This is a genomic window from Variovorax sp. dw_954 (assembly GCF_018449755.1).
Lineage (GTDB): Bacteria > Pseudomonadota > Gammaproteobacteria > Burkholderiales > Burkholderiaceae_C > Variovorax.
Genome location: NZ_JAAVVD010000018.1, coordinates 1 through 113637 on the forward strand (window position 1 = coordinate 1; position 113637 = coordinate 113637).

The following is a 113637-nucleotide window of genomic DNA, read 5'->3' on the forward strand; positions in this document are numbered from 1 at the left end:
AAAGGGCTCGTAGGAGAGCTCCGCGATGATGGCCAGCTCGTGCTCGATCTGGGCGCGCACCTTGTCCGGCAGTCCACCCGGAAAGCGCGTCAGGGTGCCGGCGTAGGTGAGCTTGCGCAGGTGCGAGGCGGGTGTCTCGCCCTCGGGCACGATCTCCTGCGGATACTCGTAGCGCAGCTCCTCCAGGTTGAAGGTGCACAGGCCCGCGATCCGCACGCTCTGCTTCAGCCACGCGGGCGGGAACAGGTCGGGCAGCACCGAGCGCGCGCGCAGGTACTGCTGCGCGTTGGCGAGCAAGTCGAAACCACAGTCCGCCACCGTCTTGCCGAGCCGCACCGCGGTCAGCACGTCCTGCACGGGCTTGCGGCTTTGCGTGTGCATCAGCACGCCACCGGTGGCGACGATCGGCACCCCGGCCTGGGCGGACGCCTGTTCTGCGATCCAGAGGCGGAGGTCATCGTCCATCCCCATCGGACGGCTGCAGGCGATCCAGGCGCGTTCGCCGAACCATGTGCGCAGCCACATGGCCTGGGCGAAGAGGCTTTCCACCGTGGCCTCGGGAGCGGGCAGGAGGAGGGCGATGCAGCCGCCCATGCCGGCCAGGTGCGGGGCCTTGGGTGCCTTGCCCTCCACATCGGCCACCAGCGCCTTGTAAAGGCCCTTGGCGGCCCGGCGGCGTGCCAGGGTGATCAACTCGCACAGGTTGCCGTAGCCACGGCGATCCTGCGCCAGGAACACGATGCGTGCAAATTCGGTGTCGCTCCCGGTGGTAAGCAGCATCTCGCTGCCAACGATGAAGTGCAAGCCGCACTCGCGCGCCTCGAGATGCGCGCGCACCACGCCGGATACGGAGCACTCATCGGTCAGGGCAAGCGCGGTGTAGTGCTTCTCTGCGGCGCGCCGGACCAGCTCCTCTGGCATCGAGGCACCGACCAGAAAGGTGAAATTCGAGCGGCAATGCAGCTCGGCATAAGCGGGTGGTACAGGCGAGTCAGACGGGATCACTGAGCACGGACAAAGGGCTAAGACTTAACTGTACATACATCCAGTAACTTTGTATGATGCGGCCATGGACGAATTTCTCGATCCCGATCGGCGGCAGCAGCAGGAGCAGTTGTGGATCGGCGCCTGTGCGCATCAGCTGCAGTGGCGCTGGCGCACCGTGGATCCCGACGAGCTCGAAGCCGTGGCCGCCGCACTGGCACGCGACCCGGTGTTGCGCGCGCTGTCGCCGATGGAAGCGACGGTGCAATGGCTGCGCCCCATCGGCAGCGACCCGACACGGCACTGACGCGCCGGGCGGGCCATTTCGGGAGTCTTTGCGGCGCTGCCGGTCCCGCCCCAAGCTTTGCATGCTCGCCATGTGCTTTGGCCATGCGCGAAACTTTTAGCCTCCAGCAATCGTCTCACCCCGGCGCGAACGAACACCCCGGCCTATGGCCGCCGCCGCAGGGGTCAGTTGGCATTCTTCCCATCGCGCGGGACATGAGAGCATGCTGTTGCCCCCAAATCAAGTTTCCCCGATGTCACACGGACGAACCCACGTCGCTGAACAGATTGAAGTCTTGGACCAGGTTGGCAAGCGCCACGTCGTATTGCGGTATGGCCCACGCGGCGCGAGCAGCATCGCCGCGGGCGAGCCGTCCAAAGACGAGACTTCCTTCGCGGAGTACAGGCTGTCGACAGGAAAAGTTGTCGACAGAACGGGGCCAGAGACGTTTCGCAGCGCCGACGGGCGATTGGAATTCAGGGTCAGGTAGCGCGCCGCCGACAGTCCTGCTGCGCAGCGCGATAGCGGTGGCTACGTCGCTGGTTGTCAGGCAGTGTCTCCACGTCGGGGCTGTCTGCGTCACCGTGGACTGCAAACACAGGTAAGGCTTTTATCTGACGTCGATCCGGCGCAACCAGGATCAACATGAACGAATGCTTAAAGCACTTGTGCTCCTTCTTGGTCCGCTGACCACGACTGCGTTGGTATCTGCTTTTGGCTGGCCGACGATTCCCTGGTTGGTTGTACTATCGGCGGCGACATTGATGTCGAGCGAAGAGGGCGCCCCCGATCGGCGCCAGTGGCATTCGTCTGCGGCTTTGGCGGCCGTGCCAGACGCAAAGAGCTCTATCGCTTACCGATGATTCGCAAAATTCGACCGCTGCGCCGATTGGCCATCCATGTCGAGGAGCCGAGACGTGGTGCCTTTCAATGGATCTTGAGCGAAGTCGCTGCAACATCCACGCTCGTTGAAGTCGAGCGCGCGAAGGTTCGTGCGAAGACGTACCGTCGGGCGATGGCCGATGGTTTGCGCGCACTGCAGGCGCTGGTGGAGGACCTGGACATCGGTCCGCGCTCGCAGCCGGATGCCGAGCGAGTGCACTCCGCCCCTGCTTCGCAAGAACCCGAGTCGCCGGACGATTCAGTTGCCGTCGCGCCGCAAGCGCATTCCACGTCCGAAGCCAGACACAAGGCCACGGCCTTCGGGTTCGGACTGCCCTCCTGATCCCCTTACGCATCAAGGACCATCCCCATGGCCGCAGGCAGCAGAACTCTCTGGAAAGGCGCCATCACCTTCGGCCTCGTGCACATCCCGGTCGGGCTGCACACGGCCGCCATCGAGGAAGGAGTGGACTTCGACTGGCTGGACAAGCGCAGCATGGATCCCGTGGGCTACAAGCGGATCAACAAGAAGACCGGCAAGGAAATCACCAAGGAGAACATCGTCAAGGGGGTCGAGTACGAAGACGGGAAGTACGTGATCATCTCGCCGGAGGAGATCGAGGCCGTTTATCCGCGGACCACGCAGACGATCGAGATCCAGCGTTTCATCGAGTCGAGCGAGATTCCCTTTGTCTATCTCGAGCGTCCCTACTATGTCGCTCCCGTCAACAAGGGCCAGAAGGTCTACGCGCTGCTGCGCGAGGCGCTCATCAAGACGGGCAAGGTGGGCCTGGCCAAGGTGGTGATCGCCACCAAGCAGCACCTCGCGGTCCTGGTCCCTTCGGGCCCGGCCCTGGTGCTGAACCTTCTGCGCTGGGGCGACGAAGTGAAATCGCTCGCGGACCTGGACCTGGACCTGCCGGCGGCAGGCGTCAAGGGCGCCAAGGGCGCCAAGGTCACGCCAGCGGAGATGAAGATGGCCGAGCGCTTGATCGATGAGATGTCCGGACGGTGGGAGCCGGCGGATTTCAAGGACGAATTCAAGCATGCGGTGATGAAAATCGTCGAGAAAAAGGTGAAAGCGGGGGACACTGAAACGGTCATCGAGCCCGAAGAGGAAGCACCCCAGGAGAATGCCAACGTGATCGATCTGACCGAACTGCTGCAACGCAGCCTGAAGGGCAGCAAGGCGGGCGCGGCACGGAAGGGCGAAGAGGTAGAGTCCAAGCCTGCATCCGCCGCGGGGAAGTCGGCGAAGGCTACCGCGAAAAAAACCTCCGCCAGGAAGTCGGCGTCACCCGCGAAGCGCCGGGCGTGAGGGGAGGTGGATCGCGACAATCTCACGTGACACGCCGTCTAAGTGGGACCTCCTTCGTGAAAACCAAACCTCGTCAATCCGATCTGGCTTCGATTCCGGCGCAGCCCGCGCCGGCCCGCCGAAGGCGCAAGACGCGAACCCCCGCGTCGCGGCGGCGCTTGATGTTGATCGACTACCAGACCTGGATCGACCTGACGGCGAATATCGGACGCACTTCTGGGGCGGCCGAACAGCAGCGAGCGGCACCATCGAGGCCGTGATCGCCAATCGACATTCATGAGAGCAGCGCGACGGGCGCCTGGCTGTCAGCGCCACTTGCCGGCCGCACAGATTTGGGCGCTGCCTACAGCGTCGCCGGGACCACCGCAGTAGTCTGAGCACTCCCATCGCAGACGGAGACTTCGATGAGCGACGACACCACAAAGACCGGCCAAGACCGCAAGCTGATCAGCCTGAAGGAAGACTACGAGCTTCGCGACTGGTGCAAAAGCCTGGGCTGCACGCCGGAGCAACTCAGGGCCGCCGTGAAGGCCGTTGGCAACTCGGCCGATGCGGTGCGCCAACACCTGGCCCAGAAATAGGCAGCGCGGCGTTGCCGCAGCGCCGTGGCTCAAAAGCGCATCGACCCGCTGGCGCGCTACTGGGCCAAGCGCGACTTCGGCATCACGGCCGAGCCGCGCGGCGAACATCGCCAGGGTGCCCTGACCTTCGTGGTCCAGAAGCACGCGGCGAGCCGGCTGCACTATGACTTCCGTCTCGAGCTCGACGGGGTCCTGGTCTCCTGGGCGGTGCCCAAGGGACCGAGCTTCGACCCGAGCGACAAGCGCATGGCCATACACGTGGCAGACCATCCACTGTCCTATGGTTCCTTCGAAGGCACGATCCCGCCGAAGCAGTACGGCGCGGGAGAGGTCATCGTGTGGGATCGTGGAACGTGGGAGCCGGTCGGCGATCCGCGCGACGGCTTGGCCGTGGGCAAGGTGCTCTTCAAACTGCACGGTGAGAAGCTGCACGGCCTCTGGGAGCTCGTGAAGATCGCCAAGGGCGGCGAGAAGCAGGAACCCTGGATTCTGTTCAAGAAGCGGGACGCGTTTGCGCGCCCAAAGGCCGAGTACGACGTGGTGATGGCGCTGCCCGACAGCGTCATCACCAAGCCCTCGACGGTACGCGGCAAGAAGAAGCCCGTGAGATTCGCTTCGGCTGTGCCTTCGCTGGCAGAGAGAGTGGGGGAAGGGGCAAGGGCAAGGGCAAGGGCAAGGGCAAGGGCAGGGGCAGGGGCAGGGGCAGGGGAGGGGGAGGGCATCAGCGCGCAGGCAGCGGGTGCCGTCAAGGCAGCGCTGCCCGAGAAGCTCACGCCGCAGCTTGCAACACTCGCCGCCGGCGTGCCACGTGCCGGTGAATGGATCTACGAGATCAAGTTCGATGGCTACCGCCTCATGGCACGCATCGACAACGGCCACGCGCGTTTGATCACGCGCGGAGGCCACGACTGGTCGTCGAAGATGCCGACCTTGATCGGCGAACTTGAGCAGTTGGGCATGACCTCCGGCTTCCTTGACGGCGAAATCGTGGTGTTGGGGCCAACTGGCTCGCCCGACTTCAACGCGCTGCAGAATGCCTTCGACCGCGGGCGCGGCGCCGACCAGATCGTGTTCTTCCTGTTCGACGTCCCGTTCTTCGAGGGGTATGACCTGCGCGCTGTCACGCAGCGCGAGCGCCGCGCATTGCTCAAGGCCTTCCTCGACGAAAACGCAACCGAGCACGTGCGCTACAGCGCGGACTTCGAAGGCGATCCGGCGTCGATCCTTGCCTCGCCTTGTCGCCTGAAACTCGAAGGGCTCATCGCCAAGCGTGCGGATGCACCATACGTCTCGCGCCGATCCGACGCCTGGCTCAAGCTCAAATGCAAGCTGCGACAGGAATTCGTCGTGGCCGGCTACACCGAGCGCAGCGACAACGCGGCGCAGGTGGGGAGCCTGCTCCTCGGCGTCCACGCGCCCGACGGCAAGCTGGTTGCCGCGAGAAGCGTCGGCACTGGCTGGGACGTGCAGACGGCGCGCGAATTGAAGGACAAGCTCGCGCCGCTGCAGATCAAGACCTCGCCGTTCGCTGCCGGGCCCGCCAAGCCAGGGCGATGGTCTCGGCGTGTCGCCCACGCCGAGCGGTGGGTCGAGCCCAAGCTCGTGGCCGAGGTGGCCTTTGCCGAATGAACACCGGACGGCCAGGTCCGCCATGCGTCGTACCTGGGCCTGCGCAGCGACAAACCGGCGCGCCTCATCGTGCGCGAGACGGCGAAGTTCGTCGACAACACGGCCGCTGCGACATCGCCTGGCCAGAAAGCGAAGGGCAAGCCATCTTCCGTCGGGATCAGGGTCAGCAACGCGGATCGCGTTATCGATGCCTCCACCGGACTCACCAAGCTGGACCTCGTGCGCTACTACGAGTCGGTGTCCGACTTCATCCTGCCGCACCTCAAGGGGCGACCGGTGTCGCTGGTGCGTGGCCCCCAGGGCGTTGCCGGCCAGCTTTTCTTCCAGAAGCACGGCGAGAAGATCGGCATCCCCGGCATCCCCGGCATCACGGAGCTGGACGCGTCGTTGTGGCCCGGCCATGCTTCGCTGCTCGAGGTCGCGAACGCCCAGGCGCTCGCCAGTGCGGCGCAACTCAACGTCATCGAGTTCCACACCTGGAACTCCACCAAGAAGGCCATTGACCAGCCCGACCGCATGATCTTCGATCTCGACCCTGGCGAGGGCACGTCGTGGGCACATGTGCAGGAGGCGGCGGTCCTCACGCATGACCTGCTGCACGAACTGGGGCTGAAGTCTTGGTTGAAAACCAGCGGCGGCAAGGAGCTGCATGTGGTGGTGCCGCTGGCACCGCGCGTGGACTACGACGCTGTCAATGCATTTTCCAAGGCGATCGTCCAGCATCTGGCGAAGACCATCCCGTCGCGCTTCGTCGCCAAGAGCGGGCCCGCTAATCGCGTGGGGAAGCTCTTCGTGGACTATCTCCGCAATGGCCATGGGGCCACGACTGCGGTGGCGTTCTCGGCTCGCGCGCGGCCGGGTCTCGGCGTCTCCATGCCCATTGCATGGGAGGAGCTGCAGCATCTGACGAGTGGCGCGCAATGGACCATTGCCACCGCGCGAGAACATTTGTCGTTCCAGAAGGTCGACCCTTGGGCCGACTACTGGAAGGCGAAACAGTCCCTGGTCAAGCCCATGCGTGTCCTCGGGTTCAAGGTCTGACATATCGGCTGCGGTGGTGCGGGCCTCGACTCGGCAATACCAAATGGGAGCACGAGGACCCGAAACGAGAGTGACAGCACGGCGGCGCAGTCAAAGGGCGCCATGCACGCACAACAAAGTACCGATCCAATGACCTGGCACGCGATCATGTGCAGGCACGCTTGTTGCGAATGAGATCGTGTCGCCCGCCGATGGATAAAGTTTGTCCGCTTGTGGTGCATCGCATGTCTCCTCCACCTTTGCTTGGTGGAATTAGCCCTCAAGGCTCTCGGCTTTGGGGGTTCTTTTTTGCATGACCTCTTCGATGAGGTGAACGCTGTTTCGCGCATGCCGAATCAGTTCTTGCCCTCCAACGGATGAGGTCGCCGCCGGACTCAGCGCATGGCCATGAGTAGCCACCGCCATGTGGCAGGGGCCAGGGCATGCGCGCTTTAGCGTCGGCGCTGTGAAGTCCACGGTAGGCGATCGATCAAACACGTCCTTGCCGAGCGGACTCAACCGGGACCTTCAACCTTCGGCCCGGCGCAGTCACAATGATGAAGATGTCATCCACCCCAAGCTCCGAACACTTGCAGAGATCCAGCGGCGCGCAGTCGCGCATGGCAACTGATGCCTCCAGTTTGATGGAATCGCTGTCGGCAAGCGGATATACGAACCTGCGCATGCTCAGAGGGAAGTTGTGCGCTGTGAAGCGTTTCAACTTCACCACTGCGATCGTCGTTGGAATGGATGTTGTCGGCCACGAGCGGCGTTATTGCTATGAACACCGCTTGGAGGCTCAGGCCGCTCTACTGGAGTGGGATGGCGATGGCCATCCCTCAGGGCCATGGATCAAGTGCAAGGGTGCAGGCGTTGACCTGTTGAACCCAGCATTCTGCTGAGTGCTCACCAGGCGGCGCGGCGCCGACTCGCCCCGTCGTCTACTGCGATGAGCCGTCCGCGCCTGGGGCTGCGCGCGCCGCGTCGATGCCATCGTGGGTCAGCCGGATGACCCATGCGGGGCCGGAATGAGTGCTCGTCGCTTCATCGTACGGCGGCAGGATCGCCTGCAGCAACCCCGCGTCGCACAGTAGGCGGACCATCTCGATGGATCCGTCGTCCTCGCCGGTCGCAGGCCGCGGCGCCGCATCCAGACGCATCAGGAAACGGATGAGCTTGGTTGGGATGGCCCTGGTCCGCGCAGTCGTTGTCAGTTGCTTCCACTTCGTTGATCGCCGGATCACCTCTACGCGATGCGGATCGGCGCGGCAGACATGTCGGCGTCAACCCCGCTCGTGCTGCCGGTTGAGGTTGAGGGCAGTGGCAACTGCTTCGGGCGCATCACGGGAAACGGCGGCAGCCCCGCCAGAATATCGCGCCCATAGCGCATCGTCACCAGGCGCGTGTCGCAGATGGTGACCACGGCCCGGTCGGTCACGGTGCGCACCCCATGACCTGCCCACTGGGCCAGCTTCATTGCGGCGCGCGGCACGGCGATCTCGGCGAACGCATCACGCCCCTGACCATGGAGCCATTCGGCCAGTGCTTCTTCCACGGGCGAGGTGGGCGGGGTAAAGGGAAGCTTGTCGATCACCACGTGCTCACACAGCCGACCGGGCAGGTCGATGCCTTCGCCGAAAGACTGCAGGCCGAAGAGGATGCTGCGCTGGCCGCGCTCGACGCGACGACCGTGCTCGGCGAGGAGCTCGGTGCGCGAGCGTTCGCCCTGCATCAGAACTTGTGCCGCCAGATCTTCCGGCAAGGCCGCGTGGCAGGCCAGCATCTGGCGCCTGGAGGTGAACAGCACGAGCTGGCCATGCCGGTGCTCGCGCAGCAGCGTGGGCAACATGCGGCACAGCTCTTCTGAAAAATCTGCACTCTTCGGAGAGTGGGTCATCGGTGCGATGCGCAGTTCTCCCTGACGCCGGTAGTCGAACGGCGACGCGACCACCATGACGCGCCGTTCCGGAAAGCGGTTCATCCCGCTCAGGCGGTCGAAGAAATCGAAGCGTCCGCACGCGGTCAGCGTGGCGGAAGTGCAGACGGCTGCGCACACGTTCTTCCACAAGCCACGCGACAGCGACTGGGCGGGCGTCATCGGGCTCGCGCACAGCCAGGCGTCGACGTGGCCCGGGTCTGGGAGGGCCGGCAGTGCGTGCGTGCCGCCCATGGCCCGGGTGGTTGCGGGCAGGCTTGCCGGGGAGGGTGGCGCATGTTCCAGCCATTTGGCCCACGCCACGACATCGTGCGTGGCCCAGGCGCTGCACAGCCGTTGCAGGGCCAGGAGCCGGGACAGGTGCGCTCCCAGCTCCACGCCGACGCGCAGTTGCTCGTCGCGCTCCGCAGGGGAGCGCGATTCGTCGGGCTCCTTCAACGCGCTGGCGATGAGTTCCACCACCGCCGCGACCGCGCCGAGCAGCGTTGCCAGTTGCTCGCATTCCGGAATGAGTGCCTCGGGAATCCGCCCCTGGAGAAACCGGTGAACCGGCTTGGCGGCGCTCACCAGCTGGTTGTCGGTCCAGTACGCCTCCAGCAGGCCGAGCTTGTCCGTGCATTCGGTGATGGCTTGCCCGAAGGCCGTCAGATCGGGACGGGTAGAGGCCGGCAGGTCCCGGCTGTGGCGGTTGGCCAGCGCGCGCAGGCTGGCCAGCAAGCTGATGCTGGCGCCGAGCCGGACACGGCAGGCGAACTGTTCCCCGGCAATGCCGGGGAGGTGATGCGCTTCATCGAACACGAACAGCGTGTTGGCCGGATCGACCAGCGCGCTGTCCGTTTGCAGCGCCGCCAGGATCAGTGCGTGGTTGGCGACCTGGATCGTCGCCGCAGCCGCGCGGCGGCGCGCCTTGAAGAAGGCGCAGGTCCTGAAGTGCTCGCATTGGCCGCCGTTGCAGGCGCTGCCACTGGCCTGGATCCTTTGCCAGTCCTGCGGGTCGGGCTGTTGCGCCAGGCTGTCCATGTCGCCGTCCCATTTGCCGCTGCGAAACGACTTGGCGACCTTTGCGTACCAGCGCTTCGCCTGGTCCGCATCGCGCGGGGCGCTGCGGCGCGGCGAGCCCGGACCATTGGATGCCGCCTGCGATCCCTCGTCGAGCAGGCCGTCCTGGGCGACATCGTTCAGCACGCCGTCCAGGCGGCTTTCGCAGACGTAGCGGCCCCGGCCCTTGAGCAGTTCGAAGCGCAGGTCCGGGATCACCTCCGCCAATCGCGGCAGGTCCTTGAAGAACAGCTGCTCCTGCAGCGCCACGGTGGCGGTGGAGACAATGACGGGCTTGTCCAGCAGTTCCGACGCCACGATCGCTGCGAGGCAATACGCCACGGTCTTCCCGGTTCCCGTGCCGGCCTCGAGCAAAGCCAGGTGATGCCCAGGGCGGACCTCGCCCTCGGGCAGGCTGGCACTCAGAAAGGTCAGCAGCGCCGCGTGCATCATCTGGCGCTGGCCGGGCGTGCGATGAAGCCAGGCCATGCCCTGGCCACCTCGCCGTAGAGGAACTCCACGCGCTCACGTGCCTTGTCGAGCAACTCGCCAGCGATGGGGAGTGCTTCCTCCGACGCGCCAGACGCCTTGACTGATCGACGTGTGTGCGTTGGCGCGGAGGAGCCCATGTGACCAATTATCGATCGCGGCATCAGCACCAGATCTGGGCTTGGAGGTGTTCGAGTGCTGCTTCACAACTCCGGCCGCAACAACGGTTGCCAGCGCAAAAGGAATGCGTCAGATTCGTCGCATCCGAGAACGCGCCGGGCGTCGGCCAAGGATCTCGCGCTTTCAGGCCGACGGGTTCGCGCGCACGATGTGTGGACAGCGGGCTGACGCGATAGCATCAAAAAGCCAGCGGCAGCCCGACACGAGTTGCGATCATTTGACTGCAGAGGTCAATGCGGCTCGCGAGTCGGAGTTTGATATTCGTCATGGACGAGAGGCGGCGGGCGCAGTCGCAGCGCTCGCGCCGCGAACTGGCGACCCTGCGCTTCCCGCCATTGCGCCTCTTGATTCATATCCGCAATCGCGCTTGCCTTGTGGGCGCGGCCGATCATGGGAAGGTGGACCGCAGGACCTCCTGAAGCTGGCGTACGGAGGGCAGCTTGCCCTTCATTTCGGCCGGCAGTTTGCCTTGGAGCTGGTACTCTGCCACGCCAATCGGATTGGTCTTGCTCTTCAACGCAAACTCGACCTCCAGGTTATCCTTCTCGGCACACAGGATGATTCCGATCGACGGGGCATCGTCGGGGGCACGTTCCTTTTCGTTGAGCAGGTTCAAGTAGAAATCCATTTTTCCGGCGAACTCAGGTTCGAAGGGCCCCATCTTCAATTCGACTGCCACCAGCGCCTTGAGAAAGCGGTGATAGAAAAGCAGGTCAATAAAGTATTCCTTGCGACCCAAGGTGAGCCGGTACTGGCGCCCGACGAAGCAGAACCCGTAGCCCAGTTCGAGAATGAAGTCGCGCAGCCGAGCGATCAGCTGGTTCTCCAGCTCACGCTCCTTGATCTCCCGCCGGATGCCCAGGAACTCCAGGTTGTAGCTGCTCTTGAGTGCCTCCTCGGCCTGTTCGGCAAAGTGCTCGGGCAGGGCGAGGGCGAAGTTGTGCACCTTGCCTTCGGCTAGCGACCTCTCGAAGGCCTGAGCTTTGATCTGGTTGATGAGCACGTTTCGGCTCCATCCAAAGCGCGCGGTGGCTTGCAGGTAATACAGCCGACGCGCGGGATCGTCTATCTTGGACAGCAGATTGACGTGGTGGCCCCAAGGTACCCCCTCCACCATTTCTCGCACAGCCTGTGCGAGTTGATGCTCATCGACCGCAGCGAGGGCTTTCGCGCTGCGCGTACGCTTGGACAGGCGCTCCCTTTCTCGCACAAGCTGTGCGAGAAACTCAGGCGCACTGTAGGCCTGGTGAAACTGGCGCATCCGCCAGAGGCTGGCGGCAGAGAAGCCAGTCGTCCCGGGAAACGACATCTTGAGATCACGCGCGAGTCGATCCACGACACCGTCACCCCATCCGCGGGTCGCCTGTTGCTCGCGAATGGCACGCCCGATGTCCCAATACAACGCTACCAACTCAGCGTTGACAGCGCGCGCGGCAGACAACCGCGCACCATTGATGCGACGTTTCAGATCATCGATGAAGCGGGAGTAGTTGAACAGGGTGGGAGCGGAGGTAGGCACCCGGAAAATGTAATGCCATACGGATAGTGAAGTACGCAACGATCGTCTCGGTGTCGACGCGTGTGTTGCGGCGCGCTGGAACGGCATCCGCCCGCCGGCGAATTGCCACTTTGGGCGCCCATCTGAAACTCGGGATGCTCTGCCCGGTTGGACAACGGCCGCTCTCCTGGTGGACGTCGCGACTCATGCATGGAGCGCAACGGGCCCTCCCGGCTGCGCCGGTCCGAAAGCTTGGCAGGGCCGGACTGCCGTGCGGCCGGAGGGCAGGGGGAGGGGCATCCTGTCGTTCCTCAATGACGGGTATCGAGGTAGGGCACGACGAAGCCTTTCGACGACGTGGTCGATGACCCGCACGCCAATCCTCTTCAGCGCCTCAGCCAGCGTCGGCGCTGCCGCCGTGCGCAGACTAGCGACGCAGATGGTGGGGATGCTCGATCGTGCCTCCGACAAGCTCGATGAAGCGCTGGCACGCCTGGCAAACGTAGGCGCGAGAACCGCGCCTCGTATCGTAGTGCTGGCCGACAACAGCCTGGCTCCAGCGAACGCCGCGCGCGCCGATGGCGTGCAGGTAAGCGCCAATGTTCTCTTCCGCGTGCGGGCCCTTCTTCATCCCCCGCAATGCAGGGCGCCACGCGCACGTCCCAAAGCCTGAGCAGTTCAAGTTGAGCTGACGTGAATCCCTGGCGCGCGGATGAGTTGATGCCGGCCACGAAGAACACTTCGTGCTGGTCTCCAACCGTGAGTTCCGCCTGGACGATCTGCACTGTCGCACCGCGCTGCTGCCCGCGACCCTTGATGACATTCGCATAGTGAGACAGCGCACCGGGCTTTCCGAGTGACGAATTGAGCTTCGACAGCTGAACCATTGCAAGATTGTTGCTCGGACCTGATCCAGTGGAATCCACAAGAGGAGGGGCCTGAAAACGCCCCTCGGAAAGCGCGCCATGAATGCCTTTCACGTTTGAAAGTCGTCTCATTGACTCCGGCTGAATGTCCGGTGAGCGTCGCGCTCGCGGGTTCGCGCGACCGGCTGGATCCGCGCACTTCGTGACCCACAGGCATTGGTAGAGAGGTGCAGGGCGTCTCCGGCTGCGCCGGCCGGGCTGCTCCAGGTTCGCGCCGTCGCGCTCATCCCTTCGGGACGGCCTGCGGCCGCCTTGCGTATCCCTGACGCAGAAGAGCGATAGCAAAGACATCCGGGGTGTCTGTTGAGGGCGGGGGAGGGCTTGCCTGTGAGCCCTCACGCTACCCCATCGTTCTCGCGTTCAAGGCCCTGCGCGCGCTACGCGTGCTCGGCGCGTGCCGCGCGCCTGCGGCGACCTTGAGCGCTGCGCTGCGACGGGGTGATCCGGGGCCACGCAGGCAATCCCGCCTGTGTCGTCCACAGGAGTTCACCATGACTGCTTCCGCCGCTTCTTCCGATCTCAGCATTCGCCAGCAACGCATTGTCGACGCACTGCGTCCCTTCTTCGGCGCCGAAGCCGATGCGCTCTACGAGGCCAACGGCCGTTCGTTGCAGAAGCTCGCCTACAGCGCGCGTCAATCGGCGCTGCCCAGCTTTCATCGCCTTGCGACGGGCCTCGCTCTGGCGCAGGAACTGCTCTGCGAAGAGCTGACCACGCGCTCGGTGTTCGACACGCCGACAGCCGTGGCGGACTTCCTCAAGCTGCACTTCGCAGGCCAGCCGCACGAAAGCTTCGTGGTCCTCTTCCTGGACTCGCGCCATTCGCTGATCGCGTTCGAGGAGTTGTTCCGCGGCACGCTGAGCCAGACCAGCGTCTACCCGCGCGAGGTGCTCAAGCGCGCGCTGCATCACGACGCCGCCGCATTGATCATCGCGCACAACCACCCGTCGGGTTCGACCGATCCGTCGCGTGCGGACGAGTTGCTGACGCAGACACTCAAGGCCGCGCTGACATTGATCGACGTGCGGGTGCTCGACCACATCGTCGTGGCCGGCGGACGCTCGAAGTCTTTCGCGGAGAGCGGGCTGCTGTAGCAGCGCGGGGCTTCGGCCCCTTTTTTTCCATTTCGCGTGTCCAGCGCACTGCGTGCGGTGCATCGGTCAGCGCGGCCGGTACTGGGGTACCGGCGACGAATCGTTGGCTGTTCCACCTTGAAGCGATCGCCGCATCGCGGCGTCAAGGACTGGAGACTCGCCGCGGGGCCTGCCGCGGCAAGTCATCAATTGACCCTGCATGGCGCGCTGGGCGCGCTGGGCTTTGATCAGGCCGCGCGCCGCGCGGCCGTCCCTCGCATCGATGGGTGTTTGAGCCTCCGCACGGCGGAGGACGACCGGGTCGCGGCCCTGCGGCCGCGGCGCTGACAGAGGGTGGCACGCGTGGGGGCACGCATGGCTGTCGTGGGGCACGCCGGTGGATCTGCTTTCAAAGCCACCTCTTCATCGACGCATAGCTCGCACGGGCCGCTGTCCAGGGCAAGGGCTGCGCCACCGTCCTCACCCGGTCCTCGCTTCACTCGGCTGCGGCCTCCGGGCGGTCCCCGGACATCGGCCCTTGCTGCTCGCTTTCCATGCGCCGAGGCGGCTCCGAAAGCAGATCTTCCACCGACGCGGCACACCCCGCAGAAAGGACCCACCATGCGTGCACTTGAATCCTCCCGTCAGCGCGATGCGTACAGCCGCAACAGCCGCGACATCCCGAACAGCCAGGCTGCCACGGGCTTTCCCCCCGTACCCCCCGAGGACTCACCCAAAGCAGGCCTTGTTGAAGACAGGAAGCCGGCCGGTCAGGGCAAGGGGCGCATGGATGTGCGGCAGGCGATCACGGACCGCATCATCGCGATGCTGGAGAAGGGCGGCAACGTGTTCCGGGAGCGCTGGACGCATGGCGCCTCGCGCGGCATGCCGCGCAATGGCAAGACCGGTGCGCCGTACCACGGCGCCAACGTGCTGCTGCTGTGGGACGCCGCCATCGAGCACGGCTACGCGTCCAACGTGTGGCTGACCTACAAGCAGGCGGCCAGCATGGGCGCGCAAGTGCGCAGGGGCGAACGTGCGGTGCTGTGCGCGCACTTCGAACGCAAAGCGTCGGGCCATCAGAACGATTCCGACAGGGACGCCGGCGGAATCGGCGAGTCCCATGGAGAAGGGGAGGGCGGTGCAGGCGATAGCGCCAATGGTGGCAATAGCGGCAATAGCGGCAATGCCGGCCGCTCCAGCATGCTGCTTTGCATGCCGTTCTGGCTCTTCAACGTGGCCCAGATCGATGGTCTGCCAGCGCCCGCGCCGCACGAGTTGCAAGAACGCAAGGCGTGGGCGGACCGCTCGCCGATCGAAGGTGCCATGCGCTTCATCGGCGGCTGCCAAGCCAGGATCGAGCACCGCTACCTGCGCGCGGCCTACTCCCCGGGTGCCGATCGCATCCTGATGCCCGATATCGAGTGCTTCACCAGTCCCGAGGCCTACTGCGCGACCGCTCTTCATGAACTGGTCCATTGGACGGGACATGAAACGCGCCTGAACCGCAGCTTCGGACAACGCTTCGGCGATGCGGCCTATGCGTTCGAGGAATTGGTGGCAGAACTCGGCTGCGCCTTCGTGCTCGGCCATATCGGACTCGTGGATGCCACCATCGAAGGACATGCCGCCTATCTGGACAGTTGGCTGCAGGTGCTGCGCAACGACCGCACGGCCATCTTCACGGCCGCGCGCCACGCGGGCGAAGCGTACGAATTCATATTGGCGCGAGAGTTGCCATAGCCGGACAGCGAGGGCTAATTGCTGGCTATTGTTCTGCCTTCGGGCCGATTGTGAATTAACGTGCCAGGTATTGAGACTCGGCCAATTACTGTCCTACGCAGAAAGTCATTAGACTTGCGCACCTTCAACCTTCTGTTTCCTCATGACCAAGACACACGCTCAACTGCTGCGCGAAATTGCCGTCCTTCAGGCTGCTGCCGACAAACAGCGGGGCATTGAGTCCCAGGGCGCTGTTGCCAGGATCAACGACTTGATCGCCAAATTCGGACTCTCCGCAGCGGATCTCAAGTTCGCCTCCGGCGCGGCTGACAGCGTGCCGACCCAGCACGCTGCCGTTTCGAAGCGCGCGGCGAAGAAGGCGAGCGCGACCCTGCCCGCTGCTGCAGAGAGTGCCGCGAAATACAGCGACGGCCAAGGCAACCAGTGGGGAGGCCGCGGCCCGCGGCCCGCCTGGTTGCGCGCGGCGCTGGAAGCCGGAAAGACTCTCGAAAGCTTCCTGACCAGTGCGACTCCGACGCCGGACGCACCCGCATCGGCAGTCGCCGCTCGCGTGCCGAAGGCTGCTGCAAAGAAGTCGACTGGCAATGCATCGAGCGTCGCCGCATCCGCAACGCCGTCGATTGAGGCCGCTGCGTCCAAGAAGGTTGCGACCAAAAAGCCAGCGGCGAAGAAAGCCGCCGCAAAGAAGGCCGCCGCAAAGAAGGCCGCCGCCGAATCGAGCGCCGCCGCGGCGCCGACCGCGGCCGCGGCCAAGACTGAAACGAAGGCTCCGGTCCAGAAGGCCGTCGCGAAGAAGGTCGCCGTGAAGAAGTCCGCGGCCAAGAAGACGCTTGCCGAGAAGGTCGGGGCAAGTACCCAGGACGCCGGCGCCAAGACCGCGGCAAAGAAGGTGGTCAAGACCGTTGCGAAGAAGGCAGCCAGGAAAGCTGCATCGAAGAATGCAGCAGCGCGCAAGGTTGCGGCTTCGAAGAAGTCATTGCCGGCACGCAAGATTGCGTCGGCCGCAACGACTGCTGCCGCAGTCTTGCCCGAAACCGCGGAAGCCACGCTTCCTGTTTCGCCCGCGGCGGAAGCTTCCATTGCAGTTTGATCCCGTGTCTTGACCTTCGGTGAGACTGCTCGGTGTTCGTAAAGATAAGCGCGCAGTCGCTCAGCCGACAGGTGCGCCGCGGCTCCTGCCGTGCTCACCAACTCGCGCCGCAGCAGGGCTGCGGCGCTCGACACTCCGGCGCCTGGCTGCGCTACGACGATCGTTGCCACCGGGTTGTCGGCTGGCTTTGCGTTCGCGAGGACATCAAGCCCGACGCATGTGTCGCAGATCCGTTCGCCCTCTTCCGGCGCAAAGCGCCGGGTTGCCGATGCGCACGGCCTTGGCGACCATCATCCGCATGATGTCGGGCAACTCGATACCGCGTGCATTGTCCGCATTGGGCGATACGAACGATCTGGCGGGCGAGCCGGAAGCGGATGATCGCGCTGTTGTCCATCACGGCAGGCTTATAGCGCGCAGCGACTTCTTGCATCAAACAGACAAGTCCCGGTCTGGGTGTTGGGGGTGGCCTTGCTGTTCCCTGCAGCGTGCCACGTCGTGCTCGCCTTCAAGGTCTGCGCGCACAGCGTGCGCTTGCGGCCTGCGGCCGTCTTCGAACCTTGACCGCTTGCGCTGCGACGTGACCTCCGACGGTCTCGGGCAATCCCGCCCGCAACCGTTCCAGGAGTTCATCATGATTGCATCCTTCATCTCCGACGCGCAGCGCGCACTGCTGATCGCCAATGGCCGCAAGGCTCAAGTGCAGGAAGACTTCGATCCGCTGCCGGTCGTCAAGCTTTTCACGCCCGATGCCGGCGCCACCTGGCTGCTCACCGAACTGGATGAAGCCGGCGAAATTGCATTCGGGCTCATGGATCTTGGCCTGGGGTGCCCGGAGCTCGGCTGCGTTGAGCTCTCTGCGCTCGATGCGTTGCGGGGTCTGATGAACCGTCCCATCCAGCAGGACCTGCATTTCCGTGCGGACAAGCCCTTGAGTGCCTACGCTCACGAAGCCAGGCTGCAGGGGCGCATCCAGGCGTAGCCGCAAAGCCGCCGGTGCTGCGCCGCCGGCCTGCGCCGGCGGCCTTCAGCGACCCTCGCCTGACCCCGTGTCGGGGTCCGGGACGGGCCGCGAAGCGCCTGCGGCGCGACCGCTTCTACGAACCCCCGCGGAGTCGCGCATGTTCGGCTTCACGCAGGCTGTGCGCCGCGCGCGCGAGCGCGTAGTCGGCGTAGAGCTTGTCGACAGCCTGGATCCATGCATCGAAGGCGGCTTCCTGCGTATCCTCTGCCGCGTCCCGGCTGTCGCCGTTGCCGGCGACAAGCTGCCGATGCGAGGCTGGCGCCTCGCCGGCCTGGTCGCCATTCTGGGGCTGTGGGTGCCGGCGCGGAAAGGGCGGCACGGTCATGCCTGCCTTTCGAAGAATCACTGCTTTCTGTTCCGTGCTCAGCATGTCCTGGCCCTTGCAAGTGCTGTTCCAGCTCTCAGCCTGGATGCGGGGATCAGGATGGATCTTGATTGTGATCTTGCGAAGGAGGTAGCGCTGGTCTTTCACGGCACTTGATAGCGATTGCTGCTGTTCACTCGCACCTTGATCCCCGATACCCTGGGCGCCCCACCGGCTTCGCCGCTGTCGGGCTGCTCCAGGTTCGCGCCTTCGCGCTCATCCCCTTCGGGGACTGGCTGCGCCAGCCTTGCGCATCCCTGGCGCAGCGGACTGCGTCCGCTCGGACTTCCCTGATCAGACCTGTCCTGCGGCAGGTCGAGGCGCTCGCCGCGCGGCGGTCGGGCTTCGCGTCGGCCTCGGGCGGTTCTGCCGTTCTCCTGTGCCTTTCGCCTTGTCCGGTGACTCTGCGCCCGCGCGGCCGGGGGACCGGCTGCGCCTGCAAGGGGGTTTTCATAAAGCTTCGCTTTACAAACCTTCCCCCTTGCTCCCCCGTCCCCGCCGTCGCTGTCGTTCACCGGGCGAAAGACTCAGGAGAACGGCGGCCAGTTCCGGGCAGGAGGCCGATGCGAACCCCAACCCTTCATTGAAGGGCTCGAGATCTAGGAGCCCGGCATCTCTCTTTTTGTTCTTCAACTTCAACTGCAAAGGAAACTGAAATGACCGCCATTGCCAAGCCCGCGAAGAAGGTTGTGCCGCGTGTGAGCGCGTCCGCCAGGAAGGTCGGCGTTGCGGCTGCCGTCGATGCGTCGAGCGCGCAGCGCAAGGAGCCGATGGGTCGCGACGTGCTGGTGCCATTGGACAAGCTCACCCTCAGCGATGCCAATGTGCGCAAGGTCCATCACGAGGACGGCCTGCTCGAACTGGCCGCGCTGATCGAATCCCAGGGGTTGCTCCAGCGCCTGAGCATCGTGGCGCTGGGAGACGACCGCTTCGGCGTGGTCGCAGGTGGACGGCGACTGCGTGCGATGCAACTGCTCGTGGCCGCTGCTCGCTGGCCTGCCGATCAACCGATCGAATGCAAGCTGTACGCGCAGGGGCAAGCCGTCCAGGTGTCGCTCGCCGAGAACTCGGGCCGCGAAGCCATGCATCCGGCGGACCAGATGGAATCCTTCCGACGCCTGATCGAGGATGGCCTTACCGTCGCGCAGGTGGCCGCGCGCTTCGGCGTCTCGCCCCTGACCGTGGAGCGCCGCCTCAAGCTCGCACGGCTCGCCCCGCGCTTCCTCGACCTTTACCGCGCCGATGAGATCGAAGCCGATCAACTGCAGGCGCTGGCCCTGATCGACGACCCCGCCTCACAAGAGGCCGTCTGGGACGGACTCAGCCCCTACGATCGCAGCGCATGGCGCATCCGGAACGCGGTGACCGAAGAAGCCTGCAGTGCGGACAGCCGGCTTGCGCGCTTCGTCGGCCTCGACGCCTACGAAGCCGAAGGGGGCAGCGTGCGGCGCGACCTGTTCTCCTCGCCCGAGGAACTCTCAGGCATCTACCTCGACAACCCGACCATGCTGCAGGCACTGGCCATGGACAAGTTGCGCGGCATCGAACTCATCGTCAAGGAGGAGGGCTGGTCGTGGGTGGCATGTTCTCTCGAGTCCGACATGAGTGCATGGCGGCGCTACCGTCGCGAAGACCAGAGCGAGCGCGAGCCGACCTCCGAGGAAGCCGAGACGATCGAGCGACTGGCTGCCGAGCAGCGCCAGCACGCCGACGCCTATGAGCGGCATCAGGACGAAGGCGATCCCGAGGCTGACGACTACGAACGCATCGAGCAGCAGCTATGCGACGCGCTCGACCAGGCTGAAGAAGATCTGATGGCCGCGCGGGCTGCACTGCGGCACTGGGCCCCCGGGCAACTGGCACGGGCCGGCGCCCTGGTGCGGCTTGACCACCGCGGCGAGATCGTGATCGAGCGGGGTCTGGTGCGGCCGGAAGATCGCAAGGCGACGACCAGCGCATCGAGTGACATCACCCGTGCCGATCCGGAAGCGGCAGAACCGCCGGAACCTGCAGAACAGGCTTCAACCCGGCCGGAATTCAGCGAGAAGCTCATGCGCGACCTGACAGCGCACCGCACGGCGGCCCTTCAAGCAGCATTGATGCAGAACCCGCAGCTGGCACTCGTCACGCTGGTGCACCGGATGGCAGAGACCGTCTTCAGCCTGTACGGCAGCGGCGACGACATCGTCAAGGTTGCAGTTCGCGTGACCGGCGACGGCACCCTCGCAGGAGAAGCCAGCGAATACGCCGAGAGTCCCGCCGCCACCCTGCTCGGCGAAGCGGAAACGATGTGGGGCGACCGGCTTCCCGGCAACCCTGCCGGGCTATTCCGTTGGCTGCTCGCGCAGCCACAGGACACACTGCTCGAACTCCTGGCCTACTGCACCGCGCGCAGTGTGAACGCCATCGCTGCACGCACCCGCAGCACCGCCAATCACAGTGATGCGCTCGCGGAGGCGCTGGGCGTCGACCTGGCCGACTGGTGGATTCCCAGCGCAGGCCGTTACCTCAACCACGTCAGCAAGGCCAAGGCACTCGAAGCGGTGAAGGAGGCGACCGGAGTTGATCCGACACAGGCGGCAGTCGGCATGAAAAAGCCGGATCTGGTCAGCTACTGCGCGAGCAAGCTGGAAGGGACGCGATGGGTGCCGGCGCCACTGCGCCGATTAGAAGCGCAGCGCAGTTCCGATGACATCGGGGACCAAGCCCTCTGAGGGAGTCATGGAAACAGGCTGGCGAGGATCTCGGCGGCCTGCTTCGCATTCTTGAGCCTGTTCTTCAGGATTTACTCAGGAGGTCGTTCACCTTGTTGCGGGTCGCCGCGTCCATGGAAGTCCATGCCGACTGAAGCGCGCGGCCAATTCGCGCCTGTTCCATCATCTCGCGCGATCCGATCCAGGCGATGCCCGACACGAAAGCCGCCGACAGCAGGGCGCTGGTGGCGCAGGCCACCCACATCGCGCCGGGCCTGCGCTGCGCCTGGCCCGGCCCTGAATCTGCCTGGAGCTGCAACGCCGCTTCGATACGCGCGGCCGACGCAGTGAGCTTGCGACCGGCTTCCAGCAGCACCGGTTGCGCATCAACCGATTGTTGAACCAGTTGGCCGAGCGTCGTCAGGTCGGCACCCAGTTCCTCGCGCACCTTCGTCAGCGTCTGCGCCGCTTCGTCGGCGCGCTGGAGCAATGGATCAACGTCCTCCAGCAGGATGCGCAGCGCCGCATGCTGCGCGCTCGCGGGGTTCATGCACGTTTCCTGCCACCTGCGGCAGGTTCGGTGTCGTTCGCACTCCGAACGTTGAATAGCATTGCGTGCACACGCGCCAGGTTTTCGTGGGCCGTCACGGCCAGGTCGTGCGTCATCTGGCCGGACATGGCGCGCTCGAGCGCGACCATGTCTCCCGCGCGCTTGGCGTCGCCGCGTGCCGCCCTCCAGTCGGTCGTGCTGCCCGCGAGCTCTCGCATCACCTGTCCCGAGTCCTTGGCCAGCTCATAGACTTCGTTGTGATCGACAACGGCATGCGGTTCGTAGACTGCTTTGCCTTTGCCATCCGCCGCCGCATAGCCCAGCACCTGCGAATAGACGACCTGAATCGGGTCCTGCGTGTCGCTCGCATACTGGTTGAAGATCACCCGGACCTTGCCGCCGTCCAGTCCAAGTTCGTGCAACCAGTCGATGGTCGCAATGGTGTCGAGCTGCTGCTTGAGCGCCGGGACAGTTGGGACGAGCACCCAATCGAACTCCCCGACCGCGCTCGTGAAGCGCTTCATCTCGGTCATGAAACCGGCCACGTTGGAGGCCCCTACATCCACGATGACATCCTCGCCTTGCATGAGCTCCCGCAGGATCTCCTTGAACCGGCTTGCGCCGAGTTCCTCGACATCCAGGCCGGGCATGCGATCGGCCGCGCTCGCATTGATCGACTCCACGCTCAAGATGCGCGCGCGGGGTGAGTACGCGGCCAACAGGTGAATCGCAAGGGTGCTCTTGCCGACATTGCCGGAGAGATTGAGAACACAGATTTTCATGGTCGGTCCTTTCGTCTTTGGTCGCGTTGTTGCTGGCGGTAGAGATCCCGGCCGATCCTGCCGTAGTCTTTTGAATTGGCCACCTCGCGGGCCTGGCGCAACGCGTCCATCACGCGCGTGGCCGAGGACGTACCACTCAAGGTGCGCATCTCGCCGGATTTCTGCGGCACCGAATTCGTCTCCCCCATCCCTGCCTCGAATGCCGGCTCGGCAGCATGTCCGACGCCCAAGGCAGAAACCTTGGGCGTGGTCGTGGTGGCCAACGCCTTGCTCGCTCGCCCGAGCGCGATCCGGTAATTCGTCCAGGTGGTGACGAACCCAGCTGCACCGAGGGTGCCGTGTATGGCCTGATGGGAAAAGCCGGCTCGCAGCGCCGCTGCGATTGCGGGGCAGAGGCGCTGGATGACGGCGGCATCGCTCTTGAGCCCGAGTTTCGTCAACTCCGCGGCTTGCCTCTTGATCGATTCGAGCTCAGACATAGAGTGTGGAATTAAAAGCCAATCAAGCGTACATTGTGTCGCCACGAGGTGATTGTGTCTCTCAAAAGCACACAATGCAAATGTACCGTCTACACTTTGGCTACGAAAAGACTACAGAGTGCCTACATATTCGCTGCAGTAGGAGTACACGATGACTACACTTTGGCTACAGATTTCCTTCGGCCTGCTGTCACGCTCTCGGTCGACCCTTCGGCTCGCCCGAGGGGTCATGCCCACCGACGAGGGCGGTTTGGGGTGCGGCCGTGGGGTCGCCGACCCGCCTAGGGGCGATACACCATACGCACCTACGAGGTGCCCGCAAAACCGCATGGATCCTCGATTTCGCTGTGTTACTTGGGGTCGGAGCTGTGTTACTCCGCCCGGTTGCTTATCAAGACGGGGCGGCTTTAGGGAGTAACACATGGGCAAGTACGTCCCCATCCGCTTCAACGACGAAGAGGCTGGCTTTCTGGAGCGCTCGTTTGCGGCATCTGACGATGTCGCCTTGAGCACTCACATCAAGCGCGTGTACTTTGACGCGCTTCGCCCTAACACCGACGCACTCGCCGGCGTCCGGTCCGAACTCGAAAAGATGGGCTCGCTTATAGGCCGCCTCGAGCAGCCGGGCGACGGTGCCGGTGATCAGCGACTGATGCTAAGCATCCTGTGCGGGCTTTACGTGATGGTGCGCAAGTCCGTGGGGGACAGCATCCGGGCCCAGGCCGACCAAGTCCTGGATGTTTCGGCGATTGAAACATATCTGCGGGGGCGGTGATGTTTGTCAACCACCGCACCCCCGACAACACGCTGCGCTCGTGGCTGGCCCTTCTGGTGGGGCTGGCGATGGTTGTAGGCTGGATTGCCAACGTCGCCCTCTACTACCGGCTGCCCGCGCCCCTCTTTGCCAAGGGCCTGTGGTACGCAGCCAAGGAAACGCCGTTCCTGCCGATCCTGTGGATCGGCCCTTTCGTCGGACTGGCGTTGGGCGTATTGGTTTTCGTGATTTGCACGAACCGCTACGCCAACCACTTTGGCGGCTCCGTCTTCGTGACTCGCCTGCGCGGTCCGAAGATGGTCGGGCAAAAGGTCTTGGCGGCCCAGACCCGCCGCGGCAAGGCCCAACTGATCTTTGCCGGGATTCCGATTCCCGGCGACGTAGAGAACACCCAATTCTTTGTCGGCGGCTCGACAGGCACCGGCAAGAGCGTCTGCATCAGCGACTACATCGAGAGCGCTGTGGCGCGTGGCGACCGCATCATCTGCGTGGACCCGGATGGTGCATCGATGCGGTACTTCTTCAAACCCGGCGACGTCATCCTCAACCCCTTCGACAAGCGCAGCCAGGGCTGGAGCATCTTCAACGAGATCCGCACCAGCTTCGACTGCGAGCAATATGCGATCAGCCTGATCCCTCGCAGTCCTTCGACGGAGCAGGAAACGTGGAACAGCATGGGGCGCACCATCGTCAGTGAAACGCTGACAGTGTTGCTGCGGCAAGGCGCCGGAACGACCGAGCGGCTGGTGCACTGGCTGACGACTGCCAGCAACGATGATCTCAAGGCCTTGCTTGCCGGCACGCCGGCGGCAGGTTGCTTTCATGGAGCGCCGGACACACTCGCCAGCATCCGGACCGTCCTTACCCAGTACATCACGCCGCACAAGTACCTGCCGTCCGGAGACTTCTCGTTTCGCGACTGGCTGGATCGCGGGAAGGGCAGTCTCTGGATCACGTGGCGCGAGGACATGCTGCAGGCGCTCAAGCCGCTGATCTCGTGCTGGGTCGACGTGACTTGCGCGAGCGTGCTGTCGATGCCGGAAGAGCCTGGTCGACGGATGCATCTCGTCTGCGACGAACTGGACTCGCTCGAGAAGTTGAACTACATCATTGACGCTGCCACCAAGGGCCGCAAGAAGGGCCTGCGCATCATGCCCGGTGTCCAGTCGCTCGCACAGCTGAACGACACCTATGGCAAGGACGACGCGCTGACACTGCGCAACTGCTTCAGATCGGCTTTTCTCTGCGGGATCGGCGAACTGGACACGTACACCGCCGAGGAGTTCTCGCGTGGCCTGGGCGAACACACCGTCCTGCGGCGTGCGCCCAGCGTGTCGGTCGGAACGGCCGGCGGCAAGGGCACGCTCTCGCACCGGCAGGACACCGAGCGACTCGTCTCGCCGGCAGAGTTCCACCTGCTGCCGAACCTCACCGGCTACGTGAAGCTCGCCGGAAACTATCCGATTGCGCGCGTGACCATGAAGTACAAGTCCCGCTGCGTAGTCGTGACACCGATGATCATGGCCGACGGGTTCCACGACCGGCCGCAGGCGCGCAACCTGCTGTTCACCGCACCGCATGTGGTGACGGCAACGTCGCCAACGTCGTCGAAGGCCTCTTTGGCCTCTTCGCCCGTCCTGACCTCTTGAGGAGGAACTCGAAATGCTGTCGTTCAAGTTCGTCACGAGCGCCGCTGGAGCCGCGCACTACTTCGAGACCTCCGACGATTACTACGGAAAAGAGGGCCACCGCGGCGAATGGGTCGGGCAAGGCGTCATCCATCTGGGCCTCGACGGCGCGCAAGCGATCGACCGTGACACTTTCCAGAACCTGCTCGATGGCCAACTGCCTGACGGCAAGCGAATCCGATGGAGCCAGACCAAGGGCAGCAAAGACCGCAAGGGCATCGACTTCACTTTCAGCGCGCCGAAGTCGGTCAGCATCCAGGCGCTCGTCAAGGGCGACCAGCGCATCGTCGCGGCGCACGACGCGGCGGTGAGGAAGAGCCTCGAACTCATGCAGGAGTTTGCAGCGACCCGCAAGAAGCAGGCAGGCCTGTCGTTCCGGGAGCGAACCGGCAATCTCGTCGTCGCGACTTTCCGGCATGAGCTGTCTCGCGCACAGGATCCGCAGCTCCACACGCACGCGATCGTGATGAACCTGACAAGACGCTCGGACGGAGAGTGGCGGGCCTTGTCGAACGAGGACCTGCTCAAGAACGTGAAAGTGATCGGCGCGTTCTATCGCGCGACACTCGCTGCCGAGCTCAAGGCCTTAGGGTTCGACCTCCGGGAGACCCGCAAAGGCGGCTGGGAGCTTGCTCACATTCCCGATGAAGCTATCCAGCACTTCAGCCAACGCAGTCAGGAAATCGAGCGCTTGCTCGCTACGCGCGGCCAGGATCGGGACACTGCCACGACCGCCCAAAAGCAGGTCATCACGCTCGCTACCCGCCGTAAAAAAACAGAAAGTGATCGCGCCTGGCTGCGCACCCACTGGGAGGAAACGGCCCGGGAGGTCGGTGTCGATCTAGATGCCCAGAGCGCCGTCACACACGTGGTCCCCCCTCCGCGTGGCAAGGACGGCGAGTCATTCGACGACGCGCTCACAGGCAATGGTCGAAGCACGGAGGCCGCCGACGAAGCGATCAACTTTGCCATCGCACACCTGGCCGAACGCCAAGGAATCTTCTCGCGCGGCGAGTTGCTTGAAATTGCGTATGGACGGGCGGCAACGCGAACGACAACGGCGGAAGTAGCAGAAGCGCTCGACAAGGCTCAACACGATGGCCGACTGTTGCCCGAACTTTCGCTGTATCAGACGGCCCGCTCCTTGAACATCAGCGCCGGCGAATTGGCCAGGGATCCCAACGCGGCGCGCTTCAAGGGTCACGACGAGTTCGAAAAGCTGACGCGGACTTCGTGGGTAGCGCTGACCATGGCTTCCCGGGGCCAGACCCAGGCACAGGCCGAGGCCTCGGTCGATTCGGCGATCCAGCGCGGCGCGCTCGTGGCGGCGGAGGCGCGTTTCGCGACGCCGGATGCCAGGCGCAGCGAGGTCCGAATCCTTGGCATCGAGAAGGCCGGGCGGGGCGGCGTTCCGGCGGTCGCATCGGTGGAGCGCGTCGCGCGCATGCTTGCAGCGAGTGATCTCAACGTTGGGCAGCGCGAGGCAGTGGAAATGGTGCTCACCACACGTGACCGGTTCGTGGGCATCCAGGGTCTGGCCGGTACCGGCAAGAGCCACATGCTCAGCAAGGCAGTCGCCGGCATCAAGGCGGAGACTGCTCGCCTTTCCCGGACGCAGGGCTACCGGGTGATTGGTTTGGCGCCGTATGCCTCCCAGAATGAGGCCCTCGCGTCTCTTGGCATGGAATCGCAAACACTGGCATCCTTTCTGGCACGAACCTCGCAGCATCGCTCGCTGGATCAGCACAGCATCGTGTTTCTGGACGAAGCAGGCGTGGTGCCGGCGCACCAGCTCGAGAAGCTGATGGGGATTGTGGAAAAGCAGGATGCACGTCTGGTTCTCAGTGGAGACCGCAAGCAGACCCATGCAGTGGAGGCGGGCAAACCTTTCGAGCAGTTGCAGGACGCGGGCATGACCAAGGCATTTCTCACCGAGATCAAGCGGCAGAAGAACGAAGCCATCCGGGCAGCGGTTGTGCACGCAGCGAACAACAAAGTGCCGCTCGCCGTTTCGACGTTGCGCAACAACATCGTCGAGGTCCGGCAGGATGCCCGGCGTCATGAGCGCGTGGCGCAGGCTTACGTGAAGTTGCCGGAAGCCGAGCGCAAAGAGACGCTGATCGTGGCAGGCACGAACGATGCACGGCGTGCGATCAACGCGCTGGTGCGAGAGGGCCTGTCTCTGCCGAACGGGCAGGCGGTCGAAGTCCTGAACAACGTCGACATGACCCGGGCAGAACTTGGTTCAGCGCAAAGCTACGACGCAGGGCAGATCGTCGTGCCGCAGCGCAGCTACAGCAACGATTTACGACAGGGCGAACAACTTACAGTGTTGAGCCACGACATCACGCGCAACACGCTGACGGTGAGAAGGGAGAACGGCCAGCAGACCACCTTCGATCCGCGGCTGAACCCGATGCTGCGTCTCTACGAGAAGGACACCGTTGAACTGGCACCCGGCGACTGGGTTCGAGTCACGGCAAATGACAAGGCGCTCGGCGTCTTCAACGGCGAGCGGTATGAAATCCGGGCCGTCGAATCGGGGCATGTGGTGTTGAAGCGAGAGCCCGATAGGGGGCTTGCCCGACCGGATATTCTCATCGATCGCCGCCGGCCCATTCATCTGCAACACGGGTACGCAAGCACGATTCATTCGGCCCAGGGTCTGACCAAGAACCGGGTGCTGGTGGACGCGAACACAAAAAGTCTGACCAGCAATCGCGCCGTGTTCTACGTGGCGATCTCGCGCCCCCGCAACGACATTACTCTGTTCACCGACGATGCGGCGAGGTTAGCGGCTGCAATGAGCCGAGAGCCCAAGAAGTTCGCAGCCTTGGAGTTGAGAGACGCAGTGAACGAATCGGCGGTCTTGCGGGCGAAAATCGAACGCGCCGGACGTGCCCGCCTGGCGAAAGAGTTGCACGTGCAGCCGAAAGTCCACGCGGCGGGTCAGCGACAACTGGGCTCAAGCTTCTCGGTGGCAAGTTTTCAGCCGGCCTCCGCGGTGCGCTAGTAGATCCAGTAAAAGTCATGTCCATGACCTCACCAACATCAATAAGAATTCCCGATCGAGAATGGGCTGAGGCCGTGGACGGTCTCCAACCTGATCGGCATCATCCAGCAGCGCTGAAACTGCTCGTGCACGAGCTTTGCGCGCCGGTCCAACTTCTCGTGGCGGCCAGCGAAGATCTCATCTTTCAGGAACTAGATGAGGAAGGCCGCACAGCATTGGCCCGGATCCATCGGGCCACTCAGAGAATCCTCACGCAACTCAACGACCTTGAAGCGCTCGCCCAGATTCAATTGGATTGCCAGCGGCCTCATCGCGTGTCCTTCGAAGTTGGCGCACTTTTGAAGGAGGTTGCGGCGGCAGACAGGCTGCGCCACATTGACAACAATTCTCGCGCGGCAGTGAAGGTTCCGGATCTGCCGATCTTCGTAAAGGGAGAGGCACATCTGATCCAACTTGCCCTCGACCGGCTCGTGCGCACGGTGCTCAACGGACCCGCGGGGCAAGTGATGCTGTCAATTGGTTCGGCATCGTCCTCGGACAGGCCGTTGTCCATACGCATGCAGTGTCTCGCATCCTCTCCGTGGTCATCATGGTCAACTATCGTCACGGATCGCTTGAGCTTGGTCGGTCTGATCGCCGACTATCTCCATGGCGGACTGTGCGTCTCGGATGGCAACCCTACCGGGCCGAGCTTTGAGTTGCGCGTGGATGTCGAAGTGGAAGATCCAGAGTCAAGCCACGGCGAAAGAAATAGCGAGTCCTCTTCGTGACCGGGCCTGCAATTCCTGATCTCAGAACAGTCGCCGTCCTTGATGACGATGCCGAGCTGACCGCCTCGATTGCCAGGATGCTCCGGCGCTTTGATCTGCGCGCTGTCACATTCACAGATCCCGCAGCACTCGCTGCGCACGACAGTGAAGAGGCTTTCGATGCATTTGTACTTGACTGGCTGCTGGTCAACACAACCGCGCTGGAGTTGATCGAGCGTATCCGGGGACGCGCGCGGAACGCGGACGCGCCGATTTTTTTGCTGTCGGGCAACTTGGCGGTCGGCGGGATTCCGTCGGATCCGGAACTCTTGGCCGCGATTGATCTTCACCACCTTAGGTATTGCGCGAAGCCCTACTCGCCGATCAAGCTTGCTCAGGATCTGCAACACAGTCTGACTGGAGGTTCAACATGAAATGCGCTTTGCTATGGCACTGCATTGCAGGCGTGACTCGCTTCGTGTCGTTTGGCTTGCTCGTCGCCTATGGGGTGGTGCACGCTGCGCCAAATGCATGTCCGACCGACGCTGCGTTGGAGATTTCAGGCTTGGTGAAATCAAACTCGACTCGCGGCTCATACCTCTTTTCAGAATCGGACTTGCTCGCGCTCAAAGCGGTCCGCCTTGTGACCGCCACAGCGTGGACACCGCGCAGCGAATTTGCCGGCCCAGAATTGTCAACGGTCCTCGCAGCTGCGGGTGTCAGTGACAAAGCTACGGAGATGCGCTTCTATGCCATCGATGCCTACGAGATCACCATACCGATCTCTGACCTCACCAAGTACAAACCAGTGATGGCGCACACGCAGAATGGTCAGCGACTTGAGATCGCAACCCGCGGCCCGTTTTTTCTGGTGTACCCGAGGGACCAATACCCCGAACTGACGAAAATCAATGGGCAGGCGCAGTTTGTCTGGATGGTGTGCAAGATCGTCGTCCGATGAGTCACTGGTCACGGTGGCGTGGGTTCGACGTGGTGTCGAAGTGGCTCCAGCGGGTGGGCATGCCCATCGGAATCTTCTTTGTGGCAATCGCCATCATCTGCGAGATCTACCTGCGCGTGACCTTGCTCCCTGCGGGCGCACCGCGCGACAAGTGGCCGACGGAAGGCTATTACTTCGCAGGGGCGCAATACCAAATCTTTTTGCAGTCTTTGCGTCTGGAGCTCTGGCGGCATCAACAGTTGCCACCAGGAGAACAACGTCTACGCTCCGAGCGCGACGCAAAGGTACTCCGGGAAGTTCTCCATGCCAAGTATGCGATCCTGACGGATTCCCCGGAGATTCGACCCTTTCTCGACAAAGTCGAGGGCTTCCGAGAGGCACTCCCGTTACTCAGCGAACTTGAGCCGCGGCTGAACGCGATGGTGGAAGACGCGTTGCGCGATCCGAAAGGGCCTTCGCATTTTGATGACCAGACCGCTGAGCTAGACCGGGCCGTGGTCCGAATGGTGAACAACTTGCGCACAGAGGAGCTTTCGGCCTTCGAGGCTGCCTTCGAAGGGCAGCGACAGGATGCTATTCACAACCAGGAGCTAGGATTGGCTCTGCTGGGGATTCTTGGATTTGGTCTCATCTTCCACGTCGCGATGCGGCGCAAGGGCTTGGCAGCGCTTCGCCTCGAAGCCGAGTCGCGCGCTGAAGCCCAACGCAGCGCCTTGGCAAGAGTGGCGTTGCTTGGAATGGTCTCGCACGAGTTGCGAACGCCGTTGCAGACCATGATGGGGGACGTCGAGATGCTCACGCTGACCGCGACCGAGGAAGACGCGCGAGCCGCGGTGGCATCGCTGGAGCGCAGTTTCGCATTGCTGTCCGGACGGTTGGACAACATCGCTCAATACACGCGCCTCGCCAGCAACGCAGTCCATGTATGCGGTGAGACTTTCGCGCTCATACCAACTCTTCAGCGGATCGTTGAGGAGCACCGCTCGTCCGCAGGTCCGGGGCGGGACATCCGACTCGTGACGCCGCTCACGATCCAGGACAAGGTGACAGCAGATCAGGTTCGGCTCCATCAGATCTTGAGCAATTTTCTCTCCAATGCGATCAAGTACGGCGGTCCAGGTCCCATCACGATTAGTGCTAAGTTCATGGAGACATCGGGAGATGCGGCTCGACCGATGTGCGACATCGAAGTCGCAGATGATGGGGCAGACATTCCGTCCTCCGAACTTGGCGCGATTTGGGAACCCTTTGTGCGCGGTCGTCGCGCGGCTACACCGCGCTCTGGGAGTGGACTGGGTCTCGCCGTCGTAAGGTTGCTCGCGGAGTCGGCAAACTGGGATGTCGGCGTCTCGAGCCGGGCGCCACTTGGGAAGGCTTTCTTTGTGCGCTTTCCCATTGCGCCACCGCATGTCACCGCCACCTCACGCGCGGAGTAGAAGAAAATACTGTCACATGTACATCCGCCGATCTCACTACCTCACCTGCGCTGCATTGCGCTGGGCTTCAACTTCAAAATAATCATGGCCACTATCGAAATGGAACTGCAGGTCCGCACCGAAATTGGGATCGCCCCGAGCGAACAAGGCAGGGTGCAGGATTTGAAAGTACTCCTTACCGTCGAAGTGGCGGATACTTATTCGGATGCTGCGGCACAGGAAGGGGACCTCACGCTGACGCTGGACTATGGGCGCTTGCGGGAGATCGTGCACGAGGTGTTCGCTGAAAGACGCTACTCGCTCCTTGAAGAGGTAACGACCACTATCCGGGAGCGCATGCGCCAACTGAGCCATGTCACTTCTGCTCGCGTGGCGATCACCAAGCACCATCCGTGGGTTGACGTCCCTCGTCTGACGTTGACGCGATGACTTGGGCGGTGGTGACCGGCGCAACGGCCCGCGGAGGGGAAGCCATCGCACGCGCGCTGCATGGCGCCGGGATCAATGTGGTCATCCACCATTCCGAGCGGTCCCGAGATCGCGCCATGCTGCTGCGCGACGAGTTGCGCGCCACCGGAGCCGATGTCGTGACCTGGGAGGCCGATCTGGCGCAACCTGTCATCGTTCCCCCGTGGGTCTTGCAGTTGGAGCCGGCCTACTGCGTGTGCAATGCGAGCGTCTATCAGCCGAGCGAAGTTGGCGATTCGGCCCGCGCGCAATTAGATCTCGCGGTGCACCTGCACGCCAATGTGGCAATTCTCACTGCTTTGCAGGGCACCTTGCGCTCGGTTGTTGCGGTGACGGATGTCCACGTGGAACGGCCGGCGGGCGGCTTCGTCTGGTACACCGTCTCGAAGGCTGCACTTCAGTCGCTACTGCTCAATCTTGCGATCGAATGGGCACCGCGCATTCGATGCAACATCGTGGCGCCTGGTACTCTGCCGTTTCCTGCAAGCTGGGACGATCGGGCCAAGATGGATACTATTGGGCAGTCAATCCCGCTCGGACGTGTCGGCGACTTCGGCGACCTAGCCGGCGCAGTTCGGTATCTGCTTCTCGATGCAAATTACGTCACCGGTCAAGTTCTCGTAGTCGATGGCGGTCGCAGTCGGTGGCTCTGCGGCTAGCCTATGCGAGGAGCGCGTTGCGCAAGGCCCAAACTCGTGGCTGTTTCGCGTGGCTATACGCCGGGCTTGTCCAGGCGCAGCCCTGCCAACTCCAGCGCGGAAACTACCAGGGGGACCTGAGCTGGTTTTTCGATAAGTTGAACGCGAAAGGCCGTGCAGGCAGATGCGACCTCCGCTGGATCGGCCGATCCGCCGCGCAACTTGCCGGACAGCAGCACGACCGCGCTAGGAATCTGCAATGCTCGAATCGAGGCGAGTAGTTGGCTTGCGTCTCCTTTGCGCAGCATCCAATCGACCACGTATCCATCGAAAGGCGACTTGGCCATCTCGTTAGATAGTGCGTCGACGTCATCGAAGCCATCGGCAGCAATGCCGAAACCGCGCAGCTGATCGCATAGCGCGCTGGCCACGTCTCGTTCGTCGTCTATGACAGCCACTCTTGCGGGCTTCAAGACCGGCTGCACGATTTCAAGCCGTGCGACCCTCACACCGCCTTTGATGGTCACTGAAGTGGCCGCGACAACCACCAGGCCGGCCTCATCCTCCAGCGCTACCAGTCCGTCTGTTGCTGACGGGCCTTTCGATCGGTCGAGCCAGACTTTGCATTTGCTCTGGAGTCCGCCGATGCGCACGACAGCAGGCTTGGCGTCGTCCGCGCCGTGAGCGGAAACCAAGCCTGCAAGGGTTTCGCCGAAGTTCTCTGCAAGCTGCTTGAGCTCCTCCAGTGTCCAGGCTGCGCTTCGATTCACGCGCTGGTGGGCGGCCGCTCGTGAGAGGCTGAAAAATTCACCGACGAATGCGGCGTGCCGGTGCTTGGGCAACCCATGTCGCTCCAGCAGCCCCCTGACCGCGAGCGCTCCCAATGAAAGCTGGTCGTCATCATTTGTGTCGTTCAACCCCATTCCCTTCTACCTATATCAATTTGTAAGTCTGGTTGTGCAATATTGGCGCAGTTGGCAAAGTGTCGAAATACAAGACATCCCCATCTGATGCTCTTGCATTTCAAAGCTATTGTATTTGATAGGTACGAACAGTCCCATTTTGTTGGCGCACACCGATCGTTGAAGTTCTCGGTGAGATTGTGAGGCGGGAAGGTCGTTATGCAGGTTGATGCTTTGCTTCAAGAATGCGCACCGCAGGTCTCGCCGGTGCTGATGCAGGCTCTGGTTCGCACCGAGTCGGCATGGCAGCAATTCGCCATCGGCATGGATAAAGCGCAAGGAGCGGTGAAGCAGCCTGCGTCGCTCCCCGAAGCAGTCGCGAAGGCAAAAGAGCTGGCTGCGGGCGGCCGCAAGTTCTCCGTCGGCCTGGCCCAGATCCACGTGAGCAACGTGGCCCTCTACGGAATGACGTGGGAACAAGCTTTCGACGCCTGCCAGAACCTGGCTGTGGGTCAAAAGATTCTCTGGAATTTCTATCACCGGGCGTCGGCCTCGGGCTACACGGGTGTCGCCGCTATCTGGGCGGCCTTGCGTGGCTACAACTCCGGCGGCGTCGGGCGTGCCATCAGCGACGAGTACGCGAACCGAATCTTTGCCTACATGAGCAGCGCGCCCCCGCGGGTGCAGATCGCTGGAGGCGTGTCCATCACGAAAGCGTCCGCCGAGTCCACTGCGACACCGGTGAATTCAGGCAAAGCCCGGCGCCCAAGCGAGGCGCTCGAAATCTTCGAGAAGACGAAGCCAGCCGGCTTCTAGCTGTCGCACCCTAGTTCGAACACCACCCCCGGAGGTTCCATGAACGAGCATATCATTACCGCGCTCTCTCGCATTGAGGTCGGGCGGGTTCGACGTTTCGTGACCTTCGTGCGACTGGCAGGCGGAGCCACCGTGCTGGCATTCGCTGCTCACCCGGCAATGGCGCAAAGCTTGAAGCAGGCGGGGGTCAACATCTTCAACGTCATCTACGGCGTGGTGGGGGTGATCGGCGCCATTGCCTGCCTGCTCACGCTCTTGAACTGGGTCACCGGCAACTGGCTCGGTCGGGACGACCCGAAGAAGATCTTTTTCCAGGCGCTGCTTGGGACGGCATTGGCCTTCGGTGTCGTGGCCATCATCCAGTTCGTCAAGGACATGGTGGGCGGTTCAGCGTCCGGGATCTCGAACCTGTGAGCGTGTCATGAACGACTCCGAACACCGCCATGAGGAACCGGCGCTGGAGCGTGCGCTGATCTACCGGGGGCCGCAGGCGCCAGTATTGCAAGCCTACGTCCCGCTGCCAGTGTTTGGCGCGGAGTGCATGCTGCTGCTGCTCTGCATGCGCGTCTTCGGCTTCTGGACACTGCTTCTTGTGCCCTTGCACATGGTGTTGGTGCTCAAGACGAACGACAACCCGTTCTGGGTTCGCGACCTCGTGGCGAACTACCGATACCGCTGGTTTGCGCAGAACAATGACACGCATGGCAACGGCGTCGTGAGTTTCAGTCCCCACACCAGTCGGCGGGAGGTGCGGTGATGACCGCCGCTTCAAAAGTCCCCTCCACCAAAGCCGAGCGCAGCGTCGCCAGCTGCCTGCCGTATTCCCAGCAGATCGACGACCACACCGTGGTGACCTACGAAGGCGACCTGACGCAGACCATCGAAGTGCATGGCCTTTCGTTTGAAACGATCGGCCACAAGGAGCTCGACAACCTGAACCAGCAATGGTTCTCGGCGATCAACAACATCGCGCGCAGCCCGAACGTGGCTCTCTGGACCCATGTGGAACGTTGTCGCGTGCGCTACGACCTGTATCGCATCGCCTACGACAACGATCTCAGCACCGAGTTCGCTCGGCAGTACGCCCGCAAGTTCGACGGAGAGGAACATTTCGTCAATCACCTCTTCGTGTCACCGGTCTATCGACTGGCCGGCAACAAGGCAGATCGCGCCAGCATCCGAATGTCCAAGCGGGGCAGCGAGGCCATGACGGAGTTGCGGCTGCGGGCGCGCGATGAGCTCCACAAGGTGTCCGCGCAACTGATGGCGAGCCTCAAGCGCTATCACCCTCGTTTTCTTGGCGCGTATTTGAATCAGGGCGTTCTGTGCTCCCGCACGGCCGAGTTCTACTGCCGGGTCCTGAACAACGCCGACAGGCACATTCGCCTAGACGCGCACGAACTGAGCCAGAGCGTCCAGGCTGCGGCATTGAACTTCGGCGCGGAGACGGTAGAGATCGAAGGCGCTTCGGGATCGCGTTTTGCCGCGGTGCTCACGCTCGTCGCGCCGTACCGCGCGGAGCAACTGGACTCGAAGGTGTTCGACGGGTTGCTGTCGTCGTCCTTTGAATTCGTGCTGAGCCAGTCAGTCACGGTGATGGCATTCGACAAGGCAGATGCGCTGTTGAAGTCCCAGTACAACAAGATCAAGTCGACCAGCGACAACGATGAGCAGATGCAGGAGGTTGCGGCAGCGCGTACGCAGTTGCAGGCCGGCAAGTTCTCGATGTTCGAGCACGAGCTGATCCTCGTCATCTACGGCGATTCGATCAAGGAGTTGAATCACAACGTCAACGCGGCCGTCACGTTGCTCGACCAGAAGAGCATGAACACGTCGCGCGAGCGGGGCGGGGCATTGATCTGCACCTACTTCAGCACACTTCCGGGCAATTTCAAGTACGGCCGCATCCGCGCCATGCCGATCAGCAGCAGGAACTTCTCCAAGTTCTTTCCGATGCACAACCACGCCAGCGGCAACGCAGGCGGAAGCCAGTGGGGCGACCCGGTCGCCCTCATGAAGACTGCAGCAGGCGGCCCCTACTTCTTCAACTTCCATGTGAGTCGCAACCGCTTGCTGGAGCAGGGGATCCGCATGGACTGCGACGAGGAGCCTCCGAAAGCCAACCTCGACAACGACGATGCGGTCAACGACGACGGGGACACGTCGTTGCCAAGGGCCCACCGCAAGGAACTCGGCAACTACAAGATCATCGGCCGCTCGGGTGGCGGCAAGACAGTCCTCAAACTGGCTCTGCGGCTACTCGCCCGCAAGCAGGCGATGGCGAGCGGCAAACCGTTGAAGATCTTCAGCTTCGACAAGGACTATGGCGAGGAGATCTGCATCCGCGCCATGGGTGGACGCTACTTCCGCATCGCCGGCGGTGAGCCGACTGGCATGAACCTGTTCTCCTTGGACCCGACGCCCGAGAACGTATCGGTGATTCTGAGCATCATGTGCTGGAACGTCCAGTTCGATGGCAAGTACGTCATGACGCACAAGGACGAAGAGGCTCTGTTGCGAAGCATCTGGCAAGTCTATAAGCTCGATCCGAAGCATCGCCGCTATGCTCGCGTGCGGGATGCGCTGCCCACTCACCGGGAGAACAGCTTGTACCAGGCGCTGGGGCGTTGGTGCGACGGAGGCGCGTTCGCCTGGGTGCTCGACAACCCGGATGACCGGTTCGACCTGGAGGGCGCCAACACCTTCGGCTTCGACATGACGAACTTCCTCGACATTCCGGAAGCACGCACCCCGATCCTTCGCTACCTCACCCACAAGATCGCGCAGCACGCTTCAGGCGCGCCACACATCATCGACATCGCAGAGGCCTGGCGGGCGCTGAAGGATCCGCTCATGCAGACGTTCATCGAGAACAAGGGCAAGACCATCCGCAAGGAGGATGGCGTGATCGGCCTGGATACCCAGGAGCCAAGCGACATCAGTCGCTCGCCGCTGGGAAGCACGCTGCTGTCCCAGTTCCCGACCCAACTGCTGCTGCCGAACGGCGAGGCGGAGCAGGCGGACTACATCGACGGACTGAAGCTCTCGCCGCGCGAGTTCCACCTGATCAAGCACACGCTAGAGAACTCCGGCCAGTTCCTGCTCAAGAAAGGGGCTGAATCCGTCGTCGTCAAGATGGACCTGAGTGGCATGGACGACATGCTCGCCGTGCTGTCCGCAAGCATCGACAACGTCGAGGTCATGCACACCGCCATCGACGAGTTCGGGCCCGATCCCCGTCAGTGGTTACCCATCTTTCTCAGAAGGAGAGTGTGATGAAGCTACCGATTCTGACGAAGCGCGTCTTTCTGTCGGCTATCGCGAGCGCCTGCATCGCCGGCGCGGCCTTTGGCCAAATTCCGGTGACTGTCACCAGTGATCTTCCCGCCACCATCAACCAGATCCAGAACATCGCCAAGTGGGGCGAGCAGTTGAGTTCGATGAGCAAGCAACTCGACCAGATGAAACAGGTCTACGGAACGCTCCAGGGCATGCGAAACCTCGGAAGCCTCATGAACAACGACTTGCTTACGCAGTACCTGCCGGAAGACTACCTTGGTGCTGTGCGATCCATGAAGAACGGCAGTGGCTCGTTCTCCGGTATCTCAGGATCCGTGAGCGATATCGTGCGCGCGAATCAACTGCGTTCCTGCGCCGAACTGAACAACGATGCTGGCATGCGGGCGGCCTGCAACCAGCAGTGGCAACAGCTGGCGCTGCAGAAGCAGATCGGCGACATGGGCTACAAGAAGGCTTCGGAGAACATCCGCAATCTGCAGACCTTCGTGAGCTCCATCAACTCGTCGACGGACCAGAAGGCGATCTCCGAGGTCCAAGCCCGAATCCAGGTGGAGACGGTTCGGATGCAGAACGAGCAGATCAAGCTCTCGACGATTCAGGCGATGGAGGAGGCGGATCGGCGACTGCAGCAGCAATCGGCAATCGATAACTTCAATGCTGGCATGACCCGCGGGTCTGCCGGTGGTATCAGGTTCTGATCATCATGAAAAAATTGCGGATAGCTCGTGGGTGTCTGCTTGTCGCTCTCGGCCTCGTTGCTGGTTGCGGCGAGCCTCAAGATGAAGTCAATTCAACTCCACACTTTGACGCCAAGGCCATTGCTGCGGAGGCTGATAAAGGCAATCTCGGTCCCCTCACCGAACTCAACAACGCCTGCAGCGCTGAGGTTGAGAAGCATGGTAAGCGACTGGCGGTGTGCAAGGTGCAGGACGACGTCCGGGACCTGCGCAAGCCGATGAACATTCGGTTCTAGCCAATGGCGGGGAAGAAGAGGGCGAGTCATGGCCGACAACATCATCGGGGACATCTACTCGAACTTCGAAAGAGCGCTCAGCGGCTTCTACGAGGTCGCTGCCGCGGGGATCTCCGGCTACGTCATTCCAGTTGCTTGGGTGCTTCTCGGAATCTGCATGCTGATCTGGTGCTACCTGATCATCGAGGGCAAGGTTGCCATGCCAATCACAGACTGGCTGTTGAAATTTGTCGGGTTCATGGTCGTGCTTTACATCATGGGCAACGGATACCTCAGTTGGATTGCGAAGCCAATTTTCAATCTGCCGACCGAATTGACCACCGTGCTCAGCGGATCGGCCACCGACTCACCCGATCTATTGGGACAAGTGAACGAGAAGATCGTAGACCTTGTATCCGCGATGTTCACGGCAGGAACCAAGTTAGTCAAGGACTTGGCTATCGGCCCGGCAATCGCATTGTTTTTGATGGGAATGCTCGTCATCGTCGCTGCATACCTACTTCTGGCAATTGCGCTTTTCTCCATTATTTTCTCGAAACTTGGGCTCAGCCTCGTTCTCTCTGTTGGACCACTGTTCGTGCTCGCGCTTGTACTCCCTCAGACCCGCAACTACTTCTACTCCTGGCTTAACACCGCCCTCTATTTTGTTTTCTATCACGTCTTTACCGCGCTGTTCATTTTCATGTTCATTGGGATCATCAATACCTACGTCGGTAAGCTCAACGCGCAGCTTGGAAGCACGAGCAGCGGTGGCGGCGTGCTGGCGATGGTTTCAAACTTGATCGGAGTGGGTGGCGCAGGCCTTAACGTGGCCGCAGTCTGCATCCCGATCATCCTGATTGCGATGGCCATGTTTTTCATGTTCATGCAGATTCCCGTCATATGCGCTTCCATGACAGGCGGTAGTGGGGGATCGTTCGGCGCAGGTCTGACCAACCTCACCCACGCCAAGTCCCTCATCAGTCGATCCAAAGGCAACTAGGAGCGTTTTCGATGACATCCCGCTTCAAGGTCATCACTGCGCTGCTTGCACTGGTCTTCGGCGGCTGTACCGGACCCAGGCCTCCGCCCGGCTGGCCCTCCGGAGAGGAGCGCCCGATCAATCCCTCTCAAGTGAGCAAGGCAGTCAAGTGACTGAAAAGGAGTCCTACTTCGCCAAGGCGATCGATTGGGACACCCAGTCGCGTCTCGACCTTGAACGCCGGGCCTCTCGCAACGCCAGGATTGCATGGGCATGCGGGATCCTTTGCGGGATTAGCGTGCTGAGCGTGAGTGTTTTGTTGCCGTTGAAGCAGTTCGTGCCGGCCATTATTCGCGTGGACAACGCGACGGGTGCGTACGACGTGCAGGCGCCGGGCGAAATAGTCAACGTCGGCCGTGATCGCGACCAAAAGATCATCCTCTCGGATGTGGCGCGCTATGTCTTGGCGCGCGAAGGCTTCACTCGCGGAGAGGCCGAGGCGAACTACAAGACGGCCTACCTGATGTCCTGCGGGCCCGTCCGCGGCGAATGGGAGAACTATTTCAATCCAGAGATCAACGCGCAGTCGCCCGTGAAGACGATGAGCCCGACGGACTCGGAGCGCGTCGAGATCCAGAACATCACGTTCCTGCCCACCGACCAGGACGATCTGCGCGTCGCGCAGGTCCGGTTCGACAAGACCGTCACTCGCGGCGTAGCGCCGCCGGTGCGCACGCGGTTCATTGCCACCCTCACGGTGCGGTACGAACGAGCGAACATTCCGTCGCAGATTCGGGACATGCACGTGAATGCGTTCGGATTCTGCGCAGTGAACTACCGCCGGGATCAGGAGGGTGTGCCCCAAGTGCTCAGCTCTTCATCTCCGAGTGCAGGGCAGGGCGGCGCTCTTCCGGCGCCGGTGGCACCGGTTACGCCAGCCAACGTCGGGATGCCCCAGGCATCGGTGCGATGACGCCCCGTGCGAGGCTGATCTGTGTTGCGTGGTTTGCTTGTGCCGGCACCATAACTCGCGCAGAAGTCGGCACTGTTCCGTCGGCCGCCGATGCCCGGATCCAGACGGTTCGTTTTACTGGCGACAACGTCATCCGCATCGCAGCGGCGGAGGGTGTGGTGACCACGATCGAACTGAGCAGGAAGGAAGAGATCAAGGACTTCGCGATGGGCGACCGCGATGCGTGGCACGCGGCCATCAACGGCAATCTGTTCGTGATCAAGCCAAAGGACGTCAAGGCCGACACCAACCTGACGCTCTTCACGAATCGACGCAGCTATCTGTTCCAGCTGAAGACGACCAGCCGCACGGCGCGCAATGTTGCGTACTGGGTCCGGCTCCAGTATCCGGACGGCGACGTGACGACGCCAGAGGCGCTGGCCCTCGCAAAAGAACAGGCCGACCGCAAGCAGATGAAGGCAGATCTCAAGGCATCCGCGATCGAAGGCAACCTGAACTTCGATTACTGGATCGTTGGCCCCAAAGAGTTGCAGCCGCTGGCAATGCACGACAACGGACGCCAGACGTTCATGCTGTTCTCGGCAGCCAATCCCATGCCGGCCGCGTTCATCGTCGAGCCCGACGGGACCGAGAGCCTGGTCGACTATCACGTCGAGGACGACACGATGGTGCTGCACCGCGTGGTCGTCCGCGTGCTCCTGCGGCGCGGGTCGCTTGTCGCGGGCATCACCAATCGTTCACCCGCACTGCCGAGCCAATCCGCGCCGACAGGGACGGCCAGCGGCAAGGTGCAGCGCGGAATTCGGGAACAGGGAGGCTACTGATGTTCGAACAAATCCACGAGACGCCGGTGGCCGAGGAAGAGCGCGAAGGGATGGTCGAGCGCAAACGCGCGGTGGCCCCGGGGCAGAAGCTGATCCTTGTCGCGACGTCGAGCGTTGCGGCGTTCCTGATCCTCTTCGGCATCGCCAGCAAAAACAACTACTTTGGGTTGTTCGGGGCACCCGCGCCAGCCAAGGCCGACGCGCAGACCGACAGCCGCCCGGTGTCGGCGCCGGAGGTCAAGGTGCCACTGTCGTTGGGCCCGCCGACGGCAGCGCCCACGTATGTCGAGTGCCCGGGCGGTCTGCGCCTGCCGATTGGATTGAACTGCCCTGAGCCGGAAAGGAAGGTCGATGCCGGGCAGCCTGCGCCGCAGTCCGGCATGTCGGAAGAGGATCGTGTTCGCGAGCGCCGACGCAAGAGCGCGATCAACCTGGCGACTGCACAGCCCGGTGTGGCAGCCGCGGCGCAGTTGGGCGCCGCAGTGGCCAACGTTGGCCTGCCGGGAGCTTCGACGCCACAGGGCGGTACCAACGCACTGGCGAGCGCCCTTTCCGCCACGATCACGCCCGGGACTAGTGCGACGATCAATCGCAATCCGTCGATGACGCTCGCCAAGGGCACACTGCCGGACTGCACCTTGCTCACCGCCATCCTCACGGATCAGCCCGGTTTCCTGAAATGCATCCTCAGCGCGCCGGTGATGTCGATGGACGGCAAGGTGGTGCTGATGGAGGCCGGAACCACCATGGAGGGGGAGTACGCGCAGGGCCTGCAGGCCGGCCAGAAGGCGATCTTCACGCTGTGGTCGCGGGCCGTGACGCCCAACTTTGTCTCGGTGCAGTTGAATTCCCCCGGTACCGACGCGCTTGGCCGCGCAGGCACTTCGGGTGAGGTAGACAACAAGTGGTTCGAGCGATTTGCAGGCGCCGTGTTCTTCTCGCTGCTTGAAGACGCCAAGCAGATCTATATCGCAAGAGATGCCGCTCGCGCGGCGCAGCGCGGCAACGGCAGCGGCGATACGTTCAACATCGGCATGCAGGGCACGCTCTCGCAGTTGAGCAACACCGGCAGCACGGCGCAGGCGGTCGTCGAGGAGATGCTCAAGCAAGGCAGCCAGTTGAAGCCCAGCCTTTACAAGAACCAGGGCGAGATCATCAAGATCTTCGTTGCGCGGGACGTCGACTTTTCGACGGTCTATGAGCTGCGCCCTGCAGCGTCAGCGAATTGAGGGTCGACCATGGGCGCTCCCGACAAGTACGTTTCGATCCTCGCGCACCTACGCGCCTTCGAGGCCTGGCTAGAAGATCCAAGCGTGAACGAGGTCGCGGTTAACGCACCCGGAATTGTCCAGTTGTGGAAGCGTGGCGTGTGGGAGCAGGTTGCAGCACCCGCGATCAGCTTCGAATACCTCCAGGCACTTGGCAACTTCCTGGCGAACATCTCGCAGAAGCCCTTCGATGAAGGGGATCCCATTCTGTCGACCCACCTGCCCGGAGGCGAGCGCATCGAGATGACGATGCCGCCGACCGCGGCACGGGGCATGATCTATCTCAACCTGCGAAAGCACACCAGCCAGACCTTCGAACTCGGTGAGTTCGTGGCGCAGGGGTACTTCTCGCGCACGCGGCATGTGCACTCCGCTGCGCTTACGGACGACGAGCGGGTCCGGCTTCTTGGGCTGCTTGAACCTGCCCAGGTCGAACTCTGGAACTTGGCGAAAGCAGGCGACTGGCCCGCGTTTCTCGGGGGATCGGTGCGTAGTCATCAGAACATGATCGTCTCCGGTGCTACGGGGAGCGGCAAGACGTCCTTCATCCGCGCCCTCATCGAGATGATCCCGCGATGGGAGCGGCTGATCACGGTGGAAGACACGCCGGAGATGCCGCTTAGAAACCACCCCAACTCCCAAGCGCTCTTTTACCGCCGTGATGGCCACGATGGCGAGCGCGTGGTCGGGGCCACCGCCAAGCAGGTGCTGCAGGCCGTGATGCGCAAGACTCCCAACCGCGTGCTGCTCGCCGAGTTGCGCGGCGACGAGACGTTCTATTACGTGCAAAACGTCCTCAACTCTGGACACCCCGGCGGTGCAACGACCGTGCACGCGAACTCACCGCAGGAGGCATTCGTGCGCATCGCGCTGCTCATCAAGGCGTCTGATGAAGGTCGGAGCCTGGCGATCGACGAAATCATGCGGCTGCTGCACACGCTGGTGCACGTCGTCGTCCAGCTCGTGTTCGACAGGGAACTTGGTCGGCACGTGCCGGCGATCTACTACGACCCGATGTATGCGCTGTCGGTCGTGAGGTGAGGAGTGGCTCAGCGCAGGTGTGAGGGCCATCAGCGGTGCCCTCGTTCAGCGAAGGAGAAAGCAATGAATCGAACGCAACTGATCGGCCGACTCGGCCGCGATCCCGAAGGTGGCCAGAGTGGGAAGGGCGTCTACGCAACCTTTAGCCTGGCGACCAACGAGTACTGGACAGATCGGACTTCGGGAGAGTCGGTCGAGCACACGGAGTGGCACCAGGTGGTCTGCTATGACCGGCTCGCGGCAATCGCTCTCGAGTTCCTGACAAAGGGAAGCGAGGTCTACGTCGAAGGCCGTCAACGCACCACGCGATGGACCGACAAGGACGGGGTGGAGCAGCGTGGGTTGGAACTCCGGATCGACGAACTGAAGATGCTGCGCAGGGCACCCAAGGCGGACCCTGTTGTTGCCGCAGCCAAGGGCATGGCATCGATCGAGACGCTGCTCAAGGACTTCGGGTCTGGTGCACGAACCGATTTCACCCTGGCCGAACTGGCGAGCATGCTGAACAAGGTCCGGACGAACCTGGTCGGCGAGGACGACGACAAGAGGACTGCCCGTGAAAATGCCGCGCAGCGCGTCGCGGCCTGAGGCGGCGCCCGGTCCGAAGCCGCAAGCGGACGAATACGAGGCCGCGAAAAGCCGTGAGGCAAGTGAACGCCGGTTGAAGTCATTTCCCGCGCAGCACGCGGCGGGAACCGAAGCGATCCGCGGACGTAGGGTTGCCCCTCGGCCGCTAGAAGAAACCGCTGCGTCGTTGGGCGTGCACTCGTTGCAGACGGACTTGGTGGTTCGCATCGCCGTCATAGACGATGCGGACCGCATGGTCTACAACGATGTACGCGATCGCCGGGGCTGGCAACAACCTCTGTCAGCGAGCCAGGCTGCAAGCGAAGTGCGGATCCGTCACATGACAGCTGACGGCAAGCCCGCCACGGAGCCGCGCATGGTGAAGACGATCGAGATGGCAGACGCGTCCGTGATCGCCGACGCGCGCAGTGTCAAGAGGGCACCCGACTCAACGCCCTATTCCGTTGGCAAATCCCATGCGTCGCGCATCACTTCACCCTCCGCGGTTCCCAACGTGAAAGGAGCAGAAGCGGTCAAAGCCAAGCCTCTTGCTCAGCCGGCGATCCGAACGGAAGGCGACCGTGTTCGGTGAAGGCGCCACGCGCTGCAACGGCGTCAACATTCGAATTGGGCAGTACGTTTCTCAAATGACGTCAGTCGGCGCGGCCACGACCCGGTCGTACTTGCGCATCGCTTGTGGTTCGATACCAAGCCAGCGCGCGACCTGCAGGGCGTCGGTCCCTCGGCGCAGCTGGCGAATCGCGAAGGTGTGGCGCAAGCGGAAGGAACCGCCCTCGCTACTGTCCAAACCCGCGTCTTCGAGCACCTGGCGTGCGCATTCATAGTGCGACAGCTTGCTCCATGGCTTACCCGTGCGTGTCGAAGGAAAGAGGAACTCACCCGCGATACCGGTATCGGCACGAACCTGCATCCAGTGCTGGAGCAGCTCGCCTGCCCAAGGCGCGATGGGTGTCTCGCGCGGAAGCGAATTGCCATTGCCTGGCACCGAGATTTTCCAGGGTCGCTCGCGCACGCGCCCGCCTTGCGACGTTGGGGACTTCATCGTCAGCACACGCACGTCGCCCGGCGTCAGACCACCGCCAAGTTGAAGTGCCACCGCCGTTCGATTGCGAAGCTCCTGCCAAGTAAAAGACGAGTGGCTGTTGCGACGTGCCTCCGACAGCCCCGGCCGCGGCCGGGCGGCCGAGAGGTAGGCGATGAGGTGCTTGGCCTCGGCAACGGAGAGGAACTCGGGAAGCGGGTCTGCGTTGGCTGCATCGGCATACCGAACTGCAGGGTGGCTGGCAATCCAGTCCGCCGCCGCTGTGTTCGGTGCTTGATCCATCTCTGCCGCATGGTGACGAAGCACCCGGTCAATGAGTCGCATCAAGCGCAGCGCATGTCGAGGCGAGAGCGACAGGTCCGAGCTCTTTGTACCGAATCGCGCCGCATGGAACACCTCGAGGTCGCGCGTGTCCAGCGAGGCGAGGGTCACGGCGGGCTGCTCGCCGAGACACCAAGCCGTGAACGCGGACCACATCTCCCGATAGACGTCGATAGAGGAATTTTGACGCAACGTTCCGGCGGCACGCTGATCGGCCAGCCAGCTGTCGAAGGCCGCCCGGTGTGTTGCGACAGGGTCTTCGGAAAAGAGAGAAAGCGATGGCATGTAAACATACTAACGGAATCGGTGAGAAGTGCCATGAGTGCAGTTAGGCCAATCTCTTTGACGGCAAACCCGTTAGTATATTTAGGTTGGTCCCAGAGTTCCGCTCCGACCCCTGCTGGAAGATGCTTGATTACCGTGAACGGATAGGCCCATACTCGATATCGCCGCAAGGAACTCCGATGCCTGAGGGATACGACGACGATTCACGTGCAAAGCCTTGGAGCGGGTTGGCAATGAACTCCCCGGTCCACCAAGTCAGCTATTCGAAGATCGAGCAACTGGTGGGCCATCTGGTCGACCGCCTGGCCGAGGTTTCTGGTGGCGAGCGCTTTGACGCCGTGGTCGGGATAGTGCGGGGGGGCGTCGTTCCCGCAACGATGTTCAGTCAACGCTTGGGCGCCGAACTAGTGCTGTTGCGCGCCGAGCGCCATCAAGCCCGGGTTGAGTGGCTTGGCGAGGCCCCGCCCCCTGGCAGCCGGACACTTCTGGTGGATGACATAGCAAGCCGCGGCACCACGCTATCGCTCGCACGCGCGTTCGTCGAGGCCGCGGGGTGCCGCGTCACCACTTGCACACTTTTCGTCGACCGTGATCGCTGCGTCACACCGCCTGACCTGGCCTTGGACGCACCCGGCTTCGTCCGCTACCCTTGGGACCGACGCGAAACGACGCCGGCAGCACGCCAGTTCATTTCTCAGTATGAGATGCTTTCGCCAGCAGCTGAGGCTGAGTTCGTTGGTGTGGACTTGGATGGGATCTTGTTGCGGGATATTCATCGTAGCGATTACGAGCGCGACCTTCTCCAGACGCTGGGGCGTCGCGCCGACCTACCGCCTCGACCTCACCTCGAGCTGCCACCGGTGGATTGGCAAGCATGTCACGTGATCACTGCACGGCCTCAGCAGGACTATCAGGTGACCCGAGCCTGGCTCGATCGTCACGGGTTCGAAGCTTGCGGCCTGAGCTGCCGAGATTCCCAGACTCACTCGCACACGATCGACGGCGCGGTGGCGCACAAGGCACAAGCGCTGCTGCGTCTCGGCATTAGCCTGTTCATCGAAAGCGACCTGCAACAAACAGTCATGCTGGCTGGAGCCTGTCCTACCGTGGACGTCGTGTGGTGGGGTCGGTTCCGTCGGCTAAGAATCGGGGGCGTGTCGCAGGTGGTGCTCGGCAGCAACACAGGCAACAGAACACTCACTTCGCCCCGCTGAAATCGCGCAAGGTCAGCGGAGCATGATCGCACGGCTTCATGTCGAAGAGCATCCAGATTACGGCGGGGCACTCAGAGAGCAGGGCCAAATTGCGAAAAGGAGATCTCGACTCTGCAATTCTTGCCTCGTGCTGGGCCAGCGTATCCAGCGCTGTTACGCGAATCCTCCGTATGTAACTGCGCGCTGCAACACGGCTCTTTGCATGCCACTAGCATCGCCTCACAATGAGCAATGCCTGTCCCCGGTACAGAACATTTTCACCAGGCCGTCCTTGACGCGATAGGGGCGCTCTTCAGCGCAACTGGCGCCGCTTCTTTCTGCATCCCGATCCCTGGAACGTCGCCGCCCGTCTATGTGGCTGTCGGCGAGCCTGATGCCATCCGCATGATGCTGCCGGACTGCGCAAACGACTCCATCGCCTGATCTCGCCGGCCAGTTCCCTTGAGCACGACGGAGCCGCCCGCCTGTTTGCGAGCGTCAATGCGGCGGGCAACAGCAGGGCTTTCTCGTTGGCCGATGTGCGTGGCTGGCGCTCAGGTCCAAAACTTCCACCATGGTCGCCGGGTCATTCGCAGATGAAGCGGCCGCGTGTCCAGGCGGTCCAGCACGATGGCCGCTGCACCGAAGCGCGCTCGCGCCGCGTCATCTTCGCTAGTGGGAGAGACTCCTTGGCCGCCGGAAACCTCGCCATCGAGCGGCCGGGGAGGCGTCTTCAGGCCAGCACGTTCGGAAAGCGGGCCAGGGTCAGTCATGCTGCCATTTTCGTACCTTTGGCGTTGCTCCGCTCGAACGGACCGTTCGGCGCGCAGACCGACTTCATCAACGCCACCGAAGAGCTCGGATAAGTTACGCGGGTTCGGCTGCTGCCACGATAGGTGTGGTCGTAGCGCCTGTCCCGGGTAAGGCCAGCTTTTGCAACATCTCCGCCGCGAATGCGATGAATGCCTGACTGCCCTTGGCAGCAGGATCGAAAACAACGCCGGGCAAGCCATAGCTTGGCGCCTCGGCCAGACGGACATTGCGCGGGATCACCGTGTCGAAGACCTTGCTGCCGAAGTGCGACTTGAGTTGGTCGCTCACCTGCTGCTGCAGTGTGATGCGCGGGTCGAACATCACGCGCAAGAGGAAGATGGTCTGAAGATTCTTGTTCAGGTTGGCGTGCACCTGCTTGATCGTGTTGACCAAGTCGGTCAGCCCCTCCAGCGCGAAGTATTCGCACTGCATCGGCACGATCACGCCGTGCGCGGCGCACAGGCCGTTGAGCGTGAGCAGGCTCAGGCTGGGCGGGCAATCGATCAGGACAAAGTCGTATTCGGCGCCGACCGCGGCGAGTGCGGTGCGCAGGCGCTTCTAGCGGCGCTCGAGGGTGACCATCTCCACTTCGGCACCAGCCAGTTCGCGGTTGGCGCCGAGCACGTCGTAGCCGCACTGGTCGGCGGTGAGGCGCGCCTCGGCGACAGTGGCCGATTCGAGCAGCACGTCGTAGATGGTGAGCTTGAGCTGGCGCTTGTCGATACCGGAACCTGTGGTCGCGTTGCCCTGCGGGTCGAGGTCGATCACGAGCGCGCGCTGACCGACCTTGGCCAGGCCGGCCGCGAGGTTGACCGTGGTGGTCGTCTTGCCGACACCACCCTTCTGATTGGCGATGCAGAAGATGCGAGCCATGTATTCCTCGTGAAGAAGTTGTAGGTGTTTGACGCCAAGGCGATCAGCACGTCGCGGAGAGCCGGGGCGCTTTCAGAGTGCACGCTGCTCATGGGTAAGCAGACCTCGTAGAAAGCGTGGCCCGACAGTCTGCATTGCCCAGCACCCCCCGGGCGCCAGCGTCGCACGGTGACTCTCGCGGTCCTTGCCTCCCGAACCTTGATGTTCGACATGACGTGCACCGCGAAATGCCGACCCGTAGATCGACGCCCAACTTCCGATGAAGCCCCACAAGCAAAGCCCACGGGCGACTGTGCGCCACCCGTTGGTCCTCGCTGCACGTCGACCGGGATGTAGAGGTTGCTTGGAAAGTCGCGGCCGGGGATCTTGTCTGCGCCGATCCGCAGCACGCCAGCGGCTACGCCGAAGCGTTGACGGCGTCCTTCAATGCCTTGCCTGCTGCGAACTTGGGCGACTTGCTCGCCTTGATCGTCATCTGCTCGCCCGTCGACGGGTTGCGGCCGGTCCGCTCGGGGCGGCTCGCCACCGTGAAATTGCCGAATCCGATCAGCTGCACGGTCTCCCCCCGCGCCAGGGCCTTCGATAGGTTTTCGAGCACGGATTCCAGAACGCGGGCCGCCTCGGCCTTGCTGAGATCCACGTCGGCCGCGATCGCGGCGATAAGTTCGCTCTTGTTCAAACTGGAAGTCCTTGTGAAAGTTGGAGCAGAAGGATAGCGCCTGTGCAGGCACATGGTTTCGTGTGCATCTTCTCACTCGTTCCTTGGTCAGCACTGCAGGCCCGCTGGCAGCGCGCGCTCAATGCGCTCGCGGTGCTGCAGCCATGCCGCTGCGCGAGGAGCAATCTCCGCTGAGCCTGGCCGAATATGCCGGCCGGAACGCGGGCGCGATCAACATCGTCGGCGTGCAATGAAGGCGATGACAGCCCACGGGTCTCACGCAATCTTCGTCGGCTTTGATCCGAACGCCGCATCGCCTGGAGGGGGCCGCATGGCGCGACACTCGTCAAACCAAGGACCTCGAACCGTGACCGACCTTCAGATCCTCATGACCGGGGCGGCGCCTCGAGCCCGTGATCAAACTTTCGCTCGCAGCGCAGACCGCGCAGTCATCCGCTCCGACCGATCCGCGCTCCTGCCTGGCCGAAGCAACGAGTCCGCGATTGCGCTGCCCCCATGCAGCGGGACTGGAAACTATCATTGCGCCATGAATTTTTCGACTGACGAGCAACGCCGAGAGTCGCTGCTACTCCTGAAAGAAACGGCCGACTATCTGAAACGGTTGCCAGTCGTAACGGTGACGCAGAGCTTCATTGTTCGTATCGAGGAGCATCTGGCGGCGCCGACTTCACGTCTCACGCTTGAGCGTACTTTCGGCCGCGCTGGCACGGCCTACTCGCCGGCCGGAGTGCCGCTCTTCTCTGCGCGGCTCGTCGGCAGCGAACTCTCGATCCTTGTCCACAGGTCGAGCTTGCCGTTGCCCGTCGAGCAGCCTCTGCGGGTGAAGTTAGAGACCGATGAAAGTCCTCCCTTCGACAAGCCGGACCCCGAATAGAAGGATTGCCTGGTTGACGCGCAGATCGAGACGCCGCGTTCGACATGCCGAGGCGCGTGCTTCGTTTCTCGCGGCTCCCGCGGCCCACCCCAGCATTGGGGCCGCTGCTTGGCCTCGTTCACAATGCCGGCAACCTGGCAGCCCAAGACGATTGGACCACGACTGAAGGAAAACCGCGTGAAGAATCCCGACAAGCTTCCGAGAGGCCTATCCGATGAAGTGCTACGCCTTGGCGCCGGAAGGTACTCGAACCTGTGCATGAAAAACGGCCAAGTCTGCGGTATCGGGCAAATGCTGCTCACTCACGGCATCTTGGTAGGCATGTCGCTGCACTCATCTGCGCAACGGCGCTACTGCTACGAGTACAAGGCAGATGCAGTGCGTGCTCTGAACGAATGGGACGGTCACGGGCATCCGCCCGGCCCCTGGGTCAAAGTCAAAGGCCGCATGGGTGATGTGTTGCTCGATGAGCTTGGACCTGGCGCAACGAATCCAGTGGGATAACAACGAACGACAAGCCATGCAGCATCACATGACGCCGGCCGACGCACTGCGCCTGGCAATCAACGTGCTGAGAGACGCCGCCGAGGCCCGCAAGATGCCTTCGGGCATCGCGCTAGACGACGCCACGGCCGAGATGCACGCTGACGCTGCTGAGACATTGGAAACGTCCCTCGCAGACCTGCGAGCGCATGAGTAGAAAAACGCCAACAGCCGGCCCACAACCCGACGTGCGAGGCAGACCGATTCGTTCTACGTCGTTGGCGTTAGCTTGGGAGGCATGCATGCGGAGGACGCCCGTCTCGGTTCAAGTGGCTGCTGACACTTCCACTTCGGCGTGATCGTCCAAGTCTCACGGATTGAGCACCCGTGTGCCTTGAGTTTCTCGCGCCGACCGTATGAATTTCCACCGAAAGGCCCATTGCCCCCAAATGGAGTTGCCGCCTTGATCGTCACAGAAGACATCGTTCGCGCCACCTGGTCGCCCGAATACCAGGCCATCCGGACGCACTACGCCGACCGCATCGCAAAAGGTTCAGGGGTGGCGCTCCAGCAGCGCATCGACGAGGGGCTGATCATCCTGAGCGAGCTCGATGCCACCGAGGCCGCGATGCGCGCGTTCTGCCTGCACCCACTGTTCCAGGCAGACGAAGACCTGATTCATCATGGTCAGGATTTCATGAACAGTGTCGACGCCGATCCGTTCGTGATCCTGCTGGTCATGGAATTTCGCGGACGGGCCAATGCGTGGCCAGTCGACAGGGTGCATCGTTCGCCGGACGGACTTCGCATGGTGGCCGATGGCTGTCCTTCCGCCGGCCCCCTTGAAGCCGTGAAGCACATGCTCATCGCCGACAAGGTGCAGCACCGCAAGGACTTCATCCGTCACCACCGCGGCAACCATCCCGGCAGCGACGCACTGGACCTGTACTTCGACCGATGGCTCGACGCCCTGGACGTGAGCCTGACCGAGTACGAAGAACTCTGCGCGTCCATCGACGTCGCCAGGGCCCGAAGGTGATTGTTCGTTGATGGGTATCGCGAGCACGGCACACGATCGGGAACGCTTGTTTTCGAACGAGAGAACGGCAAACCGTGTGCGGCATGGCGCGTCCAACCCGCTTGTCAATTCCCGCAACGGGTAGCATTCGCTCGAATCCTTGCGCGCGGCGATGCTTGCCAATGACACCCCCCCGGCCGAACTGCGTCTGCGCGGTGCCAGCGCCGCGCAGCGCGCCGTCATGCTGGCGCTGGCGCTCGGCGCCACGCATCGACCCCGCACGTGGGTCTTCACGATGCTGGGCCAACTCGACGAGCGTGAAGGCGCAAAGCGCCTGACCAGTGAGCGCGTGCGCGAGGTGATCCGTCAGTTGAGCGACGCGGGATGGGCCGAGGAGAACCCCCAGCGCCAGGGCTTGTGGCGCCTGGCGCCGGACATGGACACCGCCGTCCTGCTCGACCTGCTCGCGCGGCCTGACTTCGACTCACTCGTCCTGGCCCTCGCGCAGCACGAAAAAGTCGACGGTCCGAAGGGCCTGCATCGACACTTCGCATCCGTGAACGCGGCCGCCGCGCTGCTGCGCCTGGAATTCTTTGCCGGCAAGCCGCTGGACGAAGTGGCAGATCGCTGGGGCGACGCCTGTGCGTGGGCCGGCTGGGATCAAGCGGTGGGCATGGCACTGTCTGGCGTGACGAATGTGGCGCTGGTCCGGCGCCTGCACCCATCCGTGCAAGTTCATGTCGTGAGCCATGGACTGCGCCAGGTCCTGCTCACGTGGGAGCCTCCGAGGCTGCCGCTCGAGGACTTGGCCACCGAACTGCTCGCCGTGCTCCCCGCGCCCAATGACCTGCGGCTGCGCATGCTGCTGGCGGAATATCGGCTCTGCAGTGGTCGCGCGGACGCGGCGGAAAACGAACCAGATGCCGGGATGGCCCCCCTGCTGCAGCCACTGCACGAGGCCACGGGCGAGGATGCCGTCTACCGTAGCTCGCTGGCCCGGGCAGTGGAGGCGGGCGTGCTGGCGACCCAGGCTCGCTGGGCACAAGCCGAACAGCGCTACGACACGGCGCTGGCGGGGCTCAGGAAGTACACCGGCCAGCGCAAGGGCATCCTGTCGGATGTGTTGATGCTGCCCTACCTGCAATGCCTGCTTTCCCAACAGACGCCATCGAGCCTGGACAAAGCATTGAAGCTGTGCCTGGCCGAGGCGGGGCAGCGCAAACCGACCGCGGACTCGCCGTGGGGCGCGGCCGCGCTGGCGGTGCAGATGCGCCGCGGCGACTCGCCACGTGACCTTGCGCAGTTCGCGCCATTGGGCTGGGGCGACGGCACCTCGCAGCTTGACTTCTGGCGCTGGCTGATGCGCGCCTGGCTCAAGGTGGACAACGCGGTGCAGCCGCTGTCCAAGGCTGAACACGAAGCCGCTGACGCATTGCTGGCCCGTCTTGAACGCGCTGGCTTGCACCGGCTGTACGCGCAATGCGAGGACGCATTGAACCTGCTGGCCGCGCGCCCCGTGCGACCCACTTTTTTTGTGCCGGCCGCACAGGAGAGCTGGCGCGCCGCGCTGGCCGCGCTGGCGGCAATCGGTGGGCCCGCCCAGCCATCATCGAATAGCAATCCGTCGGCGCCGGCCAAACGCATTTGCTGGGCGCTGGCACTCGATGACGACGGTGCCATTTGCGAAGTCACCCCGTACGAGCAAAAGCGTGGCGCGCGCGGCTGGAACCGTCCGCAACCGGCGTCGCTATGGGCGTTGTCGCAGGCGAGCAATCTGCCGCCACACGATGCGCAGGTGGTGCGGTGCATCCAGCGCTCCGCGCACGGGTCGGCGCGCGACCTGCGCGTCGACGCGGCCGCGGCCGTGATGGCGCTGATCGGCCATCCGGCGGTAGAGTTCTCGGATCAGCCCGGCGTTGCGATCACGCTGGAGGCGGCGCCCCCACAGCTCGAGGTGGCCGAGGTCGGCGAGAGTCTGCGTCTGACGGTGTATCCGCCGCTGCGCGGTCCATCCCCCACGCAGTGGTTCTTGAACGCTGGCGAAACGAGAGCAGCGGAGGCCTTGGCGTCGACCACCGTGATCCGCGAGAGCGCGCAGCGTGCCCGGGTCGTACGCTTCACGCCGGCCCAGCGCCGCGCGGCACTGCTGCTGGGCGACGGCCTCAATGTGCCGAAGGACGCCTCGAATCTGCTGCAACCTGTACTGCAAGGTTTGGGCGCGCACTTCCAGGTGCATGTGGACAGCCTGCCGGGCGGGCGCGACGTACCCGCGCAAAGCGCGCTGCGCGCCGAGCTCACTCCCCTGGGCGAAGGCCTGCGGCTGCGCCTGGTGGTCGCTCCGTTCGGCCCCGAGGGTCCTCGCACCGTTCCCGGCCACGGCCGCGCCCGCATGATCGCTGCGGTGGGTGGCCAGACCCTGGCCGCACAACGCGATCTCGCTGCGGAGAAGCGGCACCTCGCGTCCGTGCGCGAAGCCTGCCCGCTGCTTGGCGGCACCGAAACGGGGCCGGCCGAGTTCGAAATCCTCGATGCCGAGGATGCGCTGGACGTCCTCGAAACATTGCCCCAGTTGGAAGCGGTGCAGGCGTTGGACTGGCCGGCGGGTCGACCGGTCACGGTCTCATCGGTCGGGGTGGCGCAGTTGCGCATGCGCGTGCACAGCGATCGCGACTGGTTTGCGCTGGACGGCAGTGTGCAGGTCGACGAGGCGCAGGTACTGAGCCTGGAGCAGTTGCTGCAATGGAGCAGCGGCAGCCGCGGGCGCTTTGTGCCGCTGGGTGAAGGACGCTATCTGGCGTTGACGCAGGAACTGCGCGCGCGCATCGCCGATCTCTCCGCGGTGGTCGAACTGCAACGCGGTCAGGTCAGCGTGCCCGCGGTCGCAGCCTTGTGGCTGGATGCGACCCTGGACGGCGCGGACCGAGATGCGGACGACGATCTTCGGCAGCGCATTAGACGCTTGGCCGAGGCGCAAGAACTCGCGCCAGTGTCGCCATCCGCGCTGCAGGCCGAACTGCGTCCTTATCAACTCGACGGCTACCAGTGGGCGATGAGGCTGGCCGCGGCCGGGTGGGGTGCGTGCCTTGCCGACGACATGGGGCTGGGCAAGACCCTGCAGGCGCTGGCCGTGTTGCTGGCGCGTGCAGGCGAGGGTCCCGCGCTGGTGGTCGCGCCGACCTCGCTGATGGGCAACTGGCTGAGCGAGGCGCGGCGTTACGCGCCGTCGCTGAAGCTGTGCGCGTATGGCGATGGGGCGAATCGCGACACCCTTCTGGCTGACGCTGCTGCCCATGACGTGGTGATAGTGTCCTACGGCTTGCTTCTGCTGAACGTTGACGCCTTCGGCGCGTGCGAATGGCATACGCTGGTGCTCGACGAAGCGCAGGCGCTGAAGAACTCGGCCGCCAAGCGGACGCAGGCGGTGCACGCGCTCAAGACGGACTTCAGGCTCGCACTGTCGGGTACGCCGATCGAGAACCGGCTGGCAGAGCTTTGGTCCATCATGCGCATCTGCAATCCGGGGTTGCTGGGCAGCAGCGCACGCTTCAACGAACGCTTTGCAGGACCGATCGAGCGCGACGGTGACCGCGATGCGCAGCGCACGCTCAAGCGTCTGGTCGCGCCCTTCATCCTGCGCCGCACCAGGTCTCAGGTGCTTGACGACCTGCCCCCGCGCACCGAACTCACTCTCACCATCCGCCCCGACGAGGCCGAGCGGGCGCACTACGAAGTGCTGCGGCGTCATGCACTTGCGGCCGCCGAGCAGAGTCTGAGTGCAGGCGGCGGTCAGGCGCAGATCAACGTACTGGCCCAGTTGACTCGGTTGCGTCGTGCGGCCTGTGACCCGCGCCTGGTCACTCCCGAGCTGGGCCTTGTCGGCGCCAAGGTACAGGCCTTTGGCGAACTTGCGTTGGAGTTGGCCGCCAATGGACACAAGGCGCTCGTGTTCAGCCAGTTCGTGGATTTCCTGACGCTGTTGCGCGAACCGCTGGATGCGGCCGGCATCGGCTACCAGTACCTCGACGGCGCGACGCCGACGGCCGAACGCACGCGACGCGTCAACGCCTTCCAGGCGGGCGAAGGGGCACTGTTTCTAATCAGCCTCAAGGCCGGTGGTTTCGGTCTGAACCTCACGGTGGCCGACTACGTCGTGATTGCCGACCCTTGGTGGAACCCGGCCGCCGAAGACCAGGCCAGTGGCCGCGCGCATCGCATCGGCCAGTTGCGCCCGGTGACGGTCTACCGGCTCGTCAGCGCGGGAACACTCGAGGAGCGCATCGTGGAACTCCATCAGCACAAGCGTGCACTCGCCGACGGTGTGCTCGAGGGCACCGAGTCGCACAGCGCCCTCGATGCCACCGCGCTGATGGAACTCATGCGCGGATGACGCGCGAAACGAAAAGGCAGTGCATTTTTGACTGCAAGTCGCCTTGACTGGTCCCGTCGCTCTCGCAGGTCAACCGGGCGGCGCGGCCGCGCCAAGGGGCACCGTCCCCACTTGCCAAGCATTCGGTGCAACCCGCGCTCGCCTGGCAAGCGCGCTACATGGAAGCGGGCTACCTGGCGATCGATCCGAGCGTGCGCCACGGGCAGATCAACCAGTCCCCTATCCTCTGGGACGATGCGCTCTTTGCCTCGGCCAATGAGCTGCGGTCCGAGGCCAAGGACCAGGGCCTGCGACATGGCTGGGCGCAGTCCAGTCTTGACGGATTTGGCGTGGGCGGCATGTTGACCCTGTCGCGCTCCAGCGAGGTGCTGACGGCGCAAGAGCTGCGCGAGAAGGACAGCCAAATGCGATGGCTGGTCCAGGCCGCGCACATCTCGCTGTCGCGCTTGATGAAACACAAGTACGCGCCGCAGCCCGAGGTCCCGCTGACCCCGCGCGAGATCGAGGTCCTGAAGTGGACAGCCGACGGGAAGACGGCCAGCGAGATCGGCGACATCCTTTCGATCTCCGTGCCCACGGTGAACTTCCACATCAAGAACGTCGTGCACAAGATGAAGGCAGCCAACAAGACCGCTGCCGTGGTACAGGCGCTGATCTCCGGACTGCTGCACTGAGCGCAGCAGCGGACGCCCAGATCAACCCATCCGACGACCGACAAGACGGCCAACGACTGGACGGAGCTCCCGGCCCTTCCATCGTCGCCGTCGTAGGGGCCCTATGACGGCATCCCGTCGGAGGTGTTGCTCTTCAAGCTTCGTTTTCGCGGCCTTTTCGGCTGGATCGCTACGCAATCGCCAACGATGGGTGTTGCCTTCGGGAAACGCGCAGCGTAGCCGCAAGCGAGTCGATTCCGGCCCGCATGCACGCTTCTTCCAACTCTGCAATCAAGCGGTCGATTCGAGCAAGGAATGCAATTCTGTTAGCTGCCGGCGCCCGGATGCAGAGGCTCCATGCGAGATCTGCCAACCGCTGTTCGCCCGCGCCCGTGGCCCATGACCGAACTTCGCAAAAACACAGGGCTGCGAGACGACCAAGGTCATCATGCCTGCGGGCGTGAGCGATCTCGGCCCCGAGATCTTCGAGGCGCAAGCGCGAGGCAAAGTTGACGGCGAATGCATTCATGTTGCACTGCAACATTGCCACCAGCGAGAGGCACCGTCAAGCTCACGATTAGAGTGATCGCCCTACACCGGACCGGTGCCGCCGAGCGTTTGTGCAAAGCATCATTGAAAAAACTCCGGCGTGAAGCCTCGCGCCGCTCGATCTCTTGCGTCTTCAACCCTTCGTTTTCCCGTTCGCGCCGCACCACCGGGGGCGCGGATGCACAGCGAAGCCCCGCCACCACAAAGAGGTTCGAATGCGACTTCATGCCGAATGCAGGTTGACCGTCATTGCTGGCGAGGACTGTCCAGTGGTCGCAATGATGCGACCGCGTAGCGGCGAAGCACAGTGGATGGTCAGCGAGGTCTACCAGATGCGTCCCTGGGTGCCGACGACCGAGTACGTCGACGCGTACGGAAACCTTTGCCAGCGCCTTACGATTCCCAAGGGCGAGATGCGCATCGAGGTCAGCACGGTCATGGAGACCGAGGAGGTTATCGCCGTCGCACCGGAGGCGGGCGTCACGCCCATTCCTGCGTTGCCCTGCGAGGTGCTGACCTATCTTCTTCAGAGCCGCTATTGTCCGTCCGACAAGATGGAGGATCGCGCTCGAGAGATCACGCGCGACGTCGCGCCCGGGTAACCACAGGTGGAAGCCATCCGGGCATGAATTCACGACAACCTGGAATACAAGTACGGCGTGAGCGACGGAACACGGACGCGCTCGACACGCTCGCTGCCGGGTCCGGGGTGTGTCGGGATTTTGCGAATGTCGGTGCGGCACTGTGTCGCGCGTTGCATATCCCCGCCCGAATGGTCGTAGGCTTCCTGCATCAACTCGACCACATGGACATGCATGAATGGTTCGAGGCCTGGATCGGCGGGCGTTGGTACACATTCGACGCGACGCAGAGTGAGCGGCGCGGCGGAAGAATCGTGATCGCATACGGCCGCGATGCCGCCGACGTGGCTTTTCGCCGACGTGGCTTTCTTTCGAACTACGGGCCTTTGGAAGTGAGCGACATGAAGGTCGCTGTCCATTGCCTCGCGCGGGACGATTGAGGTTGCATTGCCGCAATGGAACAACTTTGCTGCGCAGATCTCCGGGGCGCCGCTACCGGTCGAATTGCTTTCGGAAGATGGTGCCCAAGGCGTCGCGGATCGGGCCGATCTCGGTTGCGTGCATTCTGTGGCGCTTGGCCCGACTTTGCTGGTGTACAGGAAGGTGCAGACCTCTTGACGATGAACAGGTTGGTCAGTCCAAAGAGATTGAACGGCGGCGCCTTGTTCTTCGCGAGGCCGTTGTAGCGAGTCTTCATGTGTCAGAAGGGGTTCTTCATCACGTGGAACGGAAGCTCGACCTTTTGGCAGTCAGCACTTGTAGGCCCTCGCCAAGGCACGGGTGTTGTGATGGCCCTGCGCCGCTGGGATCCATACGACGCGGTTGGCCCCCAGCAAGCGAGCCTTTTGCAGGGCGTCGGCACGCGCATTGCGGTCGCCCAGCCCAGCGTCCGCGCCGTACAGCCCCGAGGATCCCATCGCCGTTCCGACGTACTGGCAGTCCGCCACCCCGGCCTCGTCGGATGGCTGCACGGCGGCCTCGACCCTTTTGACCTTCTCGACCTGCACTGGCGCGGCTGGCCTCGCGCAGCCACCGAGCGCAACTGCCGCAAGGCAGAGAACGCGGGCGGATTTCATGAAGGCGGTCCAAGTCACCGGGAGGCCTTGAATCACGGGCCAATGAGCCCCTGCACGCGCCCCAGACCAACTCGAATACGGCCACGTCGTGCGGACCGCTCGGTCAAGCCGTGCCAGTGTGTAACGGTCGCCAGGTCCTTCGCACGGCTTTCTATGGCGCCGTGGTCTGCCCAATTCGCCGACCAGCCCGAGCCGTTCCAGTGCGCGAAGCAACGCTGACTGCCTGCCGCCAGCAGGACCTCATAGGTGCCCTGTCGCTCGAGTCGGGCAGCCGCCGGATACCACTCGGAATAAATGGGGTCGCTATGCCAGGGAGCCATGCAGTACCTCGTGTGCGGCGTCCGAGGCGCCATCAGGAGCAATCGTACTTCAGTCCCCGTCGCTTGATCCATTTCCGTACTGCTTCGCGCGTCGCGTGCATGATCACGAACGGCACTGGCGCGTCACATCGACACGTCGAGAAAGTTCATGCTGTCGTCTCTGTGCCGCAAGGGGTTGCGGGGTGGACGAAGGATGAAATTCGCCCGTATTCAGGTTTGACCGATTGCGTCAATGAATTCGCGCTGTGCGACAGCGGGCTGAGATCCTCATGCGCTACCTGATTCGCAGTGCCGGCCTCCCCAACTACGTCAAAGGTGGCGCGCTCGGCGGGCCTGGAGCCGTACCAGCACGTGCGTGCGGCCGGCATCTATCCCTCCGCGCTGTGCTATCCCGATGTGAAACTGCCAGCCGAAGCCATCGGGCGCCTGCTCGAAATCATTCACGTGGACCGAACTGCAGGCGATGCAATGGCCGCCGTCACCGTGAGCAAATCAGTAAAGCGAGCCGCTCGCGCAGGCTGCATCGCGGCAATTTCGCGCCCCGAGCGGCATCTGGAGCTTCGCAGGCTGAGATAGCATTTGCCTGTCTGAGCCATGCCCAACATCGTGCAGACTATGAGCGATTTCCCCGCCACCTACGGCGAAGTGATGAAGCCGCTGGACCTCGATGCGCTGCCCAGCGAACTGGCTCAGCGCTGCAGCACCAGCCCGATGATCCGCGAATGGGTTCATTTGTACGACAGGGTCCTGCGTGCAGAAAAGGTCTCGAGCCCGACGCAGTGGAGCCCACTGGAAGTGGTCATCTACGAGCACGACGACTGGACGTTGTTCTCGCGGTTGCGTGGCTACACGACCTGCGAGATTGCGGACTTCAAGGCCTACCTCGCTCTCTGCGAAAGCGTCAAGCGCTCAGAGCCCGATGGCGAAAACTTCCTCTTGCAGGCCTCGCTGGAGATCCAGCGCCTGGTGAGCACCGAGGCCTTCAGGCAGGTCGAAGCGCGTTTGCTTGCGATGTCGCAGGCCCAGCCACTGGCGCCCAACACAACGGAAGAATCAGACTCCAGCGAACTTCTCCACGGATGAGTTGCGCTCTGGAGTCCTTGTGGCTTCCAGGTGAAACCGCGGACTGTTCTATGGCCTCGAGGCTCGGCCTGGGTCATCTCGCGCCGAAGCAAGGTGGTCACGCCGTGGCGCCATGGCCAGAGCCTTTCCAAGGCTGAGATGACGCATGCCGGCCAAGATCGGAAAGCCAGATCTCGAACGGGGCGTCTATCCCTTGCGCGCCCAGACGCAGAGTACGTGGACTGACCTGGTGGCAGTGGAGTGGGACGGGCGCCCCCAAGTAGCACCGGCCCACCGCGGAAGCTGCAGCGCCACAATCGCAGCCTGATCAAAGAAATTCCCGCGATGCTGCCAAAACAATACCTTCTACTTTCACTTGCCGAACACGGCTCGGCATTGCTGGAGCATCGCAATCACGGCGGCCCGGCAACGCTCTACATCCGCTATCTCAACATCGATGGACGGTGGGCGGTGCACGGGTCACTACATGCGCCGTTGCTCGTGTGGGACATGTCGCAGGCCTCCTCAGCGCAGGCCGCAGCGCAGACAGCCTCCAAGGCCCGCGGCCGAGCCGTTCAGGTGATGACCCGGAGCGACTCGAGTTGGGAAGAAGGGCGCCAGATCAGAGTCTTCTCGACCTCGAATGGCGCCGCGCTCCTCGGGCATGTAGCGCAAGGCGAGGCGAAGGCACGCCGGCTGCGACTCGAAACCGAAAAGCTCGAGGCCTACTGCACAGTGGTGCGCGCGGCCACGGCCGCCGAGGACCACGCTGCGTTCGCGGCGATCAGCCGCGCGGCGGCCACCGCCCTTCATGCCAAGTTCGGCGGCGGGTCGGTCAGCGCTTCATCGTCCTGGCTGGCGGGGAAGAAAGGACGCGCCGCGCTGGACAGCGTGCTCGCCGGAGAGGTCGAACTCACGGGGCCGCTTTCAATCCAGCAAGTCGTCGAGACGGTTGAGCACGCGAAAGAGGCCGAGCGGCATCGCGCGTCTTCGTAAGGGTCGTCTCGGTTTGCGTGCATTATCTGGCGCTTCGCGAAAGACGCCTGCCCGAGAAGCGCACCGTATTGAGTGCGAAAAAACCGCCGATGTCTCTGTGCGCAGCTAGCTCCCCGCCAACAGCGCTCTCAGGTGGCGCGCGTCGGCCGGCTTGAATAAGAGCGCATAGCCGGCGCGCTCGATCTCTGCTCGGTGCACCACCGCGGTCTCGCCCGTCACGATGGCCACACGCCGCACCTTGCCGACGGCATGCAATGCTTGGGCTGCCGCCAGGCCCGACAGGCCGCTGCCCAGCCGAAGGTCGCCCAGCAGCAGGTCGTAGTGGCCGGGCTGCTGCCAGGCCTCGTCTGGACTGGCCGCGAGCGCCACGTGGTGGCCCCAGCCGCGCAACAGGGTGGCCATGGCGCGGCGCACCGGCTCCTCGTCGTCCAGCACCAGCACGCGCCGCGGTGCCTCGACTGCGCCCAGCGGTGCCGGCGCAGAATCGGCTGAAGTGGCAGGCGCGGCTTGCGCGGCCTGCAGTACGAGGCTGAAAGTGCTGCCCCGTCCCGCCTCAGAGCGCACGACGATGCGCGAGCCCATCATGCGCGCCATGCTGGCCACCAGCGACAGGCCCAGGCCCAAGCCTCGGCTACGGTCGCGGCCGGGGTTGTCGACTTGGAAGAAGGCCTCAAAGACCTGCTCGCGATGCTGCGTGTCGATGCCGACGCCAGAGTCACGCACCTCGATGCGCCAAGCCGGCCCCTCGGCGTTGCGGCTGCGCCGCGCGGCCACTAGCACACGGCCGCTCGGCGTGTACTTGATGGCGTTGTCCACCAGGTTGCCCAGCAGGCGCGAGAGCACCCGCGCATCGGCCTGCACCACCGCCTCGGTGGGTACGAACCGCAATGCCAGCCCTTTGGCCGCGGCCGCGACCGTGAAGCGGCCGCCCAACGCCTGGAACAGGGGCGCCAACCGCACCGGCTCCGGCACCAGTTTTTGCGCGTCGCCGTCGAAGTGCGCGATGTCCAGCAGGGCGTCGACCGAGGTGCGCAGAGCGTCCACGCTGTCACGCATGTAGCGCAGGGTTTCTGGCGTCGGCGGACGGTCGGGGCGCAGCGCGTCGATGAATATGGACAACGCGTGCATAGGCTGGCGCAAGTCGTGGTTGGCGGCGGCGAAGATGCGCGTGCGCTGCGCCGACAACTGCGCGACCTGCTTCAGCTGGCGCGATAGCTCCTGGGTCAAAAGCGTGGTCTCGAAGCCGTTCTCCAGCGACTGCACGATCAGCCTGTGCTGCTTGAGCGTGTAGTGCAGCGTGCCCCAGAGCTGAAACAGCGCCAAGCCGCCCATCAGCAGCGTCAGCTTGTCGCCTTCCAGCATAAGCCGCGCCGACAGGCTCACATAGCCGGGCACGGCGAACAATACCGCTGCGCGCCACCACTGCGCCAGCGCGGCGGTCGAGACCGCCGTCACGGTGCTGATGAAAAAGTACATCAGCAGGATGTAGGTAAGGTGCCCGCTGGGGAAGAAGAGCCACGGCGCCAGTGCCCAGGCGATGCCGGGAAACAGCATGCGCGACTCGAGCCGGCGGCGGATCGCAAAGGCCCGCTCCACACCGTAGCCCTCGGGCTGCTCGCCGTGCAGGTGGAAGTACATGCTCAATTGCATGCCATGCACCAGCACCGCCCAGACCAGCGTCCCTTTGTCGCCGGTCAGGAGAAGGAAGGTGATCCAGAAGATGGCGGCGGCCACGCCGGCGCTGTAAGGTTGGTCGCGTGTGTCGAGGATGTAGGCGCTCGCCAGCCGCTGGTCGACCAGCGGACTGGGATGAGGCGTATCGGTCCAGAGATGTCGCAGGCCCCGTCGTAGGGCGGTCAGCGGACCGCGCTGGCGGGTATCGGCGGCATGGGGCATAGGCTGTCCTATTGTTGCCGAATCTTGCCTCGGCGCCTGGGCCCTCGAACCGCCGCGTTGCGATGGAGGAACGTCGGGTGAGGGCGGCTCGGCCATCGTAGGCCACCACGATCACAAGGGCACCAACCCCGCAAGACATTCCGAGGGCAGCTTTCGGAAACCGCGCTTGGACCGGTAGCCTTTGCTTGCACGCATGGTATCGGTGGACGCTACTTGGTCGGCATGGCATTGCTTTCATCGCGCGACGAGCGCAGGCTGTGCTCGTCGCATCGTCAGAGTTCCGCATGCTGGTTCACGCCCGCTTTATCTCTGTATGGGTGGCCGCGCTCATCGCCGGTTGCGTACCCCTTTCGCTCCCGTACTACGTGGGCGATGAAAGCGTTGGCCGGCTCACGTACAACAGTTGCTCGCTCGGCGCGATTCCCGAAGGGCTCGTGGTCTCGCGCGCTGGTATCGAGTTGCTGATCAGTGTGCAGCCACGGCGCGAGGACGAGGTGGTCCACGTTCGGTACGACATCGGCAAGGACCATCGCGCGCAGCTTGCAGGTCGTGAGGTGGCCATCGACCTGCGCGACGGCAGCGCGCCTCGGATCGGCACGATCGGTTGGATCGACCTCTGGGACCGCGTGAAGGAGGACGGGTACGTGCGGCTGCCGGCGCGCCGGGCGGGCTTGGCCGCACCCGACCTGCTGATGGCCGACTCACAGTTGCCGACGCTACCGACCGGGCCGCGACCCTTCTTGGCGGTGCGCCACTATTGGGTCGCGGCGCACGTCCAGACAAAACATGCGGATCGCGTCTGGGTGAAGTTGCCCGACCTGACTGTCGACGGCGCGACAATCATGTTTCCCGAGATTCGCTTCGAACGCCGGCTCTATGTGGGCTTGGCGCCCCTGAACTGCTGAGGAACCAGACGTCAACCCCGACCTGACTTGAAGAACAATGGCGATGAGTTTCCATGCAGCAGAACAACCCGGAAGCGCTAGCAAAACTCGATGAAGCGCGTGCTGACTTGACCTCGGCCGAGACACCCAGTGTCCAGTAGTAGCGGCAGGCGTCGCACTCAAATCCAAAGGAGCTCCCATGCCTACACGGCGTCTGGTCACTGGGCACAGTGCAGAAGGCAAGGCGATCGTTGCCAACGATGCGGGGATCGAACCACTCACCATCAGCTTCCTGCCGGGCAGCGAATGGCTCGCGCTCTGGTCCGCGCAAAGTCCCCCAGGCCTTCCGGACAACGGCGCCGTACCGCCCCTCTCGACCTACTTTCCACCTCCTGGCGGCTTCAGGTTCGGTGTCGTCACCTTCCCGCCTGACTCCGCGCCGCGCCCGGTTCCGAGCGATCGCAAGGCGGCGTGGCTCGAAATGGAACGGGTGCTGCCCGGATTTGCGGCTCACATTTATCGCTCGAATCCAGGCATGCACACGAGCGACTCGATAGATTTCGGGTACGTCATCTCTGGCGAGATATGGCTCGAGCTGGATGACGGAAAGCAGACGCTCCTGCGCGCGGGCGACACCTTCGTTCAAAACGGCACCCGGCACGCCTGGCGCAACAAGGGCAGCGACGCTTGCAAGGTGCTTTTCACGACGATCGGGGTGCACCGCCAACCGACCGGCATCGAAGTCGCGAAGGCGGCGGCCTAGAAACCGTTCGTGTGATTCTTTGCCATGACGCCCATGAAACATCCACTCATCTCTACTTTGGCTTTGCTTTTGTTGGCGAGTGCCTCGGTGTCAGAGTTCGCAGTTGCTGCAGAACGGCCTTTTGACGGGCGCTGGTCTGTGCTCCTGACTTGCCCGGACACGAAGGACAGGAGTGGGTTGGTCAAGGGATACGAATACAACTTCACGGTGACCATTCGTGACGGCGGCCTGCAAGGGGAGTACGGCGCACCCGGCCACCCCGCGTCAGTTGTCTACACCGGTCAAGTCAGTGAGGACGGTGGGCTGCAAATCAATGCGACAGGAAACACGGGCAGGTCGGACTACTCCGTCGGCAAGGTCGCACAAGGCACGCAGTACAACTACACGATGCAAGGAAAGCTGGAGCAGTCGCGCGGTCAAGCCACCCGAAATGAACTCCGGCCATGTACGGCTAACTTCTCGAAGCTCTAGGGTGCCCCAGGGCGTGTCTTTCTGTCTGTCTGTCTGTCAATCCCAAGTTCAGATGTCGCATCTAGCCCGCGAGGGGTCGGCCTCCGTTCACTGGCTTATCGTTTGGATTCCCATTCAACCGATTGAGCCCACGAAGGAGACCCGACATGGAACTTTATGCCAGTGAATCATCTTGCGTTTTTTGCGTTACTCTTCCTCCCATCGGATGTGGCCCCATGACTTCGCGCACCAGTCATCCTGTAGCCGTTCCATCTCGGCAATGACCTGATGCATGCGGTCGATGCTGACCGGCTTGCCTGCCATTGCGTCTAACAACATCTGGCTGTGTTGCGCCGCTACGCATCTCCAACGTCGGTAGCTGTCCTCGAACTCTTCGCGCGTGAATTTGGTCATTAGGTCTACATTGCGTGCCGGGCGGGGATGCCGGACTCGACAGCGGAGTTTCATTTTGCAAACTGAATGGTTTATTAATTTTGCTGCCGACTCACGGGCAAACCCGCGTGTTTGGCCGGGGGGCACAAACCCTGTTTCAGGGGGAATTCCGTACAAAGCGGAAGGAGAGAGACTGGCCGACACGGAGCAGCCACCTCGTCATCAACTCGAGCTCCGACGCTCTTGAAAGGTGAAGCCAACATGCCTGCGGCTGTGATTCGCAGCCGGAAGCTGCCCCAGTCAAAACGATCGCCGCATGTCTCAGGGACCTGCTGCAAATCACTCGACCGGGGTCACATCGTGTTCAACGAGCGGAGCAAGCTCTTCGTGAGTCTTGTTGAGCAGCCTCGGGGACCTCGTCGGCGCAAAAAAATTTGCACGCACACGACATGGCTGCGGGCGCGTAGACTTGCGGACACGCCATTGCGCTGCGAAACAGATGATGTATGAATCGACGCGCTATTGTCTTGATTGCCGCGGCCCACCTGGCTGGCCGCTCCGCGATGCTGCGCGCGCAGCCTGCTCGGTCGGTGCCACGTATCGGCCTACTCTCATTCGGGCCGGAGCCGTCAGGCGTTGACGCGGATCCGATCATCGGATTTCGCCAAGGGCTGAACGACCTCGGATATGTCGAAGGTCGCAACATCCTGATCGAAAAACGGTATGCCGACGGTAAGCCGGACCAACTGTCGGCGCACGTCAACGAGCTGGTCGCTACAAGGGTCGACGTGATCGTGACCGGTGGGCCAGTGCCGCTGCAATTCGCGCGAAAGGCGACGGGTACGATTCCGATCGTCACGATCAGCGGCAGCAATCCGGTGCGCGAAGGTTGGGCTCAAACTCTCGCTCGGCCGGGCGGCAACGTCACAGGGGTCACGGTGACCTTCCCGGAGCTCGCGCCGAAGCAGCTCGAACTGTTGAAGCTTGCCGTGCCGGAAATGTCGCGCGTTGCCGTGCTCGCGGCGCCTGCGGAAATGGGTGAGGCGGGGCTGGACGGGGGCGCTCGGGCGCTGGGAATCGAGTTGATCGCGCTCAACATCAGCGGTCCGAACGACATCGAGCCGGCATTCAAGTTCGCAGCGGCGAGCCGCGCTCAAGGTCTTTACGCCATCGCGACCAACACCATCGTGACGCATCGGTCCAAGCTGGCCGAACTCGCAGTGAATTACCGGCTGCCGTCGATCAGTGAGCTGCCGTTGCTTGCGAATGCCGGCTTTCTCATGAGCTACGGCGCTGACCTTGAGTCACTTGGCCGTCGGGCCGCGAGCTACGTCGCCAAAATCCTCAGCGGCGCGCGCGCCGCCGACTTGCCCATCGAACAGCCCACGCGGTTTGAATTCGTGGTCAATCGCAAGACAGCCAGCTTGCTTGGCATGAACCTGTCGCAGGCATTGCTATCGCGCGCAACCCGCGTCATCGAGTGAGTACAAGGACCATTGCTCGCGACGCAGTCCCCTGGCGGGGCCGGGTCCCTCGGAGAGACTGGCGCCGGGCCGTACGACGCGGAGCCCCTACTTTTTTGTCCAACCGAGCGCCAATTATGTAAAACGATGCCGGGTACACCGGGATTGCCGCGGGAGGAGGGCGGTTGACTGTGCCACAGGTGCAGCGGCGGTTGCTCTCGTCCGTGCGCATATCGGATCAACGCAATCGGCCTTTGCGTTTATTCCGGTGCAACGCCGGTGTGCCGGTGACTGATTATGAAAACGAGCAGACCCCCGTGTCGCTGTTGCGAGTTCTCTTTTTGCGGGCGCGTGTCAGCGCGCCTCTCGAAACTGCAAGCGGCGGCGACAACGCAGCGAAAGGAAGGTGCGGGTGCCCGGCGTAGCGGTGTTCAGGCGCGCGTTAGCTTCGAAGCGGCAGCCGGGCGTCCGAGAGATTGCCGCAACCAAGCCGACAGAGGACGGTCGGGAGCCAGCACCTGCTCGATGGTAGCCTGCGCCAGTTCTGTCTGCTTGGCGTTGCCCGCAGCTTCGATGGCCAGTCGGTGGGCTTCGTGCGCGTCCAGGCCTGTGAGTTCGTAGCCGTGGCCTATCGACATCCAGTGCAGTGCGGCCAGTGCAGTTTGCATGGCGAAGCCGGGTTGTTTGACTAGATGATCGCGCGCAGCACGCATCAGGGTCTTGGGGTCGCACGGTGAAGCCCAAGCCAGTTGCGTCGCCCGGTCGAAGAGTTTCAGGGTCTTCGCGGTGGCGAACCATTTGCCGGGCTCGCCAGGTGTCGAGTCGATCAGGTGGGCCAACAGTTTGTCGGGTGCCAATTCGGGGTACTTCTTCGCCAGGGCCCTGAAGGTCGACAGGTTGGAGTTGGCTTGGTTGGCCAGCAGCGCGTACTGGTCAAAGGCTTCGGCGCGTCGGCCCGCCTTCAGCAGAGCCTCTTCGACAAAGCGCGCAATGGTTACAGGGCTGGTAGTGCTGCCCGCGCGGTCACGAACGTAGGCGATGGCCTCGTCGACTTGGCCGCGAGCGGCCAGCACGCGTGCGCCCCAGACCATGTACTGCCAGATCGGATGCGGGTCCAGGGCCAGCAATTTCAGAAGCTCGTCGTGTTGGCCGGCCTTGAACAGTGCGCTGTAGCACAGGGTGGTGCCCGAGAAGAAGGCGTAGGTGCCGCGCATTCGTTCGCGCAGTACGCTGCGCAGGGTCGGGAGCAACTGGTCGGCCCAACTTAATGCGAGCTCGGGTGTTGCGCACAGATCGCCCCAGTGGTCACCCAGGTGCTCGATGTAGGGTGGATCGTCCTCCTGGATGGCCTCGAAGAGCCGGTCGAGCCACTTCTTGCGCACAGCGGTGTCCACGGGTGCGCTGCCGATGAGGGGCACCAGTTCCTTCACGGCCGAATAGGTAGCGTTGCCGAGGGCGCCGCTGGAGCTGTCGATCTGGTTCAGGGCTGGGGAGAGCTTCTCCAGGAACAAGACCGCGCCTTCGGCCGCTGCTGCAGGGTCCTGTCGAGCGACCGCACGGATTTCGGCAAGGGCGTCGTGGATGCGTTCGATCGCGAGATTGGAGCCTTTCCAGCCGAACGCAGTCCGGCGGAAGCGAGCACGGAATGCCCAAGGTGTCGCCGGTGCGCCAGTGGCTTTCACCATAACGCGTCCAAGTGGTTGTTGACCGGCAGTTGGGGCGGATGGTCGGTGATCTGTGCTGGATGGGCCATGCCTGTTGTGGCGCGATTGGCGGGACCGGTCAGGCGAACTGGAGTTCGATCCTGCCGGCGGCGGCCGGGCCCGACGACGATCTTGACGTCGCGGCCCAGGCGGGTGGCCAGTCCCAGCACCTTGGCTTCGCTGACGCCACGGAAATGCCCGCGGGTGGTGCGGGAGACCTTGGACTGGTCGATGCCCAGCAGCTCAGCTGCCTCCAGTTGGGCCAGGCGGCGGGCCTTGATGGCTCTGGCGAGCTCGGCCGCCAGATGCGATTTGCGCTGCATTTCGGCGGCCTCGGCGTAGCCCGGGTGGGCATAGACATTGGTGCTGCCTTCTTCGATCGTGATCTCGGTGGTGAGGGTCATCGGCGCGCTCGTCGTTGGGCCTGCCAGGCGTCCAAGTCCTGCTTCGCGAACTTGAGCGTGGCGTGGACCAGTCATGCCGGGTAGGTCAGAGTACCTTCACCCCAGGCAGCTTGCGCATGCCTCGATCGAATGTCGCGGTGAAGTCGCAGCCGTGCCGGGCATGCTTGGCGACGACGAGGCAGTCGGCAAATCCGCAGGAGCCCGCTTCGAAAAGCACGGCCGCAGCAGCAACGGACTCGCGATCCTCGAATGCAAACGCTGTCTCGTCCAACAAGCTGCGCAACGCGATCAACTGGGCGTTCTTGTCCTGGTCGAAGGCCGACTTCAACGTCCAGACGGCTTCGGCTAGCACGACATCCGTCACCAGCAACGAGGCGGGTGTGCCGCCGTGCTCGACCAGCAACGCATCGATGCGCTTGTTTTGTGCCGGGTCATCGTTAAGCCAGAGGCGCAGCAGGATGTTGGTGTCGATGCCGATCATCGGCCGGCGGCTTTGCGGCCCGCCGGGGCTGGGGCATGCTTGTCCCGCAAGTGCTTGGAGACGGCTTCGTCCATCTGCTCGACGGTCAGCGGTGCGGGACGCGGCGACTTGAGCAGGCCACGGATACGCCGAGCATCGGGCTTGACGTGCCTTGCAGTGATCGTGTTGTCCGGCCGGAGCTGGAAGTCCAGGATCGCGCCTGTGCCCAGGCTCAGTCGATCGCGGATCTCCTTGGGCAGCGTGAGTTGTCCCTTGCTGGTGAGTGTGGCGAACATGATCGGAACCTCTCTTGATCGGGCAGTTCCTTACATTCTAGCTCGGTAAGGACGTTAATGACATCAGACTTGGTGAAGGGCGTGCTGTTTGCGAGACCAGCACGCCGCCATTGCGCGCGATCACGCGTTGCGACGCTAGATTGTCCGGCTTTGTCGTGATCTCGACGTAGCGCAGGCCCTCGGCGGGTGCGTCGCGCAGCAGCAGCCGCAATGCCTCGGTGGCATAGCCGCGCCCGCATTTCCAGGGCACCATTCTGTAGCAGATGTGGCCCAGGCAGTAAGGCGGCAACGCGTTGGTTCCACGCTGCCAGCGCAAGCCGATGGTGCCGCAGAATATCCCGTCCCAGATCCCCGGCAGCTTCGGCACCGTCGTGCCGTCGGGCGTTGTCACGGGCGGGCCGGCGCCTTCGCGATCGACCAACTGGCTAGGAAGGCATCGGCGTCGCACTGTATCTGTTCAAGTTCGCCGCGCCAAGCTTCAGGACGGAGGTTATTGCGTGACCAGCCGCGTTCCAGCGCCGCAAGGTAGCTGGGCAGGAACTGGCGGGACGGCCAGACCAAGCAAGGCAAAGATAAAGGTCGGCCAGCGTCCATCGCGCTACGCTAATTCATTCACGCCTGAATACCGGAACGGGCTTGTGACCCAGCGCGAGAAGGACCGCGCGCTGCGTGGCCGCTTGGGCACCCTGGCCTCGGGAAGTGCTCGAGCCACGAATTGCTTAGCGCGCCCCGCTCCGATGCGATGAAGCGAGCCGGACGAAGCGGCTGGTACCTGGCCCTAAAGCGAGGCGCGGTAGCGCCTGGCTTGCGCGGGCTGCCTAAACTCCAGCCACGCCACATTCGCAAACTCGCCACTGGCGCGCAGCGCCGCGATTTGCCGCCGGCGTTTGCCAAAGGTGGTGAGGACGTAGAGCAGGACGGAATCTCGCGATAAGAAGGCCAGCTTGAACGACTCGCGATTGCCATGCCACAGTTCCTCGCGTGTCCAGCACCGGCGCAGGCTTCGACGCAGCACCCGCCAGAACACGGTCGCAAATCCGTAGTTGAGCCAGATGACCGTGGTGCCTTGGACCACAAGATGTCGCGCACTTGCGCATAGTTGCCCGAGGCGACCCAACGCTCGCCGCCCGCCGCTTGTGCCGTCAGTTCCCTGAAGCGTCGAAGTGGCTTGGGGGTCCAGTCCGGTCCGTGGTAAAGCGGGTCCAGATCGAAGGCGTACTGTCCCAACGCGGATGCAAGCTCTCGCGCGAACGTAGTCTTGCCGGCACCTGTGCTGCCGATGACGACGACGCGCTCCGTAGGGAATGAACTTTAAAGATGGCCCATGTCATCGACCTTTGAAACCGGCCGATGGATGCCGGTTCGGCGAATTGCAGGGGGCTTTGTTTGGGTCGTGCATCAATCGCGTCATCAGCCTCCGATTCTGCACGCGCGCTGCGGCCAATTTCGCCCCACAAAGGCCACGATAATCCCGCCTTATCGAGAGTAAAGAGGCGCGGGACGGCGGCTCGCTGCAACTGCCTCGAGCACAACCAACATGCCTCACTCGCGCGTGCTGCGCGTCGCCCAGTCAGCGCGCCTGGATGCCGATATTGGCGATCTCCTTGCCCCAGACTTCGTAGTCCCCGCGAATTCGCTCGCGAAGCTGCTGCGCGGTGGCGGACTGCGGCTGCATGCCGAGGTTCTGCAACTGCTCGGCCACCTCTGGCTGACCGACCGCCTTGCGCAGCGAGGTTTCGAGCTTCTTCAGGACCGGTGCAGGCAATCCTTCCGGGGCCACGAGGCCGTACCAGGAATACAGGCCGAATGGAATGCCAGGCTCCTTGAAGGTCGGGGCACCGGCGAACGTGGGCGAGCGCTGTGGCGAAGTCACCGCCAGCACCCGGGCCTTGCCGGCCTTCACCTGGGTGGAGGCGAGCCCCCAGCCTCCGAACATCGCGTCGATCTCGCCGCCCAGCATGCCCATCAGCGCTTCGTTGGTGCCCTTGTACGGCACGTGCTGGATGTCGATGCCGGCCGCCTTCTTCCAGACCTCGCCGCTGATGTGCCCTGCACTTCCTTCGCCCCACGAGCCAAAGCTGAGCTTGCCGGGGTTCGCCTTGGCGCGCGCCACAAGGTCCGCGTAGGACGTGACCGGCGACTTGGCCGATACGAGCAGCGCATTGCCAGAGACAGAGATCAGGCCGATCGGACCGATGTCCGCCAGGGGATCGAACAGCTTTTTCGAAAGCAGGTGTGGCGACAGTGCCAGCACGGCCTGGTACACGATGCCAATCGTGTAACCGTCAGGTTTCGACGTGGCGAGCGAAGCGACGCCGATCAGCCCGCCCGCGCCCACCTTGTTGTCCACGACGATGGGCTGCTTGAGGTCGTCGCTCATGTGGCGCGCGATGAGTCGGGCAATGTTGTCCGGCTCTCCGCCAGCGCTGGCCGGCACGATGAGACGGATCGGCCGGTCGGGGTAGGCGCCCTGAGCGTGTGCACCGGCGGCAAAGGAGCAGAGCATCGCAGCCAGTGCGGCCCAGCGGGTAAAGGTCTTTTTCATGTCTTGTCTCCAGGGTGGTTTTTCAATGGGTTGCGTCTTCGAGAATCAGGTCGACCGCCTTCTCGCCGATGGCGATCGATGGCGCATTGGTGTTGGCCGAGGGCATCGTCGGCATGACGGAAGCATCCGCAACGCGCAGACCGGACACGCCGCGCACGCGGAGGCGCTCATCGACCACGGAGCTGGCATCCACACCCATGCGGCACGAACCGATGGGGTGATAGGAGGTCTGTCCAAAGCTGCGCGCGTACGCCAGCAGTTCGTCGTCCGTCGTATCGGCGGCGCCGGGGCGGGCCTCGCGCACGACGAACCTGGACAGCGCCGGCTGCGCCGCCACCTTCCTGGCCAGCCGAAGCGCACCGAGCGTGGATGCGACGTCGTCGGGGTGCTGCAGGTAGTTCGCATTCATTGCCGGCGCGGCTGCCGGGTCGCTGGATTCGACGTGCACGGAGCCCAGCGATTTCGGCGTCAATGCGAACGTGCCGATCGAGAAGCCGGGATAGTCGTCCAGCACGAGCTTGCCGGCGTTTCTCGCGTCGGAACTGGACAGCCAGTGCAACTGCAGCTTCGCGTCCGGCTGGGCCAAGTGCGGCGCAGTTCGCACCAATGCATGCGCCACAGCGCTCGCGCTGCTCATGAGGCCGTTGCCGCGCACGGCCAGGCGCATCGCCATCATGGCCTTGCGCCACATGCTGGGCATGATCTGATTGAGCGTGATGGCGTCCCTGCATTCGTAGGTGACCCGCACGTGCAGGTGGTCGCGCAGGTTCTCGCCGACCTCGGGCGCATGGTGGCGAACGCCAATGCCCAGTTCGCCCAGGCGACTCGCATCGCCGATGCCCGAAAGCTCCAGCAATTGCGGCGACTGCAGCGCGCCGGCGGAAAGGATCACCTCCCTGGCCGCGAACACCTGCCGAAGCTCGGTGCCGTGCCGATACTCCACGCCGCATGCGCGCGAGCCCTCGAACAAGATGCGTTGCACCGCCGCGCCTGTCTGCACATTCAGCTTTCCCTTGGCGCGCACCGACTTCAGGTAGGCATCGCTCGCGCTCACGCGCAGCCCGCGCCGCGTGTTGAGCTGCAGGTAGCCCACGCCTTCGTAGCACGCCCCGTTGTAGTCGGCATTCGCGGGAATGCCGGCTTCGACGCAGGCCTGGACGAAGCCATCCATCATCGGGAGGTGCGGACCGTATTCGCTCACGACCACGGGGCCGCTTCGGCCGCGCTGGGCGGGTTCGCCCCTTTCATAGGATTCGGCGCGCTTCAGATAGGGCTTGATGCCGTCGCTGCCCCAGTCCTGCAGGCCATGGTCGTCGCGCCACCTGTCGTATTCCTGCGGATCGCCATGCACCCAGATCATTCCGTTGACGGACGACGAGCCTCCAAGCATGCGGCCGCGCGGCCAGTAGATGCTCCGCCCGTTCAGGTGCGCTTCGGGCTTGGTGAAGAAGCGCCTCACCGCGCGCTCGTCGCGGATCAGGTAGGCCACGCCGGCAGGCACGCGCACCCAGATCATGCGTTCGTCCCTGCCCGCTTCCAGCAGCTCGACGCTGTGCTTGCCGCTTCGGGCCAGGCCGGCAGCCAACGCACAACCTGCGGAGCCGGCCCCGACCACGATGTAGTCGACGGTGCGAGGCGCGGTCATGGCGCCGTGCCCAGGTTGTGCATGAGGCGGCGTGCCTCGACCCCCATGCGTTCGAAGCGCGCATCGGGCTGCTCGGGCTGCATCAACGCCGGGCCGAACCGGGGCGGTGTGGGTTCGATCGCCAGCTCGATCAGTGCCGGTGCCGGCTGGGCGAGGCATGCCGCGATGTTGTCCCTCAAGTCCGGCACCTGCCCGAACCTGCGGGCGGCGGCGTAGCCGGACGCCAGTGCCACCGCGCAGAAATCCACCGGCTGCGTTCCGGCCAGTGGAAGGTTCGCGCCACCGTTGAACTGCACGCCGTTGGCAAAGACGAAGTGATAGAAGTTGCCCGGCCGAACGCCCGCGACGGTGGAGAGCACGCCCAGCTCCATCAGCAAGCTGGCGTCGCCGTCGAGCACGATGACCTTGCGCTGCGGAAACGACAGCGCCAGGCCCAGCCCGAGGCCGGCGGCGCCGCCCATCAGCGGCACCGACGACAGGCCGAACGCGTAATCCGGGTCGAGCTGGTCCATGCAGTTCATGGCGGACATCGTGCTAACCACGATGGCGTCGACCCTGGCTTCGCGCACGATGGCGCAGGCTTCTTGAGTGGTGATGGTCATGTCAGCTCCATGCGGTGTAGTGACCGACTAGCAAGGCGGCCGGGACATTGCGCGCCGCGCTGACCTCTGCAGCTTCGTCGATGCTGGCGATGTCCCGCGGCCCGTCGAGGCGCCAGTAAGGGATGTCGATGGCGTCGAGCATGGGCTCCACCAGATTCACGACGCGGCGGCGCGATTGCTTCGGATCCCCACCGACGTTCGCGAACTCGCGGCCGAACTGGCCGACCATGAGCAGCATCGGCAGCTTTGCATCAAGTCCGATCGCGCGCAGGCTGTTCATGCAGTTGAGTAGGCCTTGGTTCTGGATGAGCACCGCGGTGCGGTTGCCGCCGATGCACAGGCCACCCGCAACGTGGATGGCCTGGTTCTCGTCCGCGCAACGGATCACGCGAAATGCGGGCGTCTCGTCGACGAGACGGTGCACCGAGAGCTGGACGAAGTCCGGCACGGTGACGATGTGTCGGTAGTCCAGTGCGCCGAGCCGCTCGACGATGGCACTGGCCGCGATCGATGTAGGTGTAGTTGCCAAGGTCTGCCTCTTGAATTCGATGACGAAGTCTAGGAACGCAGCCCATACTCCACAATTCACTTAATCTCATCTTTTGATGCCTGAAACGTATCAGCACTGCCATGGAAGATCCGACGTCCCAACTGTTGCGCCGCCTGCGGCTAAGGCACCTGGAGCTGTTGGGACACTTGAGTGAAGTGCGCACGGTGCATGCCGCCGCCAAGCGGATGCACCTGACGCAACCGGCCGTGTCGCGAATGATTCGGGAGGTCGAGGAGATCTTCGGCGGCCCGCTTTTCGAGCGCACGGCCCGGGGCATCAGCGCGAACCACGTCGGGCTCGCGCTGATGCGGCGCTCAGGCATGCTCGTGGCCGAGCTGGGCGCCGCGCAGGAGGAGGCGGCCTTGCTGCGCGCCGGCGCCTCGGGCTTGCTGCGCGTCGGCACCTTCTCCGGCTCGATCACGCTGCCGCAAGGCATCGTCATGCTCCGCCGGCGCATGCCCGATGTGATCGTTCAGGTCCGCGAGGCGCAGGTCGACCAGCTCATCGAAGACCTGCTGCAAGGCGAGATCGACTGCATCGTCGGCGCGCTGGCGCCGGACGAACTCAATAACGAGCGCCTGGACCGGCTCCGGGTCGAGACGCTGGCCGACGACTACATGCGCCTGGTGGCAACCCGGACGAATCCGCTCGCACGCCGGCGCAAGATCCGCTGGGAACATCTGGCCGATCAGCAATGGATCCTGCCGCCGCGCGGCTCGCTGCTGAGGCGCGCCGTGATCGGGGCCTGCATCGACGCCGGCGTGACGCCGCCGCAGCCGTGCATCGAATGCCTCTCGCCGCTCACGGTGCTGACGCTCATCCGGCTGGATCCGTCTTGCATCGGGCCGATGCGCGAGCAGCAGGCCCGTGACGAAGCCGCGATCAACAAGAACCTCGTGATCCTCGATTTGCAAGGCGACACGACGCTGCCGTCGCTGTCGATGATCACGCGGCGCGCTCCCGGTCCGCCGCGCGAGCCTGTGAGCGCCCTGCTGGATTGCATCAAGTCGTCGGTCAAGTCGTCAGTCTCGCGCCGCGCCAAGGCCAAGCCCCTTACGTAGCCTTGCCCGGCACCCAACGCGTCGACCGCGTCGACCGCGGCTACGCTATACCGACCCCGCCGCGATTCGCTCCAGCCCTCCAGGATCCGTCACGACCAATTTCGCATGTGCCAGGCGAATCAGCGCCAGGCGCTCCAGCTTCTTGAGTTCGGCACTCAGGCTCTGGCGGCTCACGCCGAGCATGTCGCTCATGTCGGACTGCGTCATGTGGATCTCGAAAGTCTCGGGGCGTTGTGCCGCCGGCACCTGTGGCTCGACGCTCACCAGGCAAAGGATCAGGTGGGCGACCCGCGCATTCAGCGACAACAGTTGCTGGTAGGCCAGGAGTTCGTAGAGCTGGCGGAAACGGCCGCAGAACAGCTGCAGCAGTTGAACCGCCAGCGCAGGTTGCGCGTTCAGTTCCGCCAGCAGGACGTCGCGTGGAATCTGCACCAGGCGCGTGTCCTCGTGCGCATCTGCATCGTGCACGGCGCCGCCGCCGTCGAGCACCGGAATCAGCCCGAATACCTCGCCTTGGCGCAGGTACCGGATCACATGCCGCTTGCCTTCGCGGCCGTGGATGCTGATCTCCAGGCTGCCGCCCTGCACCAGCGACAGCCGCGTCTGGGGCTGTCCACGCCGGGTCAGCGCCTCGCCTGTCGTCAACGCGACTTCCCTGCTGTGCAAGGCGAGTCGTTCGATCACGCGATCGTCCAGGTTGGCCAGCCCGGGAATCTGCTTGATCGTGGCGAACACGGACTGCGCAGGGAACGGGGTCATGGTTTGTCTCTAGCGGGGTTGTCGGGTTTTTAACAGACGCCGGTTGCGGTCGGCCGCGACACTTCCGCCGACGCGCTGCAGGACGACCTGCATGCCGAGTGGACGTGACCGATGGGTCAGGACCGCACCAGGGACAACCAACATGAAACGCAGTGAGAAGCGCGCTCGACCGCCCTTCATGCGCCGCAACCATCCAATGAGCGAAACGACATACGACTACATCATCGTGGGGGCCGGCTCGTCCGGCGCCACGCTGGCGACACGTCTCACCGAAGACGCAGGCACGCGAGTGCTGCTGCTCGAAGCGGGCAAGCCGCGCCACAACGATTTCTGGGTCAAGACGCCGGTGGGCGTCGCGAAGATCCTGGGCGACGCCAACTACGTGTGGTTGTCGAAAACGCAGCCGCAGCGGGGCCTGGTGGGCCAGGAGATCGTCTGGCCGCACGGCAAGTTGCCGGGCGGATCGAGTTCGGTCAACGGCATGATCTATGTGCGCGGCGACCCGCAGGAATACGACGACTGGGCGCAGGCGGGCTGCACCGGCTGGGGCTACGCCGACTGCCTGCCTTACTTCAAGCGGATGGAAACCAGCCAGCGCGGCGACGCCGACTACCGCGGTCGCAGCGGCCCGATCTCGGTGACGGACCTGCGCGACGGCAACGAGGACGTGCTGTCCGATGCCTTCGTCTCGGCCTGCCAGCAGGCCGGCATTCCGCGTGTGGAGGACTACAACGGCCGGCAATACGAGGGCGTGAACTATCTGCAGCTGTCGACGCGACGGGGCCAGCGTTGCAGCACCGCCGTCGGCTATCTGAGCATGGCGCAGGGCCGGCCGAACTTCGAGTTCCGGACCGAGGCCTTCGTCACCCGCGTGCTGTTCGAAGGCAAGACCGCGGTCGGTGTCGAGTACATGCACGGCGGACAGCGCAAGACGGCGCGCGCCTCGCGTGAAGTCGTGCTGTCGGCCGGCCCGATCAAGTCGCCGCACCTGCTGGAGTTGTCGGGCATCGGCCAGGCCGAGCGCCTGCAGAAACTCGGCATCGCGGTGCTGCACGACGCGCCCGAGGTGGGCGAGAACCTGCGCGACCACCTGCAGGCGCGCATCACCTTCGAATGCGCGCAGGCCGTCACCATCAACGAAGTGCTCAACAGCAAGTGGCGCACGCTGAAGATGGGCCTGGGCTACCTGGCCACGCGCAAGGGCTTCATGGCAACGCCGTCGGCGACGGTGCACGCGCAGGCCCGCACGCGTCCCGGGCACACCCGTGCCGAGGTGAAGATCCAGATCCATCTCGTCAGCGGGCCCGACCGCTACACCATGGATGCCTTTCCCGGCTTCCAGGTGGGCTTCTTCCAGCTGCGTCCGCAGTCCAGGGGCTGGCTGCATGCGCACTGCCCCGATCCCATGGTCGATCCGGCGATCGAGCCGAACTACCTGGTCGACGAGGCGGACCGGCAGGCCATGCTCGACGCCTTGCGCCTGTCCCGGCGCGTCATCGCGCAGCCATCGATGAAGGACTTCGTCAAGCGCGAAACGCGGCCCGGAATCGATGTGCGCGACGACGAAGGCCTGCTGCACTACATCAAGCAATGCGGCCAGACCTCATGGCATCCGATCGGCACCTGCCGCATGGGCGGCGACGCAGCCTCGGTGGTCGACCCGCAGTTGCGTGTGCGCGGCGTCGAACGCCTGCGCGTGATCGACTCCAGCGTCATGCCGACGATGCCCTCGAGCAACACAAATGCACCCTCGATCATGATCGGCGAGAAAGCGGCCGATCTGTTGCGTGGCAAGTGCGCCTGAACCCTGTCATTCAAGGAGATCCCGTGTCCACCGTTCCCACACCCAATCCCCCCGGCGGCGCCAGCGCGTCGGCCCTGCTGGGCGCACTGCAAGCCGCCGGCGCCACCCATGTCGTCACCGTGCCCGACTTCGTGCAGTTCGCCCTGCACGAGCAGCTTCGCACCGAAGCAAGCGGCATCGCGCAGGTGTTCGCCTGCAGCGAAGACCAGGCCCTCACCACCGCCACCGGCCTGCACATCGGCGGCGCCACGCCGGTGGTGCTGGTGCAGAACCAGGGCTTCTACAAGGGCCTGAACACCCTGCGTGCAACCTGCATCGATGCCGGCGTGCCGATCGTCTTCCTGGTCGGGCAGTTCGGCCGTGAAGAAGAGAACTTCGCGCACAGCACGCGCGAATCTAGGCGCACCGTGGTGCAGTGGATGGAGCCACTGCTCGATGCGATCGGCGTGCGCTACTGGAACGTCGGATGCGAAGCCGACGTGCAGCACGTCGCGGCGGCCTTTGCCCATGCGCAGTCGGCGCAGAGCGCGGCCGTCCTGCTGATCGACCGTCACCTCACTTGGAACTGAAAGCGACCACATGATGAAACTCGGACAAGCCTGCGCCGCCATTGCGGCAGCGCGCAAACAAGTCTGCCCCGAGGCCGTTCTTGTGGCCACGATGTCGTCGCAGTTCGCGTTCGACATGTTGGGCGAGACCGACCGGCGCATCGATTCAGTGCCCTTGATGGGCGGCGCCACCGGCCTGGGCCTGGGCATTGCGCTGGCCCAGCCTGCGCAGCAAGTGATCGTGGTCGACGGCGATGCGAGCTTGCTGATGGAACTGGGCAGCCTGGTGACCGTGGCGCACAACCAGCCGCAGCACTACCTGCACTTTGTCGTGCACAACAACGCGCAGTTCAACGGCCTGGTCAACCTGCCCACGGCCGGCAGCGAACCGAGCTGCGACTTCGCTGCCATGGCCCGCGCGGCCGGCTACCAGCATGCCGAGCGCATCGACAGCGCCGAGGCGCTTGCGGCCGCGCTGCCCACGTTGCTGGAGCGCAAGGGCACCACCTTCGTCGAACTCATCGTCGAAGCCGATCCGAGGCGCGTCGGCCCCGGCACGCCGCAGCCGCTGCTGCCCGCGATGCAGTTCGTGCGCATGCGCCATGCGGTGCGCCAACTCAAGACGACGCTGGCGGCCGCAGGCTGACGGATCGACACCGCCGTTCCCCAGAAGATCCATCCACAACAACAACGCGGCCGGTCCACACCGGCCGCACCGGAGCCCATCCGTGAACACTCGTTATCAACCAGGCAAGGCCTGGTCCATCGCCATCCTCCTGGCCTTGTTCATCCTGATCAACTTCATCGACAAGGTCGTGGTCGGCCTGGTCGCCGTACCGCTGATGAGCGAACTGGGCCTCACGCCGGTCCAGTTCGGCGTCGTCGCCGGCAGCTTCTTCTGGCTGTACTCCATCTCGGGCGTGGCCGGTGGCTTCATCTCCAACCGCGTCAAGGCCAGCACACTGCTGCTGGTGATGGCCGTGATCTGGTCGGTGGCGCAGATTCCGATCGCGATCTCCTCGTCGGTGACGATGCTGATCGCGGCCCGCGTGCTGCTGGGGGTCGGCGAAGGGCCGGCCTGGCCGGTGGCCATCCATGCCTGCTTCAAGTGGTTCCCCGACGACAAGCGCAACCTGCCCGTCTCGGTCATTGCCCAGGGCGCAACGCTGGGCCTGCTGGTGGCCGGCATCGGCATTCCGGTGGTGACCGCGCATTGGGGCTGGCGCGCGAACTTCGTCTTGCTGGGCGTGATGGGCGTGGCCTGGTGCGCGCTGTGGCTTGCATTCGGCGCCGAGGGCGCGATCGAGGACAAGCCCAAGCCCGGCCAGGGCAGCGCGCAGCGCGTCCCGTACGCGCGCCTGCTTGCCGACCGCACCGTGTGGGGCAATTTCCTTCTGCACTTCGTGGCGTATTGGGGCTTGGCGCTCACGCTCACCTGGCTGCCCAGCTACCTTCAGAAGGGCCTGGGCTACAGCGCCATCACGGCGGGCCAGCTGTTCGCCATGGTGGTGGCCATCGGCACGCCGATCAACGTCGGACTGTCGTGGTGGTCGCAGCGCATGATGGCTCGTGGCGCTTCGTCGCGCTCCGCACGCGGCGTCTTCGCCAGCGTCGGCCTGCTGGTGGCCGGGGTGCTGTTCGTGGCGCTGATGTACCTCGACCTGACGAACATGCAGAAGGTGCTGCTCATTGCGGTCGCGTCCGGGCTGACGCCGATCATCTATTCGCTCGGCCCGACGATGCTCGGCGAGGTCACGCCGGGGGCGCAACGCGGCGGCATCCTGGCGATCGACAACTCGATTGCATCGATCGCCGGCATCCTGGCGCCGATCGTGACGGGCCGCCTGGTCGAGGTGGCCAGCAGCAACGGCGGCGCCGGCTACGAACAGGGCTTCGCGGTGAGCGGCCTGCTGCTGATCGGCGGCGGCGTCATCGGGCTGTTGTGCCTTTTCCCGGAAGCCTCGGCGCGGAAGCTGCGCGCGCAGCCCGCCGCAGCCTGAACCCCACCTTCGTTACGCGACCCACTCGAAATCGGCCATCTTGAAGGTCTTGTCGTTGATCGCCTCGGTGGGGCCGTAAAGGCGCATCGCCGGCAGGGAGCGCACGCCCGCCGTCGGCACGAGGTTCGATTCCCAGCCGTCGGGCGCCTTCGGACCGACGTACAGCGTGAGCGTGCCGTCGGCGTTCTTCTTCATCATGTCCATGTCGTAGGACGACAGCGTCGTGCGTCCCGACCCGGTATAGATGAAACCGAAGGTGGCGCGGTCGTAGACGGTGAGCGCCCAGAACTGCTTGACCGGCATCTCGGGCGGGATCGTCAGCTTGTACAGCTTGCCCGCCTCCAGCAGCTTGCCGTCCTTGTCGGCCATGGCCATCAGGTACTGCGTGGCGGGCGACGGCGCCAGCGTCTCGGGCACATAGGTGCACCAGACGAATTGCGCGGCGCGGGTCAGCACATCGATGCGGTCTTCGTACTCGTAGGTGAACTTGTTGTTCTTGTCCGCCATCATCAACGAGGCGTAATGCCGGTCGGGCCAGTAGAGGCGCTCGCGCGGGAGATGGTCGAACCACCACTGCACCCAGGCCCACGCCGCCACGGTGCCTTCGCGCATCGCGCGCACCGTTGACTCGTCCGGCTGGTAGGGCTTGCCCTTTTCGATTCCCAGCGAGGAGAGCATGCCCATCATCACCTTGTCCTGCACCTTGACCGGCTCGACGGTGAAGATCGCATGGAGGTCGGCGAAGTGGCGCTCGTCATAGACGGGGATGGTGGCGTAGCGGTCGTTGGACGGGTCGACGAATCGCTGCTCGGGCGGGCTCTTCGCCTCCGACAGGTAGTACATGCGCAGCCGGTGCGAATAACGAAAGGCGTCTTCCTGCGTCTTGCCCTTGGCGACCACCGAGCGGAACGCCAACGCAATGCGATGGTTCGGCGAGGCGACATGGATATACCCGGACGGGACCCGGCCCTTGAAGCCTGGCGGGGTGAACAGGTACTTCGACGCCTTGCCCTTGTCTATGCCCGATGGCCCGACGTCGGCGATGGTGAACTGCCAGGCATCGACCACCTGGCCGTACAGGCTGCCATCGGGGCCCGCGGCAGGAACCTCGAGCACCACCGGCCCCTTGCGCAGATCGGTGAAGGCTGTCACGTACGGCGTGCTCGAATTGGCGGTGATCGCTTCGAGCTTGGGCGTTGCCGCGCGCGAGTACGCAATGATGTCGTTGTCCTTCAGCCCCAAGTCCTCGAAGGCTGCGGCGCGAAAGCGGTAGATGGCTACGGCCGGCGCAGCCCAGAGCACCAGTTCCATCGCCCGCTGGCGCTTGAGCTGGAATTCGATGTCCCCCTCCGGCAGCGCTGCGCCCTTGGGCGGCTGGCCTCCGACGGGCTCGGCAGTCGGGTTGCCCGGATACACATAGGCACGGGGCGATGAACCTGCGGCGTCTGCGGCCACGGCGCTGCTGCCCTGCGTGCCTGCGAATGCAAGCGAGCTTGCCAACAACGCCTTTCGTCTCGACAAGCTCATCGACAAGTCCTTTGCTCCACGGTGGATCGGGTCGGCGCGGATGGCACGGGTGCCAACGCCATCAAGGCGCCTTTGTCAGTTGAGGCATCTTCCACGTGTTGTCCAAAACCTCGGGCCTCGGCTGGTACATCCGCAGGATGACGTAGAAGGGGCCGTTGGGCGCCGGCAGCCAGTTGGCGCTGTTCTCGCCGTCGGGCTTGGCTGCCTGGATGGGAATCGTGATGGACCCATCGGCCGCCACCTTCAGTCCCTGCGTATCGGTGCCTACCTTGTAGCGGTTCAGTTCATTGGGAACCAGCATCTTGTCGTCGGCGTTGTACATCGTGAGCGACCAGAAGGCGTTGACCGGCGGAGCCGACGACAACTTGACCACATACCGGTTGGCGCCACTGAGCTCCTTCCCGTCGCTGTCGGTGTACCGGATGGGGTACATCGCCTCGCGCTCGCCCTGGCCGCCCAGGTAGGGGCCGGCAACCAGCGCGCGCAACGGGTAGTTGTAGCCGAAGCTGTCCAGCCCAGTCGCCCAGTTCCAGCCGTTGCGCACGCTGGACGTGCTGGCCAGTGATGCCATCGCAACCGCCGGGCCGTCCTTCAGCGCACGCGCCATGCCCTTGCGGGTGGGCTCGGACAGCTTGCCCGGGTCAAAGCCCTCCTTCTTGAGGCCGATACGCTCGAATTGCGCGAACAGCGCCTTGTCCGCCGGCTTGATGTCCGTCGACTTCAGTGCGAAGGCCAAATGCTTGAAGAAGCCGAACTCGTCGTTCCCGATGTCCGGCAGCGGCGGCAACGACGCCGCAGCGCTTGTCTTGCCGCTCAGCGGCTTGACGGAGAACTGCTTTTGCAGGGCCAGGACGGGGGCCGTGTCCTCACCCTGCTTGACCTGCAAGCGCCCCCACAACCAGACCTTGTTCGTGCTGATGTCCAGCCGCTTCATGCCCGCAGGCGTCTTGCCCTTCCAGCCCGGCGGCGCGATGAGATACCTGCCTGCCTTCGTGCCCGTCACGCGGCGACCGACGTAGTGCTCCAGCTCCTGCCACATGTTGAACATGTCCACCACGTAGTAACGGTCGCGCGTGTCCGGCACCGTGAGGACGTAGGGCTCGCTCAACTCCAGCACCGTGCTCATGTAATAGGTGTCGTTGTTGGCAGTGGGCATGTCCTTCGCGTCGGAGGTGGCCAGTGCCGTGGCCCAACCCGTCTGGTTGAGCGGCGCGCGATAGCTCGTGGGTGGCTTGGGCGAGGGCACGTCGATGTAGTCGCGCATGACACGTTCCATGCGCACCAGCGGATAGCCCCAGGTGTAGGCGGAAAGCGCCAAGGCGTATCCATCGGCCTCCAAGCCCTTGGCCACGACCTCGGGCGTGCCCGGCGTGGTCAAAAGTTCGTCGGGATAAACCGGTGTGGCAGCAAACGTGCCGCTCGGCGCGTTGCAGGCAACCAAGAAGACAGCCAGCGGCAGGCTCCAGGTCAAAGTTGGTTTCATCTCACATTCCTTCAAGCTCGATATAGACGGAAGCATCAGACTTTGCTCATTCGGTAGTCTCATTGCTCGAATGTGAGGGCGCAATTGTCCCGAGGGGCAGCTTCGGTCGGGGTCCTGTCAGGAGGTGCCTCGTCGTTTGAGTGGATTCAAATTCAGAGCGTTTGTTGACAAAAAGCGAGCACGAGCGAAGCTCGAGACCTGCCGGACTGCGGTCAAATCTGATGGTAGGGCGGGCCCCACCCAGCCACACGACGGGCCAGAGCCAACGGCTTTGAGCAGCCCGATTCGCGAACGCATGCCGCAGGCGAAATGACCCGCCACGCTCTGTCCAGCATTGGCATGGGATCCGCTTCTGGAGCGAGGAGGGGAAGATGAAGGCGTTTTTACTATTCTTCGAATTGCGGGTGGTCGAACAAGCCCCAGGCGCCAGCGGTCCATAACTATTGCGCCATGAATTTTTCGACGGATGAGAAGCACAAGGAATCGCTGCAGCTGTTGCAGTAGACTGCAGAGTATTTGAGGAGGATGCCCGTGGCACCGGTCATGCCCGCCATCCAGGCATCGTCGGCGGCGCTCAAGTGATGGATCGTGTGCATTCTTCATTGTGGCATTTGCCCCACGGACCGAAAGCGAATCTTGCCAAGAGACTTGAGTGAGCCCCAGACGGCGTGGTCCATTTCTGGCACCGACAGCCGGAGTCCACGCCCGATGCCGGAGCTATGAGTTAAAGATGGGAGGGCTGAGGGCTCTTCGCTTTCAAACCAAGGGAGTCCACGTACGTCTACATGCATGCAGACCGTTTGAAGTCAGCGAAAAGAACTTGCCAAAGGCGCGGGGCCATACATGCCCCGAAGGACGTCACCCCAGTTCGCGCCTCGCCATTAGCGAGTCCGACTTCAGGTCAGGCGCCGCTGCCTGATTACTCGCCGCCCATCAAGACCGCCCCGCTCGCCTCACCGAGATAGCGCTTGACGTTGCCTGGGATCTGCGGGTCACCCGGCAACAACATGCTCGCTTGGCGGATCATTGCCTTGCGAATCACACTGTCGTCGCTCTTGCGCTCAAAGGCCACGCGCGTCGAGAACGGCTGACCGTACGCGTTGGCAGCAATGCCGGTCAGCAGGCCAAACATGTAGCGGATCGGCGTGCGGAACTGCGGCATGAGAATCGTGGAGGTCATCTCGTTGAGCTGGCGGTGCTCATAGTCAGCCATGAAAATTCTGCTGCCCATCAAGTAGCAGACGCCTCGATAGCTGAATCGATAGCTCAAATTTTCATCGGACTCGGGCATGTATTCGACCGTGACATACCGGACGATGTCCGCCGATTGATAGATCACAGTGACGGCGCGGATGATCTTGCCTGGAAAGATCGAGGAATGGTGATACCTGAAGTAGGCGCCGAGGAACGGTCGCAAGCCAGCCAGTGAGTTGCGGGCGAACGCCTCAATCGTGTCGAAATGAGTGCCTTGAGCCGGTGCAGACGCGGTGCTTCCATCACCCTGATCGCCTCTTCGCAGTCGTTCCAGGAAAGCCGAGGGATCAAGCATGAAGTCGCCCGCGCCGATGCCGCAGATTTCAGCGATCTTCAGCATCGTCCTGGGCGACGGCAAATGCGTGCCCGCCAAGTACTTGTTGAACTGCTGCCGATTGATGCCGACCCGTCTGCAGAAGTCGGCCACCGACGGCGCACGACGCACGATTTCGGCCAGGTTTTGCGTCAAGTTTTCCATACACTTCTGTTGGAAGTGTACCGGCGCCGTGCGCGCGCTCTTGGGTTCAATGCGTGAATCGCGAGATCGAATAAGGCTCGGTATCGATGGCAATTTCATCGCCCAGCATCTGCTGGACGACCAGCTTTGCACTAGCCGGGCCAGCCGTCAAACCGCAATGGCCATGACCGAAGCACGTGAAGAGCCCCGGCTGACCAGGGACTGGACCAATCACCGGGACCGTGTCAGGGACCGAAGGGCGGTGCCCCATCCACATTCTTGGCGCGTCATGGCGAAGTTCGGGGAACAGGCGCTTTGCCTTGCGTACCAGTACCTCGCACCGAACCGGATCAGGCGTTGCCTCCAGCCCGGAGATCTCGACTGTGCCGGCGAGCCTGATCCCCATCTCCATCGAGTTGATGCCGAAAAATCCACTCTTGTGGAGGATGGGCATGGAAAGCTCGACCGAAGGGTTAGGTAGCACGACGTGGTAGCCGCGCTCGGATTCCAAGGGTACATCGATTCCAAGCGGTTTCAACAGCCGATGCGACCATGCGCCCGCGGCGACGACAACTCGATTGGACAGTCTTGTTTGTCCGCTCGTCGTCATCAAGCGCCAGCCACCATCGCTCGACCAGACGCGCTGAACACGCTCGTGAAGGACCTGCCCGCCAGCGTCGAGGTAGGCCTGCAACAACTCGCCGCATAAGCGCCCCGGGTTGGTCGTGTGCCCATTGCCCGGGATCAACATCGCCCGGCTGATATCACGCGTGATTCCAGGGTAGATCTCCTGGATGTCCCCGGGTGTCAGCTTCTCAACATTGATTCCGTGGCGAGCGCGAAGCTCGTCCTCCATCGGCGTGCTGGAAGCGCCTTCGCCTTCCCACAGATAGACTTGGCCCGTCCGCCGAATTAGCGAGTCATAGACCTTGGGTCCGACTAAGGCCTTCCACTCGTCAAAAGTCGGTTCGTGAAGCTTGCGCATGGCGTCGCTCGACAGCCGTACCTGCGCGGCGCGGCTCGAATGGAGCCAGCGCAGCAAGAAGGGGAGGGCGCTCGGAAGATAGTTCGGGCGCACCCGCAGCGGGCCTTCGGGGTCGAGCAGCCAGGACGGCACCTTCCGGTACATGCCAGGCAACGCGACGGGCATTGCGGTATCCGCAACAAGAAAGCCCGAGTTGCCATAGCTAGCGCCACTTGCCGGCGGAAGCTCGTCCAGGATGGCCACGCGCACGCCGCGGCGCGCCAGATTGGTTCCGATTGCGAGGCCGACGACGCCGGCGCCGACAACAATGGTGTCTGCAGTTTCTGTGCTTGTCATGGAGTGGCTTTAGCCTACTTAGATTGGCGTGGCGAGGCGCTTCTGAAGATGCGCAACGACTCGTGAAGTGGAAAAGCAAATGGAGAGATAGACAAGCGCGGCAAACAGGTACATCTCGACGAGACGGCCTTCGCGCTGCGCAATCTTCGTGGCACCCCCCAGAAAGTCCGTCAAGGAGAGAACATAGACCAGGGACGTATCCTGAAAGAGCACGATCGTCTGAGTGAGCAGAACAGGTGCCATCGCCCGAAATGCCTGCGGAAGGATGATGGTCGTCATCGTCTGCGCATATCGCATACCCAAGGCTTGCGCGGCCGCTAGCTGACCTCGCGGGATCGACTGCACGCCCGAGCGGATGATCTCCGAGAAATAGGCAGCCTCAAACAGCGTGAACGTCACGATCGCAGAATTCCGGGCGCCAACCTGGACTGGCCGACTGGCCCCCGTCACCCACTGCCCGACATAGGGAACAAGAAAGTAGAAGAGGAAGATGACCAGAATCAACGGCAAGGCACGAAAGAGGTTCACGTAGGCCGCGGCCATGGTTGCTGCAGCACGGGAGCCGGAGAGCCTGGCAAGCGCCAGCAGCGTTCCGAGGGCGATGCCGCCGACCGTTGCGATCGCGGTGAGCGTCAGCGTGAAAACCATCCCCTCGCCGAACAGATAGGGTGCAGCGCGGAGGATGACCTGGAGATCGAAATCTTGAAACATGTCAGCGCACCACGATCAGGCCAGGAATTGCAAGTCTCTTCTCCAGCCAACGCATCAACGCCGTGACGGTCAGGTTGAGAATGAGATAAGCGAGCGCGGCCGCGGTGAACGCCTCGAACACCTGAAAGGTGAATTCCTGCATCGCTCTCGCCCTGCCGGTCAGCTCCAGCAAGCCGATCGTCATGGCCACCGAAGTATTCTTGACGGTCGCCATAAAATCTGAGGTCAGTGGCGGCAAGATGATCCGGTACGCCACGGGCAGCAGCACGTACCGATAGGTCTGTAAGCGAGTCAGGCCCATCGCGGTTCCGGCCATCAATTGACCTCTCGGCAGTGCCTGGATCCCGGCGCGCACCTGTTCAGCCACACGCGCCGCCATGAAGAACCCGATGGCGAGCACTGCCGCGAGAAACGGCCCATCGTCAAGCTGCTTGAGTTGCCTGCCCAGCGGCTCAGATACGACCTCTGGCAAAACGAAGAACCAGATGAACACCTGCATGAGCAGGGGAATGTTGCGGAAGAACTCGACGTAGGTTGCGCCAACCACACGCGCGCTCTTGAAAGGAAGCGTCCGCAGGACACCGACGACCGAACCAATCGCCAAGGCCAGCAACCATGCGCATGCAGCCGTCGTAATCGTCCAGAGCATCCCTTGAAGGAGAAGCACATAGTGCGGCCTTCCCTCGACGGCCATGTCCCAAAAGATATTCCAGTTCCATGAGTACTGCATGCTGTTGCTCCTCGACGACTTGGTGCGTTACATCGGGTATTTCGACAGGTCGAAAGAATCCGATGGCTTCGCAAGCGCCTTCGAAAGAGCATCGCTCATCGGCAGATTCATGCTGATCCCTTTGGGCGGGATCGGCGAAGTGAACCACTTGGCGTAGAGCACCTTGATCTTCGGACTCGTGTAGAGCTCGGCTGTCGCTTCATCGACCAGCCTCTTGAACTCCGGGTCGTCCTTGCGGATCATCGGGCCGTAGGGGAGCGGCGGACCAAAGTCGGCCTTGCTCAGCGCATAGTTAGCAGGCTCCTTCGACGTCGCGATCAGGCTCGCAAGCAGAACGTCGTCGAGCGCAAAGGCATCGGCTCGACCGGTCTCGACCATCAGAAACCCTTCGGCATGGTCTGTGCTCGAGAGGATCTTCATCCCGAGCTTCATCTTCTCGTTGAACTCGTAAAGCAGCTTCAGGTTGAGCGTGCCGGCGGTCGACACTACGGTCTTGCCCTTCAGGTCCTCGAGCGTGCTCAGCTTCAACGACTTCTTGGCCAAGTACTTCATGCCCGACATGAAATAGGTGTTCGAGAAGCCGACCTGCTTCCAGCGCTCCTCCAGGTTTCCATCCGAGGCGCATTGAATGTCCGTGGTGCCATTCGCGAGCAGAGGCATCCGATTCGTGGAGTTGACGGGGCTGTACGCAACCTTGAGGTTCGGCAGGTTCAGTTTCTTCTTCAGGTGCTCGACGACGTGAAGACAGATGTCGATGCCGTAGCCAACTGGTTGTTGGTTCTCACCAAGATAGTTGATGGGAATCGAGACCTCGCGGCTTGCCAGCGTGATGGTGTTGGTTTCCTTCAGCTTTCGAATCGTCCCCCCTTCTTGCGCGAGCGAAGCGAGCGGAAGGCAGAGGCCGAGGAGAAGACCACAGATAGGGATGTGAACGGATTTCAAGAGAGGCTCCGGTTTCTGCCGAACCTGCTAGGTGCTCGGCGTTGATTGAAGCCGCGAATTTAGAGAGATGTCATTCGGATGTCACAGTTCGCAACCAGTGCGAAGGGCCCTTCGCAGTTGTGCGAAGGGCAGGTCTCCAATGAGAGGTCGCTAGCTGTCCCCGTGTCTCTCGCGAATCGCGTACTCCGCTGAATATCCGACAAAACTGAAGGTCATGCAGTGCGTCACTTTTGAGCGCAATTTGCGAATCTTGCGGGCACCCGACGACTCCGCCCTAATGCCTCCCTTTAGTTTGGAGCGCGCAAATGAATCGCATAGACGTGTCAGATTTATCGCTACGTGAGGACTTGGCCCTCGCGTTGCGCGCCGCTGCATTCCATGGGCTCGCTGAAGGCGTCTGCAATCACTTCAGCGTCGCAGTCAGCGATCACACCTTTCTGTTGAATCCCAGAGGCTTGCATTGGAGCGAAGTCCAAGCGGAGGACATCGTTCTCGTAAATGAGGACGGCACCGTCCTTGAAGGACGGCATCCGGTGGAGCCCTCAGCGCTCTTTATTCATGCAGCGGTTCACCGCATTGCGGGTCATGCGGTCGTTCTGCATACCCACATGCCGCACGCAAGCGCGTTCACCTTGACCGAAGCGGGTGCGATCGATCCGATGTCGAGCCAGAACGCGCTGCGCTTCTTCGATCGAGTTGCCATCGACCGGGACTTCAACGGCCTCGCGCTCGATCTCTCCGAAGGGGAACGGATTGCGCGAGCGATGGGCTCGAACGACGTAGCCTTCCTGGCAAACCATGGCGTCATCGTTGCGGGATCGAACGTGGCATACGCCTATGACGACCTGTACTTCCTGGAACGCGCGGCGCAGCAGGAGTTGATGGCGCGCTCCACCGGCATGGCGACGCGACCCATCGCCGACCGAGAGCTTGCGCGGCGGACTGCTGAGCAGATTCAAGGGGAGCGTCTCCAGTCGCGTCTCTTCTTCGAGGCGTTGCGGCGAATCATCCCATCGCGAACAAGTTGACCTCAAGCCGGCCCTTTCGATTTTCTTTCCACACCACCTCACCCTTCCCATGATCACCACTATCAAAGCTGCCAGACGCATCGACTCGCAAAGCTCATCCCCGGCGCAGGTGCGAGAGACCGTCTCCGAAATCATTGCCGCAGTGGAAGCGCATGGCGACGCCGCTGTCAGGGCTTACTCAAAGAAGCTCGACGATTGGAGCCCTACTTCTTTTCGATTGTCCCCAGAAGAGATTGCAAGTTGCGTCGCCTCGCTGTCTACTCAGGAGCGGTCCGACATTGACTTTGCGCAAGCCCAGGTTCGTCGCTTTGCCGAGATTCAAAAGTCGACTTTGCGTGACGTCGAAGTGGAGACTTTGCCCGGAGTGTTCCTCGGGCACAAGAACCTGCCGGTCCAATCCGTCGCATGCTATGTCCCCGGGGGCAAGTATCCTCTCATTGCCTCGGCGCACATGGGCGTCGTGACCGCGAGCGTTGCCGGCGTCGAGCGAATCGTTGCCGTGGCTCCCCCCTTTAACGGCCGCCCGAATCCAGCCATCGTCGCCGCGATGCATCTGGGGGGAGCGCACGAGATCTACTGTGTCGGCGGCGCCCATGCGGTTGCCGGGCTTGCCTTCGGAACTTCGGAGATTCTGGCCGTGGACATGATTGTCGGACCCGGAAACGCCTATGTTGCAGAGGCGAAGCGGCAGCTTTTCGGTCGTGTCGGCATCGACCTGATCGCCGGGCCAACCGAGACGCTCATCATCGCGGACCACACCTGCGATCCCGAAATGGCGGCGGCAGACCTACTCGGCCAGGCCGAGCATGGCGTCAATTCGCCAACGATCATCGTGACGACCTCACGGGAACTCGCGAACGCACTGCCGGCGGAGATCGAGCGACAGTTGAATGTCTTGCCGACCGCGGCCATCGCCCGTCTCGCCTGGCAGGACTACGGCGAAATCATCCTGTGTGACACCCTCGAGGAGATGGTGAGCGAAGGTGACCGTATCGCGTCGGAACATGTCCAGGTCCTCACCGAAGACCCCGACTACTTCCTCGATCGCCTGAAGAACTTCGGTGCGTTGTTTCTTGGCGCCCGTACCAACGTCTCGTATGGCGACAAGGTGATCGGCACCAATCACACGCTTCCCACCATGCGCTCGGCGCGATTCACTGGAGGGCTTTGGGTCGGCAAGTTCATCAAGACCTGCACCTACCAGCGCGTAACAACGGACGAGGCGTCGGCGCTGATCGGCGAATACTGCTCGCGCCTGTGCGCCATGGAAGGCTTTGCTGGCCACAAGGAGCAGGCCGATCTGCGCGTCAGGCGATTTGGTCGACAGCTGGCGGAGGTCGTCCAGTGACATCGCAACGGCTCGGCATGTCACCGGCCATTTCTGCCGCTCTTTCTACCAAGACGCCCTTGCTCTGGCTGAATCCGGAACGTGGACATTCAGACGCGGGCAGCATCCTAACCCCGGGCTTTGATAGTGCCGAGAGGCGCTTGCAGCGTGCCGTGAAGTTGATGCATGCGTTGTTCCCCGAGGCGGACTTCTACGACGGTCGCGTTGAATCTCCGCTGATTTCCGTGCCTGACTTGCAGCGATCGCTTGATATGCCCGACGCTGCGGGCAAACTGTTCATCAAGGCGGATCATCTGCTGCCAGTGGTCGGGTCGGTCAAGGCTCGCGGCGGATTCCACGAAGTTCTCGCGCACGCGGAGCAGTTGGCTATCGAGGCTGGTCTGCTGGTGCCTAGCGCGGATCTCGTCGCTCTTGCAAGCCCTGAAGGACGCGCCCTGTTCGCGTCAAGAACGATCTCGGTCGGAAGCACAGGAAACCTTGGCCTCAGCATAGGGACGATTGCCGCCGCACTGGGCTTTCGAGCGGTGGTGCACATGTCGCATGAAGCGAAGGCATGGAAGAAGCAGGAACTCAGGCGTCGCGGGGTCGAGGTTGTCGAGCATCAGGGCGACTATGCATCGGCAGTAGAGGCGGGCCGACGCGCGGCCGAACAAGATGGGTCCGACTACTTCATTGACGACGAGGACTCAACGCTCCTGCTCGATGGATACGCGACGGCGGCGAGCTACCTAGCCGTGCAGCTTGCAGCGGTGGGACGCACACCGTCCGCGGACAAGCCTCTGTTTGTCTATCTTCCCTGCGGAGTTGGCGGAGCGCCAGGAGGCATCGCCTTGGGCTTGAGTCGCCTGTTCGGCTCGACCGTCCACTTCTTTTTTGCAGAGCCGGTGTCCTCGCCCTGCATGCTGCTGAAGATGGCCTCCGGCGGACTCGATGATGTGTCCGTCTACGACTACGGTCTCGACAACCAAACGCAGGCTGACGGCCTTGCCGTGCCCCAGGCGTCTTCGATGGTCGCGGCCCGAATCCGCGCAGTGTTGTCTGGAGTATTCACGGTAACCGACGAGCAACTTTTCTCCGGACTGCTGCGAGCATGGGAAGCCGAAGCGTTGGAGCTCGAACCGTCGGCAGCCGCCGGCTTCGCCGGCCCCCAGTGGATCACCAGCAGTGACGCCGGGCTCCGCTACATGGCTGCCAGTTCGATCGATCTAGCCTGCGCGGATGCAACGCACCTGCTCTGGACTACGGGTGGCTCCATGGTTCCGACCCGCGATCGACACGAATTTCGTGAGCGCGCGCGGCAGATGGAATCTCAGCTCTGACAACTAGTTTTTCAGAGCAACAACTCGACGCAATGCAGAGCGTCCTATCAACCAAGGCGATCTTTCTCATGGACGATATTTCCCGAATCAACGTTGGCGTTCGACTCTCCGACGTCTCCATCTTCAACAATGTGGCCTACCTCGCCGGGCAAGTTCCGCGCAAGACTCTGGAGGACGACATCAAGGCGCAGACAGCCGAGGTCCTGGCGACCATCGATGGCTTGTTGGAGCTTGTTGGAAGCAACAAGGGCCGCATTCTGTCTTGCCAAATCTTTCTTCGCGACATTGCGCACATAGCGGACATGAATTCGGTCTGGGATGCCTGGATTCCGGCTGGCCACTGTCCGAGTCGGGCGACGGTTCAAGCACTCATGGCCAATCCGAAGACGGGTATCGAGATCGTCTTGAACGCCGCCTTGTAGAGATTGCAGACAGTCGGCTTGGCCCTTTATCTCAAGAAGCCCACGATGATTGAAATTTCCAACGTTTCCAAGTGGTACGGCCCGGTGCAGGTGCTCAACGACTGTTCGATGAGCATCGCCAAGGGGGACGTGGTGGTGGTGTGCGGTCCCTCAGGTTCGGGAAAGTCGACCTTGATCAAAACCGTGAACGCGCTCGAGCCCTTCCAGAAGGGCAAGATCACCGTCGACGGCGTAGCGCTGCACGATCCAAAGACCAACTTGCCAAGGCTACGCTCGAAGGTGGGCATGGTGTTCCAGCACTTCGAACTGTTCCCGCACTTATCGGTGATTGAGAACCTCACGATCGCGCAGGTCAAGGTGCTGGACCGAAGTCTCGACGAGGCCAAGACTCGCGGCCTGAGAATGCTCGACCGGGTGGGCTTAATGGCGCACAAGCACAAGTTCCCCGGTCAACTCTCCGGCGGCCAGCAGCAGCGCGTGGCCATTGCGCGCGCGTTGAGCATGGACCCCAAGGTGATGCTGTTCGACGAACCAACCTCGGCACTCGATCCCGAAATGGTGGGCGAAGTGCTCGACGTGATGGTCAGCCTGGCCAAGGAAGGCATGACCATGATGGTGGTCACGCACGAAATGGGCTTCGCACGCAAGGTTGCCAGCCGCGTGATTTTCATCGACGTGGGCGGGCGCATCTTGGAGGACTGCTCCAAAGACGAGTTCTTTGGCCGCCCGGAGAACCGACAGTCGCGTACCAAGGATTTCCTCAACAAGATTCTGGCTCACTAGGACTGGACAACCGACACGACGTCGCGACTATGAGGCGGTACTCATACCACGGGCTCGATCAGTGTGTCGCAACGAGATGCTCGATCGACCATCCACGCCACTCGAATTTTCGCGCTGCAAGGAGCTAAGCTAGACGGACAACTTTTTACGAAGGCGGGCTCATGAGTGCTCAAGCCGGCAGTTTGCGTAGTGGGACGTGGCTGAACGAACCACGGGTGTATCGAGCGATAGATGAAGGAATGATTGAGGTCGTGACGGACAACGAAACAGACTTTTGGCGTGAGACGCACTATGCCTTCGTCCATGACAGCGGTCATTTCCTCGGCGTCGAGGCGCCCTCCAGATTTACGTGCCAGCTTCGCATTCGTGGCGCATTCGAGGCCCTGTACGACCAAGCCGGCATCATGGTCAGGATCAACGAGCGACAGTGGGTGAAGGCCGGGATCGAGTTTAGCGATGGCCGGGCCATGCTGAGCAGTGTTCTCACTGACGGCAGTTCAGACTGGGCTACTGGCCTTTACGAAGGTGATCCGACGGACTTTTGGATGCGCGCCACGGTTGACGGCAACGTGCTTCGTTTGCAGGTCTCGCCCGACGGACGAAATTGGCCTTTGGTGCGGCTGTGTCCATTCCCCGCTGCGTCCGGGTACCTTGTCGGACCGATGGCTTGCAGTCCGAGCAGAGGCGGATTGACCGTACTTTTCTCAGACTGGAAAGTGGGGCCTGCTCTCGGGCGGGATTTGCACGACCTGTCTTAAGCTAGGACGCCTGCATTGAGAGGTCCCAATAGGTTGCGGACAGGTCACTATTGAACCTTGACGCACCGCATGACAAAGCGAGTTCTCAAGCGAGGACCGGGCTCCCGCGACTGCTAACCGCCACAGAATGCCTTGAAACCGAAATCACCCTGATCTGCGCGCTTGGGTGAGAGGCCCATGGCGAAAGGGAAGACTCGAAGTTGCCTGGCTTGTACCCCTCGTTCAACGCCAAGGCTGAACCGGCCATGAGCGCACGGAATTCTCGGCGCGCCAAGCTCGTGTGATCTGGAATTTGCCCCAGTTGAAATGCTTGTCGGCGTTATTGGCACAATCGCGAAGTCAGCATTCCGAGCTTGGCTCCCGCGCACATGGCCAATACAACACGCGATCTCTTTTTTCTCACTGCAACTCTGGCGATCCCCTGCGAGGCGAAATGCCCGAGCGCTACTTCATGCCGAAGCTTCGGCTCAGCGGTGAAGTCGATTTCTTGGCCGCGCTCTTCAACATGCACCCGATGAAGATGGGGGCATTGTGGAACTGAGCATCCCGATGGACAGCAGCGCCGGCTATCGCCAGCTCCTGCAACAGATCTCCGACACCTACACCCAAGGCCGGGTGCGAGCGGTGCAGGCCGTCAACGCCCAACTCGTTGAGACGTACTGGGAAGTGGGCCGCCATATCGTGGAGTTTGAACAGGCCGGGCAAGTGCGCGCCGAGTACGGCAGGGCGCTTATCGACACTCTGGCCGCCGACCTTGGCTTGCGCCACGGTAAGGGATTCAGCCGCAGCAACCTGATCCGCTTTCGCCAGTTCTACTTGGCCTATCCGGGCTTGGCGACAAAAGGTGCGACGCTGTCGCACCAATTGACCTGGTCGCACATCGTCGAGCTCCTGAAAATCGACGACCCGCTGGAGCGTGGCTTTTACGAACATCAAGCCCTGCACGAACGCTGGTCAGTGCGCGAGCTGGTTCGGCAAAAGGACAGTGCCCTCTTTTTACGTCTGGCGGCCAGCCAGGACAAGGCCGGCATCATGCAACTGGCCCAGAAGGGCCAAGTGGTGGAGCAACCCACCGATCTGCTGCGGGAACCCTATGTATTCGAGTTCCTGAAGATCCCCGAACCCTATCAGCTGTCCGAAACGCAGCTCGAAACTCTGCTGTGCGACCACCTGCAACCCTTTCTGCTGGAGCTGGGTAAGGGCTTCACTTTCGTCGGCCGGCAATACCGCGTGACCATCAACGGCACGCACCACCGCGTCGATCTGGTGTTTTATCACCGCATCCTGCGCTGCTTCGTGCTCATCGACCTGAAGCTCGGCGAGGTGCAGCACCACGACATTGGGCAGATGAACCTTTACCTCGGCTACTTCGCCAACGAAGAGAATGTCGAGGGCGACAACCCGCCGGTCGGCATCATCCTGAGCCGCCAGAAGGACGAGCTATTGGTGGAATACGCCACCTATGGCATGAGCAGCCAACTCTTCGTACAGAAGTACCAGTTGTATCTGCCGGATCGAGAAGCGCTACGGCGCGAACTGGAGGTGACACTACGTGAGGCGGGCCAATAGGGGCGGCGGCTGCGTGTAGCTCGTTCGTGTGTGTGGACCTACGGTGAGCGCCTCTGGGGTGGTGGTGCGCGCGCGAGGAGGGCTATCCGATTTATGTAAAACGCCGCGAGGTACGCCGCAACCCCCGCACGAGGAGGAAAGGGCACGATCTCATGATGGCGAACTGGACGCCGTCTGTACGGTGGCGTTTCACACGTAAGAGACCAACATGGGACCGTTGCAAGCAGCTGGCCAAGCCGCATTTGTACTACCGCAGAGGGCCCTGAGCGCGTCTTTAGCATCTACGGAAGCTGACGTTGGTTGCAGTTGCCAGCGGCCAAGAGCGGCATTCAACGTTGCCCGCTTATGAGCCGGCGAAATCCGCCGGCGAACCTCACGACCGCTGCACGTTCGGCAGCGTGTAGCTGCCGTCGAGCAACGGTGCCATCGGAACGTAGGTGCGAACGATGAGCGCAAACTGGCCTGCGGGTGCCGGCAGCCAGTTGGCCTTGGCTTCTCGCCCGTGGGCGGCTGGTGCGACACGGTCTGACCTGTCTTGCCATCACTTCATGATCGCCTGAGCAATCGGTGGTTTGTTCTCCCTGCTACGTTGTGGTCGTTTGCTATCTGCCCTAGGCCAGGGACCCTGAGCGCACGTAGTCGGCGTCGAAGTGTCGGTCATGCGCCAGTAGAGCCCAGACGATTCGAGCGTTCTTGTTCGCCAACGCCACCGCCGCCACGTTCTTGTTGCGTCGGTTCACGACGGCGCTGATCCAACTACATGCATCGGCGTTCTGGCTCACTCGATAGATGACCGAGCGCGCGCCGTGTATCAGCAGTGTTCGCAGGTACGTATCGCCGCGCTTGCTCATGCCCAGCAGGTTGGCTTTGCCACCCGAAGAATGCTGTCTTGGAACCAAGCCGAGCCATGCTGCAACTTGGCGACCACTGTCGAAGTTCTTCGCGTCACCGATCGAAGCGACCAGCGCACTGGCAGTGATGGGACCGATGCCCGGGACTTGGGCGAGCTTCCGACTGACCTCGTTGCCGCGATGCCAGGCCTGGATCTTCGCCTCGAGTTCCTCGACCTGGCGATCCAGTTCCTTGAGATGGTCGAGCAGGCGTTGAACAAGCAGCCGAAACGCACCGGGTAGCTCGTTGGCGCCGTCTTCGATCAACTCGGGAACGCGCGTGGCAATGTAGCCGATGCCTTGCGGAATGATGATGCCGAATTCGCCGAGCAGCCCGCGAATTTGATTCGCCTGAGCTGTGCGTGCTCTCACGAAGCCCTGACGCACACGATGCAATGCGAGGACCGCTTGCTGCTCGACTTTCTTCACCGGTACGAAGCGCATGTTCGGCCGCGCCACCGCTTCGCAAATCGCCTCGGCGTCGGCTGCATCGTTCTTGTTGGTCTTGACGTATGGCTTGACGAACTGCGGCGCCATCAGCCGCACGGTGTGGCCCATGCCTTGAAGTTTGCGCGCCCAGTGGTGCGCACCGCCGCATGCTTCCATACCGACAAGGCACGGCGGAAGGTTGACGAAGAAAGCTGCCATCTGGTCGCGCCGCAACTGCTTCTTGAGCAGGACCTTGCCACGCTCGTCGATGCCGTGGACCTGAAACACGTTCTTTGCCAGGTCGATGCCAACAGTCGTAATCTTCATGGTGGACGCCCCTCTCGGTTCAAGTGGTTGGTGACACTTCCACTTTGGCACGTTGATGCCGTTACGGGTGGGGGCGTCCATCCCATTGCATACGTAGCCACCGTCCAACCCGACAGTGGTGACGTTCGAGTCGCTGTTCGCGACGGCTTTCGCTGGCTGCACCTCAAGCCCCTCTGCATCAAGTCGCCGGCCGACATCAAGCGTATGTCGCCGCACCGAGCTCGGCGAGCTTGCCGCAACCACCGGCAACAACATCTCAAGCAGCTTCGACGATCTGGCGTGGGGGTGGACGGCGACACTGATCTTGGCCGGTCGGCCAAGATGAATGTCGTTTAACCGGCCATGCTGCTTGACGCCATCCATAGGGGATCGTTGCGGCCAAGCGGCTCTGCACGTACTCGAGTTCCGCCGAGATCCAGCGCCTGCTTCTTCGTTGGCGGGTGGCAGCGGTGCACTCGCATTTCCGCCAGCGCGGCACTTTCACGGCAACGCTGCCAAACAGGCTGCGGTATTGGACGTCGTGGTAGTCCTTGATCGAGCGATTCGATCCGCAGACCTCGCACCGGCGCTCGGCCGCAGAAAGCGACTGGACCTGACGCGTCACGATCTGGTCTTGCAGACGCGCGAGCAGCGACTTTGAATCGGCCAAACCCAGCCCCGAGGTTTCAATGCTTGGCTGCGCGTCAACGTCCAGCGTCAGCAGCGACAACTCGGAATTGCCGGAGCCATCGGAGATGGCAAGACTGACTCTGATCTGCATGGCCGATCTCCAAAGCGCCAGGACGTCCATTTTCCGGCCACGGGGTTCAAGGTTCGCCTTCACATGTTAGCGACCGCATACCCCATCAGTTGAACCGCTCTCCCCGATCACGAAGACCTCGGGCTGGGCGCATGCGGATCTAGACTTCAACGTCGGCAGGGGGGCATGGCGTGTAGGAGAACGGTTTGAAGGAAACTATCGAAAGTTTTGGCGAGTCCAGCCCAATTTACTTAGGTGCAGATGCCGTAGACGCTCTGCTGCGTTCTACAAATTTCGTCGTCTCGCACACTTCTTTCGAAGACGAGTTCACCAAGAGAGCAAGTCTAAAGGTCTTGCCTGCTGCAATGCCAACATCAAAGTGGCAGGGCTTCTCGGTGACTAAGTGCACCGTATGGTCTCCCGGCGTGAGCTCCGCCACGACCTGTCCATTCGCGTCGGAATTTCGAGAGTTCACTATGTCCTTGGTGATGTGCATATTCACATCCTTGGCTTCAACTGGCATCCCGCTCGCATCAATTGCAAACAGCTGCACGATCAAGGTTGTAGGCGCGGGTGCATCGGCCTTCTTCGCCTTCTCCTCCTGAGCATTAGCCGACAAAGGTTGCAGGCAGATAGACAGCGCGGACGTGAGTAACAGCGTCTCTGCAAGCACTGTCTTAGCGGTTCGGAGATACCACATGCGGGCCGCCCGGGTTCAGAACTGCTGAATTGAGGGAGTTCACGACCGTATCGAGATACGGTCGGTCACGAGCGCCTCCACGAGAACTTGGAAAGAAAACAAGGCCGATGCTTGCAAAGTGCTTTTCCTCGGAATAGTCAAGAATTACGAGGGAGAACCTCAACTTCTCAGACATTCTTGAGAACGTGATCTGCGGGAAATCAAACTCGTCAATCCAGAAGCTCCAAGGCTGAGAATCCCGTGATTCATGCCCTTGTTGATTGATGCAAGACGACGCGGAATTTCTGTCTCCGGGGGGAGGGTACGTCCGTACGACGGCAAAAATGCTGCGCTTTTTTGGGTCCCACTCCAAGAGTTGAACCTTGAAGACACATGCCGCGTGTCCGCTGCCTTTTGCCGAGGACGGGTCGTCGAACTCCAGAAGCTTTTCTGGCAAGAGTTCCATCGAGCCAGTTCGGAGAGTCACGTCCCAACTCGTCCTATCACCGCTTGCGCTGAGGACGTCCATCTGGCGCTCTTTCACTTCGTTAGCCAGACGTGAAAGGCGCATCCGCAGAGCTGAGTGCTTGGGTCCACGGCCAGCTGATATTTCGTTGTCGATATTCCAGAATAGCGAATTGAGATTCAACGACTCATCAAAATTGGAGGCGAGAAGTTCCAAGACGGTCATTCTCTTGGTGAGATCTCCCTTTACCGGATTAAGGTAGTTCCCCAATAATGTTGAAAAGATCTGACTTCTCACCCCCATGTCCGACTCCTCCCGCTTGTTCAGAAGTTCGCTGTACGCCTTCAGCCGTCCATCAGAGATGGCTCGAGACTCGGAGGCAGACCTGTCCTGCTCTACACGCTTCGCTTCCATTTCTGTGAACTCGTGCCCGACCCAAGCAAGTGCGGCGGGAATGGCCAATGCAGTAACAATCAGCAGGACGTAATCGAGCCAACTCTTGCGCGGCGGCGCCTCGGGGTTTTTTGAGGTGATGTGAGCGTTGTTCAAGGCGCTACCGCTGCGTCAAGACTGCCCTACCGCCTTGATGGCTAAGCGAGAAGTCGTAGCGTTTAGGATTTGCATAGAAAACGACGGGGGATACTGCGCCTTCCATTCGGACGACGCAGGACCCGGGCACAGAGCCTGGAGCAATCACTTGGTAGGTGCCTCGGGTGTCCGAGGTCACCTTCCCAATGACTTGACCGGCGCAGACTAACTCGACGTCGATTCCGCTTCCAGCCGACCGGCCATCGACCGTAATGGACCCATAGATCGCAGCAGCACGCACAGTTTCAGCCATAACTGCTGCGCATAAGAAAACAAGCGTTCTCTGCATATTCTTTTGCTCCAACAGACCCACTGCGGATGTCACTGACGAGAGGCGCCAACGCTAGCAATCCAGCGCTGCGTCTTCTCCACCCTCGAGGCAACCGCAGAAATGCCAATTCATGAGGTCAAGCGGCCGTACACACGCAATGTGCCAGTGCGCCAATTTTTTTCAACCTCAAAGATGAGGATGCGATCGTTTCAGAAGTCGTAGCTTCTAGCGGCTCCTCACCCCGCAGCGGCGCGTGGGGACGGCAGTGCTGAATACTCCGGGCGCGCCGAGCGCGAGTGCTAGGCACGGGGTGGCAAGCACGTGACCTCGAGCCCGCGGTTGGTTGAGTCGTCGAGTGCCATCTAGTCCAGGGTGGTGCCCAAGTTCCCCGTGAGTTGAAGTACGCATGTTCTGATCGGCAGCAACGTGGCACGGGCGCCTCGTTGGTAATGTTTGCGCACGTCGTGAGCTCCGGCGCGCGCCAGGGCGATACTCAGGGTTCTTTCCCTTGAAGCTGCCACCCAATCGAACTACTCACTGGCCAGGTCCACTCGGTGTGCAGCGAAGGTCCCGGTGGCGGCTTATTTACGAGACAACAACGACCCCAATAACCGTTGTAACGCATCAGGGCCATCGCGCCCGGGTACTCGGTTAGAGGCGCCTCCACCTCGCCGAGATTGGGGGGGGTGGACGTGAGAAAGCTGGCCCCATTTCCATCATGATTCGGCGTGCCGTCTTCAAACCCCTCACTCGTCGGCCAGAATTCGTGAGTCGCATACTCGATGAATGCAACAGGGTGACTGAAATCACCGGCGGGGTCACGGAAGAGTTGAACTTTCTTGTGGTCAGTTGTGACGAACTGATATACGCCGGCTTCTCCATTGACTTCGCCAATGACGCAGTCAGAGAAATCAAATCTAGATTCATCCCCGTGATGGTAGTGAAAGACGCTTACTATCTCGCCAAATAAAGTCGGCTTTTGGCATGGCAGATTGTCGGTCATATCGACAAGGAGTTGGACTGTATCCCAGTCTCCGCCATGCGGAAAACTACCGCCGTTATAAGGAAAAAATTGCCAGTATTCAATTTTGATTAGATTTCTATTGTCATCGTTCGTGAAATAGCGGTGCACGGCCCCCTGCGCGGTATTCTGGTTATAGGGGACCACATGACCATAGAGACCAGTGTTTCCGACTGCTTTCATTTTGTCCATTGCAGCACTGGCGTCACCGAGAGCAGGGGAGTCGATCGCGTACTGCGTCCTGCGTGCATTTTTGGTCATATCGGATGAGCAGGCGCCCGCGTCAGGGCAGCTTCCGGACGACGGCGAATTTATCCCAAGAATGGCATTGAATTGACCGTTGGCGAGCGAGCCGGCAGGCATGAGGGTCAAGTTCCAGCCAGACCAGGATGTATTGGGCACCCCTACGGTGGCTCGACCAAAATAGTCCATCGCATCCATTGGCGGATACGGTTCCCAATTTGGTTCCGATTGCGCTTTCTCGAAGAGTCCAGGCTGCGAGAACTTGTAATAGGGACGATAGTGCTCGAGCATAGCATGCTCAAAATTGTCGTCCAGAGTATCGCCATCTGCGTCGACAAAGGGAGCCAGCACCTGTATGTCCGTCGAGACTTGCGTAATTGGAGAGACCGGCTTCTGCCCTTTCGAAATGAAGCTTGGCCTCCCCGGTGGATAAAGCTCCAAAGTAGTCGTGTGCGTTCCTTTTTGCAAACCAGGAATGAAGAAAAAACCTGACTGTTGAGAGGCTGGCAGGAGTCCTTGTATTTGCGATAGACCGTCCACCTTCGTCGGCTGACCATCAACCAATACCGAGAAATTTCCCGACTGCGCAATCGGAGTTGTATTCGTTAACGTCCAATTGAAGCCAATCGGTTTGGCACCAGCAAAGGGTCCCTCCCAAGCTGGCCCCAATGTGAGTCCCGGGGGTGGCAACGTCAGCACGCCGTGGTTCAGTGGCGGTCCAACCGGGGTTCGAGGCCTTTTGAAAGGGGACGGCGTCACTACTCCAACCGGCAACTGAGCGAAGCACAGGGAGGCCAATCCAACCCACAAAGCGCAGGCCATGAATGACTGTTTGAGAGCGATCATGATATTCCCTCCGAGCTGAACGGCAACCGCATCCTGGGCGATGCGCCACACCTGAGAGGGGTACGTCATCGGAGAATCGTTCTTGCGACATTCCAGCAGGTTAGGACGGGCCACGAGACGGCTCCAGCCAAATCCGATGAAGTGCCCGATTTCCGGCGCCAATTCCCGCTGAATCCGACGGCCGGCCCCGTCGAGGTATACGTCCACGATCCAACTTGCAAAGGCTTAGAGCGGGTCGGAATATGAACTCCCGGGTCCATCAGGTCAGCTGGTGGCCAAAGTGGCCGGCCGCTCGGCCGCAGCTTCTCGCGGCGAGCGCATTGACACCGTGGTCGGGATAGTGCACGGGGGCGTCGATGGGCGCGTTGTCCAAAACGGAACGGTTCTGTACAGAGGCGGCAGGCGATTTTTGCCCTGTCCTTGTAGATGAGGGCATGGCGGTTTATGATTGCTAGCACTATGAAGGAGTGACAGCAAATGCCCACGCTCACAATCCGCGACTTTCCCGAAACGGCGCACGCGGCGCTGAAGATCCTGGCGGCGCGCAGGGGAGGGCGCCGCAGTGTCGAGGGCTTTGCTCGCAACGTCCTAGTCGAGGTGGCCACGAGGCAGTCGTCATCGACTCCAGGCTTTGGCGACCAGCTCGTCGCGATCGGGCGGCAGTTGCACTCCGCTCTCGCGGCGGCCGGCGAGCGCCTCAGCAACGAGGATGTCGACGCGCTGTTCAAACGCTCGGACGAAAGCGTCGAGCCGGCGAGCTTTGAATGATCCTGCTCGATACGAACGTCGTCTCCGAACTGATAAAGCCGCAGCCCGCCCAGAAGGTGGTGGACTGGTTCAACCTGCAGGCGCCGGTCGACCTGTGCATCTGCGCCACCACCGTGATGGAGATGCTCTCCGGCGTCTCGCGCATGCCGGTGGGGCAGAACCGCACGCGCGTGGATCAGGCCGTCAACGCCATCATCCCGCGATTCCAAGTCCTTCCGTTCGACGAGTTCGCGGCGCGCTCATACGCCCAGTTGACGGAACGGGCGTTGGGGGTAGGGTACAACGTCACGATCGGCGACGGACAGATCGCGGCGGTTGCGCACTCCGCCGGCATCACTACGGTGGCCACTCGCGACACGGGGCCGTTCCTCGCGATGGGCCTGACTGTCATCGACCCGTTTATGTGACTTGGCGCTCGATGAGGTAGCGCACGGTTGAGGCGTACCAGCGCCCGCCGCGCTTGTTCTCGATGCCTTGGGCGTCCAGGTGCCGCGCGATCGAGCGCAGCGAGGCGCCGGCGCGATTCCGGTGCAGAATCTCGCCCACGACCTGGACCTCGTGGGAGGGGTGATCTCGGTTTCGGTGCATTCAATCAATAGGCCCTCTGCAGCGAACGAGCAAAGATCTCCAGATGTCATGCTAGTGGCCAGAATCAGGACAACTTGGTGGCGAATGCCAAGAACGCCATCGCCGCCTCCGGGGAGGCGCTGGGCAACCACGAAGGGCTGGCGGAGCGAGCAGCCATCAGGCTTCAGCCGTGATATCGGCGAGCAGGACAATGGCACTTCGGCACAATGGCGAAAATGTTCAGCGAGGCTCTGAGGCCATTGCCGGCTTGCCGGCGCCACAGCACTCCCCGCTATGCGCGCGCATGGCCGCGGTTCGCCACGCCAGTCACGGCGTCAGTTACGGTCGGTGAACACATACACAGGTTGCTCGCCGAGCACGACCGCGATGATGACTGAACACGATACGTTCGCAGCCCTGAAAGCGGAGAACGCTCGGCTGGTGGCGTTGCTGGAATCGCACAGGATTGAATGGCGCACAGCATCATCGCCAGGGCCGGCAACGCCCGCCCCAGCCCCAGAGACGAAATCGGAATCCGAGCCGTCTCGCCTATCAACCCCAGAGAAGGTGGCGCTGTTTCGGCGGCTATTCCGTGGCCGCACGGATGTCTATCCTGTACGCTGGGAAGGCAAGACCTCAGGCAAATCGGGCTACGCGCCCGCCTGCGGCAACGAGTGGCGGGCCGGCGTTTGCGAGAAGCCACGCATCAAATGCGCCGACTGCACCCACCGTCTGCTGATCCCCTTGTCCGATGCGGTGATCTACGACCATCTGGCCGGCAAGCACACGGTGGGGGTCTACCCGCTGCTGGAAGACGACAGCTGCCATTTTCTGGCCGTCGATTTCGACGAGGCCGAGTGGCAGCATGACGCCCGAGCGTTCATGCAGGCCTGCAGCGAGTTGGGTGTGCCAGCGGCACTGGAGATTTCACGCTCTGGCCGCGGCGCCCATGCTTGGGTCTTCTTTGCGGGGCGGGTCTCAGCACGGGATGCCCGGCGCCTCGGGACGGCCGTCATCAGCCACACCTGCGCACAAACCCGGCAGCTCAAACTGGCATCCTACGACCGCCTGTTTCCCAATCAGGACACGATGCCCAAAGGCGGTTTCGGCAACCTGATTGCCTTGCCGCTGCAAAAAAAGCCGCGCGAGAACGGCTGTAGCGTCTTCGTCGATTTCGATCTGCGTCCGCACCGCGACCAGTGGGCGTTCCTCGCGTCCATCCAGCCTATGGAGCCGCACGACGTCGAGCCGACCATCCTGCGGGCAACCGGCGGCGCTCACCCCCTTGACGTGACCTTCATCGACGATGAAGACTTGGCCACGCCATGGAAACGCAAGGCCACCACATCAACGAAGCTGGCGGGAGCGATGCCCGAGGCGTTGATTGTGACGCTGGCCAACCTGATCTATTTTGAGAAAAGCGAATTGCCCCAAGCATTGGCCAATCGCCTCATCCGGTTAGCGGCCTTTCAGAACCCCGAGTTCTACAAGGCCCAGGCGCTCCGGATGTCTGTATGGGACAAGCCGCGTGTGATCGGGCAAGCCGAGAACTACCCGCGGCACATCGCGTTGCCGCGCGGCTGCCTCGACGCCGCCCTGGCATTGCTGAAAGAAAACGATATTCGCTGCGACCTGCGAGACGAGAGGTATCGTGGGGAGCCTATCAATGTCAGCTTCTTCGGCGACTTGCGGCATGACCAGGAGGCGGCTGTCTCGGCCATGCTGCGTCACGATGCGGGCGTGCTGTGCGCGCCGACCGCATTCGGCAAGACGGTCACGGCGGCCGCCCTCATTGCCAGACGCGGCGTGAACACCCTGGTACTGGTGCATCGAACCGAGCTGCTCAAGCAATGGCAAGAGCGACTGCAAGCATTTCTCGGCGCAGGCAAGGACATGGTGGGCACCATTGGTGGCGGAAAATCCAAGCCCACCGGCAGGATCGACATCGCCGTGATGCAGTCGGTGTCCCGTCAGGGAGAGGTCAATTCGCTTGTCGAGACCTACGGACAGGTCATCGTCGATGAATGTCACCATGTTGGCGCCACATCGTTCGATGCCATCCTCAAACGGACCAAGGCGAAGTTCGTGCTCGGCCTGACCGCCACGCCGATTCGCCGCGACGGCCAACAGCCAGTCATCTTCATGCAATGCGGGCCTATCCGGCATACGGCGGCCAGACCGGCCAGCGCACCGCACGACCTGGAGGTGCTGCCGAGATCACGGTTTTCCCGCATCGATCTGCCCACCACAGCGGGCATTCAGAACGTGTTCCGGCACCTTGCGAATGACGTGTTACGGACGCAAGCCGTCGCGGCCGAGGTCATGATGGCCTTCGAGCAAGGCCGCAAGGTCCTGGTGCTGACCGAGCGCACGGAGCACCTTGAGGCCATCCTCTCGTCATTGGCAGTACAGCGGCCACCGCCATTCGTGCTGCACGGCCGAATGTCAAAGAAGCAGCGTATCGCCGTCATCGCCGAGCTTGACGCGCTGTCGCCGCTGGCGCCGCGCATCCTGCTCGCCACCGGGAAGCTCGTGGGGGAAGGTTTCGATCATCCGCCTCTGAATACCTTGGTGCTGGCCATGCCGGTTTCGTGGAAGGGCACACTGCAGCAGTACGCAGGCCGTTTGCACCGGGAACACGCCAGCAAGACCGACGTGCGGATCATCGACTTCGTCGATACCGGGCACCCTGCGTTGCTGCGGATGTGGGAAAAGCGTCAGCGAGGCTATCGCGCGATGGGATATCGAATAGCCATCAACGCGAGCAGTGGTGGTGAGTCGCCAGGCGACCTTGGAAAGCCCGCTCTCGCAAATGACCATGCTATGCAGAAAGAACTCATCACATGAGCCGGATCAACACTTGGCTCCCACCCGCGGGGGTGTCGTGGATGGATTTGTTGGAACCCAAGCAATTATGTTAAGCGCCGCCAGGCAGGCCACGTGCCGCGCGGGGAGGGCGGCTCGCGATCTGACCCATCGAATCGAGTGATCGGCGGAGCGCAGGACCAAGGCCTCGGCGAGGTGGCGACGCGTTCGAGCTCCATTGGAGCAAGCTGTCAAACGACATCAGGAACTGACTGGGGCAGTTTGTCGGGTCGCCTGTCACTCCGAGGTGGCCTCGGTACGCCCCGTGACGGAATGCTGTAACTCGGATTGATGCTCGACTCGAACTTCGCGGATCGTGTGTCCGCCCCCGACAAGCTGAGCCCACAAGCCGTCAAGTCGCGCCGCCCCGAAGGGGTGTTCATTCCGCTTGCCTCGCGCGTCGGGCCTCTAGCAGGATGGCCCGGTCGGAGCAAAGGCGACGGGCTTCCCTCGAAGGTCAATAAAGCTGAGGGGCAAGTCGCGTGGCAAGGGCAAGGCGGACAGCCCCAGAAACAGGCGGGCCTCACGTAGTCGCCAGGGATCTCAATTTGCCGACAAGATCTTCGGGTCCCGGCTTCCGGTATCGACCGGGCGTCATGTTTGTTCATACGCATCGCCTGCGAGAGTCCCGCTGGCGCAGGGCAGGGCCTTCGCATGAGCCGAACTGAGATGATGACACTCTGGCGCCTGGCCGGCCCGTCTTCCGGCCCAAGGAGTCCGCCATGCCATTCAGCGCACCCTCACCCGCGCGCATGCCGCCATTGGATTATTTGCTCGCCGACCAGCTCGAACCACCGAAACGCATTGCGCGTCACCTCGGCGTGAGCCTGCGCACGTTGCAACGGTGGAAGGCCAATAGCAACGCGCCGCGCACCGCCTATTTGGCGCTGTGGTTCGAGAGCCGCTGGGGCCTGTCCGCGCTGCACGCGCAAGCCTTCAATGAAGCCCTGCACGCCCGCGCGTGGGTCGCGTCATTGGAGCGGGAGTGCGAGCGGCTCAGAGACATCATTCGAGTGCTCGAGAGCGGGCAGGGATACCCGGCGGCCAATCTCGGGATTTTTCACTCCATATAGGCACAAACCAGACAAGAAGCGCGCCCATCAAATGCGACGCTGCGGTCCAGCCGCCGCTGCTTGAATGCGGGCGGGGCATCGCTGGAGGGCACTGGACTGCAAGCGTCGCACGCGACGCGGTCGAGTTCGTGGCGGCAAAGGCTCCGGTAAACGCGGTGTAGATACATCTTGCCGGACCACACTTGCGAGTTCGTCCATCGTTCAGGGGAATAATCCCGATTTGGCAAGAGAAATAAGGCGTCAACAATGCGGAAACAAAGCTCCTCGTCGCCCAATTGGAGGTGACTCAGAGGATGAATCGACCACCAGAGTAGCCAATGTCCAAAACTGCCCGCGTCTACAAGATCGAACTTTTGATTCGCAATCGAGGGCATGTGAGCTTTCAGACGCTCCTGGAAGAATTGGAAGTTTCGCCGGCGACTTTGAAGCGCGACCTGGAATACCTACGAGACCAGCTTGGCGCGCCAATCGAGTACGACCGATTTCTAAATGGCTACAGATTCCTCCAGGAATACCGTGGTCACAAGCACGAACTCCCAGGCCTATGGTTCACAGAGCGAGAGCTCTACTCCCTGCTGATGACGAACCAGTTGCTGAGTGGACTCGGCTCCGAGGGTGCCATCAGTCGGCACCTGCAACCGTTGCTCGATCGGATTCACGAATTGCTTGGTCCGAGCGAGTCAGACGTCAAGACCTTGTTCAAGCGCGTGAAGATCATTGGATCCACAAGCCGGCCGGTGTCCGCGACGGTGTTTGAGCTTCTGGGCGAAGCGTTGCTCAAGCGCCATCGTGTCCATTTGCGCTATCACACGCGCGCCCGCGGCACGGCCAGCGATCGAGACGTCTCGCCACAGAGATTGGTGCACTACCGCAACACCTGGTACTTGGATGCTTGGTGTCATACGCGCGAGCGTCTGTTGCGCTTCGCGCTCGACGCGATAGAGGATGCGACGCAGTTGGACGTGAAAGCGAAGGACGTTTCATTGAAGCAGGTGGAAGCGGAAATGGACGGCGGGTACGGAATTTATGCAGGTGGGCATGCCTATTGGGTCACCCTGAGATTCAGTCCCAACGCGGCTTTGTGGGTGAGCCGCGAGAAGTGGCACGCCAATCAAAAAGGTGAATTGCAACCGGACGGGAGCTATGAACTGAGCCTTCCCTATACCGACCCGACGGAACTGGCGATGGACATCCTGCGCCACACCGGAGAAGTCTCGATTGTCTCGGACACCGGGAAGGTCGCCGACATCGTGCGGAATCGAATCGCGAACGCCTTCTCAATGATTGCGGTCAAGGATCATTGATCGGTAGCTAGTTTTGCGAGCGAATGCTCCTATGACGGCTAAGGAATGGAAATTGGCGGGAAATGATGCGAGGGCCGAGATACAGAAGGCGAGTGACAACCCCGGCAAGCAGGGCACGACGACCGGGCAGGTTACCGCATCTGCTCAGTCGCAGTGAATATCCGACGCGCTTTCATTCGGTGGCTCATCCAGTGAGCTTCAAGGCGGCGAAGCTATGTCCCTATGACTTCGAACCATACCTCCTCAAATTCCGTTCCCTCCTCTGAGTGCTGCATCGTGTTGACCCCGCGCCACGCGGGGCTGTGCACCGGAAGCGACAACACCCTGGATGTTCTCGTCCGCATTCAGGCGCCGGACGCGCCTGCCAACGAAGGCGGTCAGCGGCCTCCTCATGCGATTGGTTTGGTGTTGGACAAATCGGGGTCGATGAATGGCCAACCATTGGTGGAGGCACTTCGCTGCGCCGAGTTTGTGGTGTCGCAACTGCGCCCCACGGATGTTGCTTCAGTGGTGTCGTTTGATAATCGAGTGGAACGTCTGTGGCCTGCCGTTCCCATCGGCAACGGTGCGGGCGTTCGCGGCGCCATTGGCCGTATCCAACCTGGAGGCAACACCAATCTCCATGGTGGCTGGCTGGAAGGCGCCAACACGCTGGCCGACGCACCCAATGGGGCACTGCAACGCGTGATCTTGCTGTCCGATGGCTGCGCGAACGAAGGATTGATTGACAGCGCTGAAATTTCGGCCCAGTGCGCCGCTTGGGCGGCGAAAGGTGTGACCACAAGCACCTACGGCCTCGGCCGGAACTTCAACGAGGATCTGATGGTCGCCATGGCCCGGGCAGGCAATGGCAATCACTACTACGGCGACACTGCCGAGGATCTGATGGAACCGTTCCAGCAGGAGCTCGATCTGCTGGCCAATCTGGCATTGAGGGAGGTGACGCTGTCGGCAACTCCCTTCCAGCAGATCTCACTGACGCTGCTCAATGATTTGCAGAAGTCCGCCAGCGGTTGGCGCTTGCCGGATCTGGCCTGGGGCGCAGAGGCTTGGGCCATGCTGCAGGTGGTGATTCCGGCGGGAGCACTTCCTCCACCTGGCAAGCCTTTGCTGATTCTCGAGGTCGGCGTCAGTGGCGTTAGCCTGGAGGGAGTTCCAGTGACGCTGGAGCCTGCCAGGCTTGAGCTGATGGTGCTTCCCGACGCTGCATTCGGCGCGTTGGCCGAAGACGAGTTGGTGCGCCGGCGGTCCGATGAGCTGGCCGCGAGCCACATGCTGACCCAGATGCGCGCGGCGGCGATGGACAGGCGGTGGGATGAAGTCGACCGATTGCTCGCCGAAGCGCAGGAGTGCTTCAAGCGTAGTGAATGGGTGGGAAGCATCCTGTCGGCGATGAGTGCAATCGCGCGTAGCCGATCGCGCGATCGCATGATGAAGGAGGCGCGATATTCGTCCATGAAGTTGAATTCCCGTTTAGCGTCCAAGGATGAAACCGGATCTCCGATGAATCTGGAAGACCTGCCTGCATACCTGCGTCGCAAGCCGCTGCAGGGGAAGAGGGACCTCTGACATCAGTCCGAGGCGCTCGAGGGGGCATGGGTCAGGCGAGAAATGGGCATTAGTTCACGGGCCTCTGCGCTCAACTATTCAACCTGCGACTGAAAAGGTCGGTAAAATCAGTGCCGTGGCGCAGTGACAACGCAGCGCCCTCAACCCTACAAGGACGTGCACCGATGAAACCATTTCCGGCGACCAGGCTCAAGTGACGGCCTCCAGCGGCGACCCGGCGAATTCCATGAGGATCACGCCGCCGGTTACTGAGTACCGTGCGCCGACCCCGAAAGACCTGCAGGAGCTCAAGGAGCACTTTGGTCTCTCGGCGTATGAGATGGCGCGCCTGTTCGCAGTGCAGCCGGAGCAGTGGCGAAAGCACACGGGCGGGCAAGTGCCGCGCGAGATCAGCGTGACGCGGGCATTCTTCATGGCGGCATTCCAGGTGCTGACCGATGAAGAGATAGAGCGCGTGGTGGCGTACATGGCGAGCTTCGGCGCGCGCTGGAACATGGACGCCGACCCGCCGCCGCGCCCCGAGCCGCGCTACCGCCAGCGAAACGAAGCCTCCTGAGGACTGAGCCCCCATACAAAGGGGCACCGGTCCCCGTTCGCGGGACATCACGACAGGTTCCGGTGCAATTGATGCCCGGACAGCTTGCCCGAAACTCAGAGCCCATGAGCATCAAAACAGGAAAAACATGACTGCTTTCTCACCCCTCCATCTTCGACAGAACATCCTGGCCGCAAAGGCTGAGATTGAATCCGTGTGTCAGTTGCTGCTGGCCAACGAGAAGGAGCGCCACCTGGCGCTCAGCTACGAATGCGTCCGCACCGCCACCCAATTGAAGGACCTGATTGACAAGCAGGTCGTTCCAAGTGAGTACCGCGTTGCGGTGGTGGGCCGCTTCAAGGCCGGCAAGTCATCGTTCGTAAACGAACTGCTAGGCAGAAAGCTGGCTGGCGAGGAAACCAACCCCGAGACCGCAGCGGTCACCACGTTCCGCTACGGGCCTAGCGTGCGAGCGCGCGTGTACTTTCTATCGCGCGAGCAGTGGCAGAGCCTCAAACTGCTGCACAAGGACAACCCCAAAGACCTTGAGGCCCATCGCATCACGAACTGGCTGCGTTTTCCCACTCGCAAACCTGACGTCGGCGCTGACAAACCCGAGGTATTTGACGAGGCAAGGCTCACGGGGCTTGAGCGTGAGTACTTGGCCGACGGGGGCAAGTTCGTAGACTTGGTCGTGTCGGATCTGAATGATCGCAGAGCAGTCATCGCCTTCCGCAAGGAATTGAAGCAGTTCACCACAGGCTCGCGCCCGCACCACTGCCTCGTCGAGCGCATCGAGATCACCGCGCCATCACCACTGCTGGAGCAAGGCATCCTGCTCATCGACACGCCCGGACTGGGCGATACCGAGCGCTTCCGTGTCGCGCTGACCGAAGAGATCGTCAAAGACGTGGATGCGGTTCTGTTCCTCACCAAGTCGGGGCCGGCGTTCGATCAATCGGAAAAGGACTTTCTGCTTTCACTGTTGCGGCGAGGCACGGTCAAGCAGCTTGTGTTCGTGGTCACTCAGGTCGACCAGACCTACGAGCAGCACGTCAACGCCGCCAAGAGCGACGACGAGGACCCCGAGCCGATACAGATGCGCATTGAGCGCGAGCGCCGCCGGTTGCGAGCGGAGCTCGATTCGACGCTCACGGCGCTGGGCCAAGGTTCCGAGGATTCACCCGCTCTCGAACGCTATCGCGAGCAATTAGGTGAAATTGAACTCGTGTTCACGTCTGCCATCAACCATCGCAAGGCCACCGGGGGTGAGCTGGTTCACTTCCCTCTGCACCCAACAGACCCCGGTGGCATGCTGGACATGCAAGACAGGCTAATGCAGATCCTGTCGTCAGAGTCGCGACTGGCCCATGTGGCCCGGGCCCTGAGGTCGGGCGCCTCGAGCGAGATCGAGCAGATGCTGCGTGTCATCGAA

The 113637-nt window shown here is 62.6% G+C and carries 108 protein-coding genes and 5 pseudogenes (1 of these 113 only partly in view); 72 read left to right on the forward strand and 41 right to left on the reverse strand.

The window, feature by feature from the left end; translation table 11 throughout:
* Positions 1-1005: PHP domain-containing protein (locus HB681_RS24500; protein WP_213957480.1), on the reverse strand; the 1005-nt coding region annotated here is incomplete at its 3' end.
* 64 nt (positions 1006-1069) lie between these two features.
* On the opposite strand from HB681_RS24500, the gene HB681_RS24505 reads away from it, so the two are divergent.
* From HB681_RS24505 to HB681_RS24535, 6 genes and pseudogenes are all read left to right on the forward strand, one after another.
* Complete coding sequence (locus HB681_RS24505; RefSeq protein WP_213957481.1) at positions 1070-1291, forward strand: hypothetical protein; 222 nt, start codon at positions 1070-1072, stop codon at positions 1289-1291.
* 778 nt (positions 1292-2069) lie between these two features.
* Positions 2070-2495 carry a hypothetical protein gene (locus HB681_RS24510; protein WP_213957482.1) on the forward strand — a complete coding sequence of 142 codons (426 nt, stop codon included), beginning with the start codon at positions 2070-2072 and terminating at the stop codon, positions 2493-2495.
* Positions 2496-2522: 27 nt separating this feature from the next.
* Positions 2523-3470, forward strand: a complete 948-nt coding sequence (locus HB681_RS24515; protein ID WP_213957483.1) for a Ku protein — start codon at positions 2523-2525, stop codon at positions 3468-3470.
* Between the two features lie 404 nt (positions 3471-3874).
* Positions 3875-4051 carry a DUF3606 domain-containing protein gene (locus HB681_RS24520; RefSeq protein WP_213957484.1) on the forward strand — a complete coding sequence of 59 codons (177 nt, stop codon included), beginning with the start codon at positions 3875-3877 and terminating at the stop codon, positions 4049-4051.
* A 24-nt stretch (positions 4052-4075) separates the two neighbouring features.
* Positions 4076-6721: pseudogene (gene ligD, locus HB681_RS38805) on the forward strand (DNA ligase D).
* 542 nt (positions 6722-7263) lie between these two features.
* A complete protein-coding gene (locus HB681_RS24535; RefSeq protein WP_213957487.1) occupies positions 7264-7602 on the forward strand; it encodes a hypothetical protein in 339 nt (112 codons plus the stop codon).
* A gap of 39 nt (positions 7603-7641) precedes the next feature.
* Here HB681_RS24535 and HB681_RS24540 read toward each other — a convergent pair whose 3' ends face one another.
* The 3 genes from HB681_RS24540 to HB681_RS24550 all read right to left on the reverse strand — a co-directional run bounded on the left by HB681_RS24540 (position 7642) and on the right by HB681_RS24550 (position 11862).
* Positions 7642-7860, reverse strand: a complete 219-nt coding sequence (locus HB681_RS24540; RefSeq protein WP_213957488.1) for a hypothetical protein — start codon at positions 7858-7860, stop codon at positions 7642-7644.
* Positions 7861-7946: 86 nt separating this feature from the next.
* Complete coding sequence (locus tag HB681_RS24545) at positions 7947-10163, reverse strand: helicase C-terminal domain-containing protein (protein ID WP_213957489.1); 2217 nt, start codon at positions 10161-10163, stop codon at positions 7947-7949.
* A 568-nt stretch (positions 10164-10731) separates the two neighbouring features.
* A complete protein-coding gene (locus HB681_RS24550; RefSeq protein WP_345944739.1) occupies positions 10732-11862 on the reverse strand; it encodes a PDDEXK nuclease domain-containing protein in 1131 nt (376 codons plus the stop codon).
* 343 nt (positions 11863-12205) lie between these two features.
* On the opposite strand from HB681_RS24550, the gene HB681_RS24555 reads away from it, so the two are divergent.
* From HB681_RS24555 to HB681_RS24590, 7 genes and pseudogenes are all read left to right on the forward strand, one after another.
* On the forward strand, positions 12206-12514 hold the full coding sequence (locus HB681_RS24555; RefSeq protein WP_213957490.1) for a hypothetical protein: 309 nt from the start codon (positions 12206-12208) through the stop codon (positions 12512-12514).
* Between the two features lie 927 nt (positions 12515-13441).
* A pseudogene (gene radC, locus HB681_RS24560) lies at positions 13442-13861 on the forward strand (DNA repair protein RadC); the annotation flags it as partial.
* A 600-nt stretch (positions 13862-14461) separates the two neighbouring features.
* Positions 14462-15583 (forward strand): zincin-like metallopeptidase domain-containing protein, encoded by a 1122-nt coding sequence (locus tag HB681_RS24565; RefSeq protein WP_256735087.1) that lies wholly within the window; start codon positions 14462-14464, stop codon positions 15581-15583.
* Positions 15584-15725: 142 nt separating this feature from the next.
* Positions 15726-16673 carry an H-NS histone family protein gene (locus HB681_RS24570; protein WP_213957492.1) on the forward strand — a complete coding sequence of 316 codons (948 nt, stop codon included), beginning with the start codon at positions 15726-15728 and terminating at the stop codon, positions 16671-16673.
* 634 nt (positions 16674-17307) lie between these two features.
* Positions 17308-17655: a DUF2958 domain-containing protein gene (locus HB681_RS24580; protein WP_213957640.1), complete on the forward strand. Its 348-nt coding sequence runs from the start codon at positions 17308-17310 to the stop codon at positions 17653-17655.
* Positions 17656-17794: 139 nt separating this feature from the next.
* Positions 17795-18178 (forward strand): hypothetical protein, encoded by a 384-nt coding sequence (locus HB681_RS24585; RefSeq protein WP_213957493.1) that lies wholly within the window; start codon positions 17795-17797, stop codon positions 18176-18178.
* Between the two features lie 539 nt (positions 18179-18717).
* On the forward strand, positions 18718-20775 hold the full coding sequence (locus HB681_RS24590) for a ParB/RepB/Spo0J family partition protein (protein ID WP_213957494.1): 2058 nt from the start codon (positions 18718-18720) through the stop codon (positions 20773-20775).
* Between the two features lie 64 nt (positions 20776-20839).
* Here HB681_RS24590 and HB681_RS24595 read toward each other — a convergent pair whose 3' ends face one another.
* The 3 genes from HB681_RS24595 to HB681_RS24605 are packed head-to-tail and all read right to left on the reverse strand — an operon-like array spanning position 20840 to position 22565.
* Entirely contained in the window at positions 20840-21304 is a 465-nt protein-coding gene (locus tag HB681_RS24595; RefSeq protein ID WP_213957495.1) for a hypothetical protein, read from the reverse strand.
* The gene (stbB, locus tag HB681_RS24600) at positions 21301-22086 is read right to left on the reverse strand and encodes a StbB family protein (protein ID WP_213957496.1); all 786 of its coding nucleotides are present in this window, start codon (positions 22084-22086) and stop codon (positions 21301-21303) included. Before stbB ends, HB681_RS24595 begins: the two co-directional genes overlap by 4 nt.
* Complete coding sequence (locus tag HB681_RS24605; RefSeq protein WP_213957497.1) at positions 22083-22565, reverse strand: hypothetical protein; 483 nt, start codon at positions 22563-22565, stop codon at positions 22083-22085. Before HB681_RS24605 ends, stbB begins: the two co-directional genes overlap by 4 nt.
* A gap of 421 nt (positions 22566-22986) precedes the next feature.
* On the opposite strand from HB681_RS24605, the gene HB681_RS24610 reads away from it, so the two are divergent.
* The 9 genes from HB681_RS24610 (at position 22987) to HB681_RS24650 (ending at position 32314) form a co-directional block, all read left to right on the forward strand.
* Positions 22987-23340, forward strand: a complete 354-nt coding sequence (locus HB681_RS24610; RefSeq protein ID WP_213957498.1) for a hypothetical protein — start codon at positions 22987-22989, stop codon at positions 23338-23340.
* Entirely contained in the window at positions 23340-24989 is a 1650-nt protein-coding gene (locus HB681_RS24615) for a type IV secretion system DNA-binding domain-containing protein (protein WP_213957499.1), read from the forward strand. Before HB681_RS24610 ends, HB681_RS24615 begins: the two co-directional genes overlap by 1 nt.
* A gap of 13 nt (positions 24990-25002) precedes the next feature.
* On the forward strand, positions 25003-28041 hold the full coding sequence (mobF, locus tag HB681_RS24620) for a MobF family relaxase (RefSeq protein ID WP_213957500.1): 3039 nt from the start codon (positions 25003-25005) through the stop codon (positions 28039-28041).
* A 23-nt stretch (positions 28042-28064) separates the two neighbouring features.
* Complete coding sequence (locus HB681_RS24625) at positions 28065-28811, forward strand: hypothetical protein (protein WP_213957501.1); 747 nt, start codon at positions 28065-28067, stop codon at positions 28809-28811.
* On the forward strand, positions 28808-29224 hold the full coding sequence (locus tag HB681_RS24630) for a response regulator (RefSeq protein WP_213957502.1): 417 nt from the start codon (positions 28808-28810) through the stop codon (positions 29222-29224). Before HB681_RS24625 ends, HB681_RS24630 begins: the two co-directional genes overlap by 4 nt.
* Positions 29221-29751, forward strand: a complete 531-nt coding sequence (locus HB681_RS24635; RefSeq protein ID WP_213957503.1) for a molybdopterin-dependent oxidoreductase — start codon at positions 29221-29223, stop codon at positions 29749-29751. Before HB681_RS24630 ends, HB681_RS24635 begins: the two co-directional genes overlap by 4 nt.
* A 59-nt stretch (positions 29752-29810) precedes the next feature.
* Complete coding sequence (locus HB681_RS24640; protein WP_213957504.1) at positions 29811-31187, forward strand: HAMP domain-containing sensor histidine kinase; 1377 nt, start codon at positions 29811-29813, stop codon at positions 31185-31187.
* Positions 31188-31271: 84 nt separating this feature from the next.
* Positions 31272-31616 carry a dihydroneopterin aldolase gene (locus tag HB681_RS24645; RefSeq protein ID WP_213957505.1) on the forward strand — a complete coding sequence of 115 codons (345 nt, stop codon included), beginning with the start codon at positions 31272-31274 and terminating at the stop codon, positions 31614-31616.
* Positions 31613-32314, forward strand: coding sequence for an SDR family oxidoreductase (locus tag HB681_RS24650; protein WP_213957506.1), 702 nt, complete (start codon positions 31613-31615; stop codon positions 32312-32314). Before HB681_RS24645 ends, HB681_RS24650 begins: the two co-directional genes overlap by 4 nt.
* A gap of 53 nt (positions 32315-32367) precedes the next feature.
* On the opposite strand, the gene HB681_RS24655 is transcribed toward HB681_RS24650, so the two are convergent.
* On the reverse strand, positions 32368-33210 hold the full coding sequence (locus HB681_RS24655; protein WP_213957507.1) for a helix-turn-helix domain-containing protein: 843 nt from the start codon (positions 33208-33210) through the stop codon (positions 32368-32370).
* Positions 33211-33414: 204 nt separating this feature from the next.
* On the opposite strand from HB681_RS24655, the gene HB681_RS24660 reads away from it, so the two are divergent.
* The 14 genes from HB681_RS24660 (at position 33415) to HB681_RS24725 (ending at position 44510) form a co-directional block, all read left to right on the forward strand.
* Positions 33415-34011, forward strand: coding sequence for a lytic transglycosylase domain-containing protein (locus tag HB681_RS24660; RefSeq protein WP_213957508.1), 597 nt, complete (start codon positions 33415-33417; stop codon positions 34009-34011).
* Positions 34012-34050: 39 nt separating this feature from the next.
* Positions 34051-34425 carry a hypothetical protein gene (locus HB681_RS24665; RefSeq protein ID WP_213957509.1) on the forward strand — a complete coding sequence of 125 codons (375 nt, stop codon included), beginning with the start codon at positions 34051-34053 and terminating at the stop codon, positions 34423-34425.
* 7 nt (positions 34426-34432) lie between these two features.
* Positions 34433-34768, forward strand: a complete 336-nt coding sequence (locus tag HB681_RS24670) for a hypothetical protein (protein ID WP_213957510.1) — start codon at positions 34433-34435, stop codon at positions 34766-34768.
* Complete coding sequence (locus tag HB681_RS24675; RefSeq protein ID WP_213957511.1) at positions 34768-37287, forward strand: conjugal transfer protein TrbE; 2520 nt, start codon at positions 34768-34770, stop codon at positions 37285-37287. Before HB681_RS24670 ends, HB681_RS24675 begins: the two co-directional genes overlap by 1 nt.
* Positions 37287-38009, forward strand: coding sequence for a P-type DNA transfer protein VirB5 (virB5, locus tag HB681_RS24680; RefSeq protein ID WP_213957512.1), 723 nt, complete (start codon positions 37287-37289; stop codon positions 38007-38009). Before HB681_RS24675 ends, virB5 begins: the two co-directional genes overlap by 1 nt.
* Before the next feature lie 5 nt (positions 38010-38014).
* Positions 38015-38284, forward strand: a complete 270-nt coding sequence (locus HB681_RS24685) for a hypothetical protein (RefSeq protein WP_213957513.1) — start codon at positions 38015-38017, stop codon at positions 38282-38284.
* Between the two features lie 28 nt (positions 38285-38312).
* Positions 38313-39266 (forward strand): type IV secretion system protein, encoded by a 954-nt coding sequence (locus HB681_RS24690; protein ID WP_213957514.1) that lies wholly within the window; start codon positions 38313-38315, stop codon positions 39264-39266.
* A gap of 11 nt (positions 39267-39277) precedes the next feature.
* Complete coding sequence (locus HB681_RS24695; protein ID WP_213957515.1) at positions 39278-39418, forward strand: hypothetical protein; 141 nt, start codon at positions 39278-39280, stop codon at positions 39416-39418.
* Positions 39415-40218, forward strand: coding sequence for a VirB8/TrbF family protein (locus HB681_RS24700; protein ID WP_213957516.1), 804 nt, complete (start codon positions 39415-39417; stop codon positions 40216-40218). The genes HB681_RS24695 and HB681_RS24700 overlap by 4 nt, the downstream gene beginning before the upstream one ends.
* On the forward strand, positions 40215-41042 hold the full coding sequence (locus HB681_RS24705; protein WP_213957517.1) for a TrbG/VirB9 family P-type conjugative transfer protein: 828 nt from the start codon (positions 40215-40217) through the stop codon (positions 41040-41042). Before HB681_RS24700 ends, HB681_RS24705 begins: the two co-directional genes overlap by 4 nt.
* Positions 41042-42271 (forward strand): TrbI/VirB10 family protein, encoded by a 1230-nt coding sequence (locus HB681_RS24710; protein ID WP_213957518.1) that lies wholly within the window; start codon positions 41042-41044, stop codon positions 42269-42271. Before HB681_RS24705 ends, HB681_RS24710 begins: the two co-directional genes overlap by 1 nt.
* 9 nt (positions 42272-42280) lie before the next feature.
* Positions 42281-43351 carry a P-type DNA transfer ATPase VirB11 gene (gene virB11 / locus HB681_RS24715; RefSeq protein WP_213957519.1) on the forward strand — a complete coding sequence of 357 codons (1071 nt, stop codon included), beginning with the start codon at positions 42281-42283 and terminating at the stop codon, positions 43349-43351.
* A 63-nt stretch (positions 43352-43414) separates the two neighbouring features.
* A complete protein-coding gene (locus HB681_RS24720; RefSeq protein ID WP_213957520.1) occupies positions 43415-43939 on the forward strand; it encodes a single-stranded DNA-binding protein in 525 nt (174 codons plus the stop codon).
* Positions 43908-44510: a hypothetical protein gene (locus HB681_RS24725; protein ID WP_213957521.1), complete on the forward strand. Its 603-nt coding sequence runs from the start codon at positions 43908-43910 to the stop codon at positions 44508-44510. The genes HB681_RS24720 and HB681_RS24725 overlap by 32 nt, the downstream gene beginning before the upstream one ends.
* 51 nt (positions 44511-44561) lie before the next feature.
* Here HB681_RS24725 and HB681_RS24730 read toward each other — a convergent pair whose 3' ends face one another.
* Positions 44562-45587, reverse strand: coding sequence for a tyrosine-type recombinase/integrase (locus tag HB681_RS24730; RefSeq protein ID WP_213957522.1), 1026 nt, complete (start codon positions 45585-45587; stop codon positions 44562-44564).
* A gap of 233 nt (positions 45588-45820) precedes the next feature.
* Between HB681_RS24730 and HB681_RS24735 the strand changes: the two genes are divergently transcribed.
* Positions 45821-46801 carry a phosphoribosyltransferase gene (locus tag HB681_RS24735; RefSeq protein WP_213957523.1) on the forward strand — a complete coding sequence of 327 codons (981 nt, stop codon included), beginning with the start codon at positions 45821-45823 and terminating at the stop codon, positions 46799-46801.
* Between the two features lie 668 nt (positions 46802-47469).
* The gene (locus HB681_RS24740; protein WP_213957524.1) at positions 47470-47646 is read left to right on the forward strand and encodes a hypothetical protein; all 177 of its coding nucleotides are present in this window, start codon (positions 47470-47472) and stop codon (positions 47644-47646) included.
* Position 47647: 1 nt separating this feature from the next.
* Here the strand turns inward: HB681_RS24740 and HB681_RS24745 are convergent.
* Both HB681_RS24745 and HB681_RS24750 read right to left on the reverse strand, forming a co-directional pair.
* Positions 47648-48466 (reverse strand): annotated as a pseudogene (locus tag HB681_RS24745) (AAA family ATPase).
* Positions 48467-48863: 397 nt separating this feature from the next.
* Positions 48864-49199, reverse strand: coding sequence for an HU family DNA-binding protein (locus HB681_RS24750; protein ID WP_256735088.1), 336 nt, complete (start codon positions 49197-49199; stop codon positions 48864-48866).
* Positions 49200-49491: 292 nt separating this feature from the next.
* On the opposite strand from HB681_RS24750, the gene HB681_RS24755 reads away from it, so the two are divergent.
* The 6 genes from HB681_RS24755 to HB681_RS24780 all read left to right on the forward strand — a co-directional run bounded on the left by HB681_RS24755 (position 49492) and on the right by HB681_RS24780 (position 56581).
* Positions 49492-50019: a hypothetical protein gene (locus tag HB681_RS24755; protein WP_213957526.1), complete on the forward strand. Its 528-nt coding sequence runs from the start codon at positions 49492-49494 to the stop codon at positions 50017-50019.
* Between the two features lie 177 nt (positions 50020-50196).
* Complete coding sequence (locus tag HB681_RS24760) at positions 50197-50523, forward strand: hypothetical protein (RefSeq protein WP_213957527.1); 327 nt, start codon at positions 50197-50199, stop codon at positions 50521-50523.
* Positions 50524-50539: 16 nt separating this feature from the next.
* Positions 50540-50719 carry a hypothetical protein gene (locus HB681_RS24765; RefSeq protein WP_213957528.1) on the forward strand — a complete coding sequence of 60 codons (180 nt, stop codon included), beginning with the start codon at positions 50540-50542 and terminating at the stop codon, positions 50717-50719.
* Between the two features lie 246 nt (positions 50720-50965).
* Entirely contained in the window at positions 50966-51541 is a 576-nt protein-coding gene (locus HB681_RS24770; RefSeq protein WP_213957529.1) for a hypothetical protein, read from the forward strand.
* Between the two features lie 535 nt (positions 51542-52076).
* Positions 52077-55907: a DEAD/DEAH box helicase gene (locus HB681_RS38810; RefSeq protein ID WP_213957530.1), complete on the forward strand. Its 3831-nt coding sequence runs from the start codon at positions 52077-52079 to the stop codon at positions 55905-55907.
* 125 nt (positions 55908-56032) lie between these two features.
* A complete protein-coding gene (locus HB681_RS24780) occupies positions 56033-56581 on the forward strand; it encodes an autoinducer binding domain-containing protein (RefSeq protein ID WP_213957531.1) in 549 nt (182 codons plus the stop codon).
* 169 nt (positions 56582-56750) lie between these two features.
* Here HB681_RS24780 and HB681_RS24785 read toward each other — a convergent pair whose 3' ends face one another.
* Positions 56751-57089: a hypothetical protein gene (locus HB681_RS24785; RefSeq protein ID WP_213957532.1), complete on the reverse strand. Its 339-nt coding sequence runs from the start codon at positions 57087-57089 to the stop codon at positions 56751-56753.
* A gap of 235 nt (positions 57090-57324) precedes the next feature.
* Between HB681_RS24785 and HB681_RS38310 the strand changes: the two genes are divergently transcribed.
* Positions 57325-57711 carry a transglutaminase N-terminal domain-containing protein gene (locus tag HB681_RS38310; protein ID WP_256735089.1) on the forward strand — a complete coding sequence of 129 codons (387 nt, stop codon included), beginning with the start codon at positions 57325-57327 and terminating at the stop codon, positions 57709-57711.
* 23 nt (positions 57712-57734) lie between these two features.
* Entirely contained in the window at positions 57735-58130 is a 396-nt protein-coding gene (locus HB681_RS38315; RefSeq protein WP_256735090.1) for a transglutaminase family protein, read from the forward strand.
* Between the two features lie 167 nt (positions 58131-58297).
* On the opposite strand, the pseudogene HB681_RS38320 reads toward HB681_RS38315, so the two are convergent.
* Both HB681_RS38320 and HB681_RS24795 read right to left on the reverse strand, forming a co-directional pair.
* Positions 58298-58432 (reverse strand): annotated as a pseudogene (locus tag HB681_RS38320) (IS5/IS1182 family transposase); the annotation flags it as partial.
* Between the two features lie 7 nt (positions 58433-58439).
* Positions 58440-58766: a hypothetical protein gene (locus HB681_RS24795; RefSeq protein WP_213957533.1), complete on the reverse strand. Its 327-nt coding sequence runs from the start codon at positions 58764-58766 to the stop codon at positions 58440-58442.
* A gap of 935 nt (positions 58767-59701) precedes the next feature.
* Here HB681_RS24795 and HB681_RS24800 point away from each other — a divergent pair.
* Complete coding sequence (locus tag HB681_RS24800; RefSeq protein WP_213957534.1) at positions 59702-60169, forward strand: hypothetical protein; 468 nt, start codon at positions 59702-59704, stop codon at positions 60167-60169.
* Positions 60170-60493: 324 nt separating this feature from the next.
* Positions 60494-61144 carry a hypothetical protein gene (locus HB681_RS24805; RefSeq protein WP_213957535.1) on the forward strand — a complete coding sequence of 217 codons (651 nt, stop codon included), beginning with the start codon at positions 60494-60496 and terminating at the stop codon, positions 61142-61144.
* 105 nt (positions 61145-61249) lie between these two features.
* On the opposite strand, the gene HB681_RS24810 is transcribed toward HB681_RS24805, so the two are convergent.
* Entirely contained in the window at positions 61250-63040 is a 1791-nt protein-coding gene (locus HB681_RS24810; RefSeq protein ID WP_213957536.1) for a hybrid sensor histidine kinase/response regulator, read from the reverse strand.
* A gap of 284 nt (positions 63041-63324) precedes the next feature.
* On the opposite strand from HB681_RS24810, the gene HB681_RS24815 reads away from it, so the two are divergent.
* From HB681_RS24815 to HB681_RS24825, 3 genes are all read left to right on the forward strand, one after another.
* Positions 63325-63945, forward strand: coding sequence for a hypothetical protein (locus HB681_RS24815; protein WP_213957537.1), 621 nt, complete (start codon positions 63325-63327; stop codon positions 63943-63945).
* A 178-nt stretch (positions 63946-64123) separates the two neighbouring features.
* The gene (locus HB681_RS24820) at positions 64124-64687 is read left to right on the forward strand and encodes a cupin domain-containing protein (protein WP_213957538.1); all 564 of its coding nucleotides are present in this window, start codon (positions 64124-64126) and stop codon (positions 64685-64687) included.
* Positions 64688-64720: 33 nt separating this feature from the next.
* Complete coding sequence (locus tag HB681_RS24825) at positions 64721-65158, forward strand: hypothetical protein (protein ID WP_213957539.1); 438 nt, start codon at positions 64721-64723, stop codon at positions 65156-65158.
* 186 nt (positions 65159-65344) lie between these two features.
* Here the strand turns inward: HB681_RS24825 and HB681_RS24830 are convergent, their stop codons facing one another.
* Positions 65345-65551 carry a hypothetical protein gene (locus HB681_RS24830; protein WP_213957540.1) on the reverse strand — a complete coding sequence of 69 codons (207 nt, stop codon included), beginning with the start codon at positions 65549-65551 and terminating at the stop codon, positions 65345-65347.
* Positions 65552-66036: 485 nt separating this feature from the next.
* Here HB681_RS24830 and HB681_RS24835 point away from each other — a divergent pair, with 485 nt between their 5' ends.
* Positions 66037-67014 carry an ABC transporter substrate-binding protein gene (locus HB681_RS24835; protein ID WP_213957541.1) on the forward strand — a complete coding sequence of 326 codons (978 nt, stop codon included), beginning with the start codon at positions 66037-66039 and terminating at the stop codon, positions 67012-67014.
* A 410-nt stretch (positions 67015-67424) separates the two neighbouring features.
* On the opposite strand, the gene HB681_RS24840 is transcribed toward HB681_RS24835, so the two are convergent.
* The 10 genes from HB681_RS24840 to HB681_RS24885 form a co-directional block, all read right to left on the reverse strand.
* Positions 67425-68678, reverse strand: a complete 1254-nt coding sequence (locus HB681_RS24840; protein ID WP_213957542.1) for a hypothetical protein — start codon at positions 68676-68678, stop codon at positions 67425-67427.
* Positions 68672-69100 carry a helix-turn-helix transcriptional regulator gene (locus tag HB681_RS24845; protein WP_213957543.1) on the reverse strand — a complete coding sequence of 143 codons (429 nt, stop codon included), beginning with the start codon at positions 69098-69100 and terminating at the stop codon, positions 68672-68674. The genes HB681_RS24840 and HB681_RS24845 overlap by 7 nt, the downstream gene beginning before the upstream one ends.
* 85 nt (positions 69101-69185) lie before the next feature.
* Positions 69186-69581: a type II toxin-antitoxin system VapC family toxin gene (locus HB681_RS24850; RefSeq protein ID WP_213957544.1), complete on the reverse strand. Its 396-nt coding sequence runs from the start codon at positions 69579-69581 to the stop codon at positions 69186-69188.
* Entirely contained in the window at positions 69578-69856 is a 279-nt protein-coding gene (locus HB681_RS24855) for an AbrB/MazE/SpoVT family DNA-binding domain-containing protein (protein WP_213957545.1), read from the reverse strand. The genes HB681_RS24850 and HB681_RS24855 overlap by 4 nt, the downstream gene beginning before the upstream one ends.
* A 37-nt stretch (positions 69857-69893) precedes the next feature.
* Entirely contained in the window at positions 69894-70247 is a 354-nt protein-coding gene (locus tag HB681_RS38325) for a GNAT family N-acetyltransferase (RefSeq protein WP_345944740.1), read from the reverse strand.
* Positions 70248-70634: 387 nt separating this feature from the next.
* Positions 70635-70931: a hypothetical protein gene (locus HB681_RS38815; RefSeq protein ID WP_345944741.1), complete on the reverse strand. Its 297-nt coding sequence runs from the start codon at positions 70929-70931 to the stop codon at positions 70635-70637.
* A gap of 495 nt (positions 70932-71426) precedes the next feature.
* Positions 71427-72401, reverse strand: coding sequence for a tripartite tricarboxylate transporter substrate binding protein (locus tag HB681_RS24870; protein WP_213957546.1), 975 nt, complete (start codon positions 72399-72401; stop codon positions 71427-71429).
* Positions 72402-72423: 22 nt separating this feature from the next.
* Positions 72424-74046 carry a GMC family oxidoreductase N-terminal domain-containing protein gene (locus HB681_RS24875; protein ID WP_213957547.1) on the reverse strand — a complete coding sequence of 541 codons (1623 nt, stop codon included), beginning with the start codon at positions 74044-74046 and terminating at the stop codon, positions 72424-72426.
* Positions 74043-74648, reverse strand: a complete 606-nt coding sequence (locus tag HB681_RS24880; RefSeq protein ID WP_213957548.1) for a thiamine pyrophosphate-dependent enzyme — start codon at positions 74646-74648, stop codon at positions 74043-74045. Before HB681_RS24880 ends, HB681_RS24875 begins: the two co-directional genes overlap by 4 nt.
* A gap of 1 nt (position 74649) precedes the next feature.
* On the reverse strand, positions 74650-75177 hold the full coding sequence (locus tag HB681_RS24885; RefSeq protein ID WP_213957549.1) for a thiamine pyrophosphate-binding protein: 528 nt from the start codon (positions 75175-75177) through the stop codon (positions 74650-74652).
* 101 nt (positions 75178-75278) lie between these two features.
* On the opposite strand from HB681_RS24885, the gene HB681_RS24890 reads away from it, so the two are divergent.
* Entirely contained in the window at positions 75279-76259 is a 981-nt protein-coding gene (locus tag HB681_RS24890) for a LysR family transcriptional regulator (protein WP_213957550.1), read from the forward strand.
* Positions 76260-76304: 45 nt separating this feature from the next.
* Here HB681_RS24890 and HB681_RS24895 read toward each other — a convergent pair whose 3' ends face one another.
* Entirely contained in the window at positions 76305-77018 is a 714-nt protein-coding gene (locus HB681_RS24895; protein ID WP_213957551.1) for a Crp/Fnr family transcriptional regulator, read from the reverse strand.
* A gap of 196 nt (positions 77019-77214) precedes the next feature.
* Here HB681_RS24895 and HB681_RS24900 point away from each other — a divergent pair, with 196 nt between their 5' ends.
* From HB681_RS24900 to HB681_RS24915, 4 genes are all read left to right on the forward strand, one after another.
* A complete protein-coding gene (locus HB681_RS24900) occupies positions 77215-78822 on the forward strand; it encodes a GMC family oxidoreductase N-terminal domain-containing protein (protein ID WP_256735091.1) in 1608 nt (535 codons plus the stop codon).
* Between the two features lie 23 nt (positions 78823-78845).
* Complete coding sequence (locus HB681_RS24905; protein ID WP_213957552.1) at positions 78846-79391, forward strand: thiamine pyrophosphate-binding protein; 546 nt, start codon at positions 78846-78848, stop codon at positions 79389-79391.
* A 13-nt stretch (positions 79392-79404) separates the two neighbouring features.
* Positions 79405-80016: a thiamine pyrophosphate-dependent enzyme gene (locus HB681_RS24910; protein WP_213957553.1), complete on the forward strand. Its 612-nt coding sequence runs from the start codon at positions 79405-79407 to the stop codon at positions 80014-80016.
* A gap of 82 nt (positions 80017-80098) precedes the next feature.
* A complete protein-coding gene (locus tag HB681_RS24915) occupies positions 80099-81370 on the forward strand; it encodes an MFS transporter (RefSeq protein ID WP_345944742.1) in 1272 nt (423 codons plus the stop codon).
* 12 nt (positions 81371-81382) lie between these two features.
* Here HB681_RS24915 and HB681_RS24920 read toward each other — a convergent pair whose 3' ends face one another.
* The 7 genes from HB681_RS24920 to HB681_RS24950 all read right to left on the reverse strand — a co-directional run bounded on the left by HB681_RS24920 (position 81383) and on the right by HB681_RS24950 (position 89795).
* The gene (locus tag HB681_RS24920; RefSeq protein WP_213957555.1) at positions 81383-82897 is read right to left on the reverse strand and encodes a DUF1254 domain-containing protein; all 1515 of its coding nucleotides are present in this window, start codon (positions 82895-82897) and stop codon (positions 81383-81385) included.
* 61 nt (positions 82898-82958) lie between these two features.
* Positions 82959-84380, reverse strand: a complete 1422-nt coding sequence (locus tag HB681_RS24925; protein ID WP_213957556.1) for a DUF1254 domain-containing protein — start codon at positions 84378-84380, stop codon at positions 82959-82961.
* 919 nt (positions 84381-85299) lie between these two features.
* Positions 85300-86103: a helix-turn-helix transcriptional regulator gene (locus tag HB681_RS24930; protein WP_213957557.1), complete on the reverse strand. Its 804-nt coding sequence runs from the start codon at positions 86101-86103 to the stop codon at positions 85300-85302.
* A 55-nt stretch (positions 86104-86158) separates the two neighbouring features.
* Positions 86159-87412: an FAD-binding oxidoreductase gene (locus HB681_RS24935; protein WP_213957558.1), complete on the reverse strand. Its 1254-nt coding sequence runs from the start codon at positions 87410-87412 to the stop codon at positions 86159-86161.
* 18 nt (positions 87413-87430) lie between these two features.
* A complete protein-coding gene (locus tag HB681_RS24940) occupies positions 87431-88123 on the reverse strand; it encodes an ABC transporter permease subunit (protein ID WP_213957559.1) in 693 nt (230 codons plus the stop codon).
* Between the two features lies 1 nt (position 88124).
* Positions 88125-88853 (reverse strand): amino acid ABC transporter permease, encoded by a 729-nt coding sequence (locus HB681_RS24945; protein WP_213957560.1) that lies wholly within the window; start codon positions 88851-88853, stop codon positions 88125-88127.
* 27 nt (positions 88854-88880) lie between these two features.
* Entirely contained in the window at positions 88881-89795 is a 915-nt protein-coding gene (locus tag HB681_RS24950) for an amino acid ABC transporter substrate-binding protein (protein WP_213957561.1), read from the reverse strand.
* A gap of 305 nt (positions 89796-90100) precedes the next feature.
* Between HB681_RS24950 and HB681_RS24955 the strand changes: the two genes are divergently transcribed.
* From HB681_RS24955 to HB681_RS24985, 7 genes are all read left to right on the forward strand, one after another.
* Positions 90101-90823 carry an aldolase gene (locus tag HB681_RS24955; RefSeq protein ID WP_213957562.1) on the forward strand — a complete coding sequence of 241 codons (723 nt, stop codon included), beginning with the start codon at positions 90101-90103 and terminating at the stop codon, positions 90821-90823.
* A gap of 49 nt (positions 90824-90872) precedes the next feature.
* Positions 90873-92171, forward strand: a complete 1299-nt coding sequence (hisD, locus tag HB681_RS24960; protein ID WP_213957563.1) for a histidinol dehydrogenase — start codon at positions 90873-90875, stop codon at positions 92169-92171.
* Entirely contained in the window at positions 92168-93490 is a 1323-nt protein-coding gene (locus HB681_RS24965) for a D-serine ammonia-lyase (RefSeq protein ID WP_345944743.1), read from the forward strand. The genes hisD and HB681_RS24965 overlap by 4 nt, the downstream gene beginning before the upstream one ends.
* Positions 93491-93558: 68 nt before the next feature.
* Complete coding sequence (locus tag HB681_RS24970; protein WP_213957564.1) at positions 93559-93912, forward strand: RidA family protein; 354 nt, start codon at positions 93559-93561, stop codon at positions 93910-93912.
* 45 nt (positions 93913-93957) lie between these two features.
* Positions 93958-94695 (forward strand): amino acid ABC transporter ATP-binding protein, encoded by a 738-nt coding sequence (locus tag HB681_RS24975; protein WP_213957565.1) that lies wholly within the window; start codon positions 93958-93960, stop codon positions 94693-94695.
* Between the two features lie 161 nt (positions 94696-94856).
* Positions 94857-95453 (forward strand): DUF1349 domain-containing protein, encoded by a 597-nt coding sequence (locus HB681_RS24980; protein ID WP_213957566.1) that lies wholly within the window; start codon positions 94857-94859, stop codon positions 95451-95453.
* Between the two features lie 549 nt (positions 95454-96002).
* Positions 96003-97022 carry a PDDEXK nuclease domain-containing protein gene (locus HB681_RS24985; RefSeq protein WP_213957567.1) on the forward strand — a complete coding sequence of 340 codons (1020 nt, stop codon included), beginning with the start codon at positions 96003-96005 and terminating at the stop codon, positions 97020-97022.
* A 373-nt stretch (positions 97023-97395) separates the two neighbouring features.
* On the opposite strand, the pseudogene HB681_RS38330 reads toward HB681_RS24985, so the two are convergent.
* The 6 genes and pseudogenes from HB681_RS38330 to HB681_RS25010 all read right to left on the reverse strand — a co-directional run.
* Positions 97396-97530, reverse strand: a pseudogene (locus tag HB681_RS38330) (hypothetical protein); the annotation flags it as partial.
* 103 nt (positions 97531-97633) lie between these two features.
* Positions 97634-98668, reverse strand: a complete 1035-nt coding sequence (locus HB681_RS24990) for an IS110 family transposase (RefSeq protein ID WP_213957643.1) — start codon at positions 98666-98668, stop codon at positions 97634-97636.
* Positions 98669-98924: 256 nt separating this feature from the next.
* The gene (locus tag HB681_RS24995; RefSeq protein ID WP_213957568.1) at positions 98925-99428 is read right to left on the reverse strand and encodes a hypothetical protein; all 504 of its coding nucleotides are present in this window, start codon (positions 99426-99428) and stop codon (positions 98925-98927) included.
* A 226-nt stretch (positions 99429-99654) separates the two neighbouring features.
* A complete protein-coding gene (locus HB681_RS25000) occupies positions 99655-100080 on the reverse strand; it encodes a hypothetical protein (RefSeq protein ID WP_213957569.1) in 426 nt (141 codons plus the stop codon).
* A 4-nt stretch (positions 100081-100084) separates the two neighbouring features.
* Positions 100085-101101: a hypothetical protein gene (locus tag HB681_RS25005; RefSeq protein WP_213957570.1), complete on the reverse strand. Its 1017-nt coding sequence runs from the start codon at positions 101099-101101 to the stop codon at positions 100085-100087.
* An 803-nt stretch (positions 101102-101904) separates the two neighbouring features.
* Positions 101905-103728 carry a hypothetical protein gene (locus HB681_RS25010; RefSeq protein WP_213957571.1) on the reverse strand — a complete coding sequence of 608 codons (1824 nt, stop codon included), beginning with the start codon at positions 103726-103728 and terminating at the stop codon, positions 101905-101907.
* A 270-nt stretch (positions 103729-103998) separates the two neighbouring features.
* Here HB681_RS25010 and HB681_RS25015 point away from each other — a divergent pair, with 270 nt between their 5' ends.
* Both HB681_RS25015 and HB681_RS25020 read left to right on the forward strand, forming a co-directional pair.
* Positions 103999-104289 (forward strand): hypothetical protein, encoded by a 291-nt coding sequence (locus HB681_RS25015; protein WP_213957572.1) that lies wholly within the window; start codon positions 103999-104001, stop codon positions 104287-104289.
* On the forward strand, positions 104286-104696 hold the full coding sequence (locus tag HB681_RS25020) for a PIN domain-containing protein (RefSeq protein ID WP_213957573.1): 411 nt from the start codon (positions 104286-104288) through the stop codon (positions 104694-104696). The genes HB681_RS25015 and HB681_RS25020 overlap by 4 nt, the downstream gene beginning before the upstream one ends.
* Here the strand turns inward: HB681_RS25020 and HB681_RS25025 are convergent.
* Entirely contained in the window at positions 104689-104877 is a 189-nt protein-coding gene (locus HB681_RS25025) for a recombinase family protein (RefSeq protein WP_256735092.1), read from the reverse strand. The genes HB681_RS25020 and HB681_RS25025 overlap by 8 nt on opposite strands.
* A gap of 366 nt (positions 104878-105243) precedes the next feature.
* Here HB681_RS25025 and HB681_RS25030 point away from each other — a divergent pair, with 366 nt between their 5' ends.
* From HB681_RS25030 to HB681_RS25055, 6 genes are all read left to right on the forward strand, one after another.
* A complete protein-coding gene (locus HB681_RS25030) occupies positions 105244-107703 on the forward strand; it encodes a DEAD/DEAH box helicase family protein (protein WP_345944744.1) in 2460 nt (819 codons plus the stop codon).
* A gap of 740 nt (positions 107704-108443) precedes the next feature.
* A complete protein-coding gene (locus tag HB681_RS25035; protein ID WP_213957575.1) occupies positions 108444-108794 on the forward strand; it encodes a helix-turn-helix domain-containing protein in 351 nt (116 codons plus the stop codon).
* 317 nt (positions 108795-109111) lie between these two features.
* Positions 109112-110098 (forward strand): WYL domain-containing protein, encoded by a 987-nt coding sequence (locus tag HB681_RS25040; RefSeq protein WP_213957576.1) that lies wholly within the window; start codon positions 109112-109114, stop codon positions 110096-110098.
* Between the two features lie 276 nt (positions 110099-110374).
* Positions 110375-111667 (forward strand): VWA domain-containing protein, encoded by a 1293-nt coding sequence (locus tag HB681_RS25045; RefSeq protein ID WP_213957577.1) that lies wholly within the window; start codon positions 110375-110377, stop codon positions 111665-111667.
* A gap of 226 nt (positions 111668-111893) precedes the next feature.
* Positions 111894-112223 (forward strand): XRE family transcriptional regulator, encoded by a 330-nt coding sequence (locus HB681_RS25050; RefSeq protein WP_213957578.1) that lies wholly within the window; start codon positions 111894-111896, stop codon positions 112221-112223.
* 127 nt (positions 112224-112350) lie between these two features.
* A protein-coding gene (locus tag HB681_RS25055) for a dynamin family protein (protein ID WP_213957579.1) crosses the window boundary here: on the forward strand, positions 112351-113637 show its start. The gene runs 1590 nt beyond the window's last position; the window shows 1287 of its 2877 coding nt (coding positions 1-1287); its start codon is at positions 112351-112353; the stop codon falls past the right edge of the window.

Excerpts from the sequence above, each read along its gene's own strand:
- HB681_RS24710 (WP_213957518.1), top strand. The coding sequence starts at position 41,042 with ATGTTCGAACAAATCCACGAGACGCCGGTGGCCGAGGAAGAGCGCGAA.
- HB681_RS24730 (WP_213957522.1), bottom strand. The coding sequence starts at position 45,587 with ATGCCATCGCTTTCTCTCTTTTCCGAAGACCCTGTCGCAACACACCGG.
- HB681_RS24900 (WP_256735091.1), top strand. The coding sequence starts at position 77,215 with ATGAGCGAAACGACATACGACTACATCATCGTGGGGGCCGGCTCGTCC.
- HB681_RS24920 (WP_213957555.1), bottom strand. The coding sequence starts at position 82,897 with ATGAGCTTGTCGAGACGAAAGGCGTTGTTGGCAAGCTCGCTTGCATTC.
- HB681_RS24815 (WP_213957537.1), top strand. The coding sequence starts at position 63,325 with ATGCTGGTTCACGCCCGCTTTATCTCTGTATGGGTGGCCGCGCTCATC.
- HB681_RS25035 (WP_213957575.1), top strand. The coding sequence starts at position 108,444 with ATGCCATTCAGCGCACCCTCACCCGCGCGCATGCCGCCATTGGATTAT.
- HB681_RS24660 (WP_213957508.1), top strand. The coding sequence starts at position 33,415 with ATGCAGGTTGATGCTTTGCTTCAAGAATGCGCACCGCAGGTCTCGCCG.
- HB681_RS24605 (WP_213957497.1), bottom strand. The coding sequence starts at position 22,565 with ATGTCTGAGCTCGAATCGATCAAGAGGCAAGCCGCGGAGTTGACGAAA.
- HB681_RS24800 (WP_213957534.1), top strand. The coding sequence starts at position 59,702 with ATGAGCGATTTCCCCGCCACCTACGGCGAAGTGATGAAGCCGCTGGAC.
- HB681_RS24585 (WP_213957493.1), top strand. The coding sequence starts at position 17,795 with ATGTTCGGCTTCACGCAGGCTGTGCGCCGCGCGCGCGAGCGCGTAGTC.
- HB681_RS24785 (WP_213957532.1), bottom strand. The coding sequence starts at position 57,089 with ATGAATGCATTCGCCGTCAACTTTGCCTCGCGCTTGCGCCTCGAAGAT.
- HB681_RS24650 (WP_213957506.1), top strand. The coding sequence starts at position 31,613 with ATGACTTGGGCGGTGGTGACCGGCGCAACGGCCCGCGGAGGGGAAGCC.
- HB681_RS24985 (WP_213957567.1), top strand. The coding sequence starts at position 96,003 with ATGGACAGCAGCGCCGGCTATCGCCAGCTCCTGCAACAGATCTCCGAC.
- HB681_RS24940 (WP_213957559.1), bottom strand. The coding sequence starts at position 88,123 with ATGTTTCAAGATTTCGATCTCCAGGTCATCCTCCGCGCTGCACCCTAT.
- HB681_RS24855 (WP_213957545.1), bottom strand. The coding sequence starts at position 69,856 with ATGTTCGCCACACTCACCAGCAAGGGACAACTCACGCTGCCCAAGGAG.
- HB681_RS24685 (WP_213957513.1), top strand. The coding sequence starts at position 38,015 with ATGAAAAAATTGCGGATAGCTCGTGGGTGTCTGCTTGTCGCTCTCGGC.
- virB11 (WP_213957519.1), top strand. The coding sequence starts at position 42,281 with ATGGGCGCTCCCGACAAGTACGTTTCGATCCTCGCGCACCTACGCGCC.
- HB681_RS24910 (WP_213957553.1), top strand. The coding sequence starts at position 79,405 with ATGAAACTCGGACAAGCCTGCGCCGCCATTGCGGCAGCGCGCAAACAA.
- HB681_RS24890 (WP_213957550.1), top strand. The coding sequence starts at position 75,279 with ATGGAAGATCCGACGTCCCAACTGTTGCGCCGCCTGCGGCTAAGGCAC.
- HB681_RS24990 (WP_213957643.1), bottom strand. The coding sequence starts at position 98,668 with ATGAAGATTACGACTGTTGGCATCGACCTGGCAAAGAACGTGTTTCAG.
- HB681_RS24505 (WP_213957481.1), top strand. The coding sequence starts at position 1,070 with ATGGACGAATTTCTCGATCCCGATCGGCGGCAGCAGCAGGAGCAGTTG.
- HB681_RS24540 (WP_213957488.1), bottom strand. The coding sequence starts at position 7,860 with ATGCGTCTGGATGCGGCGCCGCGGCCTGCGACCGGCGAGGACGACGGA.
- HB681_RS24635 (WP_213957503.1), top strand. The coding sequence starts at position 29,221 with ATGAAATGCGCTTTGCTATGGCACTGCATTGCAGGCGTGACTCGCTTC.
- HB681_RS24805 (WP_213957535.1), top strand. The coding sequence starts at position 60,494 with ATGCTGCCAAAACAATACCTTCTACTTTCACTTGCCGAACACGGCTCG.
- HB681_RS25050 (WP_213957578.1), top strand. The coding sequence starts at position 111,894 with ATGAGGATCACGCCGCCGGTTACTGAGTACCGTGCGCCGACCCCGAAA.
- HB681_RS24520 (WP_213957484.1), top strand. The coding sequence starts at position 3,875 with ATGAGCGACGACACCACAAAGACCGGCCAAGACCGCAAGCTGATCAGC.
- HB681_RS24515 (WP_213957483.1), top strand. The coding sequence starts at position 2,523 with ATGGCCGCAGGCAGCAGAACTCTCTGGAAAGGCGCCATCACCTTCGGC.
- HB681_RS24795 (WP_213957533.1), bottom strand. The coding sequence starts at position 58,766 with ATGAAATCCGCCCGCGTTCTCTGCCTTGCGGCAGTTGCGCTCGGTGGC.
- virB5 (WP_213957512.1), top strand. The coding sequence starts at position 37,287 with ATGAAGCTACCGATTCTGACGAAGCGCGTCTTTCTGTCGGCTATCGCG.
- HB681_RS24695 (WP_213957515.1), top strand. The coding sequence starts at position 39,278 with ATGACATCCCGCTTCAAGGTCATCACTGCGCTGCTTGCACTGGTCTTC.
- HB681_RS24875 (WP_213957547.1), bottom strand. The coding sequence starts at position 74,046 with ATGACCGCGCCTCGCACCGTCGACTACATCGTGGTCGGGGCCGGCTCC.
- HB681_RS24820 (WP_213957538.1), top strand. The coding sequence starts at position 64,124 with ATGCCTACACGGCGTCTGGTCACTGGGCACAGTGCAGAAGGCAAGGCG.
- HB681_RS24835 (WP_213957541.1), top strand. The coding sequence starts at position 66,037 with ATGAATCGACGCGCTATTGTCTTGATTGCCGCGGCCCACCTGGCTGGC.
- HB681_RS24580 (WP_213957640.1), top strand. The coding sequence starts at position 17,308 with ATGATTGCATCCTTCATCTCCGACGCGCAGCGCGCACTGCTGATCGCC.
- HB681_RS24595 (WP_213957495.1), bottom strand. The coding sequence starts at position 21,304 with ATGAACCCCGCGAGCGCGCAGCATGCGGCGCTGCGCATCCTGCTGGAG.
- HB681_RS25030 (WP_345944744.1), top strand. The coding sequence starts at position 105,244 with ATGATGACTGAACACGATACGTTCGCAGCCCTGAAAGCGGAGAACGCT.
- HB681_RS24810 (WP_213957536.1), bottom strand. The coding sequence starts at position 63,040 with ATGCCCCATGCCGCCGATACCCGCCAGCGCGGTCCGCTGACCGCCCTA.
- HB681_RS24690 (WP_213957514.1), top strand. The coding sequence starts at position 38,313 with ATGGCCGACAACATCATCGGGGACATCTACTCGAACTTCGAAAGAGCG.
- HB681_RS24825 (WP_213957539.1), top strand. The coding sequence starts at position 64,721 with ATGAAACATCCACTCATCTCTACTTTGGCTTTGCTTTTGTTGGCGAGT.
- HB681_RS24975 (WP_213957565.1), top strand. The coding sequence starts at position 93,958 with ATGATTGAAATTTCCAACGTTTCCAAGTGGTACGGCCCGGTGCAGGTG.
- HB681_RS38315 (WP_256735090.1), top strand. The coding sequence starts at position 57,735 with ATGAATTCACGACAACCTGGAATACAAGTACGGCGTGAGCGACGGAAC.
- HB681_RS38310 (WP_256735089.1), top strand. The coding sequence starts at position 57,325 with ATGCGACTTCATGCCGAATGCAGGTTGACCGTCATTGCTGGCGAGGAC.
- HB681_RS24870 (WP_213957546.1), bottom strand. The coding sequence starts at position 72,401 with ATGAAAAAGACCTTTACCCGCTGGGCCGCACTGGCTGCGATGCTCTGC.
- HB681_RS24995 (WP_213957568.1), bottom strand. The coding sequence starts at position 99,428 with ATGCAGATCAGAGTCAGTCTTGCCATCTCCGATGGCTCCGGCAATTCC.
- HB681_RS25015 (WP_213957572.1), top strand. The coding sequence starts at position 103,999 with ATGCCCACGCTCACAATCCGCGACTTTCCCGAAACGGCGCACGCGGCG.
- HB681_RS25020 (WP_213957573.1), top strand. The coding sequence starts at position 104,286 with ATGATCCTGCTCGATACGAACGTCGTCTCCGAACTGATAAAGCCGCAG.
- HB681_RS24535 (WP_213957487.1), top strand. The coding sequence starts at position 7,264 with ATGTCATCCACCCCAAGCTCCGAACACTTGCAGAGATCCAGCGGCGCG.
- mobF (WP_213957500.1), top strand. The coding sequence starts at position 25,003 with ATGCTGTCGTTCAAGTTCGTCACGAGCGCCGCTGGAGCCGCGCACTAC.
- HB681_RS25040 (WP_213957576.1), top strand. The coding sequence starts at position 109,112 with ATGTCCAAAACTGCCCGCGTCTACAAGATCGAACTTTTGATTCGCAAT.
- HB681_RS24765 (WP_213957528.1), top strand. The coding sequence starts at position 50,540 with ATGCAGCATCACATGACGCCGGCCGACGCACTGCGCCTGGCAATCAAC.
- HB681_RS24545 (WP_213957489.1), bottom strand. The coding sequence starts at position 10,163 with ATGGCCTGGCTTCATCGCACGCCCGGCCAGCGCCAGATGATGCACGCG.
- HB681_RS24850 (WP_213957544.1), bottom strand. The coding sequence starts at position 69,581 with ATGATCGGCATCGACACCAACATCCTGCTGCGCCTCTGGCTTAACGAT.
- HB681_RS24895 (WP_213957551.1), bottom strand. The coding sequence starts at position 77,018 with ATGACCCCGTTCCCTGCGCAGTCCGTGTTCGCCACGATCAAGCAGATT.
- HB681_RS24590 (WP_213957494.1), top strand. The coding sequence starts at position 18,718 with ATGACCGCCATTGCCAAGCCCGCGAAGAAGGTTGTGCCGCGTGTGAGC.
- HB681_RS24945 (WP_213957560.1), bottom strand. The coding sequence starts at position 88,853 with ATGCAGTACTCATGGAACTGGAATATCTTTTGGGACATGGCCGTCGAG.
- HB681_RS24970 (WP_213957564.1), top strand. The coding sequence starts at position 93,559 with ATGGACGATATTTCCCGAATCAACGTTGGCGTTCGACTCTCCGACGTC.
- HB681_RS24750 (WP_256735088.1), bottom strand. The coding sequence starts at position 49,199 with ATGTGCCTGCACAGGCGCTATCCTTCTGCTCCAACTTTCACAAGGACT.
- HB681_RS24980 (WP_213957566.1), top strand. The coding sequence starts at position 94,857 with ATGAGTGCTCAAGCCGGCAGTTTGCGTAGTGGGACGTGGCTGAACGAA.
- HB681_RS24925 (WP_213957556.1), bottom strand. The coding sequence starts at position 84,380 with ATGAAACCAACTTTGACCTGGAGCCTGCCGCTGGCTGTCTTCTTGGTT.
- hisD (WP_213957563.1), top strand. The coding sequence starts at position 90,873 with ATGATCACCACTATCAAAGCTGCCAGACGCATCGACTCGCAAAGCTCA.
- HB681_RS24935 (WP_213957558.1), bottom strand. The coding sequence starts at position 87,412 with ATGACAAGCACAGAAACTGCAGACACCATTGTTGTCGGCGCCGGCGTC.
- HB681_RS24840 (WP_213957542.1), bottom strand. The coding sequence starts at position 68,678 with ATGGTGAAAGCCACTGGCGCACCGGCGACACCTTGGGCATTCCGTGCT.
- HB681_RS24615 (WP_213957499.1), top strand. The coding sequence starts at position 23,340 with ATGTTTGTCAACCACCGCACCCCCGACAACACGCTGCGCTCGTGGCTG.
- HB681_RS24645 (WP_213957505.1), top strand. The coding sequence starts at position 31,272 with ATGGCCACTATCGAAATGGAACTGCAGGTCCGCACCGAAATTGGGATC.
- HB681_RS24735 (WP_213957523.1), top strand. The coding sequence starts at position 45,821 with ATGAACTCCCCGGTCCACCAAGTCAGCTATTCGAAGATCGAGCAACTG.
- HB681_RS24830 (WP_213957540.1), bottom strand. The coding sequence starts at position 65,551 with ATGACCAAATTCACGCGCGAAGAGTTCGAGGACAGCTACCGACGTTGG.
- HB681_RS25025 (WP_256735092.1), bottom strand. The coding sequence starts at position 104,877 with ATGCACCGAAACCGAGATCACCCCTCCCACGAGGTCCAGGTCGTGGGC.
- stbB (WP_213957496.1), bottom strand. The coding sequence starts at position 22,086 with ATGAAAATCTGTGTTCTCAATCTCTCCGGCAATGTCGGCAAGAGCACC.
- HB681_RS24625 (WP_213957501.1), top strand. The coding sequence starts at position 28,065 with ATGACCTCACCAACATCAATAAGAATTCCCGATCGAGAATGGGCTGAG.
- HB681_RS24555 (WP_213957490.1), top strand. The coding sequence starts at position 12,206 with ATGACCCGCACGCCAATCCTCTTCAGCGCCTCAGCCAGCGTCGGCGCT.
- HB681_RS24675 (WP_213957511.1), top strand. The coding sequence starts at position 34,768 with ATGACCGCCGCTTCAAAAGTCCCCTCCACCAAAGCCGAGCGCAGCGTC.
- HB681_RS24640 (WP_213957504.1), top strand. The coding sequence starts at position 29,811 with ATGCCCATCGGAATCTTCTTTGTGGCAATCGCCATCATCTGCGAGATC.
- HB681_RS24565 (WP_256735087.1), top strand. The coding sequence starts at position 14,462 with ATGCGTGCACTTGAATCCTCCCGTCAGCGCGATGCGTACAGCCGCAAC.
- HB681_RS24670 (WP_213957510.1), top strand. The coding sequence starts at position 34,433 with ATGAACGACTCCGAACACCGCCATGAGGAACCGGCGCTGGAGCGTGCG.
- HB681_RS24610 (WP_213957498.1), top strand. The coding sequence starts at position 22,987 with ATGGGCAAGTACGTCCCCATCCGCTTCAACGACGAAGAGGCTGGCTTT.
- HB681_RS24845 (WP_213957543.1), bottom strand. The coding sequence starts at position 69,100 with ATGACCCTCACCACCGAGATCACGATCGAAGAAGGCAGCACCAATGTC.
- HB681_RS24705 (WP_213957517.1), top strand. The coding sequence starts at position 40,215 with ATGACGCCCCGTGCGAGGCTGATCTGTGTTGCGTGGTTTGCTTGTGCC.
- HB681_RS24665 (WP_213957509.1), top strand. The coding sequence starts at position 34,051 with ATGAACGAGCATATCATTACCGCGCTCTCTCGCATTGAGGTCGGGCGG.
- HB681_RS24720 (WP_213957520.1), top strand. The coding sequence starts at position 43,415 with ATGAATCGAACGCAACTGATCGGCCGACTCGGCCGCGATCCCGAAGGT.
- HB681_RS24880 (WP_213957548.1), bottom strand. The coding sequence starts at position 74,648 with ATGACCATCACCACTCAAGAAGCCTGCGCCATCGTGCGCGAAGCCAGG.
- HB681_RS24570 (WP_213957492.1), top strand. The coding sequence starts at position 15,726 with ATGACCAAGACACACGCTCAACTGCTGCGCGAAATTGCCGTCCTTCAG.
- HB681_RS24955 (WP_213957562.1), top strand. The coding sequence starts at position 90,101 with ATGAATCGCATAGACGTGTCAGATTTATCGCTACGTGAGGACTTGGCC.